This is a genomic window from Burkholderia sp. PAMC 26561, from assembly GCF_001557535.2.
Lineage (GTDB): Bacteria > Pseudomonadota > Gammaproteobacteria > Burkholderiales > Burkholderiaceae > Caballeronia.
Map to the genome: position 1 here is coordinate 283,018 of NZ_CP014306.1, position 115,343 is coordinate 398,360.

A 115,343-nucleotide genomic window follows, 5' to 3' on the forward strand; every position below is an offset into this window, starting at 1 on the left:
CGGGTTGGTAGGACGGCTTGTCCAGTTCGTGCTCGAGCAACTCCCCGGCGTTGATCTTCGCGTAAATGCGGCTTTCGAAATCGAGTCCCGGCGACAATCCCAGATAACTGTGCGTCGGCCGGGCGAAGCAATAGATACATCCATGCTCACACCCACGATAAGGATTCAGCGATACCCCAAACGGGATATCAGGCGACGAGTTGCGTGTGAGGATGCTCTTCGCACGCTCCTCGAACACTTGAGTGCGCAGCGCCGGTGCGCCTTCTGCCTCGCCGTCCTGATCCGTATGCGTCCAGCCGTCGTCGACCCGCTCGCGCTCGTCCTTCTCGTAGCGTCCCTGAAGGTTCGTGACCGCGCCTCGGCCTTTGAGCGGCGCGGGCGGAGCAACGGGATATTCAGAGTCATGCAGAACCATGATCGAAGCTTGGAAAAGAGCAAAACACTGTATGAATATACAGTAAATCTGGTCTTTCGCAAGCGGCCTCAGGTGGAGGGATCAGTCCGCTACGGCAATGGCAAGACTCTCCTTGATCTCCTCCATGACTACATAGCTTTTGGATTGCACGGCCCCGGGAAGCTGCAGCAGGATATCGCCAAGCAGTTTCCGGTAATCGGCCATTTCGCCAATACGCGCCTTGATCAGGTAGTCGAAATCGCCGGAAACGAGGTGGCATTCCAGAACCTCGGGAATGCGCTGCACCTCGCGTCGAAACTGCTCGAACATGTTGCCGCTTTTGTGATCGAGCGTGATTTCAACGAACACGAGCAGCGACGCCCCCAACTGATGCGGGTTCACACGGGCGTAATAGCCGGAAATGACGTCGTCCCGCTCCATGCGTTTTACGCGCTCGATACACGGCGTTACCGACAGCCCGACCTGCTCCGCGAGTTCCTTCATCGCGATGCGGCCATCCTGTTGAAGGATCCGCAGAATCCGCCGATCGATCTTATCCAGCTCCCGCACCAAATTTCGTTGAGTTCTCATTCGATTCAACCAAAAAGTAAGCAAATACAATAACAAAAACTACTGCTCTCTCAATACTATAGTCGATACCACTATGTAACCCGCTACTCAAACGGCTTCATGAAAAACGAAGCAATGACCGGCGGAATGTCACTTTGCACGGAGCAAGACATGCAAGTCGTAATCTTGGGAAGCGGTGTTGTCGGAGTGACGAGCGCCTACTATCTGGCCCGTGCGGGGCACGACGTGACGGTCATCGACCGTGAAGCCGGGCCGGCGCTCGAAACGAGTTTTGCAAACGCAGGGCAGATCTCGCCAGGCTATGCATCGCCATGGGCGGCTCCCGGCGTGCCGCTCAAAGCGGTGAAGTGGATGTTCGAGAAACACGCGCCGCTCGCCATTCGTCTGGACGGGACATCGTTTCAGTTGAAGTGGATGTGGCAGATGCTGCAGAACTGCACGCAGGACCGCTATTCGGTCAACAAGGGCCGCATGGTTCGCCTGGCTGAGTACAGCCGCGATTGTCTGCAGGCGCTGCGTGCGGACACGGGCATTCAATATGAAGGCCGGACCGGCGGCACGCTGCAACTGTTCCGCACGCAGCAGCAACTGGACGGCGCGGCGAAGGACATCGCCGTGTTGCGCGACGCGAACGTGCCCTTCGAACTGCTCATGCCTGCCGACCTGCATAAGGCGGAGCCGGCGCTCGCGGCGGTATCGCAGAAACTGACGGGCGGTTTGCGCCTGCCGAACGACGAAACCGGCGACTGTCAGAAATTTACCACGCGTCTTGCCGCCATGGCCGAACAGCTCGGCGTGAAATTTCGCTACAACACGCCTATAGATGCCCTCGCAATCAGCGGCGGCCGTATCGCCGGCGTGCAGTGCGGCGGCGAGATGATCCGCGGCGATTCTTACGTGGTCGCGCTCGGTTCATACTCCACCAAGCTGCTCGGCGACCTCGTCAAGATTCCGGTTTATCCGCTGAAGGGCTATTCACTGACGGCGCCTGTCGTCAATGAAAGCGCCGCGCCGGTTTCCACCGTGCTCGACGAAACCTACAAGATCGCGATCACCCGTTTCGATGACCGGATCCGTGTTGGCGGCATGGCGGAAATTGTCGGCTTCGATCAATCCCTTCGCCAGGCGCGCCGCGAAACGCTCGAAATGTGCGTGAACGACTTGTTCCCCGGCGGCGGCGATACGGCGAAGGCATCGTTCTGGACCGGCTTGCGCCCCATGACCCCGGACGGCACGCCGATCGTTGGCCGTACGCCGATCGCGAATCTGTACTTGAACACGGGACACGGCACGCTCGGCTGGACCATGTCGTGCGGCTCCGGCCAATTGCTGGCGGACCTGATGTCGGGCAAGCAGCCGGCGATCCAGTCGGACGATTTGTCGGTGCATCGTTATTTGGGCGAAGCGCGTGCGAGCGGCAGGCCTGCGTACGCAAGGGCATGACCTGAAAACAAAGTATAGAAACGTAAAAGGCCGTCCCCGCGAAGGGACGGCCTTTTCATTTGCGTTGCGCCGAACGAAGCAAATCAGAACTGTTCTTCGCGCATCGCGAGATACCCTTCCTGCCCGTTGGCGCTGACGATCGATGCTTCGATGCCCGGCGCCTGCAATAAAACATGCTCGGCAAAGAACTGCGCCGTGGCGATCTTTGCGCCATGGAACGCTTCGTCCTCTGCGCGCTTGTCCGAGGCCACCAACAGCGCCCGCGCCATCTGCCAGCCACCGAGCACGATTCCCGCGAGCTTCAGATAAGGCACACTGCCCGCAAACACCGCGTTCGGATCGCTTTTCACCTTTGCGACCATGAACTCGACCACGTGCGCCAATGCGAGACTTCCCGCGCTCAAATGCCGGTGCATGGACTTGAACGCCTGGCCCTCACGATCGGCCAACAGCGCGATGGTCTGGTCCATCTGCGCAAGAATCGCCAATGCGGTCGCGCCGCCGTCGCGCACGGTCTTGCGGCCAATCAGATCGTTCGCCTGGATCGCGGTCGTCCCTTCGTAGATGGTGAGAATGCGTGCATCGCGATAATGCTGGGCCGCCCCCGTTTCCTCGATGAAACCCATGCCGCCATGAACCTGCACGCCGAGGCTCGTGACATCGATGGAAAGCTCCGTACTCCAGCCCTTCACGACCGGCACGAGAAATTCGTAGATGGCCTGATGCTGTGCGCGAGCGGCTTCGTCCGGATGGTGATGCGCCAAGTCGCAATGCGCCGCCGCCACGTAGGCGAGCGCGCGCGATGCTTCGGTCAGCGAACGCATGGTCAGGAGCATGCGGCGTACATCCGGATGATGAATGATCGATACCGGCTGCTTCGCCGAGCCATCGACCGGGCGGCTCTGCACGCGATCTTTCGCAAACGCGACGGCCTGCTGGTAAGCCCGCTCGGACACCGCCACGCCCTGCAGCCCGACCGCAAAGCGCGCGGCGTTCATCATGATGAACATGTACTCGAGCCCGCGATTTTCCTCGCCGATCAACTCGCCGACCGCGCCGCCATGGTCGCCGAATTGCAGCACGGCGGTCGGGCTCGCCTTGATCCCGAGCTTGTGTTCAATCGAAACGCAATGCACGTCGTTGCGCTCGCCGAGCTGGCCGGTTTTATCGGTGAGAAACTTGGGAACGATGAACAGCGATATGCCCTTCACGCCATCGGGCGCACCGGGCGTGCGCGCCAGCACGAGATGGGCGATGTTCTTCGCCATGTCGTGCTCGCCGTAGGTGATGAAGATCTTCGTGCCGAAGAGCTTGAACGTGCCATCGCCTTGCGGCTCGGCGCGCGTGCGCACGAGCGCGAGATCGGAACCGGCTTGCGGCTCGGTGAGGTTCATCGTGCCGGTCCATTCGCCAGAGATCAGCTTAGGCACGTAGAGCTGCTTTTGCTCCTCGGTACCGGCCGTGAGCAATGCTTCTATAGCGCCATCGGTCAGCAGCGGACACAACGCAAACGACAGATTCGCCGCATTCAACATTTCGATACACGGCGTCGCGATGAGTTTCGGCAAACCCTGCCCGTCGTATTCGACCGGATGCAGCACGCCTTGCCAGCCGCCTTCGCCGAATTGCCTGAACGCTTCTTTGAAGCCCGGCGTGGTGATGACTGCGCCGTCTTTCCATGCGCTCGGATGCCTGTCGCCCTCAACGTTCAGCGGCGCCACCACTTCGCCGTTGAACCGCGCAGCTTCTTCGAGCACGGCGCGGGCGGTGTCGAGGCTTGCGTCCTCGAAACCCGGCAACGCCGAGATGCCTTCAATGTCCGCGAGTTCCTTCATCACGAACAACATGTCCTTGACGGGCGCGTGATAGCTCATGCTTGTCTCCCCCACTAGATATGAAAAGGGGCGCACATGCGTCGCCCCTTTTTTAGTCCTTCCTGACCAGCCGATCAGCCCAGCTCTTTCACCAGATCCGGCACCACCGTGAACAGATCGCCCACGAGCCCGTAGTCCGCGACACCGAAGATTGGTGCTTCAGCATCCTTGTTGATCGCGACGATGACCTTCGAGTCCTTCATCCCGGCCAGATGCTGAATCGCGCCCGAAATACCGACGGCGACATACAGATTTGGCGCCACGATCTTGCCCGTTTGCCCGACCTGATAATCGTTCGGCACGAACCCGGCGTCGACCGCTGCACGCGATGCACCCAGCGCCGCGCCCAGTTTGTCGGCGAGCGGTTCAAGCACTTTGGTGTAGTTCTCGCCGTTGCCGAGACCCCGTCCACCCGACACGATGATCTGCGCCGACGTCAGTTCAGGCCGGTCCAGCTTCGTCACTTCGCGGCTCACGAACTTCGAGATGCCGGCGTCAGCAGCGGCTTCGATCTTCTCGACCGATGCACTGCCGCCTTCTGCTGCAACCGGATCGAAACCCGTGGAACGCACGGTGATGACCTTGATGGCATCGCTCGATTGAACAGTTGCGATGGCATTGCCCGCGTAGATCGGACGCTCGAATGTATCGGCGCTGTCGACCGCCGTGATGTCGCTGATCTGCGCGACGTCCAGATGCGCTGCGATACGCGGCGCGACGTTCTTGCCGTACGCGGTTGCCGGAGCCAGGATATGCGAATAGTTCTTCGCGATCTGCAACACCGTCCCGTCGATATTTTCGGCGAGTCCGTCGGCAAGCTGGGGTGCATCGGCCAGCAGCACCTTCGATACACCCGCGATCTTCGCGGCGGCATCGGCTGCTGCCTGCGCGTTCGCACCCGCGACCAGCACGTGAACGTCGCCGCCAATCTTCGATGCAGCCGCGATGGTGTTCAGCGTTGCCGGCTTGATGGATGCGTTGTCGTGTTCTGCAATTACAAGAATGGTCACTTTCTCAACTCCCTCACAGAACCTTGGCTTCGGTCTTCAGCTTCTCGACCAGCGTCTTCACGTCCGGCACCTTCACACCCGCGGAGCGCTGCGGCGGTTCGGCGACTTTGAGCGTCTTCAGACGCGGCGTGACATCCACGCCCAGGTCTGCCGGCTTGATGGTTTCCATCGGCTTTTTCTTGGCCTTCATGATGTTCGGCAGCGTGACGTAACGCGGCTCGTTCAGGCGCAAGTCCGTGGTGATCACGGCAGGCAAGGTCAGCGACAGCGTTTCCGACCCCCCGTCGATTTCGCGCGAAACCGAAACGCGGCCGTCGGCCACCGTTACCTTCGATGCAAACGTCGCCTGCGGCAAACCAGCCAGCGCGGCGAGCATCTGACCGGTCTGGTTCGAGTCGTCGTCGATGGCTTGCTTGCCGAGAATGATCAGTTGCGGCTGTTCCTTGTCGACCAATGCCTTGAGGATCTTCGCGACCGCCAGCGGCTGCAATTCCTCAGTCGATTCGACCAGGATCGCACGATCCGCACCGATGGCCATGGCCGTGCGCAGCGTTTCCTGGCACTGCGTCACGCCGCACGACACGGCGATCACCTCGGTCGCCAAGCCCGCTTCACGCAGGCGCACGGCCTCTTCGACGGCGATTTCATCGAACGGGTTCATCGACATCTTCACGTTTGCGATATCGACTGCACTGCCATCCGGCTTTACCCGGACTTTCACGTTGTAGTCGACCACGCGTTTGACTGGTACCAAGATTTTCATGCACACGCTCCTGAGTTACGAATACGTCACCAATCCCATTATAACGAGTGACTCCGGTCATCGAACGCTAACGGCGGATCGGTGACAACCGGCCGCTGGAGAATTCCTCAAGCTTAAGACAATCGCCAAAGCTTATTCGTTACAGAACGATCGTACTATTTTACGCATATCTTGCCTGCCAGGACAATCGGGGATTTGCTCTAGACGCTTTGCACGCGGCACAGACGCTATCATCGGCGGCATCCCGAGCCACCGAAATCGCCATGCCGAAAGTCGAGCGCAGCACGTATTCCACCAGCAGCATTGCCACGCGCGATGGCATCGACCTCTATCTTCATCGATGGGAGGCCGCTCCTTCGTTTCCCAAACCGCTTGCAAGGATCGCGCTGGTTCACGGACTGGCCGAGCACGCGCGGCGCTATGAGGCGCTGGCGTTGCGGTTGAACGCGGCGGGTATCGAGCTGATCGCGATGGATCTGCGCGGTCACGGCAAGTCGCCGGGCGAGCGCGTGTGGGTGAATACCTTCGACGAGTATCTGCTCGATACCGACGCCCTGCTCGCCGCCGCTAAAACGACCGTGCCTCTGGACGTTCCGTTGCTGCTCATGGGTCACAGCATGGGCGGTGCAATCGCCGCGCTGTATGCAGCCGAGCGGTTGCCGGAAAGCGGGCGCAGGCTTGCGGGCCTGATTCTCTCGAGCGCGGCACTGAAGATGCCGGCCAGTGCACCCCGCTGGAAACTGGCGATGGGAGGCACGATCAGCCGCTTCATGCCGCATTTTCCAGCAATGACTATCGATCCCGCCACGTTGTCCCGTGCGAACGGCGTAGTCGAAGCAAACCGGCGCGATCCGCTGGTTCATCACCAGGCGATTCCGGCGCGGACCGTGGCGGAGATCGGCACGGCGATGGCGCGCATTGAAGCCGGACGGGCATCGATCACGTTGCCGTTGTTCGTTTTCCACGGCACGCGGGACGCGCTGACGAACCCCGACGGCAGCCGCGAATTCGAAGCCCATGCCGGTTCGACAGACAAGACGCTGTTGATGCTGGAAGGCAGTTATCACGAGACGCTAAACGACCTCGACCGTGACCGTGTGATCAAGGCGTTGATCGACTGGACGCTCGTGCGCGCGGATCTTCAGCGCATGCGCATGTAACGCGGTTCAGATCTCGGCGAGCGCGCGCACATGCGCGACCACGCTGCGCCCGAGCGCCGAGAGGTTGTAGCCGCCCTCGAGCGAACTCACGATACGCCCCTTCGCATGCCGTTTCGCCACGGCGCAAATCTGCTCGGTGAGCCACGTATAGTCGTCCTCGACGAGACCCATGTTGCCGAGATCGTCCTCGCGGTGGGCATCGAAGCCTGCCGAGACGAAGATCATCTCCGGCTTGAACTCATCGAGTTTCGGCAGCCACATCATGTCGACGGCTTCACGTACCGCCATGCCTTTCGTACGCGCGGGCATCGGCAGGTTGACCATGTTGGACGCGTGATTGTCGGCGCCGCTATATGGGTAGAACGGGTGCTGGAAAAAGCTGCACATGAGCACGCGCGGGTCGCCGCAAAACGCGGCTTCGGTGCCGTTGCCGTGATGCACATCGAAGTCAATGATCGCAACGCGTTGCAGACCGTGCACCTCGAGCGCGTGACGCGCCGCGATGGCGATGTTGTTGAAAAAGCAGAAGCCCATGGCGCGAGCCGGTTCCGCGTGATGTCCGGGCGGACGCACGCTGCAGAACGCGTTGTCGTACGTGCCCGCAATCACCGCGTCGGTTGCCGCGATCGCCGCGCCCGCCGCACGCAACGCCGCCTGGTAGCTGCCCGGCGACATCAGCGTATCGGGATCGATTTCCGCGCGTCCTTCCAATGGCGCGGTCTTTCTCACAAAGTCGATATGCGCCCGCGTATGAACCCGCGCCAGATCGTCTTCACTGGCAAGCGGCGCTTCTTCGCGCTCGATCAATGCATCGATACGGCTGCCGATCAACTGGTCTTCAATCGCCTGGAGGCGCGCCGGACACTCGGGATGCCACGGCCCCATGTCGTGAAGAAGGCAATCTGGGTGGGTATAGAAGCCGGTAGCCATAATGTTTGCCGCGCGGGGCCTGGCCGCTCGCACGTGTCTCGAATCGTTCAGGTGTTTTTGTCGTACGCGATGCGGGTATCAATCGGTTGAAGCATGGGGCGGAAGCCGGATCGCGCGGGTTCTTGGTAAGTTACCACACTGAAATCGATACGCATGGGAACACCGCTTTTGTATGCTTGCGCGCCATTTGAAGGGCTTTCGGGATAGCCTCGAAAACACGTCGGTTATACTGATCCGACTCTCGTATGCCCCGCGCGCGTTTCCCGCGTGCCTCGCGTTACATCGCCACAATTTCGCACACTATGACCTTCAAGTTTGCTTCGTCCGTCTTGCCTCTTTCGGCGCGATCCGCGCGCCTCGCCTCAATCGCCTGCCTTGTTGGCGTGATCGGCACACTCAGTATCGGCCAGGCGGTGGCGCAAGGGTCGCCTCAACCCGCGGTGCCGCAAGGGCAAGACTTCGAAGAAGAGATCGTGCCGCAGCGCTACGCGAACAACCCGAATGTAGATGCGTTCATCAACGATCTCGTCGCGCGCTACGACTTCGATTCCGGCTCGCTGCACGCACTCTTTAACCGCGTGAGTTATTCGGCAACAGCGGTCAAGCTGGTCTTGCCGTCGCCCACGCCTGCTACCAAGAACTGGCGCGCTTATCAGTCGCGTTTCATCGAGCCGGTGCGCATTGCGGCCGGCGTGAAGTTCTGGCGCGCTAACCAGGCGGCATTGCAACGGGCATCGGATCAGTATGGCGTGCCGCCCGAGGCGATTGTCGGGATTATCGGCGTGGAGACCATCTATGGCCGGTACATGGGTAACTTCCGCGCGCTCGACGCGTTGACCACGCTGACCTTCGACTACCCCAACACGCCGAATCGCGACGAACGTCAGGCGACGTTCCGCAAGAATCTCGAAGACTTGCTGGTCTGGACGCATGACCAGCAAATCGATCCGACTACCGTGCTGGGTTCGTACACGGGTGCTATCGGCATTCCGCAATTCCTGCCCAGCAGCATCGTGAAATACGCTGTCGACTTCGACGGCAACGGCCACATCGATTTGCGCACGAGTACCGCGGACGCCATTGGCAGCGTGGCGAATTACCTGAAGCAGCACGGCTGGGAGTCCGGACGTCCGGTGGTCTGGAAAATCGCAGGCGATGTCGGCAGCCAGGGCATTGCGCAAGCCGCCGCCGACGGGCAGCCCGAACCCCACTGGTCGCTCGCGCAGCTCACCAAAGCGGGCATGCTGATGGGCGAGCCGGGAGTCAATGTGTCGACGGAAGCAGGCACGCCGGTGACGGTGGTCGATTTACCGACACCGGGCCGGGCAACCGAGTACACGCTGGGGCTGAAGAACTTTTACGTGCTGACCCGCTACAACCGCAGCTTCTTCTATGCGCTCGCCGTGTATCAGCTTGGTGAAGCGGTGAAGGCGCAGATGAATGCCGGCGGAGCGGTAGCGGCTTCGCGATAATTCAGCCTTCGCTCAGACGTTAAAAAGCCCGGACTTGTCCGGGCTTTTTAACGTCTTCTTTTCACTGATATCAAGCCGGAAACACACCCGTCGACAAATACCGGTCGCCGCGATCGCAGACCACGAACACGATAGTCGCGTTCTCGACCTGACGCGCCACGCGCAGCGCCACTTCACACGCGCCCGCGGCCGATATGCCGCAAAAGATGCCTTCCACCGACGCCAGCCGCCGCGCCATGGCTTCAGAGGCCGCCTGGCTCACGCTTTCCGTACGATCCACACGGCTGCGATCGAAGATCTTCGGCAGATACGCCTCTGGCCATTTGCGGATGCCCGGGATCCGCGAGCCTTCTTCCGGCTGTGCCCCGACAATCTCGATCTTCTCGTTTTGCTCCTTCAGATACTGCGACACGCCCATGATCGTGCCGGTCGTGCCCATAGCGGAAACGAAGTGGGTGATGCGCCCTTCCGTGTCACGCCACAATTCCGGACCCGTTGTCTCGTAGTGAGCGAGCGGGTTATCGGGATTGGCAAACTGATCCAGGATGATGCCTTTACCGTCACGCTGCATTTGCTCGGCCAGATCGCGTGCGTACTCCATACCGCCCGTCACCGGCGTGAGCACGATTTCCGCACCGTACGCGGCCATGCTCTGGCGGCGTTCCACCGACAGGTCTTCCGGCATCAGCAATACCATCTTGTAGCCGCGAATGGCGGCGGCCATGGCGAGTGCAATGCCCGTATTGCCGCTGGTCGATTCGATCAGCGTGTCGCCAGGCTTGATACGTCCGCGCTCTTCCGCTTTCTTGATCATCGATAACGCCGGACGGTCCTTCACCGAACCCGCCGGGTTATTGCCTTCGAGCTTGCCGAGAATCACGTTGTTGCGCACGCGAATCTCGTCGTCCGGAATACGGACCAGTTGAACCAGGGGCGTATTGCCGATGGTGTCTTCAATAGTTTTGTAAGCCATAGCGGGTGTGTTGCAGAGCGTAGAGCTTTTGATTGTAGCCCACGGGTCTTTTTGATGCCGCGCGGCCCTGTTGGGCAGAGGGGCGTACGGGCCTTGAAAGCACCTTCTTGCAAGCCGGGAGTGCATCGGCCAGCCGGCGCGCCAGCCGATGCGTCGTACCGCTCTACTTCTTCACAACAACCGCGCCGGCGGCTGGCTTGGCGGCAGCTCCCGCAACGGGCCTCCCTGCTGCTGGAGCCGCCGCTGCCGTGCTTGTGCCAGTACCGATAGTCAGGCCCTCGGCCTGCAAGCGTTCGACCGTCTTGCCGCCCATCCCCTTCACGCGTTTGGTGAGCTCGGCTGCATCCTTGAACGGACCGTGCGCCTCGCGTTCGTCGAGAATGGCTTTCGCCTTGGCCGGCCCGATACCTTTGATACCGCGCAGTGCATCGGAATTGGCTGCGTTGATATCGACGGCTGCAAACTCCGATGCCATGGATACAGCCAGAGTGAATGCCGCAACGAATTTCTTGATCATGTGAGTCTCCCTTGAAAACCGGTCCGCGCTGATCGCTGACCCGGAGACCCAGTGTAGAAAAACGGCAAGTGCTTTTATAGCTGACCGAATAGCCAACGCACGTAGCGATCAACGCCTTCCTGCACCGTCAGGAACGGCGCGTCGTAACCCGCCTCGCGCAACTTCGACTGGTCCGCCTGCGTAAAGCATTGATACTTGCCGCGCAGTGCGTCGGGGAACGGAATGTATTCGATCAGGCCACGCTGCACGAGCTCGGCGAGCGACAACGGCGGCTCGCCATTGATGGCGCGCAATGAATTCACGACCGTCGATGCAATGTCGTTGAACGGCTGAGCCCGCCCGGTGCCCAGATTGAAGATGCCCGACTTCTCCGGGTGATCGAAGAAATGCAGGTTCACCTTCGTCACGTCTTCCACGGAAACGAAATCGCGCGTCTGCTCGCCCGCACCATAACCGTTGTATTCGCCGAACAGCTTCACTTTCCCTTCGGCGCGAAACTGGTTGAAGTTGTGGAACGCCACGGACGCCATGCGTGCCTTGTGCGTTTCGCGCTGACCATAGACGTTGAAGTAGCGGAAGCCCGCTATCTGGCTTTTCGCGGTCGGGAGGACCTGGCGAATGATCTGATCGAAAAGAAACTTCGAGTAGCCGTAAACGTTCAGCGGCTTTTCAAGTTCGCGGCTTTCCACGAACTTGCTCGATCCGCCATAAACCGCCGCCGAGGATGCATACAGGAACTGCACGCCATTTTCGAGGCACGTGTCCAGCATGTCGCGGCTGTAGCGGAAATTGTTTTCCATCATGTAGCGGCCGTCGGTCTCCATGGTGTCGGAGCACGCGCCTTCGTGGAAAACCGCTTTGACCTTGCCGAAATCGCCGCGTTTGAAGCGCGCGACAAACTCGGTCTTATCGAGGTAATCATCGATCTCGCAGTCGACCAGATTCTTGAATTTGTCGGCGCGCGTGAGGTTATCGACCGCGATCACGCGTTGCTCGCCACGCTCGTTGAGCGCCTTGACGAGATTGCTGCCAATAAACCCGGCCGCGCCGGTAACGATGATTGTCATGGTGTTTTTAGCCGAAAGATCAGGCGAAAAGTTCGTTGTAGTCGACGGTCGCCGTACCCAGCTTTCCGACGACGATTCCCGCCGCCCGGTTCGCGTAAGCAATACAGTCAATCAGCGGCACGCCCGCGCCCAGCATGGTTGCAACGGTTGCAATGACCGTGTCTCCCGCACCCGAAACATCATACACTTCACGTGCATCGGCCTGCGTGTGGACCACCTGGTCGGCGGTGAAAAGCGTCATGCCTTCTTCCGAGCGCGTCAGCAGCAGAGCACTGATTTCCAGCGATTCACGCAGCGCCGTCACCCGTTGCAGCAGATCTTCCTCGGAGCTCCAGCGCCCGACCACTTCGCGCAATTCCGCGCGGTTCGGCGTGATCAGCGTGGCGCCGCGATAGCGGTCCCAATCGTCGCCCTTCGGATCGACCAATACCGGTTTGCCGGCGCGGCGGGCATCGGCGATCATTTGCGTGACGTGAGTCAGACCGCCCTTCGCGTAATCCGACATCAGGATCACGTCGTGTTGCGGCAAAAGCGTTTCGAAGCGCGCGAGACACGCGCTCAGCACTTCGTGCGTGGGCGAGTTCTCGAAGTCCACACGCAGCAGTTGCTGCTGCCGCGACAACACCCGCAGCTTGATGGTCGTGAGCAATGCCGGATCGCGTTCCAGATGAGCCGTCACCCGGCTTTCGTCCAGCAACTGGACGATGCACTCGCCGGGCTCATCGTGACCGACCACGCACAACAGTCCTGCTTGCGCACCAAGCGCCGCCGCGTTGCGCGCGACGTTCGCCGCGCCCCCGAGCCGGTCTTCCTTGCGCTGCACGTGAACGACCGGCACCGGCGCTTCCGGCGAGATGCGGTTCACGTCGCCGAACCAGTAGCGGTCGAGCATCACGTCGCCGACAACCAGCACGCGCGCCGCCGCAATGCGCGCGCGCGGGACTGGCGTGACCCGCGCGAAAGACGCGGCCGATGCGGTTTCAGGCGTGAGGGAGTTCGACATGGGGACGTCCTATTGCAAAATAATCGATGCCGAGTTCCGCCATCGCTTCAGGTTCATACAGGTTGCGGCCATCGAAGATGACGGGCATCTTGAGCTCGCTTTTCAGATGCGCGAAATCCGGGCTCTTGAATTCCTTCCACTCGGTCACGATCACGAGTGCATCCGCGCCCGGCAAGGCGTCCTTCTGCGACTCGACGAAGTGCAGGCGTTCGAGCTGACCGGGTTTATCGGCGAGATCGAGCGCGAAAACGCGGCGGCTTTCCGTCAGCGCCACGGGGTCATAGGCACGCACCGTCGCGCCCCGCTCCAGCAGCGCGCCAATCAAACGGCGGCTCGACGCTTCGCGCATGTCGTCGGTGTTCGGCTTGAACGCAAGGCCCCACACGGCGAACGTGCGCCCGCGCAGATCCTCGCCCATGCGCTTCGTGATCTTCGTGACGAGCACTTCCTTCTGCAGATCGTTCACTTCTTCCACGGCTTCAAGTATTCTCAGCCGATGCCCGTTTTCCCGCGCCGTTTGGGCGAGCGCCTGGACGTCCTTCGGGAAACACGAACCGCCGTACCCGCAGCCCGCATACAGGAAGTGATAACCGATGCGCGGATCAGAGCCAATCCCGCGACGCACTGATTCGATGTCCGCGCCGATCGCATCGGCGAGATTCGACAGGTCGTTCATGAACGAGATGCGCGTAGCCAGCATGGCGTTGGCTGCGTACTTCGTGAACTCGGCCGAGCGCACATCCATATACAGCGTGCGTTCGTGATTGCGGTTGAACGGTGCGTAGAGGAGCTTGATCTTCTCGCGCGCGCGTTGGCCGGCTTCGTCGTCGTCGACGCCGAGCACGATGCGATCAGGACGCATGAAGTCATCGACCGCCGCGCCTTCTTTCAGGAACTCCGGATTCGACAGCACGGAAAAGCCGTTCTGTCCCGTCGGTTCGATGCCGCGTGCGCGCAATTCCTCCTCGATCACCCGGCGAACGTGCTGCGCCGTGCCGACCGGGACCGTGGATTTATCGACGATGACTTTGAAGCCGTTCGCGTACCGCCCGATATTGCGCGCCGCTCCGAGCACATATTGCAGGTCGGCGGAACCGTCCTCGTCCGGCGGCGTGCCGACGGCGATGAACTGGATCTCGCCATGCTCGGCGCTTTCCTTGATATCGGTCGAAAAGCGGATCCGCCCGGCTGCACGAGTGCGCTTGAGCATCTCGTGGAGACCCGGTTCGTGGATCGGCACGCCGCCGCTGTTGAGGATGTCGATCTTGGTCGGATCGACATCGAGGCAGAGCACGTCGTTGCCGATTTCAGCGAGGCATGCGCCGGTCACAAGTCCGACGTAGCCCGTCCCGATAATGGATATTTTCATATGCGTTCCGGAGAATCCGGTGAGTGTCGAAAAATCAGGCCGCGAGGGCCACGAAGTCCGATCGGATAAACATTACATGCACCGCACAGGACGGTGGTCCTGACGGGCGATGGCGGTTGAACGCCGGCGATCGATGCAGCCGCCTCACGCGGCAGTGGTGATCGGCTCGACCCGGCGCGGCGCATAGGTTTCCCAGCCACTGCAGCCCGGGCATTGCCAATAAAAAAGACGCGCGCGAAAACCGCAATTCTGGCACGTGTAGCGCGGCAAATTCTTGGTCCGCTGCTTGACCAGCGCGCGCATGAGTTCCAGTTCGCTGCGGCGCGGTTCTTCTGCAGTAGCAACTTGCGCCTCCAGCAGCCGCGTCATGCCGGCCAGGTTCGGCGACGTCTGCATCTGATGGCGCGCGAGCGTGTGCGCGGCGTCGAGACCGCGCAGCTCCGAGACATGCTTGAATGCGACGTCGAGCAGATCGTTGGTCGGATAGCGGTTCACAAAATCGACCAGCAGATCCACGCCTTCCGCCGTCCTGCCGAGTTGCGTGTACGCCTGAACCAGTTTCTCCGCGACCAGCGGAAGATAGGCCGCATTCTGCGCTTCCACGCGACGCCAGCACGCAATCGCAGCTTCGAGATCGCCGCCGGCTGCATCGACGTCTCCTACCAGGATAGTCGCACGCACGTTTTCCGGATTCGCCGCGAGGGCGAGCTTCAACTCGGCGCGTGCGTCGGCGGGATTCTTACGCTGCAGCGCTTCTTGCGCGAGTTCGCAGTGGAATTGGGCAACTTCCTTGGCCAGCGAGGCCGCACCCATTTCTTCGATGCGCTCGGCCGTCGTGATCGACTTGTTCCAGTCCTTCTCGATCTCGTAAATGGTCAGGAGCGCACGTTGCGCCCCCAGCGCGTACTCACCCGCCTCGAGCGACCGGAACGTTTCTTCGGCGCGGTCAAGAAGGCCTGCTTTCAGGAAATCCTGTCCGAGTTCGTACAGCGCGTGGTCGCGCTCGGCGACAGGAAGATCCGGACGGCTCAGCAAGTTCTGGTGCACGCGAATCGCGCGGTCGGTTTCACCGCGCCGGCGAAACAGGTTGCCAAGCGCAAAGTGCAATTCGATGGTTTCGGGATCGAGCTTCGCCACTTCGATAAATGCATCGATGGCCTTGTCGTGTTGCTCGTTCAGCAGGAAATTGAGGCCGCGAAAGTACGAGCGCGGCAGGTTGGCGTTTTCGGACAGCAGCGTTTTCAGATCATAGCGGGAAGCCATCCAGCCAAGAGCAAACGCGACCGGAATGACAAGCAGCCACCAGAAGTCTAGATCCATGCGAATTCTTGTTAGAGGTTAAATACCGGACCACGTACAAGGCGCGGCCGGCTGCACGAAGCAACACCGGCCGCGGCCTATCAGATCAGCGGCGGCATGGGCGGGTCCAGCGGCACGACAGGCACATCCCGCGCCGTGCGCAATTCCCGTTTGAGCCGGGCATTTTCCATCCTCAGGCGGAACACGGTTGGCAGCGAGGACAGCAAGCCGGCCAGCAGTCCGACCACGAAAAACGCCAGCCCAATCAAGATGAGCGGTGCGTCCCACGAATAACCAGCGAGGAAATTGAGCGTCGCCGTTTGCGTGTTGGCGAGGGCGAGCACCAGCAACACGACGAAAACGAGGATACGAATCAGCCAGACAAAAAATTTCATAGGGGTCTCTTTGACGGCGGTAACTGAATAAAGCAGGCACAACCGGACGGAGGGCATGGATGAGGAGCGCAAAGCGCGCGCCACATCGCCGGAGCCCATGAGCGTCCGGTATTGTAATTGATGCGTATGGCGCGAGGCGCAAAGGCTGAATGCGACTAGTCGATCGGCCCGACCAGACATTGGAACAGTCACCCCGTTCGAAGCGCGCAGACATAAAAAAAGCACCCTTACGGGTGCTTTTTCGGTCATTTGCCACTGACTGCGCAGCGCGCGAACCGGTAGGAATCTGGACGCCGGTCAAACATCGTCGTCTTCGTCGCTATCCGGCTCATTCGACTGTTTCAGCGGTTCGCCCGCGCGTCCGTCGACACGTTCCCGCAACTCCTTGCCCGGTTTGAAATGCGGTACGAATTTCTCCGGTACCAGCACCTTCTCGCCCGACTTGGGATTGCGGCCAACACGCGATGGCCGACGATTGAGGCCGAAACTGCCGAAGCCGCGAATTTCGATGCGATGGCCGTTGGCCAGGGCGTCCGACATTGCATCGAGCATCGTCTTCACAGCGAAATCCGCATCTTTAAGTACAAGTTGCGGAAATCGCAGCGCCAGTTGGGCGACCAATTCCGATTTGGTCATGCTGCAGCAATACCTGCGGCTTAGCCGTTCTGGCCGTCGAGCTTGGCCTTCAACAGCGCGCCAAGGTTCGTCGTGCCGGTTGCAGCCGTGCTCGAGTCAGCCGAAGCCAGACCACGGATTGCTTCCTGTTGCTCAGCCGAATCCTTGGCTTTGATCGACAGGTTGATGCCACGCGACTTGCGATCGATGTTGATGATCATCGCGTTGACCTTGTCGCCTTCTTTCAGCACGTTGCGAGCATCTTCCACGCGGTCCTGAGCGATTTCCGACGCACGCAGATAACCTTCCACGTCTGCCGTCAACGTCACGACTGCACCCTTCGCGTCAACCGACTTGACCACGCCGTCAACCGTCGCGCCCTTGTCGTTCATTGCCACGAAGTTGCTGAACGGATCGCCTTCGAGCTGCTTGATACCCAGCGAGATGCGTTCCTTCTCCACGTCGATGCCCAGGACGATTGCCTGAACTTCGTCGCCCTTCTTGTACTTGCGAACCGCTTCTTCGCCCGTTTCGCTCCACGACAGGTCCGAGAGGTGAACCAGACCGTCGATGCCGCCCGGCAGGCCGATGAACACGCCGAAGTCGGTGATCGACTTGATGGCGCCTTCCAGCTTGTCGCCCTTCTTGAAGTTGCGGCTGAAGTCGTCCCACGGGTTCGGCTTGCACTGCTTCATGCCGAGGCTGATACGGCGGCGGTCTTCGTCGATTTCGAGAACCATGACTTCGACTTCGTCACCGAGTTGCACAACCTTCGACGGTGCAACGTTCTTGTTCGTCCAGTCCATTTCCGACACGTGAACCAGGCCTTCGATGCCCGATTCCACTTCGACGAATGCGCCGTAGTCGGTGATGTTGGTGACCTTGCCGAACAGGCGCGTGCCCGACGGGTAACGGCGGGAAATGCCTTCCCACGGATCGTCGCCGAGTTGCTTGATACCCAGCGAGACGCGGTTCTTCTCCTGGTCGAACTTGAGGATCTTCGCGGTGACTTCCTGGCCAACCGACAGAACTTCGCTCGGGTGACGCACACGACGCCATGCGATGTCCGTGATGTGCAGCAGGCCGTCGATACCGCCGAGGTCCACGAATGCGCCGTAGTCGGTGATGTTCTTGACCACGCCTTCCACGATAGCGCCTTCCTTCAGCGTTTCGAGCAGCTTTGCGCGCTCTTCGCCTTGGGTCGCTTCGATCACGGCACGGCGCGACAGCACAACGTTGTTGCGCTTGCGGTCGAGCTTGATCACGCGGAATTCGAGGGTCTTGCCTTCGTACGGGGTCGTGTCCTTGACCGGACGCGTGTCAACCAGCGAACCCGGCAGGAACGCGCGGATGCCGTTGACCATCACGGTCATGCCGCCCTTGACCTTGCCCGTGATCGTGCCGGTCACGAGTTCGTTGTTGTCGAGCGCTTTTTCCAGCGACAGCCACGAAGCCAGACGCTTCGCCTTGTCGCGCGACAGGATCGTGTCGCCATAACCGTTTTCCAGGGCGTCGATGGCCACTGAAACAAAGTCGCCCGCCTGCACTTCTACCTCGCCCGCGTCGTTCAGGAATTCTTCGAGCGGAATGTAGGCTTCGGACTTGAGACCCGCGTTGACGACCACGAAATTGTGGTCGACGCGCACGACTTCGGCGGAAATGACTTCACCCGCACGCATGTCCTGCTTGGTCAACGACTCTTCGAACAGAGCCGCAAAAGATTCGGTATTCGGGGTAGATGTTTGCAGGTCGGACATAAAAATCTATAGTTGCGCAGCTACTTCGCGTTTGCCTGCCCGAACCATTCGGGCCAATTGCAAGAAAAAACGAGCGCCACACGGGGTTGAGGGGTTAATACACGCTCCATGTTTCTCATGGAGCTCCAACGCAAAGCCAACGGACTTGTCGGCTTTTTGCAACGATTGCAATCAGTTTCCAGCACCTTACACGCGAATTGCGGTGTACCAACCGATGATCTGATCGACCGCCTGGTCGATGGATAGCCCGGAGGTGTCCAGCGTCTTCGCGTCCACTGCGGGCTTGAGCGGTGCGGCTGCACGGCTGCTGTCCCGTGCGTCCCGCTCGCGCAAATCTCGCAGCAAGTCTTCCATATTAGCAGAAAAGCCTTTTTGTATCAATTGCTTATGCCGCCGAGCGGCGCGCGCTTCTGCGCTCGCCGTGAGGAATACCTTGAGTGTTGCGTCGGGGAAAATAACGGTTCCCATGTCGCGGCCGTCCGCGACCAGCCCCGGAGGCCTGCGGAAGGCCCGCTGGCGGGCAATCAGCGCGGTCCTAACCTGTGGGTGGACCGCGATCGCCGAGGCGCGCTTGCCAATTTCTTCAGCACGGATTTCGGTGGAGACATCCACGCCGTCGAGCTGTGCCAAGCCCTCGCGAAATGTGATGTGAAGCTCGGCGACCAGTTCCGCGAGTGCATCGCCGTGATCGGGTTCTATGTTGTAGCGCGCGCTTGCCAGCGCCGTCAGCCGATACAACGCGCCGCTATCGAGCAGATGGAAACCCAGCGTGGCCGCGACCACGGCGGCGACCGTGCCTTTGCCGGAGGCCGTCGGGCCATCGATGGTGATGACGGGCGTTTGATGAAAAGGACGGGTCGGTTTCATCGCAGGCGTCCGGGTCGGCCGAAAACGGCACGCTTATATATATTAGTCACGGTCATCACGCCTTCGCCAGCTTGGCAAATTGCTCGAAATAGTCGGGGAAGGTCTTCGCCACGCACTTCGGGTCGTTGATGCGCACCGGCACGCCGCCCAGGCTCACGAGCGAAAAACACATGGCCATCCGATGGTCGTCGTAGGTGTCGATAGCCGCGTTTGGCGTCAGTTGCGCCGGCGGCGTGACCACGAGGTAGTCCGCGCCCTCCTCGACCGTTGCGCCGACCTTGCGCAGTTCGGTGGCCATCGCGGCGATGCGGTCGGTTTCCTTCACGCGCCAGCTCGCGATATTGCGCAGCGTGGTCGTGCCGTTGGCGAACAACGCGGCAACTGCAATGGTCATGGCCGCGTCGGGGATCAGGTTGAAATCCATGTCGATGGGCATCAGCCTGCCGTCGTCCGATTCCACGCCGCGTACTTCGATCCAGTCGTCGCCAAGCATCACGTTCGCACCCATGCGGATCAGCGCGTCGGCAAAATTCACGTCGCCCTGGATGCTCGCGCGGCCCACGCCTTCCACGCGCAGCGGCCCACCGCCGAGCGCACCGGCCGCGAGAAAATACGACGCCGACGATGCATCGCCTTCCACCGCGATCGCGCCTGGCGACTGGTAACGCCCGCCCGCCGGCAACGTGAAGCGCGACCAGCCGTCGCGCTCGACGCTCAGGCCGAAACGCTCCATCAGCTTGATCGTGATCTCGATATACGGCTTCGAAATCAGTTCGCCTTCCACTTCGATCACGATCGGGCCGCGTTGGCTTTGCGCGAGCGGCAGGCTTATCAGCAACGCGGTCAGGAACTGGCTGGAGACATCGCCGCGAACCTTGATCGGTTTGTCGATGGCAATGCCGGCAGCGTGGATCTGCAGCGGCGGGAAACCGGCGTTGGCTTCGTAGTCGATCGACGCGCCGATCTGGCGCAGGCCGTCGACGAGATCGCCGATCGGCCGTTCATGCATGCGCGGCACGCCATGCACGCGGTACTCGCCGCCGTTCAACGCCAGCGCGGCCGTCAACGGACGCACCGCGGTGCCGGCGTTGCCAAGGAAAAACTCTGCCGACTTCACCGGAAAGCCGCCGCCCGTCCCCTTCACGACGCAACGCTCGCCGTCATTCTTCACGTCGATGCCGAGCTTCGCGAGCGCGGCGAGCATCACACGGGTATCGTCGGAATCGAGCAGATTGGTGATCACCGTTTCGCCCTCGGCCAACGCGGCGAGCAGCAAAACGCGATTAGAAATGCTCTTCGATCCGGGCAGCCGGACCGTGCCGGACGCACGCGAAAAAGGTCCGAGATCGAGGTGTTCCATGTGCAAGTCCAGTTAACTATTGTGCGGAATCATCGGCGGCCTTGAGTCCACCGCCTTGTTGCCATTGGCTGCGCGCGGTGCGCGAGCGTTCAAACGCGGCTTCGAGCGCAGCGGCGTCCGACGCCTCGATGGCCTCGCGAAAACGCGCCAGCACCTTGGTATAAGCATCGATTTCGGTCAGCAAGGCCGAACGGTTTGCGATACACACGTCGCGCCACATTTCCGGGCTCGACGCCGCGATGCGCGTGAAGTCGCGGAAACCGCCGGCCGCGAACGAAAACTTCAGCGCGGCGTCCGGCGCTTCAAGAATTTGCTCGACGAGCGCGAACGACAGCACATGCGGCAAATGACTCACCGACGCGAATACACCGTCGTGCTGTTCGGCGCTCATCAGATGTACCGAGGCGCCCGTTGCACGCCACATCTCGGCGACGCGCTCGACGGATTCCGGCGCGTTTTCGGGCAACGGACACAGGACGACGTTTTTATCGACGTAAAGATCGGGCAGCGCGGCATCCACGCCACTCGACTCCCGGCCCGCTATGGGATGGCCCGGCACGAATTGCGAAGCACGCGCGCCGAGCGCTGCGCGCGCCGCGATGACCGCGTCGCTTTTTGTGCTGCCGGCATCGGTGACTATGGTGCGCGCGTCGATGAACGGCACGATCCTTCGCAGCAACGGCTCGGTTTGCGCAACGGGCGCCGCGATCAATACGAAATCGGCATCGTGCAGGGCTTGCTTGAGCGCGTTGTCGTCGTCGATCAGCACGGCCGAGTCGATCACGCCGAGTTCCAGCGCCCGCTCGACAGACTTCACGGATCGTCCGACGCCGATGATTTCGCCCGTCGCGCCGGCGCGCTCGCGAAGGCCGCGCGCAAGCGATCCGCCGATCAGGCCGACGCCGAAAATCACGAGTTTATTGAATGAGAACGCAGCCACGGGACATCGATAAAAACGCGCCCGAAGGCGCGAAGGGTGAACAATCGAGGGCGTTCTATCAACGCCCGACAAGACAATCAGGCCGTTGCGGACAACGCCTTTTCGAGCGCGGCGATAAACGCTTCGTTTTCTTCCGGCAGTCCGATCGTGATACGCAGCCACGGTAACAAGCCGTAGTTCGCGACCGGCCGCACGATCACGCCTTGCTTGAGCAAAGCGAGATTGACGCGCTGACCGGCGGCGTCATCATTGCCCACGCGCACCATCACGAAGTTGCCGTCGGACGGCACGTATTCGAGCCCGAGATTATCGAACGCTTCAGTGAGCCGGCGATAACCCGCCGCGTTGATCTCCGCACTCTTCGCGAGAAACGCCGTGTCCTTCAACGCAGCGATGGCCGCGGCTTGCGCGAGCGAATTCACGTTGAACGGCTGACGCAGACGGTTGAGCAGATCGGTTTGCTCCGGCTGGGCAATGGCAAAACCCACGCGCAATCCGGCGAGACCGAACGCTTTTGAAAACGTCCGCGATACGATCAGATTCGGATATTTGCGCACCCAGGCAATCGAATCGTAGCGTTTGTCCTTCGCCAGATATTCGGTGTATGCCTCGTCCAGCACGACCGCCACGTGGCGCGGCACGCGCGAGATGAACGCTTCAAGCGCGGGGCCGTCGATGAACGTACCTGTCGGATTGTTCGGATTCGCAACGAACACGAGGCGCGTGTCATCGGCGATTGCAGCGAGCATCGCGTCGAGATCGTGACCGTATTTCACAGCCGGCACGACGATCGCACGCGCGCCCAGACCTTGCGTGGCGAGCGCATACACCGCGAACGAGTACTGCGAGTACACGACCGACTGGCCCTTCTCCACCAGCGCATGTGCGGCGATTTCGAGAATGTCGTTGCTGCCGTTGCCGAGCGTGATCCACTCCGGCGGCACGCCATAACGCTCGCCAAGCGCTGCCTTCAGTTCGAAACCGTTCGAATCCGGATAGCGGCCGAGTTCGGCCATGGCTTCGGTCATTGCGCGCTTAGCGGATTCCGGCATGCCCAGCGGATTTTCGTTCGATGCGAGCTTCACGATATCCGCTTCGTTCAGCCCGAATTCACGCGCCACTTCCGAGATCGGCTTGCCGGCAATGTAAGGCGCGATCGCGCGCACGTAGGAAGGGCCGAATTGCGATGTCATATTTTCTCCAGCGTATCTGCGTATGGAAATGCGTGTGGAAAGCGAGGGCTCAACGAGCGCGCGGGTACGATCCGAGGACCTTGAGGAATTCGGCTTTTTGGCCGAGTTCGGTAAGCGCGGCGGCAACGGACGTATCGTCGCGATGGCCTTCTACATCGATATAAAAGTAGTACTCCCACGTGCCGACGCGCGCCGGACGCGATTCGAAACGGGTCATGGAAACACCATGCCGTGCCAGCGGTTCCAGCAGCTTCAGCAACGCGCCTGGCTCGTTCGCCACCGAGACGATCAGCGACGTCTGGTCGTGCCCGCTCACGCCCGTGCGTTCCTTGCCGATCATCACAAAACGCGTGCGGTTGTGAGGATCGTCCTGGATCATCGATCGGAACACGCCCAGACCGTAATGCGTTGCGGCACGATCGCCGGCGATCGCCGCGATGGTAGGGTCGCCCACCGCAAGTCGCGCTGCTTCCGCATTGCTCGATACCGCCTGACGCTGCAACTCGGGCGCATTCGCGGTCAGCCAATGCTGACACTGCGCGAGCGCTTGCGGATGCGCGAACACGCGCGTGACGCCATCGAGCGTGCCCGACGCCGTGAGCAAATTATGGTGAATCGGCAAAGCCAGTTCGCCGCCGATCACAAGCGACGTCTGCAACAGCAAATCGAGCGTACGCGATACCGCGCCTTCCGCCGAGTTCTCGACCGGCACGACGCCAAACTCGGCCGCGCCCGCTTCGACCGAACGAAACACTTCGTCGATGGAAGGACAAGGCAGGCCTTCAATGGAATGTCCGAAGTACTCGAACATCGCCTGTTCGCTGTACGTGCCGACCGGCCCGAGGAACGCGGCACGCAGCGTTTGTTCGAGCGCGCGGCTCGCCGCCATGATTTCGCGCCAGATCGAGCTGATGTGATCGCCGCCAAGCGGTCCTTCGCTCATGTCCTGAAGCCGCGCGATCACCTGCAGTTCACGCTCAGGACGAAACACGGGCGCGTTGAAATGCTTCTTCACCTCGCCCACTTCGAGCGCGACCGCGGCGCGCTGATTCAGGAGCGCGATGAGCTGCGCGTCGAGCGCATCGATGCGTTTACGCAGCGGTTTGAGTTGAGAATTAAGGTCGTCGTCCATGCGATGTTTGGATTAAGTCGGTCCAGCGTGGTGAAGCATTGAAGGGCAGATCAGGCGCTGGTCTGCTCGAATTCCTTCATATACTCGACAAGCGTCTTAACCGCTTCGAGCGGCACCGCGTTATAGATGGACGCGCGCATGCCGCCGACCGACTTGTGGCCTTTCAGCTGCAGCAGGCCGCGCGCTTTCGCGCCGGCCAGGAATGCTTCGTTACGGGTTTCGTCGGCGAGAAAAAACGGTACGTTCATTCTCGAGCGCGACTGACGCTCAACTTTGTTCAGATAGAAACTGCTCGAGTCGATGGCGTCGTACAGCAGCGACGACTTCTCGATACTGCGCGCCTCCATGGCTTCCAGGCCGCCCTGATTCTTCAGCCACTTGAAGACGAGTCCGGCAATGTAGATTGCATACGTGGGCGGCGTGTTGTACATCGAATTGTTCGCGGCGATGGTCTTCCATTCGAACGCCGACGGGCAGATCGCGAGCGCACGATCGAGCAGATCCTCGCGCACGATCACGACCGTCACGCCCGCCATGCCGATGTTCTTCTGCGCGCCGCCGAAGAGCACGCCGTACTTCGCGATGTCCATTGGACGGGAAAGAATGTGCGATGAAGCGTCGGCGACCAGCGGCACGGAGCCCAGATCGGGGATCTCGAAAGTCTCCACGCCGTCGATGGTTTCGTTCGTGCAAAGATGGACATACGCGGGGTCGTCGGACAGATGCCATTCGGCGATCTTCGGGACGTGCGTGAACCCCTGATCCGTCTTGCCATTCGCCGCGATATGCGGCGTGCCGTATTTCTGTGCTTCCTTGAACGATTTCTGCGACCACGAGCCGGTCACCACGAAGTCCGCGGTCTTGCGCGATCCAAGCAGGTTCAGCGGCACGATTGCGTTCTCGCCAATCCCGCCGCCTTGCAAAAACAGAATCCGGTGCGACGCGGGCACCCTCAGCAGATCGCGGAGATCGGTCAGCGCCGCTTCGTGAATCGACATGAATTCAGCGCCGCGATGACTCATTTCCATCACGCTCATGCCGCTGCCGTTCCAGTCGAGCATTTCGTCGGCGGCTTGACGAAGAACTTCTTCGGGCATTGCAGCAGGACCAGCGGAGAAATTGAATACGCGCATGAATAAAGACCCCGAAAAGCCGGACGCGATTTAAGCCAGTAAAACCTGAAACCGCGCCTGAAAAAGAAATGGCTGTTTGCGTCTGAACGCAAACAGCCATTATCGCACCGTCCCGAAAACCCGCCAAACAACCGCCGCGTGGACAACTCGCTCGCGGCCGCGGGTTCCGGCGACCGGCTTGAACTTACTTAGCCGGCTTGACCGATGCCACTTCCTTGTCTGCTTGCGTACGCGTCGCCTTGATGGCTTGCGGCATGTACTTTTGCATCAGGCCATTCACCACGTCACGACCAACCTGGTCCTGAACCTGGATGAACTTGCGTCCTGTCGGGCTCTTGTAGAACGTCGTCAGGTCGTTGATTTCAGCCGTGGTGTAGTACTTCGCGTAAGCGTCGTACTGAGCTTGCATGGCGTCCTGACGGAACGAATCCGTTGCAAACACTTGGCCAGCCGAATCAACCAGCTTCGGTACCGTGTCCTTCTGGAGCTGAGGAACGGCAGCTTGTTTCTGCTTGTCGTTCAGCGTCTTGTTTTCGCTCAAAGCGTCGGACAGGATGGCCGGAACCAGTTGCTTCGACTGCATTTGTGCGCTGTTACCAATGGCGCCGACGAGCTTTTGCGCGTCGATTGCGTCCAGCAGGTTCTTGATCGCAGCTTGCTTCGCCGGATCCGGAGCCGCTGTGGCCGCAGCCGGTGCCGGCGCTGCCGATTGGCTCTGGAGCGATTGAGCCGATGCGAAAGCCGGTACCAAAGCAGCCAGCAAGATCCATTGTTTAAACTGTTTTTGCATCATTACTCCCTTAAAAAATTTTCGTTTCTACTGCTGCGCGAGCCGGCATGTACTTGGGACATGCTCAGGTTCGCGCAGCTTATAGATTCAAGCTTTCAGAAACAGAACGAGTGCTCGCCGATCAGGCGGCGTTCAGGACGTTGTGTCCTCGCCGCCCTCGGACGTGTCGTCGGGACTGTCGCCAGCGTCGCTGGCCGATGGTGTGTCGAGTGTGTCAGCCGCGTCACCTTCCAGATCCGCGTCGAGTTCGACCGCCACTTCCGCCTCGGCGATGTGCTGCAGGCCGGATAACTTCGTGCCGTCGTCAAGACTGATGAGTGTAACACCTTGGGTTGCACGGCCCATCTCACGGATCTCCGACACGCGTGTGCGAATCAGCACGCCCGTATTCGTGATCAGCATGATCTCGCTTTCCGGCTCCACGAGCGTCGCAGCGACGACCTTGCCATTACGTTCCGATGTCTGGATCGCGATCATGCCCTTCGTGCCACGGCCATGACGGGTGTACTCGCCAATCGGCGTACGCTTGCCGAAACCGTTTTCGGTCGCGGTCAGCACCGACTGGTTCTCGCCGCCCGCCACGAGCAGCGCGATGACCTGCTGCCCGTCTTCCAGCTGCATGCCGCGCACGCCCCGGGCTTCACGGCCCATGGCGCGGACGTCGTTTTCGTCAAAGCGAACTGCCTTGCCCGAATCCGAGAACAGCATGACGTCGTGCTCACCGTCGGTGATCGCAGCGCCGATCAGGAAATCGCCCTCGTCCAGTCCGACCGCGATAATGCCCTTGCGCAGCGGCCGGCTGAACGCTTCCAGCGGCGTCTTCTTGACCGTGCCCAAAGACGTAGCCATGAAGACGTACTTGTCAGCCGAGAATTCCTTGATCGGCAGCACGACGTTGATCTTCTCGCCGTCCTGCAACGGGAACATATTGACGATCGGACGGCCGCGCGAGTTCCGCGAACCTTGCGGAACTTCGTAGACCTTGATCCAGTAGACGCGTCCGCGATTCGAGAAGCACAGCATGTGATCGTGCGTGTTCGCAATGAACAGCGTGTCGATCCAGTCGTCTTCTTTCATCTGCGTGGCTTGCTTGCCGCGGCCGCCGCGCTTTTGCGCGCGGTATTCCGACAACGGCTGCGACTTCACATAACCGGTGTGCGACATGGTCACGACCATTTCCTGCGGCGTGATCAGGTCTTCGGTGTTCAGTTCCGTGGCGTTCAGTTCGATGCGCGAACGGCGGTCGTCGCCAAACTCGGCGCGAACGGTCGCCAGTTCGTCCACGATGATTGCGCGAATCCGCTCCGGACGCGCGAGGATATCGAGCAAATCGGCGATCTGCGCCATGACATCCTTGTACTCGCCGACAATCTTGTCCTGCTCGAGCCCGGTCAGGCGTTGCAGGCGCATTTGCAGAATTTCCTGCGCCTGAACGTCGGAAAGCTTGTACAAGCCATCTGCCTGCATGCCGTAAGCCGGATTCAGACCTTCCGGCCGGTACGCCTGTCGCCCGCCCGATTCTTCGGTTTCCGCGCGCGACAGCATTTCGCGAACGATTTCCGAATCCCAGGCGTTGTTCATCAAGTCCTGCTTCGCGATCGGCGGAGTGGGAGCAGCCTTGATGATGCGGATGAATTCGTCGATATTCGCCAGCGCCACCGCCAGGCCTTCCAGCACGTGACCACGATCCCGCGCCTTGCGCAGTTCGTATACAGTGCGCCGCGTCAGCACTTCCCGCCGATGCGACAGGAAACACTCCAGCATCTGCTTCAGGTTGAGCAGACGCGGCTGGCCGTCGACCAGCGCGACCATGTTCATGCCGAACGTGTCCTGGAGCTGCGTCAGCTTGTACAGGTTGTTCAGCACCACTTCGGGCACTTCGCCGCGCTTCAGCTCGACCACCACGCGCATGCCGCTCTTGTCGGATTCGTCGCGGATGTCCGAGATGCCTTCGATCTTCTTCTCGTTCACGAGCTCGGCGATACGTTCGAGCAACGTGCGTTTGTTCACCTGATACGGGATTTCGTCGACGATGATCGCCATGCGCTGGCCGCGATCGATCTCTTCGAAGTGCGTGGTCGCGCGCATCACGACGCGCCCGCGTCCTGTCCTATATCCATCGCGCACCCCCGAGACGCCGTAGATCACGCCGTACGTCGGAAAATCCGGTGCCGGAACGATTTCCATCAGTTCGTCGATGGTGGAATCCGGGTTGTTCAGCAGATGCATGCAGGCGTCGACGATTTCGCGCAGGTTGTGCGGCGGAATGTTCGTCGCCATGCCAACCGCGATGCCGGCCGAGCCATTGATCAGCAGATTCGGAATACGCGCCGGCAGAACCAGCGGCTCGCTTTCGCTGCCGTCGTAGTTCGGACCGAAGTCGACTGTTTCCTTGTCGATATCCGCCAGCAGTTCGTGGCCGATCTTCGCCATGCGGATTTCGGTGTATCGCATGGCCGCGGCATTGTCGCCGTCGACCGAACCGAAGTTGCCCTGTCCGTCCACCAGCATGTAGCGAAGGGAGAACGGTTGCGCCATCCGCACGATGGTGTCGTAGACCGACTGGTCGCCGTGTGGGTGATATTTACCGATCACATCGCCGACAATACGCGCCGACTTCTTGTAGGCGCGATTCCAGTCGTTGTTCAGTTCGTGCATGGAATAGAGTGCGCGACGGTGGACAGGCTTCAGGCCGTCGCGGACATCGGGGAGCGCTCGCCCCACGATCACGCTCATCGCGTAATCGAGATATGAGCGGCGCATTTCCTCCTCGAGGGAGATTGGCAGGGTCTCTTTGGCGAATTGATCCATTTATCCGTGTCTTGAACTGTGCGGCGCCGGCGCGGAATAAACGTGCGTTTTGCGACGTTTCCCCTGAATTCACCGGCGTTTGGCATCGGCATTGCGAACGCAACGCATCACGCGATTCTAACATGCGCGGCATCCGTGCCCGGCAGCGGCGCGTATATACATACAGTGCATGCGCGGTAAGCAGCCGGGCAGGACGGACCCGAGGGAACTTTTCCGGAGAATCGAGAATCGCTGTAGCCGAAGCTTACAATTTGCTTTGCATGAGGAAGTGAAAACGTCAGACTAACCCGCTATGATTCACGACCGAGATTTTTGCAGTCGCTGAAAAGTGCACAAAAAATCAGCAAAAAAAATGTATTGATGTTTTGCCAAAAAGTTCCGGGTGGGCACGTATCATGCGCATAAGACGCGCATATCAAACCCTGCTTTTCCCATGCCCCGTCTTGTTGCGCATGCACCACATAAGGTTGCAGGCATTGGGGCCCCGGGGATATTTTTATCGTTGCAAGGGAACGATATGGCAAAATGCCAACGCACAAAGTTAGACACTGCTCGAAGTCTACACACAGCGTTTTGTTCCGCGGTAATGTTATACTTCGAGCAATGTATGACTTGTCTTTGTCAACAAGGCTCGCAGTAAACCTGCGGTAATCTCAATTTCGAGAGGAGAAATATGAATAAACTTTCAAAGCTCGCGTTCATTGCAGCTACCGCAGTTATGGCTGCATCGGCTATGGCGCAATCGGTCCCGGCTTCACGTCAGGCAGTCAATGACAACTGGGTGAACGGCACGGGCGAATATGTGTGGATGAACGGTACGAACGAGCTTTGCTGGCGCGATGCGTTCTGGACCCCGGCTACGGCAAACGCAAAGTGCGATGGCGCGCTGGTAGCGCAAGCACCGACGCCGCCGGCTCCGGTCGCTCCGGTTGCTCCGGTCATCCAAAGCCAGAAGGTTACGTACCAAGCTGACGCTCTGTTCGACTTCGACAAGGCAATCCTGAAGCCGGCTGGTAAGGCAAAGCTTGACGATCTCGCATCGAAGATTGGCGACCTGAACCTGGAAGTCGTGGTCGCTACGGGTTACACGGACCGCATCGGTTCGGACAAGTACAACGATCGTCTGTCGCTGCGTCGTGCACAAGCTGTCAAGGCATACCTGGTCAGCAAGGGCATCGAAGCCAACCGTATCTATACGGAAGGCAAGGGCAAGCGCAACCCGGTTACCACCGGTTGCAACCAGAAGAACCACAAGCAACTCATCGCCTGCCTCGCACCGGATCGTCGCGTGGAAGTCGAAGTTGTTGGAACCTCGCGTCAGCCGCAGTAATTTAGCGACTGATTGCCGCAGGATCAAAGCCCCGCTTCGGCGGGGCTTTTTTTATGCGCGCCCGGCGCCCACAAGCTGCCCCCTTCTTTCTCCGGCCCGTTTTACCCGGTTCCGTCACCGCCTATATACTTGGTGCCTGACTGTTCACGACTTTCGTTTCAAGGCTATCCGCACATGATCAATGCCGATCCCCACGAGCTTCAGAAATTCAGCGAGCTGGCTCATCGCTGGTGGGACCCGAATGCCGAATTCAAACCGCTGCATGAACTGAACCCCGTGCGGCTCGACTGGATCGACGGCCTGGCTCACTTGCCGGGCAAACGCGCGCTGGATGTCGGCTGCGGTGGCGGGATACTGTCCGAGTCCATGGCGGTGCGCGGCGCGAAGGTGAAAGGCGTGGATTTGTCGTCGAATGCGCTGAGCGTGGCCGACTTGCACAGCCTGGAAAGCGGTGTGGAAGTCGAGTACGAGGAAATTGCGGCAGAAGCGCTTGCTGCGCGTGAACCGGGCACCTATGACGTCGTCACGTGCATGGAAATGCTCGAACACGTACCCGACCCCGCCGGGATTGTCCAGGCTTGCGCCACGCTGGTGAAGCCGGGTGGCTGGGTGTTCTTCTCCACGCTCAATCGCAATGCCAAGGCGTACCTGTTCGCGGTGATCGGCGCGGAGTACATTGCCCGGATGCTCCCGCGCGGCACGCACGACTATGCGCGTTTCATCAAGCCGTCAGAACTTGCGCAACTTGTGCGTTCGGCGCAATTAGATATCGTCGAGATCAAGGGGATTACGTATCGCCCGCTCGCCAAGCGCTTTGGCATCTCCGACGACACTAGCATCAACTACCTGATGGCTTGCCGTCGCGTGGCATGACGAAAACGAACATGAACGACCGACCGAACGACAACTCGAACTCCACAGATGCGGACCCGACGCCACCGAGCGTCATTGAACCCGTACGGACTTTCATGAGCGACGACCCGACGCCCTCTTCGCAGCAGGAATTGGACAAGGACCGGCTGAAGCTGTGTCAGGCGGTCTTGTTCGACCTCGACGGCACGATCGCCGATACCGCGCCCGACCTCGTCGCAGCCGTCAACAAGATGCGTCACGACCGTGGGCTCGAGATGCGTCCGCTGGAGACGTTGCGGCCGCTAGCATCGGCGGGCGCGCGGGGTTTGCTTGGCGGCGCGTTCGAGATCAGTCCCGAACATCCGGATTACGCAGCCATGCGCGAGGAGTTCCTGGCGAACTACGAAGCGGATCTGTGTATTGAAACGACGCTGTTTCCGGGTATCGATGAACTGCTCGATCAGCTCGATGCCCGCGGTGTTCGATGGGGCATCGTGACGAACAAGGTCACGCGGCTGGCTGAACCGCTCGTGGCATTGCTCGGACTTGCGGAACGGGCGGCGTGCCTGGTTTGTGGCGACACAACCTCGCACTCGAAGCCGCATCCGGCGCCCTTGCTTCACGCCGCCGAGTTGATGGAAGAAAAGCCCGAGCAGGTTGTGTATGTGGGCGACGATCTGCGCGACGTTCAAGCGGGTTTCGCGGCCGGCATGGTCACCGTGGCGGCAGCCTATGGCTATTGCGGCACGGACTTGCCGCCCACGCGCTGGCATGCTGATCACGTGGTAGAAACGACTATCGAATTGCAGCAATTGCTGCGGGATGTGCAATAGGTTGCGGTGTCCTTCAGTCCTTGCGCTGACGCTGATGGCGGCTGGATCTGTGAGATAATACGCAATGCTTCGGGGGCGACCTGGTTTCGACAGGGGTTGCGAAGCGGCTAGGGCATACCGAGGACCCGTCACCTCGTAAATCAATGGGAAAAACGTAACTGCAAACGACGAAACGTTCGCACTGGCAGCCTAAGGGCCGCCTGCCTCTCCCTAGTTTACTGACGGACTAGAGTCGCAAGACCGGTAGCAATACCGAGAGAGGTCATATACGTCAGATAAGCCTTGTCGGCGTCGCGACGCCAAGGTCGAAAATTTAGTGAATCGCCGAAGCGAAGCGTGTTCGTCCGCGTCGCCAGGTTAAATCAAATGATAGAACTAAGTATGTAGAACTGGTCGTAGAGCGCTACTGGACGCGGGTTCGATTCCCGCCGCCTCCACCAATATCGCTTCCGGCTTTCCCGCCGGATGAACTGAACCCCGCTTGCCGCAAGGCAGGCGGGGTTTTGTTTTTCCCACTCCCCACAATCCGCCAAACCCTCCTTCCATGTTCGCTCGGCAACGGAACGTCGCGCCGCTACACTTCAAGCTGCCAGATTCACTGATTCAGCAGACAAAAAATTCCATACGGGGGAATCATGCAAGTGAGCCGTTCCATGCGGAGATTGGCTGTTGCGTGCTTATCGATACTGCTGTGGGCCATCAGCGCCCTGCTCTCACCGGCCATCGCGCAAACGTCGGCGCAACCATCCGTTCCAGCCGCCGATTGCCACGCCGGGTCGCTCATCACTGTCGTAGCCCATCTCGACGACGATCTGCTCTTCGTCAATCCCGGCATCAGCGACAAGCTCGCGGCCGGCTGGTGCGTGACCACCGTTCACTTGATCGGCGGTGCGAACGGCGCGAACTTCGACTACGTGAAACTCCGCGAAAAAGGCACGCGCCTCGCCTATGCGCGCATGGCAGGCGTGGCGGACGACTGGATTGAATCGACAGTCGATTTCGCCGGCAAACCCGTGCATCAAATGTTGCTCAGGCAGCAACCGCGCGTGAAGCTGCTCGAAGTCCGGCTGCCCGGCGGCGGCGTGCGCGGCGGACGCGTGCCGCTCGGTTTGCTGTGGGACAAGGGCGAAAGCATCGACACATATCCGCTGAACGCGGACGGATCGAACACGATCAAGTACGACCGCGCCGCGCTGATCGCGACCGTGCGCGCCATGCTCGCACCGGCGACCGAGATCTACACGCTCAATCCGGATACGGTGCCGTTCATCGAGCACCCGGATCACATCTACGCCGCGCGCATCACGCGGATCGCGGCGCAAGGGCTCGGGCGCGATATCCCGATCGGCTATCACGTAACGTATCCGACCGGCGGACTGCCCAAGAACCTCGACGCCGCCGATACCCAAAAGAAGCGCGACGACGTGGCGTCGTACTTCGCCATCGATGGCGACGATAACGGCGGCCACGTCTTCGGCGAATATCAGTGGGACGGCAACTGGGTCGCGCGCCGCTACTGGACACGCGCGCACGCGAGCGACCCGGGTCCGGATTTCCAGCCGCGTTCAATGCAGATCGTGAACGAATATTCGAGTCAGTGCGTGACATCGGCCGGCCTCGGCGCCGCGCCGACGCTTGCCGCGTGCACAGGCGCGAAGACGCAGGACTGGCACTGGCAGCAGGTATCGGCGGCGCCGGGGACCAAGAACACGGCACAACTCGTAGATGAAACCACGCGGCAATGCGTCGCCGAACGCAGCGGCACGTTGATCGAAGAAGCATGCGCGCCGCCGGATTCCGCCGATGCCGCCCAGAAGTGGACGCCCTGGGACTTCGGCTATGTGTACACGCCGCTTGGTCATTGCCTGGCTGGGCGCAACGGTGCGCTCGCGGCGGGCAGTTGTTCCGCGCTGACGACGGAGTCGCGCTGGGCGCCATCGGCGCAAACGCAATGGACCGATAACCGCGAGGAAGGCGGCCTCTTCGGCGACGTACGCGGCGATAACATCGACGACGCCGCAAGCGCCGCCACCGGTGAGCGCCGCTCAAGCGTAGTCTACGTGCAGCGCCGCAAGGACGGACCGGGCTTCAACGTATGGGTCGCAGATATGTCACGGCTGGAAACGGCGGAGCCCTGGTATCTCAACGCCATACCTTTCGATGCCCACGCCACGGCGCCCACGTGTTCGGCCAACCGGCTTTGCTTCGACAGCGTGCGTTTCCTGCTGGGCGATTTCGATGGCGACGGCCGCGCCGACCTGATGGTGATCTCGCCGCGCAACGGCGGCACGGCGTTCTGGCTGATGCGCAGCACGGGTGCGCGTTTCGAAGCGCCGAAGCTGTGGTATCAGACAGGCACGGCGTGGACGCCGGCGAACGCGCAGCAATATGTGGCGAGCAATTTCACGGGAAGCGGCCGCGCCGATGTAATGATCGCGCACAAACGCGGCGATGGTGGCCTGAACCTGTGGGTGCTGGCGAGCGTCGGCAAGAACGGCCGTGCGCCTGCGTTGTGGATGCAGGCTCACGACCTGAGCACGAACACGCGTTTCCTGCCGATGCACACAGCCGGATCGCCGCGAACCGGGCTTGTGGCGATCGAGAATATGAATGGCGCAATGGCAATAACGCAGCTCACAAGTTCCGGCAGTGCGTTCGCCGGGACGCTGCGCGGCAACACGTATCCGCAGTTTTCATCGGCGATGACGAAGGTGACGGCCGGCGATATCAACGGCGACGGAACCGATGACCTCGTGATGCTGCAACCGCGAGGCGATGGCCCGGATATCGATGTCTGGACGCTCAAAGGCGGAGGCACGCCGGTGCTCGCCGGGACGCTGAAGGAAGCGTCGTACGCGGATGCATTGCCGCACATCGTGCAGCGTGAGCGACGCTCGACGCTCGTGCTGTTCAAGCGTGCGAACGCGAAGCTTGGGCCGTTCTATTACACGGGCGGTGCGCCGATGTTGATCGGCTATGACTTCGACAGCGCGCTCAAGCTCGGCCCGGCGCAAATCTGGAGCGAGATGCCCGGACTATTTTCCGAGTCGCTGTGGCTTAGGAACCTGCAATAAAAAACGCGCCGCCGAGAATATCGGCGGCGCGTTTTTGAGTACCGCAAATCAGCCCATCCGCACCTGCAGATTAAGGACGTCGGATGCAATCGCGAGATACCGGTCAGCCGTACTCTGCAGCGTCAGTCCGTTCAACGGACGTGTCGCGCGCGGCTGCGACAACGCAGCGAGCAATGCGCGGCCGTAGGCATCGGCGTCGCTGGTATCGAGCAGCGCGACGCCGGGAAAAGTATCGGCAAAAGCAAACGACGGGATTGCGTTCCCGACCACCGGAATACCCGACGCGAGCGCTTCGAGAAAGCCGATGCTGTGCGCCTCGAAACTCGAGGGCATCGCGAACGCCCGTGACTCGCGCAGGATCTCGGCCACGTTGGACTGCGGCCCGATTATCTTCACGCGGTCGTTCAAGCCGAGTTCGTCGACGAGTTTCACGATTGCCGCGTGATACGCGAGATTCTCGATCACGCCGCAAAGCAGCAGACGCACGTCGGGATCGACAGCGGCCACGCGGGCGAACGCCTGGACGGTCTGCAACTGGTTCTTCTCGGGGATATAACGCCCGATCTGGACGATCTGGCGGATTCCCGTCGATGTCAACGGTTCGCTCGTCTGCGTGAAGCGCGAGATATCGACGCCGTTCGGCACCACGATCATGGACGGATGCGAACCGACTTCCTTGACGTAATCATCGATATTCTTCTGCGATACCCCGATCACCGCCTTGGCGCGCCCCGACAGCAGGCGTTCCGCAAACAGCAGCGCATTGTTCGCGAAGTCGTTGGCGCCGGAGTGCATGACCCACACAATCGGCACGCGGGTCGGCAACGCGCGGACGTACAGCGCGGGTATGGTCGCGTGCGCGAAGATGATGTCGGGTTTGAAGCGGCGAATGGCGCGATGCAAGAACAGCAGTCGGCCGACCTTGCCGAGCGAGCGCTGCGGAAACAGACACAAGACGTTGTTCGCCCGCAGCTCGGCGCTGATGTGTTCGAAATCGTCGTGCTCCGGCATCAACGACGTGATGCAAACATCGTGACCACCTTGCTGATGCCCGATCGCTACGCCCTTCGCAAGCACCTCGGCCCCTGATAACCGGGGTGCAAGAACGACTTGAAGAATTCTCATTTGGCTGTCTTCCCCTCGCCTTTCTAAAGCGTGTCCTGCTAGCCATTGCCGTCGGGTGGACACTGCCGTCCACGTGGCCCTCTCGGCACGCCTCGTTCGCGTGCGGCCACTTAGCTGGCTTGCTTCATTGTTTTTTATGAAAGTTAAGTGCGTTTGTCACTGCGGACCGTTCAACGCACGCAACGATAAGATACCCGAGCGCATGCCGTACGCGCCGCCATCAAGTAGCATTAATCGGTCGGTAATGAGTGGTAACAGACGCTTAGACAAATGAAGCGTTCAGCGAAGCGCGAGGCGGTGAGAAATCGAGGGGTGAAAGCAGGGTTAACGCTGCCGTTGCGGCAAGTGCTGCGAACGCCGCGGCTAAAAACGGGACACGCGTAGTGAACGCACACGCTTCGTGATCGATGACCGAGCGAAGCCGTGTGCGTTGAAAAGTCGCGCGCTGCGATGCGCTAAAGGCGGGTTACTCGTCCTTCGGGCACTGCAGGTTGCAACCGTTTGGATCGCCCAGATCACCACGGCGGCGTTTGGCCGTTTCCTTGTTCTGGTACTTGTCGGACGGCGCGGAAGCCGCGAATTGCAATTGCGGGTGCTCCTTCAGCCGGAACTGGTCTTGCAGGATACCGCCCGGAATGCCGGGTGAATTCTGCGCAAATGCAACGGGCACAAAGGCAACGGCGCCGGCAACAAACGCGATGGATGCGGCAATACTTAAAAGCAGTTTCATGGCGGCAGTACAGTCTCTAGCAAGTCGATGAACAGACTTCGGTTAAACGTCCGGTCACGAATGTTTCAGAAAAGCTCACACCGAAGATTCGGACCGCGAAATCTGATTCTAAACGCTTGCTCCGCAATCGGCCGGTTACGCGGCCCTCGCGCATGTATCGGCGTATTACATTAGCTTACAACGCGCTGTCTTGGCTCACGTAGGCACTGAGCCGCCGAGTGCAGCTTCCAGGTCCAGCAGTTCGCCGCAATGCAGCGGATCGTAGCCTTCGAGTTGCGCCACGCCGCCCTTGAACGCTGCGCTGCGCAGCACGTCGAGCACGCCGGCTAGCTGGGCATCGGCGAGCTTGTCGCGGTCGCAGGCGAACAGATAATCCTCGTCGATGATCGGGATGAAATCGAGCGCGAACTGCTGCGCCGCCGGCTGCACGCCGAAGCCGAGGTCGGCCATGCCGCTCGCCACGAATGCAGCAATCGCCGAATGTGTCAGTTCGGCAGTCGCGTAACCGTTGATGGTCGCCGGATTCACGCCAATTTGCCGCAGCGCCAGGTCGAGCAACATGCGCGTGCCCGAGCCGGGTTGCCGGTTCACGAAGCGGATGTCGTCGCGGGCGAGATCGCGCAATCCGCGTATGCCTTTCGGATTGCCCTTCGGCAAGAAAAGTCCCTGCGTGCGTCGCGTCAGGTGAATCAGGCCGTGCCGCCCCGCATCCAGCCACGGCCGATAAATCTCCGCGCAACTCGCACGGAACTCGCCGATCGGCAAATGAAAACCCGCGAGCTCGCATTCACCGCGCGCCAGGGCGCTTACGGCTTCGGCGCTCTCCCGGTATTTGATATCGGCGGGAATCCGTTTTGCGGCCAGCGCACCGACGAGCGCCGCAACCGCATAACCGTGCGACGCGTGAATACGGACTTCACTGACCGCGCGCAACAACCGCCGGTTCAACTCACCGGCTACTTCGCTCGCCACCGCCTGAAGCGGACCGTCGAGCCGATCGTTCGACATACGCTGCGCCCGCAAGACGGCATCACCGAGTTCCGACAACACCGACCCGCGCCCGCGCGACTTGGTGATCAGCGCGCCGCCCAACCGTGTCTCGATTTCGCGCAACAGGCCCCACGCATGCCGGTAGGACAAACCCTTAGCCGATGCTGCCTGCGCAATACTTCCGGTCTGCGAAACGAGCAGCAAAAGCGGCACGGCCGCGCTGAGACTGGCTTCGCGGCCTGCTGCATCGCGCAAGACGAGTTCGGTCCGGCATTCAACGTCGATCATATGCAGTTGTTGTTCCTATTGCCATCGACTGGATAGCCTCGTATCTTGCATATCAGAGGCTCGGTACAGCGATTATAAGACCGATATATGCATTAATAAAACATATGCCGAGCGATGGAGACTCCCCACATGGTCCAGATTGCCAGTAGCAACCCGAATGAACCCGCCGTCACGCCCGACGAACGCGTTGCGCGCCACTTGAAACCCGGTGCGTCGCTGATCGCCGTGCTGCACGCAATCCAGGACGAGGCCGGCTTCATTCCTGCCGATGTCATCGCCCCGCTCGCCGTGGCGATGTCGCTTTCGCGCGCCGAAGTGCATGGCGTGATCACCTATTACCACCACTTCCGCTCGGAACCGCCGGCGCGCGTCACGGTTCAGCTATGCCGCGCCGAAGCGTGCAAGAGCATGGGAACGGAGGCGCTGGCCGAGCATATCGAAGGACATACCGGCTGCAAGTTCGACTCCGGTCATCAGCCCGATACCGAACTCGAAACCGTCTATTGCCTCGGGCAATGCGCGTTGTCGCCGGCCATGACGATCAATGGCGAGCTGTACGCCCGCGTCACGCCGCAGAAATTCGATCGGCTATATGAAGAGGCGCGCGTTCACACGAGCGTGGAGGACCTGGTATGACACGCATCTACGTTCCCTGCGATTCCTCGGCGCTGGCGCTGGGCGCCAATCGCGTTGCGCTGGCCGTTGCTTCGGAAGCCCAGAAACGCGGCATTGAAGTCGAGATCGTGCGCAACGGTTCGCGCGGCATGTTGTGGCTCGAACCACTCGTCGAAGTCGAGACGGCGGAAGGCCGTATCGGCTATTCGAACGTCGATGAAGACGATGTCCCCGCCCTCTTCGACGCCGGCTTTGTTACCGGCGCTGCGCATGACAAGCGCATCGGCGTGGTCGACACCATGCCGTGGCTTGCGAACCAGCAGCGGCTGACATTCGCGCGCGTCGGCATCACGGACCCGCTTTCCACCGATGACTACGTCGCCCACGGCGGCCTCGAAGGCCTGCGTCGTGCGCTCGAAACCGATGGCGACGCCGCATGTGAAGCGCTGCTCGAATCGGGCTTGCGCGGACGCGGCGGCGCAGCGTTCCCGGCCGGCATCAAATGGCGCACGGTTCGCGCGGCCGTGGCGCCGCAGAAGTACGTGGTCTGCAACGCCGACGAAGGCGATTCCGGCACGTTCTCAGACCGCCTCGTGATGGAAAGCGATCCGTACATGTTGATCGAAGGGATGATCATCGCGGGGATCGTGACGAACGCGACGAAAGGCTACATCTACGTGCGCAGCGAATATCCGCACGCGATCACCACGCTGAACCGCGCGATTGTCAAAGCGCGCGAAGCCGGCTGGCTCGGTGCGAATGTGCTCGGCAGCGGCAAGGTGTTCGAACTCGAAGTCGCCAAGGGCGCGGGCTCGTATGTTTGCGGTGAGGAAACCGCGCTGCTGGAATCGCTGGAAGGAAAACGCGGCGTGGTGCGCGCGAAGCCGCCGGTTCCTGCGCTGGTCGGTTTGTTCGGCCAGCCGACGGTGATCAACAACGTCATCACACTGGCAACTGTGCCCATCATCTTCGCCAAGGGCGCGGCGTTCTACCGCGACTTCGGCATGGGCCGTTCACGCGGCACGCTGCCGTTCCAGATCGCCGGGAACGTGAAGCAAGGCGGTCTCGTGGAACTCGCGTTCGGCGTCACGCTGCGCGAACTGATCTACGAATATGGCGGTGGCACGGCAACCGGCCGGCCGGCGCGCGCTGTGCAAGTCGGCGGTCCGCTTGGCACATATTTGCCCGAGAGCCAATGGGATATCCCCATGGATTACGAAGCGTATGCGGCGGTGGGCGCGGTGGTCGGTCATGGCGGCATCGTGATTCACGACGACACCTCCAACCTCGCCGACCTCGCCCAGTACGCAATGCACTTCTGCGCCGTCGAATCCTGCGGCAAATGCACGCCGTGCCGGATCGGTTCCACGCGCGGCGTTGAAGTCATCGCGAAGATCCGCGCCGGCGATACGTCGCCGAAACAGGTTACGTTGCTGCGCGAACTCTGCGACACCATGCTTGCCGGATCGCTCTGCGCGATGGGCGGCATGACGCCCTATCCGGTGATGTCCGCCCTCGATCATTTCCCCGAAGACTTCGGTCTTTCGCGTAAGCCGTCGCAGAAAGCGGCTTAAAAGAAGGAGCACATATATGTCCAGTTCTTCCTGCGGTTCCGGTAATTGCGCCTGCAAAACGAAGCTGCGCGATCCCTTCGACGATACCGACTACGGCACGCCGCTGCGCCATGCCGATATCGATGTGACGCTGGATATCGATGGCACGCCGGTCACCGTGCCGGCCGGAACGTCGGTGATGCGCGCGGCGATCGAGGCCGGTGTAAACGTGCCGAAACTCTGCGCGACGGATTCGCTCGAGCCGTTTGGTTCGTGCCGTCTCTGCCTGGTCGAAATCGAGGGCAAGCGGGGTTATCCGGCATCGTGCACGACACCCGTTGAAGCCGGCATGAAAGTGCGCACGCAAACGGACAAGCTGCAGTCGCTGCGCAAGAACGTGATGGAGTTGTACATCTCCGATCACCCGCTCGATTGCCTGACATGCCCGGCAAACGGCGACTGCGAACTGCAGGACATGGCGGGCGTGGTCGGTTTGCGCGAAGTGCGCTACGGCTACGAAGGCGCGAATCACCTGAAGGACAAGAAGGACGAATCCAATCCGTATTTCACGTACGACGCGTCGAAGTGCATCGTATGTAACCGATGCGTGCGCGCGTGCGAAGAGACGCAAGGCACGTTCGCGCTGACCATCGCGGGACGCGGTTTCGAATCGCGCGTGGCGGCAAGCGAAAACCAGCCGTTCATGGAATCAGAATGCGTGTCGTGCGGCGCGTGCGTGGCGGCATGCCCAACGGCGACGCTGCAGGAAAAGACCGTCATCATGCTGGGTCAGCCCGAGCATTCGGTCGTGACCACGTGCGCGTACTGCGGTGTCGGCTGCTCGCTGAAGGCGGAAATGAAAGGCAGCCAGGTCGTGCGCATGGTGCCGAACAAGAACGGCGATGCCAACGACGGCCACGCCTGCGTCAAGGGCCGCTTTGCATGGGGTTATGCCACGCACAAGGACCGCATCACCAAGCCGATGATCCGCGCGAAGATCACCGACCCGTGGCGCGAAGTGAGCTGGGAAGAAGCGCTTTCGTACGCGGCGAGCGAATTCCGCCGCATTCAGGACAAGTACGGCGTGGATTCGATCGGCGGGATTACATCGTCACGATGCACGAACGAGGAAACCTACCTCGTGCAAAAACTCGTGCGCGCGGCGTTCGGCAACAACAACGTCGATACCTGCGCCCGTGTTTGCCATTCGCCGACGGGTTACGGGCTGAAGACAACGCTGGGAGAATCGGCGGGCACGCAGACCTTTGCATCGGTTGAGAAGGCCGACGTGATCATGGTGATTGGTGCGAATCCGACCGATGGCCACCCTGTGTTTGCATCGCGTCTCAAGCGGCGCGTGCGTGAAGGCGCGCAACTGCTCGTGGTGGATCCGCGCCGGATCGATATCGTCGATACGCCGCACGTGAAGGCTTCGCATCATCTGGCCTTGCGTCCGGGCACGAACGTCGCGGTGGTCAACTCACTCGCCCATGTGATCGTCACCGAAGGGCTCGTGGACGAAGAATTCGTAGCCGAGCGCTGCGAAGCACGCGCGTTCCAGCAATGGCGCGACTTTGTATCGTTGGAAGAAAACTCGCCTGAAGCCATGGAAGCCATTACCGGCGTTCCGGCGCAGTCCGTTCGCGAAGCCGCGCGCATTTATGCCAACGCACGCAACGGCGCGATCTATTACGGCCTCGGCGTGACGGAACATGCGCAAGGCTCGACGACGGTCATGGGCATTGCGAATCTTGCGATGGCAACGGGCAATATCGGCCGTGAAGGTGTCGGCGTGAATCCGCTGCGTGGCCAGAACAACGTGCAGGGTTCGTGCGACATGGGTTCGTTCCCGCACGAGTTGCCGGGCTATCGCCATATCAGCGACGCGGCTGTGCGCGCATTGTTCGAAGAAGCGTGGAGCGTCAAGCTGCAGTCGGAACCGGGCCTGCGCATTCCGAACATGTTCGATGCCGCCGTTCACGGCAGCTTCCTCGGCCTTTATTGCCAGGGCGAGGACATCGTCCAGTCGGACCCGAATACGCAGCACGTATCGAAGGCGTTGTCGTCGATGGAATGTATCGTCGTGCAGGATATCTTCCTGAACGAAACCGCCAAGTATGCGCATGTGTTCCTGCCGGGTTCGTCGTTCCTGGAAAAGGACGGCACATTCACGAATGCCGAACGCCGCATTTCGCGCGTGCGCAAGGTCATGCCTCCGCTGCCGGGTCTTGCCGACTGGGAAGTGACGATCAAGCTGGCGCGCGCGCTCGGTTATGAAATGGGCTACACGCACCCGTCACAGATCATGGATGAGATCGCAAGCCTCACGCCGACGTTCACGGGCGTGTCGTACAAGCGTCTCGATGAACTCGGCAGCATCCAGTGGCCTTGCAACGCGCAGGCGCCGGAAGGCACGCCGACCATGCATATCGATGAATTCGTGCGCGGCAAGGGTCACTTCGTGATCACGAAGTTCATCGCGACGCCGGAGAAGGTCACGCGCAAATACCCGCTGCTGCTGACGACGGGGCGAATCCTGTCGCAGTACAACGTGGGCGCGCAAACGCGGCGCACGGAGAATTCGCGCTGGCACGACGAGGACCGGCTGGAGATTCATCCGGTCGACGCCGAGGACCGTGGGATCAAGGCGGACGACTGGGTGGGTATTGAATCGCGTGCGGGTCAGACTGTGCTGCGCGCCAAGATCACCGAGCGCATGCAACCGGGCGTGGTGTACACGACCTTCCACTTCCCGGAATCAGGCGCGAACGTGATCACCACCGACTCCTCCGACTGGGCCACGAACTGCCCCGAGTACAAGGTGACGGCCGTGCAGGTGATGCCGGTGGAACAGCCGTCGCAATGGCAAAAGGAGTATTCGGCGTTCAATGTTCAGCAGCTCGAGTTCCTGAACTTGCGTGAATTGCCGGTTACGTCGGGGAAATAATCATGGATGTGAACAGCCTGGTGGACATGGCAAATCAGATTGGTGAGTTCTTCGATTCGATGCCGGATCACGAGGAAGCGCTCGATGGCATCGCCAATCACATTCACAAGTACTGGGCGCCGCGAATGCGAACGCCGATTCTGGAAGCGCTGGATGATCCGGAGTTAAGCGCGAAGCTTCATCCGATCGTGGTGAAGGCGCTGACCAAGCATCGGGAAGTGCTGACGCCGGCGGTTGCGGCTTAGGGGTTGGGGTGTTTTCGATACCTGAGAATGGGGACCGCTGCGGCGGTCCTTTTTTTCGCCGTTTTTATGGGCTCGAATCGAATATAATCATTTTGATTAGAATTGACTGGAGGTACAAGATGCCGCGCACGATGACCGCACATGTGGAAGACGCGTTAGCAGAACGCGTAGATGAGCTCGCAAAAAGGCTGGATCGGCCCCGGGGTTGGCTGATAAGCAAAGCGCTAGAGCAGTTTGTTGAACTCGAAGACACCAGAGACCGGCTGACGCGTGAGGGCATCGCGAGCCTGCGGGCGGGAAAGAGCGTTCCCCACGAAGATGTGAGGGCTTGGGCGGAGAGCTTAAGTACCAAGAAGCCGTTGTCATTTCCGAAAGAGAAACGTGGCGCTTGACGTTACATGGTCCCAGGAAGCGCTGGACGACCTCAAACGCTTATACGACTTTCTTGTCCTGAATAATCCGGCCGCCGCTACCCAAAGCACGATTGATTTAATCGATGGTGTTGACTTCGTCGTCGACAACCCGGGGCTTGCTGTCAAGTTGCCACAATTTGCACCTGTAGACATTCGAAGAGCGTTTGTGAGCCGTTACGAGATACGTTTTGCGTTCAATTTGAGCGACGATCAGATTGACGTTGTGCGTATTTTCAGTCAGCGAGAAGACCGCTAGATTGACCGTGATCGGGGGCATGCGTGTGGACCCTACTCCTCCGTCCCCGCCCCGAACCACGTCTCGCAGTGCCTCAACAACCCTTGCGTATCGGAAGGCGCGCGTCCTCGCGCTGCAATATATCCATCCGGCCGCACCAGATAAAAACACGGCCGCGTCCTTCCATACGCTTCAGTCAACGAACGTGCGCCGTCATCGCCTTTATCGGTGATGCGCCACACGCGCACACTGTTCGGCAACGCCTCTTCTACTGATTTCGCCAATTCATCGAGCTCCTTGTCGCGCAATGCGTGCGCCACGGTCAGCGTCGCGGGCGCAAGTGCAATGTCATCGTCCTCCGAGGGCTTCACCATCAGGAACAGCGAGAAATACGCGGGATCGTGAAGATCGAAGAGACAACCGACACCGGGCGCACGCCCAAGCGGTCCATCGACCACATGCACCCACGCATCCGGCGCGCGATCGCCCGCACGCGGGCCGCCATCGAGCCCGCGTTCGAGCGTCAACGGACTTTTCCGATATTGCACCGACAACTCGCTGACCGTGCGCCGCGCGGCATCGCGCAAGGGACCGATCGCCGATAACACCGGCATCACGTGATCGCGAATCAGCTTCATCGGGCCATGTTCGGCGGCGGCCATCTGCGTCATGAAACTCGATGTCCGCAGCACTTCGCGCTCTATAGGATGACGCTCGGTGTGGTACGTATCGAGCAGTCGATCCGACGCCACGCCCGCCAGCGTCCGCGCGATCTTCCAGCCCAGATTGAACGCTTCCTGAATGCCCGTATTCATGCCTTGCGCACCGGCAGGACTATGGACATGCGCGGCATCGCCGGCGAGGAACACGCGCCCGGATCGCATCTGGTCCACCATGCGGTTGTTCAGCCGGAAATACGATGACCATGCGAGGTTCGTCACCGTCACCCGATGATGAATGCGCCGCGCGATGAGTTCGCGGCATTCATCGAGCGTAGGCGCCGCGCTTTTTTGCAGGCTGTCGGGCGCGTCCGGCGATCGTGCCGCGACGCGCTGATCGGCGATCAGGCGCGTGCGCCCGCCACCCATCGGGAACAACGTGGCAATGCCTTCACCCGACGCAAAGATATGGAATTCGTCGTCGGGCCATTCGGTGTCGGCGTGAAGATCGGCGAGCAGGAAAGTCTGCTCGAAGGTCTTTCCCGTGAACTCGATGTTCAGTCTATGCCTCACCGTGCTGTGTGCGCCGTCCGCTCCAATCAGGTACGACGGCCGCACATGCTCTTCCGCGCCGTTGGCATGCTGCAGCGTGGCTTCAAGCCCCGCCGCCCCCTGGTTGAAGTGGATCAATTCCACGCCACGTTCCACACGCACATCGAACGTTTCAAGATGTTCGGTCATGAGACGTTCGGTGACGGATTGATCGAGGAAAAGCAGAAAGGGATAACGCGTTTGCAAGGGATCGAAGTCGAGTTGCGTGAGGCGCTGCCCGTTCGAATAAAGGTTGCCAGTCCGCGCCCGGTGACCCAGTTCCAGAAACGGCTCGACCAGCCTGTGCTGTTCGAACAATTCGAGCGTGCGCGCCTGGATGCCGATGGCGCGCGACCACGGCGAGGGTTCGGGGGCTTTATCGACCAGGCGCACCGGAATGCCGGCGCGCGAGAGGCTCATGGCAGCGGCGAGACCCGTGGGACCGGCGCCCGCGATGAGCACCGGCGATACATCGAGCGTTTTGTGTCGGTTCGGCTTCTGCGCGGACATGCGCTTCTCCATCAAACGTCACTGACTTCCAGTGTACGCCGGTCGTAATCGGCAAACGCGGGGATCCAACCCTCAGTGCGCGTGCGCCTTTTCACCCAGCGAACAACTGTGCACCGTCGTGCCCATTTCCACTTGCAGGGTCGCGTGGTGCATGGCGTAGTCGCGGCGCAGTGTTCCCACGATTGCATCGACGAAAACATCGCCCGGATGTCCCGCCGGCATCACGATATGCGCGGTCATCGCGTTTTCGGTGGTGGAAAGCGCCCAGACGTGGAGATCGTGGACGTCGGTGACGCCCGGCAAGTCGGAGAGATATTTTTCGATACGCGGCTTGTCCACGCCCGGCGGCACCGCGGCCATGGCAAGACGCATGGCGTCGCGCCCCAGCCCCCACGTCCCGGCCACGATCACCGCGACCACGACAATGCTCATCACCGGATCGACCCAGCTCGCGCCGGTATAGAGGATCACGAGGCCGCTCACGGCGACCGCGGCCGAGATGCCGGCATCGCCCGCCATGTGCAGGAACGCGCCGCGGATGTTCAGGTCTTCCTTGCTGCCGCGCATGAAAAGCCACGCGGAGAAACCGTTGACCACCAGCCCGATCGTCGCAACGATAAACACATCGAGTCCCGCAACCGGCGCGGGATTGAGCAGGCGCTGGACGGCCTCGAGCACGATCGCGCCGCACGCGAACAGCAGCAGCGCGGCGTTGGCGAGCGAAGCGAGTATCGACGAACTGCCGAGTCCGAATGTGTATCGTTCCGATGGCTTTCGCGTGCCGAGCCAGACCGCGCCCCAGGCAAGCAGGAGGCCGAGGACATCGGAGAGATTGTGGCCCGCGTCGGCGAGCAGCGCGGTCGAATGCGCGATGAACCCGTACACCGCCTGCACGGTCACGATCACCACGTTCAGCGCGACCGCTATCGCGAAGGTGCGGCCCTGCCCGGCTTGCGGCGCATGGTGGTGATGATGGCCGCCTTTGTGATCGTGGCCGTGTGCCTCGTGAGCCTCGTGGTCATGCGCGTGACCTTCGTGCCCGTGGTCATGATGCTGATGTTGATGCGTCGGTCGAGGTGCCATTTAATCGTTATCCGGTCTGAAATCGGCGTGCGGCTCGGCGATATGCTCGAGCAATTCAGCCAGCATGCCGCTGATGTGCTGGTCAGCGGCGAGATAGAAAACCTGCTTGCCTTCGCGCTCTGCCCGCACGATTCGCGCCGCCCGCAGCAAGCGCAAATGGTGGCTCACGAGCGAAGCCGATAACCCCAGCGACTCAGCTATGGCCCCCACGGGCGTGCGCCCTTCCACGCACGTCAACACGATGCGCAAACGCGTCGGGTCACCCAGCAGGCGGAACAGGTCGGCGAGCGGAACGACACGCTCGTCGGTTGAAACGTCGTTTAGCAGCAGCGCTGAAGGCACGATTGTTGTATCGAACATATGAACAGGTGTTCACATGTTATCGAGACCAGGTCGCCGGCGTCAACGCAAAAATCGGGATCGGCGGTGAACGTGTGGGAAAATGGCGTGTTCGCATTCGATTTCCCTCAATGGATACAGTTTTTGCGCGCGGCTTCGCAGCACATCGCGACGGCCGCCTCACCGAAGCGGAACGCGACTATCAGGCCGCGCTCGCCGCAGAGCCCTCCCACGTCGACGCACTTCATCTGCTCGGCGTGCTGCGCCACCAACAAGGCCAGCACGCGGAAGCGGCCGATCTGGTGCGCCGCGCGGCAGACCTGCGTCCCGCCGATCCCGCCTTGCAGCTCAATCTCGGCAATGCGCTGAAGGCGCTCGGCCGGATCGATGACGCCATCGAAAGGTTTCGTAACGCGTTGCACCTGGAACCCGGCTTTTCGCTCGCGCAATACAACCTGGGCAATGCGTACGCTGCGGCGGGCCGTCACGAAGACGCCGCCGATGCCTTCGAAAAAGCCCTGCGCCTGCAGCCCGGCGACGCGCCTACCTGGAACAATTTCGGCAACGCGCTGCTTGGAATGCGCCGTTTCGAGGAAGGCGCGAAGGCGTTCCGCCGCGCGCTTCAAATACGGCCGGGGCACGCGGGCGCGCACAACAACCTGGGCATGGCGCTCAATGCGCTCGGCGACACCCACGGCGCCATCCAGCAATTTCGCGAAGCCATTGCCGCCGAGCCGAACTATGTCGCGGCGCATTTCAACCTGGGCAATCTTCTCGATACCGTCGGCCGTCCGCATGAAGCCGTGCCCGTGCTGCAGAAAGTGCTGCGCATGCAGCCGCAATTCGCGCCCGCGCACTTTGGACTCGGGCACGCGCTTGCGGGTATAGGCGAGCATGAAGCCGCGTTGCCGCAGTTCGAGCGCGCGGTCGGACTCGATCCGAAATACAGCGTGGCGTGGCTCGGACTTGGCAATGCGCATTTCGCGCTCGGCGGTCATAAAGCGGCGCTGCGTGCCTTCGATCAGGCGTTGCGCCTCGATCCAGGCCTCGTTGCGGCGAACCTGAATCGCGCGCTGACATTGCTTGCGCTCGGCGATTACGCTCGCGGACTGAGCGCTTATGAATGGCGCCTGCGCGCGCCAGCCAGCGTCCCGGCGCCGGGCCTGCCCGTGTGGAAAGGCGCGCCCATGCCGCGCGAGACGCTGTGGATCCGCGCAGAACAGGGCTTCGGCGATACCTTGCAGTTCGTGCGTTTCGTGCCGTTCGCGGCGAAGCTCGTCGGCCAGATCGTGCTCGAGGTGCAACCGGCGCTTGTCGCGCTGCTCGAGCCGGCGGCAAACGCGGCGGGCGTCATATTGAAAAGCACGCTGACACCGCCTCCCGCCGACATTGACGCGTTCATCCCACTGCTCAGCTTGCCGCTGGCGCTGGGTGTATCGAATACGGAAATGGTGCCGGCGCGCACGCCCTATCTCGTGGTGCCAGCCGCGTATCGCAAGAAATGGCGCGGGTCGCTCGGCGGCCAGTCGAAGCGCAAACTCGGCATTGCATGGTCGGGCCGGATCCAGCCCGGCGAGACGCGTTCGGCGCCGCTCGCGTTACTGGAACCTTTGTTCATGCTGGAAGGCATCGACTGGATCGTTCTGCAGCCTACGCTCACCGCTGAAGAACGCGCGCTGCTGGACAAGCATCCGCGGGCGCGTTTCATTCAGCGGCTGGAAGACAAGCTGGAGAGTTTCGCCGATACCGCCGCGATCATCGATCGTCTGGACGGCGTCGTATCCATCGATACCGCCGTCGCGCATCTGAGCGGCGCGCTCGGAAAACCGCTGTGGCTGATGCTGCCGTTCGCAGCCGACTGGCGTTGGGGTATCGATACACCTTCGAGCGCGTGGTATCCCAAAGCCCATCTGTTCCGGCAGGCGAAACCTGGCGCGTGGGATGGAGTCATCGAACGGGTGGCGAAGGATGTTGCGGCGTCTTCCTAGTGTCTCCAACACCAGCGTTTGAAACAAAAAACCCCTCGCCACGGCGAGGGGTTTTCGTTTCAGGCCACAGGTGACGGAAAGTCAGGCCGTCTTGTACTGATTGCGCGCTTCCGTTGAGCGGTAAAGCACCAGCGTCGCGATCAACCCGCAGATCGCCGCAAGCCCCATCCAAACGCCGGGCGCCGCCTTGTTGCCGGTCGCGTGAATCAGGTAGGTCGAGATGGCGGGCGTGAAGCCGCCGATCGTCGTTGCGAGGCTGTACGCAAGCGAGAAGCCCGTGGTCCGGACTTCGACCGGCATGACTTCCGTGAGCGCCACGACCATCGCGCCGTTATAGCTTCCGTACAGGAACGATAGCCACAACTCGACGCCGAGCAGACGCAGGAACGATGGATCGGCGACAAGCCATTGAACGGCCGGATACGACGTGAGAATGGTCAGGATCGTGAAGAACAACAGCACCGGGCGACGTCCGACACGGTCCGACACCGCGCCCGAAAGCGGCAGCCAGACGAGATTCGACAAACCGACGAACACCGTCACCACCAATGTATCGATGGAAGAAAGCTTCAGCACTTCCTTGCCGAACGTCGGCGTGTACGCCGTGATCATGTAGAACGACACGGTCGTCATGATCACCATGCCCATGCCGGCCAGCACGATGCCCCAGTTCGACGCCATGGACCTCATGATCTCGCTCATCGACGGACGATGTTTGCGCGCGAGGAACTCCTCCGTTTCCTGCAGCGAACGGCGGATGATGAACAGGAACGGCACGATCAGGCAGCCGATGATGAACGGCACGCGCCAACCCCAGGCGGTCATCTGGTCGGGCGGCAAGACCTGGCTCATGACCACACCGATCAGCGCGGCAAACACCACCGCCACTTGCTGGCTACCCGACTGCCAGGAGCAATAGAAACCCTTGTTGCCCTTGGTCGCGATCTCGGACAGATACACGGACACGCCGCCAAGCTCCACGCCGGCCGAAAAGCCCTGCAGCAAGCGGCCAGCCAGCACGATGATCGGGGCCAGCACCCCGATGGTCGCGTATCCCGGGATCACCGCGACCAGCAGCGTGCCGATCGCCATCATGGTCAGCGTAAGAATCAAGCCCTTCCGCCGGCCGTGGTGATCGATATACGCGCCGAGCACGATAGCGCCGATCGGCCGCATCAGGAAGCCGGCGCCGAACACCGACAGCGCGAGCATCAGCGACGCGAATTCGTTGCCGCTCGGAAAATACGTCTTCGCAATGGACGAGGCGTAATAGCCATAGACCATGAAGTCGTACATTTCAAGGAAGTTGCCGCTGACGACGCGAAATACCGACTTCGCTTTCGACTCGTTCACGGGCGTTGCATGTGAAGGGGTGGACATGTCTATCTCAAAGACTTTGACTAAAAACGCCGGCCGGATTGCTTGGACGGCGTGTGGCTCGACGCGGCGTGAAACGCTGGAAACCGATGCACTCGTTCGCGGGCTGCGTGGTGGCAAAACGCCGGATGCATGTGTAAGCTTCGCCGGTTGAAGACCGGCAAAAAATTCCTCGGCACGGCGCAAACGACCAAAAATAACTACACAAGGGTTAACCCTCGATAGTTAACACCGTTATTTCGGTAATTGTCCGCGTCGCCAATCTTACAACGCGAACGCGAAACACGCTCATTCGAACTTCGCGCAATTGCTGCTAAAACAGCTTAACTTTAGCTTTCATATGTCTATAAATAAGCTTACAAATTCGCAATCACCGACCGGATTCGTTTTGCAACTGGCGACATTAAAGGATGCGGCACTTATAGCCGACATGCATGCAAGGAGTTGGGCAACGGCGTATCGAGGGATCCTGCCGGACACGTATCTCGATGACGAACTGACGGTGGATCGCGCCGCGCACTGGAGCACGCGCTTCGACGAACTTGCCAATGGCGCGGGCGAAGTGTTCATCGCGTACATCGGCGAGGAGCCGGCCGGGTTCGTATGCGTGATGGCACCCGATGAAACTGGCAGCGCGCTCGTTGACAACCTGCACGCCATGCCGCAAGCCAAAGGCACGGGACTCGGCACCGCAATGCTCGAGCAAGCCGCGCAATGGGCGGAAGGTCACGGCGCGAAGAACTTGCACCTCTATGTGCTCGAGCCGAATGTTGCGGCAATCGGGTTTTATGAATCGCGTGGATGGCGTTTGGCGGGACGTGAAGATGACACGATGGGCGGCATACCTATCATCGCGCTGCGCTATACCCGGCCGATCGGCTGAGGTCTCCGGGTTTGCTTTGCCTTCATGGAATCGCTGGCGTAATCTCGTTCAACGCCTCTTGCAGGATGTAGCGCAACACGTCCCGCGTGCATTGGCGTGGCCCGTTGAAATGTACGTTGCGTCCGTATCATTCAGCGATCTTTCTTCCCTCCGAGCGCCTTCCAACAATGGAACTAAGAAGGTTCTGAGCGACGCCAAAGCAGGCGCTGGGTATGATCGAGGGCTGTTCTGTGGCGGTCCGGCAAGGTGAAATATCTGTCACCTTCGCAGCAACATCCGGGCGATGTCCACACGGCTGCCCCGCGTGTTATTTCGCTGAGCAGTCCTGACGCCCGCTTTCGGATATGAGAAAAAAATGAATGCTCCTCTGGTCGTTGTACAAGGCGATCTGCTTCTGCCAACCCTGTACCCGCTCGCCGGTATGCCCAACGCCGTCTATGGCGAAGAGTGGACGCTGAAGAGCGCGCGTCCAGCATTGACCGAATATGAAATTCCGTTTTACGCGGCGCGATTTCTCACGGCTTATGTCAGTCCGATATCGCTTCGCAACGAGCGTTTTCCATACACGCCGGCAAGTCTCTGGGGCAAGTTCAGACGCAATGATGAAATGCTGCAGACGGAGCAAACGAGCTTCGCCGCCGCGCCTGTTGATAACGCACCGGCCGCCCCGGAACCAGCATCGTTTGCGTTCGAGCCATTCACCGCACCCGACGATCGCGTGGTCAAGACGCCACCTGCAAACGATCGTCGCAAACAGGTTGCCGGCGGTGCGATTGCGCTGGCTTGCGCTGCGTTTATCGCCTGGGCGCTGTTCGGCACGCGAATCGGCCATCAAAAGCCGGAACAAGCGGCCATGGTTGCGTCGAATGCAACGCCCGCGGCTGATGCATCAGCTGATGTCGTTGCTGCTGAACCGTCTGCAGTTTCTTCTGTGCCGCCTTCCAGCTCAGCTACCGTGTCTACTGCAACGTCCGGCTCTCATCCGGCTGAAGGTTCCTCCAAGCCTTCGGCTGTCGCCGCTGCGGCTCTAACTGCGTTGCAGACACCTTCAGCACCGCCGGCCACGACAGCTTCGACCACAACAGCCAAACCGTCGCCCAACACCGCTTCAGTCGCCAGCAACAGCGGAACGGCCAGCGCCGGCGACACGTCGGCACGGGTAATGAAACCGCAAGTCGTTGCGAAGACAAAACCGCTGGTCGTTGCGCAAGCATCCGAGCGCGGCCGCGCGAAGAGCCACGTCAAGAACAAGCGTTCAGCTGCGCTTATCCGCGAGGCGCGCAGCTACGAAGTCGTGCAGCGGCGCCACGGTCACGAATACCAGGGCACGCCCGTATATCGCAGCAGCGGGTTCGATGCGCCGCTGGCCTCGCCAGGTCGCCGCGCTCAGTCGCGCGACGACATGCGCACGGCTTCGTCGGGTTCTTCGCTCAGCGTGACCGAGATGTACAACATGCTCGCGCATTCGGCCGTCCTCGACGACAACAGCGGCGTCTCCCGCCAGACGGTGCGCGCAAGTTCAGTAGCCACGCCACGCTCGGGCTCAGGCGATTCATCGAACTGGAGTTCCGATATCAGCCAACGCCGTGTCACCGAACCAGGATCGCAATTCCTGAAGTAATTGCGCGCGAATGATCGCGCATCAACCAGACGGTTCCCTGGCGGCGAGGTGACGCGTTTTGAACGCGTCACACCTCGCGTCGATCCTCAATCAATCTAGAAGCCTCGCACTATGAAGTTCTGCTCCACCTCCGCCCTTCTGCAAGCGTTGTTTGTTGTTGTCATCGGGTTCGGCTCGACCGTGGTCAATGCTTATCAGCCCGTGGGCACGCTGCTCTCGGCAACGGGTCTCGCTGACCCCGTCCGTCCCGTACCCGCTTATGGTTCGATGGACGATTTCAAGGACGGCACCGACGGCGCGGAGAGCGGCCAGGCGGCGGGGAACGTATCCGAACTCCGGCAAATGGTTCAGGCGAAGAAGCTCACCGAGTTGCGCGTCACGAATAACGGCAGCTACGGGGCGGCGCTCTTTTTCTATCCGCAAGAGATGGTGTATTACGTCGCGCTGTTCCAGGACAAGAATTTCTGGCGCGTGGTGAAGTCGCAGGACAACATGCACGCAGAAACCGTCTACGCGCAGTTCGCGAGGAAGAGTTATGCGCTCGCCGAGGGCGAGATCCAGCGCACGCAATTGCAGGCGCAAAAGGCGCTGCTGGAGCGGGTGATTGCGGTATCGAACGATCGGGCGCAGCGGCTGACGGCAGACCTTTCCATTGCACGTGCGCAAGAAAGCGAAGTGTCGCAACGGCAACAGCAAATGCAGGCGGAATCAATGGCGTTGCAAAACGACAAATCCAATGCCGAGCGCCGTTTGCGGGCGCTGCAACAGCAGGTCCAGCAGCTCCAGGATCAAAACGAAGCTGGGATCGTGCAGTAATTCTGGTTGCCGCATGAAGGACAAGGGCCGCTTCAACTGATGTTGAAGCGGCCCTTGTCGTTATAGCCTGATTTCGTTCAACGCCGATTCAGAAGCGCGTCTCACGTGCCACGCGCAGGAACGTATCCAGCAGCGGCGTGCAGTCCAGCAACTCGTCACCACCCGCGCGATGAAACTCCGGATGCCATTGCACGCCCATCACGAACGGCGCGCGCCGGTAACGCACAGCCTCGATGATCCCATCCGCCGCCGATACCGCCTCAATGTTCAGGTCGCGGCCAATCGTCTTCACTGCCTGATGGTGGATCGAATTCACGAGCGCTTCGCGGCGGCCCGGGAACATGTTGACGAGCGTCGAGCCATCGGGGAAACGAATCGGATGCCGATGCTGGTCGTATTGCTCATTGACATGGATGCCGGCGGTCGGGACATCGGTGGCAATGTCCTGATACAGCGTGCCGCCGAACGCCACATTGATGAGCTGGCAACCGCGGCACACGCCGAGCACCGGCTTGCCCGATTCGATGAACTCATGCAGCAACTCGAGCTCGTACATATCGCGCACACGGTCTCCCGGCCATTCGTGGCGCGTTGCCGCTTCCGCGTAGGACTGCGGCGAAACATCCGCGCCGCCTTGAAGCAACAGGCCGTCAAGATGCTTCGCGTAATCGCGCAAACGAATATTGCTCGGATGCAGCATGCCCTGATGCCCGACCGTGGGGATCATGAACACGAGCACATCGCGCGACATCACCCAATGCGCAATCGATTCTTCAAGGTATTGCAGCGTCTTGCCGCGCAGACCTTTGGCACCCGGTTCGGGATGAAAGATCCGCGCCGATACACCGATCTTCAACGTCCGCTGTGTGATGCGCTGTCCGGCGCGATCGAAGATCTGACGGGCGCGCGCCTTCATCACACGGCCGAACACCGACCATGCGGAATCGCTCTGCCGCAAGTACGCGGGCGGCGCTTGCTTGCCGGGCGGAGCTTCAGGCGGTATGGGAGGCGGATGAAACGTGCCGAAGTCAGGCGCGGCGGTAAATTCCGGAGGCAAGGCGCTGGCTCGCGGCGGGACGGTCTCCGAGTTGATCTCCACGGTTTCCGCGGCTTGCGCTTCAGTCGCGATCTCAACCTCTTCCGCGAGATTAGCGTGCGCTTCAGTCGCCGACTCGACCTCTTTCGCGAGGCCTGCATCTACAGTGGACGGCGCGTGAGCGGACACAGGCCTCGCGGCGTTCTCCTGTGCAAACGTGGCGCTCGCCGCCGACTTGCGCGCTTCGGCGGCATCGTCGCGCTGGGCCTTCGCTACGTCTACGGGCTCGACCGTCGACGCACTCGATGGCGCATCCGTCGACGCCCGCTCCGCCGCGCTGGCATCAGGCCCAGGCTCGGCAGCGGCGGGAACTTCAGTGCTTTTTTGAGATGACGCGGACGGGACGGCCGGATCGGGATTGGGGATATGCGGACCGGAGCCCGTAGAACCCACGGTATTTTCGGGCTTGCCCGAGTTTGACGTCTTGTTTTCGCTCATTCCGATAGAGGCGCGATGCGCTTTGAGAATGGTCAGAGTTCAATTATCCGCCTCTGGTCCGGGGGCGGCAAACCATCAAACAATTGCTCACATTACCAGAGGAAAGAAACAATTCATGCTCATTAATGATCGCGAGGCTCTTCGAAAGTTTCTCGCAGTGCGATTTGCATGGTCGCGTGGATCTTCACGCACCAGCGCCACAACACGGTCAATAACAGCGCCGCGCAAACGAGCACCGCAATCATCAGGCCGAACGGCGGGAGAATCGCGCCCGACAGCACGGTGACCAGCAGAAAGACGCCGAACATCGCGAGAATCGGGATCAGCCCGGAAATGGCCGAGCGCAGCGCGCTCGTGAAGCGCCCGGCCTTCGCGGGCTGCACGCTCACTTCGGCGAGCATCAATGCAAGCGACTCGAGCTTTCGATAAACCGCGACAAGAAACGGCATCGACACCAGCAACGCCACGCTCCAGATGGCTACGCGCTGCGCGTCGTTGGTCGGCAGCCAGCGGGCGAGAAACGCTTTGGTGCCCGGCGCCGAGTACGAAGCGGCGAGAAAGATGGCGGCGACCAGCGCCAGATTGACCGCGATCTGCAGCACGATTCGCCGTGTCATGCTGAAGAGGGTTGGGCCGGCGGTATCGGGCGAAAGGCTTGCAAGCCATTGCGAATACAGCCCGAACGTATTGGCGACCGGAACCGGCATGGATTGGGCGATGCGCCGCGTGATGGGATCGGCGGCCTTGATCAGGTATGGCGTGAACAACGTGGTCAGCGCGGAAACCGCGACCGCGATCGGATACAGGAAGCTGCTGGTCACTTTCAGCGACACCCCCAGCGACGCGATGATGAACGAGAACTCACCGATCTGCGCCACGCTCATGCCGACGCGCATCGATGTACGCCCGTCGCGCCCGGCGAGGAACGTCCCGAGCCCGCACGATACGATCTTGCCGAACACGACCGCTACGGTGATGACGGTGATCGGCCACCAGTAATCGACGAGCACCCCCGGGTTCAGCAACAGCCCGATGGTCACAAAAAAGATGGCCGAGAACATGTCGCGAATCGGCGCGATCAGATGTTCGATGCGCTGCAGATTCCGTGATTCGGCCATGATCGCGCCGATCAGGAACGCCCCGAGCGCGATGCTGTAGTCCAGCTTCACGACGAGCAGACAGAAGCCGAAACAGAAGCCGAGCACGGTGACGAGCAGCATTTCATCGCTCTTGGCCTTGGCGACGTAATCGAGCGCGCGCGGCACGATCAGGATGCCGATCACCATCGATACCGTCATGAACAACAGCAACTTGCCGAGCGTCACGAACGCCACGCCCGCCGATACCGATCCGGTCTGCGCGATCCCAGAAAGCAGCACGAGCATGGCGATCGCAAGAATGTCCTCCACGATCAGAATGCCGAAAATCAGTTGCGCGAACGGCTCGCCCTTCATGCCGAGTTCCGAAAGCGCCTTGACGATAATCGTGGTCGACGAAATGGCGAGCATCGCGCCGAGGAACAGCGAGTCCATCGTATTCCAGCCGAACCATTGGCCGATTTCGTAGCCGATCCAGATCATCAGCAAGATCTCGGAGGCGGCCGCCACGAACGCCGTGGCCCCGACCTTGAAGAGCTTCTTCAGGCTGAATTCGAGCCCGAGAGAAAACATCAGGAAGACCACGCCAAGTTCGCCGAGGGTCTGGATGGTGGCTTCGTCGTGGATAAGCTGAAAAGGTGGCGTGTACGGTCCGATGATCACGCCCGCCACGATGTATCCCAACACGACTGGCTGCTTCAGGCGATGAAACAACACGGTGACGACGCCCGCAATCGCCATGATGACCGCCAGATCTTGTATGAAGCCGATCGCGTGATGCATCCACAAATCCTTACAAATAGCACACAGGGATGCCGATAGTACCGCAACGAATATTTAGATTGATGACGGGAATGTACGGAACGAGGACAAAACAGGATGCGCCATCGGGCGAGGCCGATAACGATAAATGACCATTGCGACCGTCGACCGGCCGCACTTCAAAGAATATGACGGCCTGAAGCTGTGTCAGGCCGCCATTGAACGAAGCCCGCTCAGACGGCTGCTTCGTCCTCCTCGCCGGTACGAATGCGGATCACGCGCTGGACGTCGGTCACAAAAATCTTGCCGTCGCCAATCTTGCCGGTACGAGCCGCCCCGATGATGGCATCGATAACCTGATCCGTCTGCGAGTCCGCCACGACGACTTCGATCTTCACCTTCGGCAGAAAGTCGACGACGTACTCCGCCCCGCGATACAACTCCGTGTGACCCTTTTGACGTCCAAACCCCTTGACCTCGGTAACCGTCAGGCCGGTAAGACCAGCCGTTGCCAGTGCCTCGCGGACTTCGTCCAGCTTGAACGGCTTGATGACTGCGGTGATGCTCTTCATGGCGCGCCTCGTTTAAATGATGACGCCACATGCGTGGCGAGATGTGCGAATGGTAGATAACGAATTTCAAATCGATGCTTTGATTCTAGCCGCGTTTTCATGGTTCACCGCAAGCATCTCGCGCCAACGACTCGAAGAACTCACCGCAATTCACCGATTTCGTCGGATTTCACGCGCAAATCTGGTGCAAACGGGTCATTCCGCGGGAATGTTCTTCAAATCGTTCATCCAGACGATGGATTCCGAGTCGCTAGGTGCACGCCAGTCGCCACGAGGGGACAGTGAACCGCCGGTACCCACCTTCGGCGCATTCGGAATGCACGAACGCTTGAACTGACTGGTCCTGAAGAACCGGTCCAGGAAGATGCCCAGATTGCGCTTGATGTCTTCGAGGTTGTACTGATTGCGCGCAACGTGCGCGCCTTCGGGCCACTCGCCCGCATCGCGATCCTTCCAGGCCGTGTATTCGAGGAACGCCACCTTGGACGGCGAGAAGCCGAAGCGCAGCGTGTAGTAGAGGTTGAAGTCCTGCAACTCGTACGGGCCGATCACGCTTTCGGTTTTTTGCTCGGGCTCACCGTTCGCTTTTCCTGGAACGAGTTCGGGACTGATATCCGTGTTCAGGATGCTGATCAGGACGTCCGACCCCGAATTGCCGATTTGCCCCGTCTCGGCAACCCATCGGACCAGATGTGTGATCAGCGTTTTCGGGACGCTGGCGTTCACGTTGTAGTGGGACATGTGATCGCCCACGCCGTAGGTGCACCATCCAAGCGCGAGTTCGCTCAGATCGCCCGTGCCGATCACAATGCCGCCCTTGAAGTTCGCAAGCCGGAACAGATGGTTCGTGCGTTCGCCCGCCTGTACGTTTTCGAAAGTGATGTCGTACTCTTCCTTGCCCGACGAATACGGATGCCCGAGGTCCTTCAGCATCTGCTCGCAGCTCGGCCGGATATCGATCTCGCTTGCCGAACAGCCAACCACTTCCATCAGTTGCCGCGCTTGGGACAGCGTCCGGTCGCTGGTTGCAAAACCCGGCATGGTCACGCCGAGAATGTTCGTGCGCGGCAGCTTCAGGCGGTCCATTGCTTTCGCGCAAACCAGCAGCGCGTGCGTTGAATCCAGCCCTCCCGAGATACCGATCACCACCTTCGAAATACCGCTCGCCGACAAACGCTGCACGAGCGCCTGCACCTGGATGTTGTAGACCTCGTTGCAGCGCTCGTCGCGGCGCTTGGCTTCCGACGGCACGTACGGGAAACGCTCCACGGCGCGATCGAGCGGCAGCGCGCGGTTCAGCGGCAGTTCCAGGCCGAAGCGGATGGTTTCGAATGCGGAAACTTCGTCGGCATGGCGGCGAACCGACTGGCCGAACGTGGTCTGGCGCATGCGTTCGCGCGAGAGACGCTCGAGATCGACATCGGCGAAAACGAGGTGCGACGTGTCCAGGAAGCGCTCGGATTCGGCGAGCAGTTCACCGTTTTCGTAGATGATCGCCTGGCCGTCCCAGGCGAGATCCGTCGTCGACTCGCCCCGTCCCGCCGATGTGTAGAGATACGCGGAAAGGCAACGGGCGGATTGCTGCGAAACCAGTTGATGCCGATAACCCGCCTTGCCGACCACCACGTTCGATGCCGACAGATTCACCAGCACGGTGGCGCCCGCGAGTGCCGCGAACGACGACGGGGGAATCGGCACCCAGACGTCCTCGCAGATCTCCACGTGGAAACGGAACAGCGGCATGTCGGCGATTTCGAACAGCAGCGAAGAACCAAACGGCACGTCCGATCCCAGCAGGTTCACCCGGTCAACCGATGCGTTTTCCGCCGCGCTGAACTGCCGCGCTTCGTAAAATTCGCCATAGTTCGGCAGATAACTCTTCGGCACGACGCCCTGGATCTTGCCGCCCGCAACTACGATCGCGCAGTTGAAAAGCGTGTGCTCCACACGCAACGGCATGCCGACGATCATTGCTACGGACAAGCTCTTCGAGGCAGCCACCACCGTTGCAAGCGCCTCTTCGCAAGCGTCGAGCAAAGCGCGCTGGTGGAACAGGTCGTCGCAGGTATAGGCCGAGATCCCGAGCTCGGGGAACGCCACAAGGACGGCGCCGTTTGCCGCCGCCTGCTTTGCCAGTTCGATGGTTTCAGCCGCGTTGAAGGCCGGATCGGCGACCTTGCAGCGTGGGACGCCCACCGCCACGCGCGCGAAATCGTGGCTATAGAGATTGAAGAATCGATTTTTCATCTTGAGCTTGTCCATACGATGCCCCGCATTCGGGGGTCCTGTTCCGGCGCATGACGGGTTGAGGGTTATCGCCGTAAAAGCGAAAGCATTTCGACATGATGATAAGTCGAGTTGCAATTTCCAGGCAGGTATTGGCGCTGACGTTAGCCATTTGGCCAGCTTTCGTGCAAATCCTTAAACCTTTTTACGGAAGGGTGTATGCGCTTCAAGTTCCTGGATATGCTGGTCCATCGCGGCGGTCTCTTCGTCGAGGAACTCGCTGATTGCGTGCGCGAACCGCGGGTCCGCCACCCAGTGCGCGGACCACGTCGGCGTGGGAAGCATGCCGCGCGACATCTTGTGCACGCCCTGCGCGCCGCCCTCGAACCGCGCTAGGCCGTTCACGATGCAATACTCAATGCCCTGCATGTAGCACGTCTCGAAATGCAGCCCCGAGACGAACTCTTTCGTGCCCCAGTATCGGCCGAACATCACGTCGCCGCCGATCATGTTCAGCGCACAGGCGAGCCGCTTGCCGTCGGCCTCGGCGATCACGAGCAGCATGCTTTCGGGCGCGGCCGCGTGGATCTGGCCGAAGAATTCACGCGATAGATACGGCGGATTCCAGTGCTCGCGGTACGTGTTCTCGTAGCAGGCGTAGAAGAAATCGAGCGCGGTTTCGTCGATCTGGACGCCGCGAAGCCAGGTGTAGCTCACGCCTGCATCGGTGACGCGCCGGCGGTCCTGCTTCACCTTCTTGCGCTTGTCGTGGCTCATGGTGGCGAGAAACGCGTCGAAGCTCTCATAGCCGCCCGGCGCATTTTCCCAGTGAAACTGCACGCCTTCGCGCAGCATGTAGCCCGCTTCGGTCAACGCTTCGAGATCCTGTTCCTGTGGAAACAGCACATGCAGCGACGACAACTCCAACTGCTTCGACAACTCGATCGCCCCGCGCGCCAGCATCACGCGCTCCTCGTGCGTGGCGGCGATCAGGCGGGGACCGGTCACCGGCGAAAATGGCACCGCCGACAAGCCCTTCGGATAATACGGAATGCCGTTGCGCTCGAAGGCGTCGGCCCACGCGTGGTCGAAAACGTATTCGCCGCGCGAGTGTTTCTTGAGGTAGAGCGGCATGCCGCCGGCGAGTTTGCCGTCGCGCTTGAGCAGCAGGAAATGCGGACGCCAGCCGGTTCGCGCGACCGCGCAGCCCGTGTCCTGCATCGCCGAGAGGAATTCGTGGCGGACGAACGGGTTGTCGCCGGCAAGACGGTTCCATTCGTCCGGGCTCACGGTGTCGAGCGAATCGACCACATGTATTTCGACCGTGCGGTTCAACGGGCTTACCTCGCTTCGGGCTTGTTCGTGGCTATTGCCATGCGCTTGATGCAGCGCGGAATGGTTATTCTCGCCGAAGTCGCGGGTTTTTGTCGGAGCGGGGTTTATGAGGGAGGCTTGAGGGATAATGCGCGGCATCCGACGTCCACCTTCAGACTCATGCCCTGGTTCCTGTATCTAATAGAATGCGCCGACGGAAGTCTCTATACCGGGATTGCCACCGATGTCGATGCGCGTTTCGCCAAGCATCTGAGCGGCGACGGCGCGAGGTACACGCGATCGCGCAAGCCGGTTGCCGTACGGGCGTCGTTTGAGTTGAGCGGCCGGGCTGAGGCTTCGCGGGCGGAGTATTGGGTGAAGCGACTGACGACGCCGAGGAAATGGAAGCTGGTCGCGGGCGAATTGACGCTCGTGGACGTGATGCCCGCGGAAGCCGAAGAAGTCCCGCCGGTCGAGACATGAAAAACCGCCCGGTCCTGCCGTGAGGCAGGACCGGGCGGTCTTCGATACGTCAAAAGCTGGAGGCTAAGCTTACTTCTTGAAGTTCGCCACGCCTTCGGTAATTTCCTTGTGGGCTGCGTCCACGCCCTGCCAGCCTTCCACCTTCACCCACTTGCCCTTCTCGAGCGCCTTGTAGTGCTCGAAGAAATGCTTGATCTGATCCTTCAGGTATTCAGGCACGTCATCGACGGTTTTCATGTGCGCCGTCATTGGGCAGATCTTGTCGTGGGCGACTGCGACCAGCTTGGCATCGACGCCCGATTCATCTGTCATCTGCAGCATGCCCAAGGCGCGTGCGCGAACCACCGAGCCTGCCAGCAGCGGGAACGGGGTGATCACCAGCACGTCGACCGGGTCGCCATCGCCGGAAAGCGTTTGCGGAATGAAACCGTAGTTGGCCGGGTAACGCATGCCCGTGCCGATAAAACGATCGACCACGAGCAGGCCCATGTCCTTGTCCGCTTCGTACTTCACCGGATCGCTTTGCGCCGGGATCTCGATGATCACGTTGAAGTCCTGCGGAAGATCCTTGCCTGCGGGTACGTTGTTGAAGCTCATGTGCACTCTCTTCAAAGTGGAAATTCGGGGTCGGGAAGTAGACGAACCAGACGGAGCCGGTACGCGGCGGAAACCAGGCTTTGCTGCGTTGCGGCAACCCACGCAAAAATTGAACGGCCGGGCCGCAACGCTGATTTCATGCCGCATGCGCGCCCATCAAGCCGCGTATTTACGTCATTATAGCCAATCGAAGCGCGCACTCCAGCGTCACTACGCGTCCGGAAAAACAGCGTAAAGCAGGCCAGAAGCATCGTGCGCGGCATGGCCGTTGGCCCGGAAACGAACCGCGTGCGTCCATCCAACCAAGCTACGGAGACAGGAGTCAGGCATGGAAGAGGCAAAGCATTTCATCGGCAACAAGTGGGTTGCGGCGGCGAGCAACGAGACGATTCCCGTCCTCGATCCCTCCGATGGCCAGGTTTTCGCACAACTCGGCCGCGGCAATGCTGCGGATATCGACCGGGCGGTCCAGGCGGCGCGGCGCGCCTACGAAGGCGCCTGGGGTCATGCGAGCGCGGCGGATCGCGGGCGCGTGTTGTACCGGCTGTCGATGATCATCGCCGCTCATCAGGAAGAGCTCGCGCAACTCGAAGCACGCGATACAGGCAAACCGCTCAAGCAGGCGCACGCCGATGCCGCCGGTATCGCGCGGTACTTCGAGTTCTACGCGGGCGCCGCCGACAAGCTCCATGGCGAAACCCTGCCCTACCAGAACGGCTTCACCGTGCTGACCATCCGCGAGCCGCACGGCGTGACCGGGCACATCGTGCCGTGGAATTACCCGTTGCAGATTTTCGGACGCAGCGTCGGCGCGGCGCTGGCGGCGGGCAACGCGTGCGTGGTGAAACCGGCAGAAGACGCATGTTTATCGATATTGCGGATCGCCGAGCTCGCCGCCGAAGCCGGATTGCCGGAGGGAGCACTGAACATTGTCACGGGCTATGGATACGAAGCCGGAGCGGCGCTCGCGCGGCACGCGGGTATCGATCACATCTCGTTCACCGGGTCGCCGGTAACGGGTGCCGCCGTTGTCAAGATGGCCGCCGATAACCACGTGCCCGTCACCCTCGAACTCGGCGGCAAGTCGCCGCAGATCGTCTTCGCCGATGCCGATTTCGACGCCGCCATCCCGGTGCTGGTTTCGGCGATCGTGCAGAACGCCGGGCAGACGTGTTCGGCGGGCAGCCGCGTGTTGATCGAACGATCGGCGTATGAGCCGTTGCTGGATCGTTTGAGCGAAGCGTTCAGCGCGCTGAAGGTCGGGCCGAGCAAGCTCGACCTGGATTGCGGACCGCTCATCAGCGCGAAGCAGCAGCAGCGCGTGTGGGATTTTCTCTCCGATGCACAGCATGACGGAATCGCGATGGCCGCGCACGGCGAGGTGGTATCGGACGCGCCCGAAGCAGGCTTTTATCAGGCGCCGACGCTCTTGCGCGATGTCCCGCCATCGCACCGTCTGGCACAGGAAGAGGTGTTCGGCCCGGTCCTGTGCGCCATGCCTTTCGACGATGAAGCCGATGCCCTGAAACTCGCCAACGGCACCAACTTCGGCCTGGTTGCGGGCGTCTGGACACGTGATGGCGGACGGCAGATGCGCATTGCCCGGAAGGTGAGATCGGGGCAAGTGTTCATCAACAATTATGGTGCGGGCGGTGGCGTGGAACTGCCGTTTGGCGGCGTCAAACATTCAGGACACGGCCGTGAAAAAGGCTTCGAAGCGTTGTATGGATTCACGGTGCTTAAAACCATTGCGATCAAACACGGTTAAGTAACCACAACTTGGAGACGACATGAGACTGCAAGGCAAGACAGCAATTGTGACGGGCGGCGGATCGGGATTCGGCGAAGGAATCGCGAAGACATTTGCGCGCGAAGGCGCGAACGTGGTGGTGAACGACCTGAACGGGGCATCGGCGGAACGCGTTGCGAGCGAGATTGCCGTGAGCGGCGGCAAGGCGATCGCGGTCGCCGGCGATGTTACGAAACAGGCCGACTGGAAGACGCTGTTCGATGCCGCCATCGAAGACTTCGGCAGCATTCAGGTCGTGGTGAACAACGCCGGCACGACGCACAGGAACAAGCCGGTGATGGAAGTCACCGAAGCCGAATTCGACCGCGTCTATGCGGTGAACGTGAAGAGCATCTATCACAGCGTCACGCAATTCGTGCCCTACTTCCGGTCGGTGGGCGGCGGGTCGTTCATCAACGTGGCATCGACGGCGGGCGTGCGGCCGCGCCCCGGTCTGGTCTGGTACAACGGCAGCAAGGCGGCGGTGATCATTGCGAGCAAGGCGCTGGCGGTCGAGCTCGGACCCGACCGGATACGCGTGAACTGCATCAACCCGGTGATGGGCGAAACGGGTTTGCTGTCCGAATTCATGGGCGTGGAAGACACGCCCGCGAACCGGCAGAAGTTCCTCTCCTCGATTCCGTTGGGACGCCTCTCGACACCGCAAGACATCGCGAACGCGGCCTTGTATCTGGCCTCCGACGACGCAGAGTTCATCACCGGCGTGGCGCTGGAGGTGGATGGCGGACGTTGCGTCTAGGGTCTTCGGGGAAGACGCCTCGCTTGGTGTTTTCCCCATATAAAACAGATGCTTGAGGGCCATTGCCAACGACTAGAATCGTTGTTCCAACCGATAATAAAATTCAGGAGACAGCATGGCGAGTACTGCGGGTGAGTATCACGGACCGGGCGCGGGCGCGGGCGCGGGCGCGCCGCCTTCGGCCTTCGAAGCGGCAACGTACAAAAAAGTCGCGTGGCGCCTGTCGCCCCTGTTGCTGCTTTGTTATGTGGTCGCATATCTGGACCGCGTGAATGTGGGTTTCGCCAAGTTGCAGATGTCCACCGATCTCGGCTTGAGCGACGCTGTCTATGGCTTCGGCGCGGGCATCTTTTTCTTCGGCTATTTCATCTTCGAGATCCCGAGCAACGTCATCCTGCACAAGGTCGGCGCGCGGGTATGGATAGCGCGGATCATGATCACGTGGGGCATCCTCTCGGCGCTGACGATGTTCATCACCACGCCCACCATGTTTTACGTAATGCGCTTTTTATTGGGCGTGGCCGAAGCGGGATTTTTCCCTGGCATCATCCTGTACCTCACGTACTGGTTCCCGGCCGACCGGCGCGGACGCATGACGACGTTGTTCATGACCGCGATTGCCGTATCGGGTTTGATCGGCGGCCCGGTGTCCGGCTGGATCATGAAGAACTTCGATGGCGTCAACGGCTGGCATTCGTGGCAGTGGCTGTTCTTGCTGGAAGGCATTCCATCGATCGTGGTCGGCGGGCTGGTCTTCATTTTCATGGACGACCGGATTGCGAAGGCCAAGTGGCTGAGCGCCGAAGAGCGTGAGTTGCTGGAACGGAACATCGCGAAGGACAATGTCGAGAAGGTCGACATGCCCGTGCGCGAAGTGCTCAAAAGCGGCCGTGTCTGGCTGATGAGCCTGACGTACTTTTCGTTCGTGATGGGCCTGTACGGCGTGAGTTTCTGGCTGCCGACGATCATCAAGGCGACCGGAGTGACGGATGCGCTGAATATTGGATTGCTGTCTGCTATTCCCTTCGGCGCGGCGGTGATCGGGATGCTGCTTGTTGCACGCAGTGCCGATAAACGTGGCGAGCGGAGGTGGCATATTGCCGTGCCGGCGGCTGTTGGAGCGTTGGGGCTGGTTTTATCGGTCATATGGTCGACGAACACTCCTTTGGCAATGCTCGGGCTTACCTTGGCAACGATGGGCATTCTCACTACCTTGCCGTTGTTCTGGAGCTTGCCTACGGCGTTCCTGGCCGGGACGGGCGCCGCTGCCGGGATTGCAATGATCAACTCGCTCGGGAATCTTGCGGGTTTTCTCAGCCCCTATCTCGTGGGGTGGTTGAAGCAAGCCACCGCGTCCAATGCAAGCGGCATGTACATGTTGGCCGCGTTCATGGTGCTCGGCGGGTTACTCGCGCTGAGCGTACCGAAGCGGATCGTCAATCGATAACAGTTGCTGGACATTCAGGTCAACTGCACGGAAGACTCCTACTATAAATAGGAGTTTTCTAGTATCACCTTTCAACTACCTTATTCAGAATCGTCCGTTCGATCATTTGCGAATTTTTAGCGTTGCAAACGATTCATAACGGGCGGTGGCTGTGTGTCAATGTGTGTGCGCCGCCCGCTTACAACAATTAGAGAGCGGAGCAAGCATGTCAGAAAGAAGTTCGTTGAATCTTGAGTCTTCGTTTATCGCAACACGTTTTAGTGCAGACCCTGTCTGGGCGAATGGACTAGATAGAGTCAAGACAGACGAAGCCGCATCGCCGCTAACCGGGTCGTTCGATCCCCTGCCCAATCGGGGCGCATCGTCTGTGGCAATAGGATCGCCGGGTGTGCTTCAGCCCGTGTACACCGCGATCGGCTCGAACGGCCACTCTCTCGATAAATTCCCGATGTTGCTCACCGATCATTTTCTGATCTTCGATACACGGGGCATCAGCAGAATGACATCGGACGGAGAACCGGTCTCCTTTGACTTGCTGGAAGGCGTGAAACTACTCGAAGCGAATGGCATGACCGTTAAAAGCTACACCGACAAAGACGGTTTCATCAGCATCGAAGTAGACTGGATGTCGTACCTGAAAGCTCATCCTGACCCATACCCTGCATTCGATTTTGTCGCACATCGCCATATCGCCAACGACAAAGGGGGACTTGATCTCTATGACTTAGTTGGCACGCCTCTTCTTACCCCCTTCGGAAACATGCTCGACACATGGATACCGATGCCCGCAGTGATTGACGGTCGTTTGCAACCGGCCACTCCGCCTGCGGCCACCTTCATCACGGGCATTTATGACACATTTACCGACGAGTCCGGTAACACGGTGCAGTCGTTCATTCCTGACGGCGGTGCGACCGGAAATTCAACGCACAAGATTGTGCTGACGTTCAGCGAACCGCTGGCCCAAAGTTGGCTCCCCGACTCATGGCAGGTTTATCGCGATGGCGTACCTTTGTTGTCCATTGGTCATTTGCGGGACGGCGGATACGATCGAGCTACCAATACGGCATGGATAATTGATACCGACGTGCCGCCTGGTCCGCACGTCTACACCGCGCAGATTCAACGTAAGTACGGTGATCAGGGCGCGATGTCGGAAAGCTATCACATCGTGGAACCCAGCTTCGCTCCTTTGGCTGTCTCCACCATCACCAGCGCGCTCGATGAGTTCGTCGACCCCAACGGCAATCATCACGACACCACGATCCAGAACGGTGGCACGACCTCCGATATCTCGCCGCGATTGCATGGCATGCTCAGCGCCGCCCTGCACGAGGGCGAAGTACTCGCCGTCTATCGCGACGGACAGAAGATCGGAACCGCTTCAGTCACGGGGATTGACTGGTCCTATCAGGACGATGGGCTCACTTCAGGCGAGCACGTTTACACGGCCAGTGTCATCTCCGATCTGGGCGTACAGGGCGTCCATTCCGGGGAATTTGTCATCACTGAAACGGCTGGAACGAGCTCCGGCAGTTTTCAATTCCTTGCAACGGAAGACTTCCTGATTTTCGACACCCGGTTCGCCGCCAGAGCCACAACCGACGGCAAAGCCATTTCCGTCGATTTGCTTGAGGGCGTAAGGATGCTGGAAAAGGCCGGAATGACCGTCAAAAGCTACACTGACGACGGCGGCATGATCAGCATTGAAGTCGACTGGATCGCTTATGTGAAAGCGCACCCGGACGCGTCCTTCGATTTGCTCTTGCACCGTCATATCGGTAACGACGAAGGCGGCGTGAACTATTACAACCCAATCGCCGTTCCGGACTTCTCAATTCTGTTGAACTTGCTCGGCAGATGGGAACCGGCGTATTTTGTACAAGATGCCGGCGGGCACTCACCCACGCCAGCAGCGGCAGTGGCGATCACCGGCGTATTCGATTCTTACGTCGACTCAGGAGGGCATACACAACTTTCCCTGGTTCCAATGGGAGGGACTTCTGCCGAAGCCTCGCACAGAATTGAGGGAACCCTTAGCGAACCGATGAGCAAATGGAGCGACTCGCTTGTCATTTACCGCGATGGTGAGAAGCTGACGGGGGATACTCATGCGTTCAATTCGTCCGCGAATCATTTCAACACCACGTGGTGGATCGTAGATAACGACGTCCCGCCAGGGCCGCACGTTTATACAGCCCGGGTCGAGCGCGAATTCGAAGCTCAGGGACCCTGGTCGCAAAGCTACGGAATTCAGGCGCCGGTTCACGAACCAACCCAGGAGTCGTCGACCGCTCGCATGCTGATGAACGACCACTTGCTGATCATCGATACGGGAATTCTGAATCACCCAAGCGCGGATGGCAGTGTTGCCTCGATGCAGATGAAAGCGGAGCTCACGTCGGCGGGTGCCGCCGTTGCAGTCTTTCAAGCCGCCGTGGATGAGAACGGCAAAGCCTCGTTCGAAGCTGACTGGGCACGATTGATCGCGGCAAATCCGAATGCAACGCTCACGATTTTTGCGCACGACAATATCGACCAGTCGGACCAGGTTGTCGATAAACACCTGATAGGAACACTCGCGGGTCAGATCGGCCATTGGGTAACAGCAACCCCGGATGGCGAAAGCGTGGTGTTCTTCAGCGCGGCAGACCGAAGCAGTCACATCCATGGGAAGGCGGGTATCAATACGATCACAATCGCGGACGATCACCAGCTAATCGACCTGACATCGCTCACTGGCAAGACTGTCGGATCGACAGTCACAGGAATTGAACGCATTGATCTTGGCGGTCAGAACAACACCCTGAAGATTTCAATGATCGACGTATTGAATCTCGGCGAGACCGACCTGTTCAGGGCGGATGGCAAGCAACAATTCATGGTCAACGGCAAGGCCGCGGATGCCGTGGAACTCTCCAACACCCGGGTAGCAGGAATTGCCGATGGTGATTGGGAACGCCAGGGTAAAGCCACGATCGGAGGCGTCGCCTACGACGTCTTTGAACACTCGACAGCGCACGTGGAACTGATGGTTCAGCAGGGCGTGCAATTGTCGATGCACTGAATCCAGCATAAGTCGAGCATCGAAACTCGCAGGCCGGCAAGGCCTGCGACCTAAGGTTACGCTCCGTCAGATTTGTTTCATTGCGAACGCTGCGTCGGCGGCCTTCGCCATGTTTGGATCAATATGTGTTGAGTCTTCGATCCAGAGAAAAGCTACTGGACAACGAATCGATCGAAACGGAAGTCGCTGTCGCGGGCCAAACACCTGCGCTAACCCGTCGCACCGCGCACCGAGACAAAGCGCGACACATACCCACGCACCAAAACCATGCATCCGACGAATCCCGTCGGCGTGCGTCCTCGCCCCGACCAGCCTGAAACCCAAGCCAGTCCGGCATTTCCTACTCATTGGCATACCCCTTGCAGTGTCCTATTGACTGACTCTCCGTCAGCGATATTAAAAATCCATAGACACCCGCTTTAAAACAAACATATCGGCAAGGGGAATTACATGAAACGACGCAGTCTCCTGAAATTCGGCTCCATGTCGGGCGCACTGGCCGTTGCGGGCCAATTGCCCATCACAAAAGCGCAAGCCGCCGATACCGGACCGATCAAAGTCGGCGTTCTCCATTCGCTCTCGGGCACGATGGCGATCTCCGAAACATCGCTGAAAGACACTGCGCTGATGACCATCGCCCAGATCAATGCAAGCGGCGGCGTGCTCGGGCGTCAACTGGAACCGGTGGTGGTCGACCCGGCATCGAACTGGCCGCTCTTCGCCGAAAAAGCCCGCCAACTGATCTCGCAGGACAAAGTCGCGGTGACGTTCGGCTGCTGGACGTCGGTATCGCGGAAATCGGTGTTGCCGGTGTTCGAGGAACTCAACGGCCTGCTCTTCTACCCGGTGCAGTACGAGGGCGAAGAGATGTCGAAGAACGTGTTCTACACGGGCGCGGCGCCGAATCAGCAAGCGATTCCCGCAACCGAGTACCTGATGAGCAAGGAAGGCGGCGCAGCAAAACGCTTCTTCCTGCTCGGCACCGATTACGTCTATCCGCGCACGACGAACAAGATCCTGCGTTCGTTCCTGCACTCGAAGGGCGTGAAGGACGAAGACATTCAAGAGGTCTACACGCCGTTCGGCCACGCGGACTATCAGACCATCGTGGCGAACATCAAGACGTTCTCGCAAGGCGGCAAGACTTGCGTGATCTCGACTGTGAACGGCGATTCGAACGTGCCGTTCTACAAGGAACTCGGCAACCAGGGCCTGAAAGCGACGGACGTTCCGGTCGTCGCTTTCTCGGTTGGCGAAGAAGAATTGCGCGGTATCGATACAAAACCGCTGGTCGGCAACCTGGCCGCATGGAATTACTTCATGTCGCTGAAGAACCCGGAGAACACGAAGTTCAAGGCGATGTTCGCCGACTGGGTGAAGAAGAACAACCTGCCGGGCGGCACGAAGCGCGTGACGAACGACCCGATGGAGGCGACCTTCGTCGGCATCCATATGTGGAAGCAGGCGGCTGAAAAAGCGAAGAGCGTCGATGTCGATAAAGTGCGCGTGGCCATGGTCGGCCAGAAGTTCGCGGCGCCGTCGGGCTTCACACTCGAGATGGACGGTAACCACCATCTGCACAAGCCGGTGATGATCGGCGAAGTGCGTGCGGACGGTCAGTTCAACGTCGTGTGGCGCACGAAGACTGCAATCCGCGCGCAACCGTGGAGCCCGTACATTCCGGGTAACGAAAACAAGCCGGATGTGGTCAGCTCGATTCCGGAGTTCCTGCGCCGCCGTCGTGTTGCGTAAGCCTCGGTAAGTATTCAGTCGAAGACCGGACCGCCGCGCTCGAAGCATAAATACAAGAGCGGCGGTTCGTACGTTCTACCTGACAGGCCATTCATGACTGATTCGATTCTTCGCTTCGCTCGCCGTGGCCTCTGCGCAATCCTGATTGCCTGCATGCCCCTCGCCGCGTTCGCCGCGCTCTCCGCCGATGACCTCGCACCCCTCGCGGCCGACGACTTCGATGCCAAGTCCGCCGCCATCGACAAACTGATCGCCAACGCCGACGCGCCCTCGGTCGCGGTTCTGAACGCGCTCGCCGACAGCTCCCTGGTCGCCACCGACGCCGGCCGTGTCCTGATCCAGACCGACGACGGCAACAAGGACCCGCTGACCAACAAGACCGTGGAAGCGCCCGACGCGCAACCGGTCACGCTGAACAACTTGCTGCGCTCGAAGGTAGCGGGCGCGTTGTCGGGGTTGCAATTGTCGTCGCCGGATATCGAAAAGCGCCGTGCAGCAATAGATGAATTGCTGAAGAACGCCGATCCGTCGATCAAACCGCTCGTCGATAAAGCCCGCGCGCAAGAGACCGATCCCGCGCTGAAAAAGCGCCTCGATACGCTCTGGGCCACGACCGCCCTCCACGATACCGACGCCAACAAACGCCTCGAAGCCGTGCAACTGGTCGCGGCGCGCCACGACCTGGACATGAACGAATTGCTGCGCCCGATCGTGGTGAAGAACGCCGACGGCACCTTCGCCGAACCCGATGCGCGCGTGCGTGCAGCGGCGCAGGCGGGCATTGAGGAACTCGATTCCATTCAACGACGCGGACAGGTCGTCGGCACGATCTTCGCGGGTTTATCGCTGGGAAGCGTGTTGTTGCTGGCCGCGCTGGGTCTCGCGATCACGTATGGATTGATCGGCGTGATCAACATGGCGCACGGCGAGTTCCTGATGATCGGCGCGTACGCCACGTATGTGGTTCAGAATCTCGTGCAGCATTACGCGCCCGCTGCGTTCAACTGGTATCCGCTGTTTGCCGTGCCGGTTTCGTTTGCCGCGGCCGCGGTCGTGGGTATCGTGCTGGAACGGGTGGTGTTGAAACATCTCTACGGACGTCCGCTCGAAACGCTGCTGACCACGTTCGGCATCAGCCTGATCCTGATTCAGGCAACGCGCACGATCTTCGGCGCGCAGAACGTGCAGGTGACGAACCCGTCGTGGATGAGCGGCGGCGTGTCCGTCATGCAGAACCTGATCCTGCCTTATAACCGCATCACCATCCTCGGCTTCTCGCTGGTCGTCGTGCTACTTGCCTGGGTCGTGCTGACCAAGACGCGCCTCGGCCTCTTCGTGCGCGCCGTCACGCAGAACCGGCGCATGGCAGCGTGTGTCGGCGTGAAGACGGCACGTGTCGATTCGTATGCGTTCGCGTTCGGCGCGGGCATTGCCGGATTGGGTGGATGCGCGCTGTCGCAAATCGGCAATATCGGACCGGACCTGGGGCAGAGCTACATCATCGATTCATTCATGACGGTCGTGCTCGGCGGCGTCGGACAACTGGCGGGTACGGTTATCGGCGGCTTCGGGCTCGGGCTTGTCAGCAAGACGATCGAGCCGTTCTGGGGCGCGGTGCTCGCGAAGATTGCGGTGCTCGTGCTGATCGTGTTGTTCATCCAGAAGCGTCCTCAGGGCATGTTTGCACTGAAGGGCCGAAGCGCCGAGGTTTGAGATGAATACACCCAACGTCTCCGCGAATCTCGATGTCGCGCCACAACCCGACGATCAGGCGAAGCGCGAAGGCTTCGCCTTGGGCCTGCCGCCGCGCGCCGCCCTCTTGCCGCGCAGCGGCTGGGTTGCGCTGATCGCATTCATCATTGCAATGGGCATCTGCGTGCCCATCGCCGCGTTGGTACTTCCCGAGTCGAGCGCGTTCCACCTCAGCGCTTATTCGATGACGCTCGTCGGCAAGCTCATGTGCTACGCGATCGGCGCGCTGGCGCTCGATCTCGTGTGGGGTTATTGCGGCATCCTGAGTCTCGGGCACGCGCTCTTCTTCGCGCTCGGCGGCTACGCCATGGGCATGTACCTGATGCGCTCCATCGGACGGGAAGGGAATTATCAGAGCGACCTGCCCGACTTCATGGTGTTCCTCGACTGGCACAAGTTGCCTTGGTACTGGCAAGGCACCGAGCACCTCTGGTACGCGTTGTTGCTCGTGATCGTGGTGCCGGGCGTGCTGGCGTGGGTGTTCGGATTCTTCACCTTCCGCTCGCGCGTAAAAGGCGTGTATCTCTCGATCATCACGCAAGCCATGACCTTCGCCGCGATGCTGCTGTTCTATCGCAACGAAACAGGATTCGGCGGCAACAACGGCTTTACCGACTTCAAGCGCATTGCGGGGTTTCCGATCACCGCGGCAAGCACGCGGACCGTGCTGTTCCTGATGACGCTCGGCGTGCTGATCCTGGCGTTTATCGCGGCGCGGGCGATTGTCACGTCGAAGCTCGGACGCGTCGTAACCGGTGTACGCGATGGCGAAGCGCGGCTAATGTTCCTGGGCTATAGCCCGCTCGCGTACAAGCTCTTCATCTGGACCGTGTCGGCGGTGCTGTGCGGCATCGCGGGCGCGTTGTATGTACCGCAAGTCGGCATCATCAACCCGAATGAAATGTCGCCGGGGAATTCCATCGAGATGGCGATCTGGGTGGCCGTTGGCGGACGCGGAACGTTGATTGGACCGATCATCGGCGCGTTTGCGGTGAATGGCGCGAAGAGCTTTTTTACGGCGAACTTTCCTGAGTATTGGCTGTTCTTTCTGGGCCTGATCTTCACGCTCGTGCCCTTGTTGCTGCCAAGCGGAATCATGGGTCTTATCGACATGGCGATGCGCAAGAAGAAAGCCGGAGGGCATTCACATTGATCACCTCATTGACCTCACCTAACGCATACAACGCCTTGATCGTGGACCTGCCGCCCTTACCCGAACTCAACGAGCGTAACCAGAACGGCATCACGGGCCTGGGCCATGTGCTGGATCCGGGCGCGATCGATGTATCGCACGGCACGATTCTTTATCTCGAAGACGTGACCGTGAGCTTCGATGGTTTTCGCGCGCTGAACAAGCTGACGTTGTCTATCGACGTCGGCGAACTGCGCTGCGTGATCGGCCCGAACGGCGCGGGCAAGACCACGATGATGGACGTCGTCACCGGAAAAACTCGTCCGGATTCGGGCAAGGTGTTCCTCGGGCAGACGTTCGATCTGTCGCGCATGTCGGAGCCGGTGATTGCGCGCACGGGTATTGGGCGCAAGTTCCAGAAGCCCACCGTGTTCGAGAATCATCCGGTCTGGGAAAACCTCGAACTCGCGATGAAAACCGACAAGGGATGGCTTGCGTCACTCAGGTCGAAGCTGGATCGCGAGGCGCAGGCGCGCATTGAAGAAACGCTGGAATTGATCCATCTCGAAGCCGACGCCACGCGTTTCGCCGGCGAGTTGTCGCACGGCCAGAAGCAGCGTCTGGAAATCGGCATGCTGCTGATGCAGCAACCCGCCCTGCTTCTGCTCGATGAACCCGCCGCCGGCATGACGGATCACGAGACCATGCAGCTCGCCGAGTTGCTCAACAAGCTGCGCGGCACCTGTTCGATGATGGTCGTCGAGCACGACATGGAATTCGTCGCGGCGCTTTCCGGCGAAACAGGCCGCGTGACGGTGATGGCAGAAGGCAGCGTCCTCGCGCATGGCACGCTCGACGAAGTGAAGCGCAACGAGAAAGTGATCGAGTCGTACCTCGGCCGCTAATTTGGCCAACACGGGAATCCAGAAATGCTCGAAGTCGATTCACTCAACCAGTTCTACGGCGGCAGCCACATCCTTCGCGATGTGAAGATGACCGTGCCCGATGGAAAACTCACCGTATTGCTTGGCCGCAACGGCGTGGGCAAGACTACTTTGCTGCGCTGCCTGATGGGCGTCGTCCCCACGAAAAGCGGCACGATTTCATGGCGCGGCGCGAAGATTTCATCCATGCCGACTTACAAGCGCGTATCGAGCGGTCTTGCTTATGTGCCGCAAGGACGCGATATCTTCGGGCGGCTGACGGTCGAGGAAAACCTTCTGGTGGGCGCGGCGAGCCGCAAGTCGCCATCGAAAGTACCGGACCGGATCTACGAGCTTTTTCCCGTGCTCAAAGAGATGAAGCATCGGCGCGGCGGGGATTTGTCGGGCGGTCAGCAGCAACAGCTTGCGATTGGCCGCGCGCTGATGAGCGAACCGCAACTGCTGATTCTCGATGAACCCACCGAGGGCATTCAGCCATCGATCATTCAGGATATCGGGCGCACGTTGCGCCAACTCGTCGATGAAATGGGCATGACCGTGTTGCTCGTCGAGCAGTACTACGACTTCGCACGCGAACTCGCCGACCGGTATTGGGTAATGAGCCGCGGCGAGATTGTCGCGGGTGGCGCGGGCGCGGATATGGAAGCGCAAGGCGTGCGGGAGTTGATCGCTGTCTGACGCACGCCGTAACATGGCGGCTCGTCCCGATCTTTGACGCCTTATGCATCACGAACCTATCGCTGCACTCTTGCCCTTGCCCGACGCTGATGAATGGCATGGCAAACTCGAACTTGGCTTCACGCAACAGTCGCCGGCGCGTACGGCGCTTACGCATCGCAGGCATGTTGGCCCGTTGCGCATGCAGCGCGCGCTGTACCCGGAAGGCGATGCCATCTGCCACGCGGTGATCGTGCATACGCCGGGCGGTGTGGCGGGCGGTGACCGGCTGGCTATCGATATCGATCTGGCCGCGCAAACGCACGCTGTCATCACCACGCCCGGCGCGACCAAGTGGTACAAGGCGAACGGCAAGCTCGCCACGCAGCGCATCAACATCCATGTTGGCGCGAACGCGAAGCTCGACTGGCTGCCGCAGAACAACATTGTGTTCGAGTCGTCGAATGTGGCGCTGGATTTCACGCTGACGCTGGATGAGACCGCCACGGCTATCGGCTGGGACGCAATGCAGCTGGGCCGTCAGGCAGCGGGCGAACGATGGTCCGAGGGAAAGCTCGCCTCGATTGCCCGCATCAAGGACAACACAGGCCGGCTGCGATGGTTCGAACGCACGCTGCTCACGGCCGACGACCCGCTGCGCAAGGCGCCGCAAGGGCTCGCCGGTTTTCCTGCTTACGGCACGCTCTGGGCAATCGGCCCCGCTTGCGACGACGCGCTGGCGGAATCCATCGCCGCAAATCTCCCCTTCAACGACACCGTCCGCGCCGCCGTGTCGTGCGTGACGCCGGGCGTTCTGATCGTGCGCGCCGCGAGCCATTCCATGGAGCCGCTACAGCTTTTGATGACGCAATGCTGGTCAACGTTGCGTCCGATCATTCATGGTATCGATGCAAAACCGTTGCGGCTTTGGACTACGTAGCCGGGTAAGTACGCAGAAAACTGGCACCACGAGAGCGCATAAAAAAGCCCATAATTTGTGCATCACTCAAACACGTACGACGCACAGCCTTTACCATCAAGGCGCGAAGCCGGTGGCACGACTCTCGCTTAAACACCTTTCCGACGAGTGCATCCAATAGACGATACGCACCGCGCCACACAGCCTCAAGGAAAGCAGACAAATGACCAGCACGCTTCGCCGCACCGCCCTTCGGTTCGCATTCAGCACGCTCGCCTCCGCCCTTCTCGCCATTCCGGCGCTCGCCCTGACCTCGAACACCGCTCACGCCGACGCGCTCGACTCCATCACGAAAGCCGGCACGCTCAAAGTCGCGGTGCCGGAAGATTACCCGCCGTTCGGCGCGGTCGGCGGGGACATGAAACCGCAGGGCTATGACATCGATATGGCAGCGCTCCTCGCCAAATCGCTGGGCGTGAAGCTGGAACTGGTTCCCGTGAACAGCGCGAACCGCGTGCCGTACCTGACGACGAACAAAGTGGATCTCGTGATTTCGTCGCTGGGCAAAACGCCGGATCGCGAGAAGGTCATGGACTTTTCCGCCGCATACGCGCCGTACTTCCAGGGCGTATTCGGTCCCGCGGATATCAAGGTCACTGGCCCGGCCGACCTGAACGGCAAAACCGTCGGCGCGACCCGTGGCGCGCTCGAAGAAATCGCGCTGACGCAAATGGCGCCGACCGCAAATATCAAGCGCTTCGAGGACAACAACGCGACCATCCAGGCGTTTCTCTCGGGTCAGGTCCAGTTGATCGCGGCGGGCAACATCGTGGCGGCGGCGATCCTCGCGAAGAATCCGCCGCGCCGTCCGGAACCGAAATTCGTGATCAAGAACTCGCCATGTTTCGTCGGCATGAACAAGAACGAACCGCGCCTGCTCGCGAAGGTGGATGCCGCCATTGCCCAGTCGAAGAAGGACGGCACGCTCGAAGCCATGTCGCAAAAGTGGTTCAAGGCGCCGCTGCCGGCCGGTCTGTGAAGTCTGAAATCTCGCTCGATCATCTGAAATAAAACAACAAGGCGCCGGTCAATGGCATATCAACTTCAGTTCGGCGACCTCGGGCAGTACGCCGGCATGTTCGTGAGCGGCGCGGCGGTCACGCTGGGGCTCACCGCTGTATCGACGGTGCTCGGCCTCACGGTCGGCATCCTCGGTGCGGCGGGCAAAGGCAGCAAATATCCGGCGCTGCGCTCGTTCGTGGGCGGCTATGTGGAGGCAATCAGAAATACGCCGTTCATCGTCCAGTTGTTCTTTGTGTTCTTCGGGCTGCCGGCGCTGGGAATCCGCATCGATGAATACGTCGCCGCCGTCCTCGCAATGACGCTGAACCTCGGCGCGTATTCGGTCGAGATCATCCGCTCGGGAATCGCGGCCGTGCCTAAAGGACATCTCGAAGCGGCGGCATCGCTTGCGATGACGCGCGGCGAGACCTTCCGGCACGTGGTCCTGCCGCAAGCCATCGCCAAGGTGTTTCCGGCGCTGACCAGCCAGATCGTGATCACGATGCTCGGCTCTGCGGTCGTATCGCAGATATCGGTGTCTGATTTGACGTACGCGGCGAGCTACATCCAGTCGCGCAATTTCCGCGCGTTCGAAACCTACTTCCTGATCACCGCGATGTACCTCGTGATGGCGATCATCCTGCGCTTCCTGCTCAACGAAGCCGGCAGGCGCATGTTCGCCCGCAACATGCGAGGCGCGCGATGATCGAATTCACCTTCGAACAGATCCTCACCAACTTGCTGCTCGCGGCGCGCTGGACGATCGTGCTCTCGATCGTCTCGTTCGTGGCGGGCGGGATCGTGGGCTTCGTGCTGCTGGTGATGCGCGTATCGAGTTCGCGCGTGTTGCGGACTATCGTGAAGGTCTACATCGAGATCTTCCAGGGCACGCCGCTCCTGATGCAACTGTTCCTCGTGTTCTTCGGCCTGCCGTTGCTCGGCGTTGAAGTTCAACCCTGGATCGCGGCAACGGTCGGACTCACGCTGTTCACGAGCGCGTATCTCGCCGAAATCTGGCGCGGCTGCGTGGAAGCGGTTCCCAAGGGTCAATGGGAAGCATCGTCGAGTCTTGCGATGAACTACTTCGAGCAACTGCGTCACGTGATCATTCCGCAAGCCACGCGCATCGCCATTGGCCCGACGGTCGGTTTCGGCGTACAGGCCGTGAAGGACACGGCGCTCGTCTCGATCATCGGCTTCACCGAACTCACCAAGGCGGGCACGATGATTTCGAACGCGACCTTCCGGCCGTTCGTGGTCTACGGTCTCGTTGCGGTGATCTACTTCGTGATCTGTTATCCGCTTACCCGTTACGCGCGCACGCTCGAAAGGAAATGGAATGCCGCTCGTTGAAACTCAAAACCTCAAGAAGCAATTCGGCACGAACCAGGTCCTGAAGGGCATCGATTTTTCGGTGGAACCGGGACAGGTGGTGGCGATCATCGGGCGCAGCGGCTCTGGCAAGAGCACCTTGCTGCGGACCTTGAACGGACTTGAAAGCATCGACGAAGGATCGATTGAAATCGACGGCGAACACATCGATGCTCGTCACGCCGACCTGCGCGCGTTGCGCCTGAAAGTGGGCATGGTGTTCCAGCAGTACAACCTGTTTCCGCATCTGACCGCAGGTCAGAACGTGATGCTCGCGCAGACGGTGGTCAAGAAAGTCCACAAGGCGAAGGCACGCGCCACCGCCGAGCAGGTGCTAGAACGCGTGGGCCTCGCCGATAAATTCAACGCCTATCCCGAACAACTATCGGGCGGACAACAGCAACGTGTGGCAATCGCACGCGCGCTGGCGATGAAACCCACCGTTCTTCTCTGCGATGAGATCACGTCAGCGCTCGATCCCGAACTGGTGGGCGAAGTGCTGGCCGTGGTCGAAAGCCTCGCCGCCGATGGCATGACGCTCATCATGGTCACCCACGAAATGCGTTTTGCACGGCGGGTATCGAACAAGGTCGTGTTCATGCATCAGGGACGCGTGTGGGAAAGCGGCACGCCGGAAGAGATTTTCGAGCGGCCGACGACCGTCGAACTCCGCAAGTTCATACAATGAAATCGTAGGGAAGCGATGCTAGGATTCTTCAAAAATCGCGTCCTGACTAAAACACGTCCAAGCCATGAAGCTAACTCACCGCGAAAAAGACAAGCTGCTGATCTTCACCGCCGCATTGCTGGCCGAACGCCGCCGTGCACGCGGGTTGAAACTCAATTACCCGGAAGCCGTCGCCTTTATTTCGGCGGCATTGATGGAAGCGGCGCGCGACGGCCGCACGGTCGCCGACGTCATGCACTACGGCACCACCCTGCTCACGCGCGATGACGTCATGGACGGCGTGGCGGAAATGATCCCCGACATCCAGATAGAAGCCACCTTCCCCGACGGCACCAAGCTCGTGACCGTTCACCATCCGATCCCCTGATTCCCTGAAGGAGCCGCGCATGATCCCGGGCGAATATCTCATCGACGATGGTGAGCACGAACTCAACGCGGGCCGCGAGACGGTGTCCGTGACGGTATCGAATACTGGCGACCGGCCCGTGCAGGTCGGCTCGCACTTTCATTTCTTCGAAGTCAACACGGCGCTCACGTTCGAACGCGACAAGGCGCGCGGCTTCCGGCTGAACATTGCGTCGGGCACGGCGGTGCGCTTCGAGCCGGGCCAGGAACGCACGGTCGAACTCGTGGCGCTTGCCGGCGACCGCAAGGTGTATGGCTTCAACGGCCTCGTGATGGGTCCGCTTTGATCTCTACTTCAGGATTATTGAAATGACGCTACGCATCGGACGCCGCGCCTACGCGGAGATGTTCGGCCCGACCACCGGCGACCGCGTGCGTCTCGCCGATACCGACCTGCTGATCGAAGTCGAACGCGACTTCACCACCTATGGCGAAGAGGTGAAATTCGGCGGCGGCAAGGTGATTCGCGACGGCATGGGCCAGTCGCAGCGCGTGCATGCCGAAGTCGTTGATACGGTCGTGACGAACGCGCTGATCCTCGACTACTGGGGCATCGTGAAGGCGGATATCGGCATCAAGGATGGACGCGTGTTTGCCATCGGCAAGGCGGGTAATCCGGATATCCAGCCGGGCGTGACGATTGCGATCGGCGCCGCCACTGAAGTGATCGCAGGCGAAGGGATGATCGTGACGGCGGGCGGTATCGACTCGCATATTCACTTCATCAGCCCGCAACAAATCGATGAAGCGCTGGCCTCGGGCGTGACGACCATGCTCGGCGGCGGCACGGGTCCCGCGACCGGCACGAACGCAACCACGTGCACGCCAGGTCCGTGGCACCTGGAACGCATGCTGCAAGCCGCCGATGGCTGGCCGGTCAACCTCGGCTTTCTCGGCAAGGGGAACGTGAGCTTGCCCGCGCCTGCCATCGAACAGATCAAGGCCGGCGCGATTGGACTGAAGCTGCACGAGGACTGGGGCACGACACCCGCGGCCATCGACAACTGTTTATCCGTTGCCGACGATACCGATACGCAAGTCGCCATCCACACGGACACGCTGAACGAAGCAGGGTTCGTGGAGACGACCGTCGCTGCTTTCAAGGGCCGCACGATCCACACGTATCACACCGAAGGCGCGGGCGGCGGCCATGCGCCGGACATCATCAAGGTCTGCGGCGAGCCAAACGTGCTGCCTTCCTCGACGAATCCTACGCGGCCGTACACCATCAACACGCTCGATGAACACCTCGACATGCTGATGGTCTGCCATCACCTTGATCCATCCATTGCGGAAGATATCGCGTTCGCCGAATCGCGCATTCGCCGGGAAACCATCGCCGCCGAGGACATCCTTCACGACCTGGGCGCGTTGTCCATGCTGTCGTCGGATTCACAAGCAATGGGCCGGGTCGGCGAAGTCGTCATGCGCACGTGGCAGACCGCACACAAGATGAAAACGCAACGCGGCGCGCTGCCCGAAGACAACGCGCGCAACGATAATTTCCGCGCAAAACGCTACGTCGCCAAGTACACCATCAACCCGGCGATCACGCATGGCATCGCACACGAAGTGGGTTCCATCGAAGCGGGGAAATGGGCCGATCTCGTGTTCTGGGAACCGGCGTTCTTCGGCGTGAAACCCGCGATGATCTTGAAGGGCGGCATGATCGCCGTCGCGCAGATGGGCGACCCGAACGCGTCGATCCCGACGCCGCAGCCGGTGCATTATCGCGAGATGTTCGCAACGCGCGGCGGGGCGCTGGGCAAGACATCACTGACCTTCGTCTCGCAGATGGCGCTGGATGACGGCATCGGTGAGAAGTACGGTCTGAAGAAACAGGTGGTCGCGGTGAAGAACTGCCGGAATATCTCGAAGGCCGACATGATTCACAATGCGTACAGGCCGTCGATCACCGTCGATCCCGAAACGTACCAGGTCGTAGCCGACGGCCAGTTGCTCACCTGCGAGCCGGCAACCGTCCTGCCGATGGCGCAGCGCTACTTCCTTTTCTGAGACCTCAATGCGCACGATCGACAAACGTATCGAAGCGAAACTGGCCGCGCCGCTGATCAAGCGCGCGCCGACGCTCACCCTCACCTTCGATGACCGCTGCAAAAGCCGCCTCGCCGCCACGCTGGATAACGGTGAGGAAGTGGCGCTGGTGCTGCCGCGCGGCACGGTGCTGCGCGACGGCGATATCCTCGTTGCCGACGATGGCGGTCTGGTTCGCGTGATCGCCGCTCCGCAAGACGTGCTGGTGGTTCACGCGCACGACCCGGTCACGCTGACGCGTGCCGCGTACCACTTGGGCAATCGCCACACGCCGGTGGAAGTGGCAGCCGGACAATTGAAACTGGAAGCCGATCCGGTGCTGGAAGACATGTTGAAGCGCCTCGGCGCGCATGTGGATCACGCACTGACGCCGTTCCAGCCGGAAACGGGCGCGTATGGCGGCGGCCACAAGCACGGGCATGACGAGACGTTCGTGGAAGACTATGCGCTCGCGCAAAAGGTCTTCGACGAACATCACGGGCATGGGCACGACCACGACCATGGCCATGGCCACGATCACGGCGACCATTCGCAATGCTCGCACGGGCATGAAGGCCATGAAGCGCACGACCACGGTCATGCGCACCGCTGAACTCACGGCGCTTCTGCACCTGGCGTCGCCGGCGTTGCCTATCGGTGCGTTCAGTTATTCGCAGGGTCTGGAATCGGCGATAGAACATGGTTTTATCCACGATGGCGACAGCGCCCGCGACTGGATCGCAAGCGGCCTGACAAACGTGCTGGCGCGCGGCGAACTCCCGTTCCTCGCGCATCAGATGAACCGCTGGCTGACGCACGACGCCGCCGCACTCACGCAAGCCGACGAAGAATTCCTCGCCAGCCGTGAATCGGCGGAATTGCGCCGCGAGACGCAGCAAATGGGCTGGTCGCTTGCGCAGTTGTGCACGCAACTCGAATGGGGCGACGCCGCGCGCCTCGCCACGCTCAACGCGATCAAGCCGGTCTCGCAGCCAACTGCGTTCGCGTTCGCCGCTTATGCCCACGATGCCGCGCCCGACGCCACCCTCGCCGCCTACGCCTTTGCGTGGGTGGAGAATCAGGCGGCAGCAGCGTTGAAAGCCGTGCCGCTCGGCCAGATCGCAGGGCAACGGATCATCGTGGCGCTGCGCGATCCCATTGAAACCGCAGTCCAGCGGGCGCTCGCGACCTCGCCCGACGAAATCAACACCTTTGCGCCGCAACTCGGCATTCTTTCCGCACGTCACGAGTCGCAATACTCGCGCTTATTCCGCTCCTAGCTCAAATCCATGAACGCACCTGTCTATTCCGCCGCGGCACGCCGCACCAAAAAACTGCCGCCGTTGCGCGTAGGCGTGGGCGGCCCGGTCGGCTCGGGCAAGACCACGCTGCTCGAAATGCTTTGCAAGGCGATGCGCGAAAAATACGACCTCGTCGCCATCACGAACGACATCTACACTAAAGAAGATCAGCGACTCCTCACGGTGGCGGGCGCGTTGCCGGCCGAACGCATCATGGGCGTGGAAACGGGCGGCTGCCCGCACACCGCCATTCGTGAAGACGCATCGATCAACCTGGAAGCCGTCGACCAGATGATCGAGCGCTTTCCGGACGCGGATATCGTGTTTATCGAATCGGGCGGAGACAATCTCGCGGCCACGTTCAGTCCGGAATTGTCGGACCTGACCATTTATGTAATCGATGTCGCCGGCGGAGAAAAAATCCCCCGTAAAGGCGGCCCGGGTATCACCAAATCCGACCTTCTGGTGATCAACAAGATCGATCTCGCGCCTTACGTGGGCGCAAATCTCGACATCATGGCCTCCGATGCCAAAAAGATGCGTGGCGAACGTCCTTTCGTGATGTGCAACCTGAAAGCGCTCGACGGGCTCGATCAGGTGGTGAGTTTTATCGAAAAGAAGGGATTGTTGAAGGTTTGAACCCCGGCATGGGCAAGTCCGGGACGCGGGGAAACTGCGTCGGGTATGTCGAGTGCGTTAGGATATTGCCTTCATTATTCCTATGGCCGTAGCCAGCAACTGGGAGAATTCCGATCGACAGTCCCGCCGACACCGCCGTGATACTGGAACGCGCTTCCGTGGCCTCTTCCGCGCCTGCCAAGGCCGCAGAACAGTCTTCGGGCCGCGTTTCCGTGCTGTTTCATGTCGCGGATTTCAACGACGGGGGCATCGAGACTTCGCTGATGCAATGGTTACGCATCTTCGAGCGCGCCCGCTACGCGGTGACGCTCTCGGTGATGTTCACATCGCCTGCGTTCGAGCAGCGATTTCGCGCACAGATTCCGCCGGACGTAGCCGTCGAGATCCTGACCGACAAACCCTGGCTCAATACCTTTCAAAAGCGCCGCTACGCGCATACGCTCAGCAAGCTTGGCCGCGTCGGGCGCGATGTGTTCAACACGCTCGCCGTGCGTCCGTACGTGAAAGCGCGCGTGGCCGAGTTGGCGCAGCGTAACGACATCATCATCGACTTCGACATGTCCTTGCGCCGGCTTGCCGGCCGCTTCGGCACGGCATGGCTTGGCGTGAATCACTTCAGTTTCGATGCCCGGCTCGGCGGCCGGCGCCGGAAAATGAAGCGCATGCTGGCCCAATACGGCCGCTACGACGGCATTGCGGCGCTGAACCGGCACATGGCCGAAGAAGCGACCGCGCTCTTCGACGGACATCTGCGTAACGTGTTCGTGCTGCCGAACGCCATCGATATCGACCGGATTCGCGAGAACGCCGCCGCTCGGGAAACGCCGCCATGTCCCGGGCCGTACATTGTTTCGGTGGCGCGGCTCGATGAGATCCAGAAGGATCACCGCACCTTGCTGCGTGCGTATGCGCGCCTTGCCGCGACCCATGAAGGCGCGCTGAAGGAAGACCTCGTGATCGTAGGCGATGGCGGCTTTCGCGCCGAGCTGGAAGCGCTCGCGGCTGAACTGGGCGTGGGGGAACGCGTGCACTTCACGGGGTATCGGAACAATCCGCACGCGGTGGTCGCGGGCGCGAGCGCGCTGGTGCTGAGTTCGCGCTACGAAGGCATGCCGATGGTCCTGCTCGAGGCGCTGGCGCTCGGGAAACCGGTGATTTCCACCGATTGCCCGACAGGACCACGCGAGATTCTCGACGATGGCAAGTTCGGCTTGCTGGTTCCCATCGGTGATGTAGACGCGATGGCGCTGGCGATGTCGCGTTTGCTGCTGGACGACACGCTACGCGATGGCTTCATGCGCGCGGCGTCGGGGCGCGCGCGGGACTACGGGCTCGAAGCCAGCAACGAGCGGTTTGTGGCGTGTCTTGAGCGGTTGCTGGCGGGAAGGCGTTAGCCCCGGCGTCAGCAACCGCCGGCTCGTGCTTCACGCCGGATCGTGTATTGAAAAGCCGTTTCCTGCTTCCTCTGCATTTGCCCGCAACAACACCCCCAACGCATCCACCGTCCTCGCCGTCGCTCCGCGATGCTTCGCCGCGAATGCCGATGCCGCCGCGCTCATTGCCAGGCGGCGGGGTTTATCGGTGAAAAGATCGCGCAGGCCACGCGCCAGTGTTGCCGGGTCGCTGACACGCAACGCGGCGCCTTCCGCGATCGCATCGTTGGTTGCCTGCGTGAAGTTGAACGTATGCGGTCCAATCAACACCGGCACGCCCGCTGCACACGCTTCGATCAAGTTCTGCCCGCCCAACGGCAGCAAACTCCCGCCAATAAAAGCCACATCCGACGCCGCGTAATACGCGCCCAGCTCGCCCATTGAATCGCCGAGCAGGACGTTGACATCCAAAGGCAAAGGCGGCGCGGCATCGATACCCGATCCGGCGGCGGTCGCCCGTCCAGCCCACGTCGAGCGCCGGGCCTGGGTCAGCGCAGCGCCGTTGATCAGTGCGGCGACTTCATCGAACCGTTGGGGATGGCGCGGCACCAGAATCAGCAACGCATCGGGCACGTGGTTTCGCAGCGCGGTGAACGCCTGCAGGACCAGCGCCTCCTCGCCTTCGCGCGTGCTCGCCGCCACCCAGACCGGGCGGCCGCCCATCGCCGCGCGCCACGCATGGCCGCGTGCGGCGAGTTCGGGCGGTGCGGACATATCGAACTTGAGGTTGCCGAGCACCGCGATGTTGCGCGCACCCAGCGCGCCGAGGCGTTCGGCGTCGGAAGAAGTCTGGGCCAGAACCCGCGTGAAACCGCCGAACACTTCGCGCGTTGCGTTGCCAAATTTCGCCGCGCGCTTGAACGAACGCGCCGACATCCGCGCGTTCGTCAGCACCAGTGGAACGCCGGCGTGCTTGCACTCATCGATGAGCGTCGGCCAGACCTCCGTCTCCATCACGATGCCAATCGATGGCCGCCACGCGCGCAAAAACCGCCGCACGAGCGACGGGGAGTCATAGGGAAGATAACTGCGCGATACACGCTCGCCGAACAACTGCTCGCCAGTCGCGCGACCGCTCGGCGTCATGTGCGTGAGGAGAATGCGGGCGTCGGGAAACGCGCGCTGCAACGCTTCGATCAATGGTTGCGCCGCGCGTGTCTCGCCCACCGATACCGCGTGAACCCAGATCAGCGGCGAAAGTTCATCGCCACGACGCGCGGGGCCAAAACCAAACCGCTCGCCAATATGCTCGCGATACCCACGCTCCCGCCGCGACCGGATCAAAAGCCGCAGCACGGCAAGCGGCGCGACGATCCACCATAGCGCGCGATACACGAGCCTCAGCATCGGCGCTCCGTCAAGGACTGAAGCCGGGCGGCGCTCAAACCAGCGCCCTTCCCTTCAGGCGCTGCAAGATGCCGAGCGGCGCGCATTCGGGCTGCACCATCGCGTTCACCGGAAGGAAGAAGGTTTGCTCCATCATGTACTGGCCGGCCATTACGGCGTGCGAGGTTTGATCGGAGAAACATACCCAGACGCAGCCGGGCGGAAACGGCATTTCCTGCTGCGGCGATGTCTTTTGATAACCAAGGTCCGCTTTCATTGAATCGTGCAGATGAAGCATCAGGTGATCGTATTCGCTGCGAGGTGTCTTGGTGATTTTCAGCAGGTTCATGAGCCACGCGGAGCCGGGAACCGGCGATTTTATCGATGGCAGAAAGCGCTTTGCCATGTCTTCGAACGGCTCGCCAACACGCCAGACGCGCGGGGCGCCATCCGGATTCACGTTCGTGAACACGCGCAGGATGCGCTCGCCGTGATTGGGCCGCGACGGGAAGGCATCGACGTGAAGACGGCTGTCGTCCTTGCGCCACGACGTTTCGCGCGTTTCCACCTGGTGCAGCCGCAGACTTGTCGGCGCCACGCGCAGCTTGCCGCGATATTCGGGAAAAAGGCCATCCACGAGCGAGCGCGCGTTCGCCTGATAGCGCGCGACCAGCGCACGCACGGCGGATTGCGTGACGGCGTCGCCAAGCACGCCGACGAGCGCGCCGCCGTTGGGCGCGAGGCTGATGTTCTTGCGTTGTGGATCGGCGACCTTGGGGTCGAGCAGCGCGCGCTCGCCACCTTCGATCGCAAACGCCAGGTTTGGAAAGTACAGCACCTTGCCGCGTTCGACACCGGCCAGCAGCGCTTCGCGCGGCACGGAGAGCTGTTGGCCCTGCCAGTCGGCGGAAACGACTTCGATGATTTGAGATTCGGTCATGAGCCTTCGATTGTTTGGATGAGCGAGGGAACGGTCAAGCTGGAAACGCGCTTCCGTTCGACGAGTGAGCCGCATTTTCGCTCAAACCGGCCGCAAAACTCGCTGCATGAAACGTCAGAGCTTGATGGGCCTCAAAGGAGCTGCCTTCAATGCCAACAAGGCAAACGCTTCGGGGCAACGTATCACGGCGACGTTTCAACGCGCGCTTTACAGCAACCCGAACCCTGCGAGCGTCGCCTTGACTTGCTGCAAGGTCGGATGCTGGGAGGCGCTGCCGAGATTCACCACGCGTGGCGACCAGTAGCCGCCTGTGCGCCACGCGGTCGAGAAATTGTACAGCTCGATGGTCGGCCGCTTGAGCGCCGCCGCGATGTGCACGAGTCCGGTGTCCACGCCGACCGTGGCTGCGGCGCCATCGATCAGCCCGACCACCGCCGGCAGCGACAATTTTGGCGGCACGACGGCCGCCGCACCGAACTCCCTGGCGAGTTTCTCGCTCGTTTCGCGTTCGGCGTCGCTGCCCCAGGGCAACACAATCGATACTCCGCGGCGGATCAGTGACTGGCCGAGTTCGATCCAGGCGGTGTCGGGCCATTGTTTATCGGCGCGGGACGTGGCGTGGACGAATACCACGTAGGGCACCGGCAGGTTCAGGTCTGCTTGCGACAAGGCCAGCGCTGCGCGCCGGGTGTTCAGTCCGAACTCAATGTTGTCCGTGGCTTCCGGGGGCGGGTCGCCGAGCGCGGCGGCCACGAGTTGGCGGGTGCGTTCGACCACGTGCGTGCGGGCTTCGATGGGGATGCGTTTGTTGTAAAAGAAACGCACGGGCCATTCGTAGCCGGCGCCGTCGGTGCGGTTGCCGAGGCCGACGAGCGTGCCGCGCGCCCAGCTCGCGACCCAGGCGGTCTTGATGAGCCCTTGGCAATCGATGACGAGATCGTAGTTTTCGGCTGCGAGTGTTTGCCGGAAGCGGCGAATTTCGCGCCAGTTATCGAAGGAGAAGAAGCGTTTGCGCCAGCGTCGCAGGGAAAACGGGATAGCGCGGCGCACGCCTTCGACCAGTTCGACGAGGCCGGTGAAACTTTCTTCGACCAGCCAGTCGATTTGCGCGTCGGGGTGGCGGCGGCGGATATCGGCGATGGCCGGCATGTTGTGGACGACATCGCCGAGGGATGACACCCGGATGATCAAGATCTTTTGCACGCTGGATGAGGAATTTGAGATTGGGCGGAGTTTACCGCTGGCGCTCGGGTGGGGGGTGGGTTTTTGGGGTTTCGGGGGCTTGGGGGTGGGGGGTGGGGGGTGGCGGGTGGCGGGTGGCGGGTGGCGGTCGGGGTTGATGCTGAGTTGCTGCTTTTTAAGTTTTCGCGCGTTCGTTGCTAGCTTACTTTTTTAGCACTATTAGCCACTATCCGTGGCGGGACTTCATTTCTTTTTCCAACGGCGAAAAAGAAACGAAGCAAAGAAAACGCCTCCCAACCGCTAATTCTTAAGTGTCCCGAGCGTGCACTGACAACTGTTTGGTACTTCAGAAGAACGCTCGACGCCATAACCACGAACACTTGAACCCCTCCCCCTCCGAACACGGATATCCACACGCTTCGCCACCAGTAACTGTGGCAGTCAATACGGAAACCTCGCCCACGTAAAACAACGGTTTGAGCCCATAGCGGCCCTACAACATCTTGAACTAGCCCAGGACTTCGTCACCAATACAGCCACCCCCTGCGTTTGGGCGTTTGGGCGTCAGCGCGCGCAGCGCGGAGGCCTAATTAGCGGATTCCCACACTGGTGGCGAAGCGTGTGGGTTGCCGTTGACGGAGGGGGAGGGCTTCAAGTGTTCTTGATTGCGGCGTCGAGCGTTCTTGTGAAGTACCAAACAGTTGTCACTGCACGCTCGGGACACTTATGTGCCATCGGTGGAGAGGCGTTTTCTTTGCTTCGTTTCTTTTTCGCCGTTGGAAAAAGAAATGAAGTCCCGCCACGGACAGTGGCTAATAGTGCTAAAAAAATCAGCCAGAACAAACCGCACGGTAGCCTGAAAAGTAGCAACCCGGCATCAACCCCGACCGAAAAGAACACTGTCCCGAGCGCCAGCGAATAACTCGAGAAATGAAGTCCCGCCACGGACAGTGGCTAACAGTGCAAAAAAGAACAGCCAGAACAAACCGCGCAGTAGCGCAAATAGCAGCAACCCAACACCACCCCAAACCAAAAGCGCCAGCAGACCACCCCGGTCCACCAGCGCCAGCAAAATCAAAACGGTAATTGAGCGTCAGCCTTCTCCGCCAAAATCACCCGACGGAAATCTTCCTGAATCCGTTTCAGCGCCTCCTCGCTATCCGCCTCGAACCGCATCACAACCACCGGCGTGGTATTCGACGACCGTGCAAGTCCAAACCCATCCGGGTACTCGACCCGCAACCCATCGATCGTCACAATATCGTCCGCGCCAGTGAACTTTGCGTTCTTCTGCATCTTGCCGATCAACTCGAAGTTCTCACCCTCATTCAACTTCAATTGCAACTCAGGCGTAGACAGCGAATTCGGCAAGTCATTGAGCAACTTGCTCGGATCAGCCACCCGCGACAGGATTTCCAGCATCCGCGCGCCGGTGTAAAGGCCGTCATCGAAGCCGTACCAGCGATCCTTGAAGAACACGTGACCGCTCATCTCACCCGCCAGCGGCGCACCCGTCTCACGCAACTTCGCCTTCACGAGCGAGTGTCCCGTCTTCCACATCACCGGCTCACCACCCTGGTCGCGCACCCACTTCGCCAGGTTGCGCGTGCACTTCACGTCATAAATGATCTGCCCACCCTTGTTGCGCGACAACACTTCCTGCGCAAACAACATCAACTGACGATCCGGATAAATGATCTGCCCGTCCTTCGTGACAACGCCCAGACGGTCGCCGTCGCCATCGAATGCAAAACCAATCTCCGCGTCCGTTTCCTTCAACGCCTTGATCACGTCCTGCAAGTTCTCCGGATGCGCCGGATCAGGATGGTGATTCGGGAACGTGCCATCGATGTCCGTGAACAACTCCACGATCTCGCAACCCAGCGCCTTGAACAAACGCGGTGCAAGTTCGCCGGCGACGCCATTGCCGGCGTCGATGACGATCTTCATCGGACGGACCGGCTTGATGTCGCTCACGATCCGGTCGAGATAAACCTGCTGGATATCGTATTCGGTGTACGTGCCTGCACCGCTTTCGAAATTGTCATTCACGATGCGCTGATACAGGGCCTGGATCTGCTCGCCGTAGATTGCGGCGCCGCGCAGGACCATCTTGAAGCCGTTGTAATCCGGCGGATTGTGGCTGCCCGTCACGACGATGCACGAGTCCACGCTGCGCTCGCCCGACGGCAGCGCGAGCGGCACGCTGGCCGCGAAATAACCGACGGGCGTCGGGACCATGCCGACATCGACCACATCCACGCCCGCTTCGCGCAGGCCGTCAGCCAATGCGCCGACGAGTTCGGGGCCGGACAAGCGGCCATCGCGCGCGACGACGACCGAGTCGCCGCCAAGTTTGCGGATCTCACTGCCGAACGCGCGGCCGATGTTGCGTGCAACGCCGGCATCGACTGTCTTGCCCACGATCCCGCGAATGTCGTAAGCCTTGAAAATGGACTGGGTAACTGATGCTTGCGGTGACTGGCTCATGGAATGGCTACCTGACTAATAATTGAAATGGTTCCGGGGCATCCCGAAGCGTCCCGGGTCACGAAGACCCTGTGATGCAGACCTGCTTGAAACTTGCGTGTTTCTACTCTTTGCCGGCCCGGAAACGATACCCGGACGGAGCGCGAAAAATAACGAAAGAAATGGGCCCGGGCGGTTCAACCTGCGCCCTGGCCGCCTGTCCGTTCGCGGTCGAGTTCGTCAAACGCGCTTATATATCACGAGCGGGCGGTATCGGACCACGCGTTTGCGCACACTGTTCGCCCCTATAATCGCAATCTTTCGAAACCCGGGCCGCCCGGACACGTTCCGCGTCTGCAAGGTCATGCGAACCTGCGCAAATATTCTAATCCAATGCTCCGACGCTTTTTCATAACGAACGACAAAGGCGACGGCAATCGCCTCGCTGATTGGCCGGACAGCGTGCCCGAAGGTCTGCACCATCGGATGATGTCAGCAATTCGCATGCCCGTTCCTGACAATTTCATCACGCCAGCGGCGAGCGCCAGCCACGCATGCTGAAACGGATATCGAACCCGGACGTCGCCCGCGCGCTCGCGAACATCGTCTGGCTGGGGCTTGAACGGCTTACGCAGATTGCCGTGGCGATCGGCATCAGCGGGTTGCTTGCGCGCTATTTCGGCCCCGATGTATTCGGCAAATGGCAATACGCGAACACGCTACTGCTCGTGATCGCGCCGATCACGTGGGTCTGCGGCGCGGAAATCCTCGTGCCGACTATCGTGCATCGCGATCCAAAGCAGATCGGCACCGTGCTCGGCAGTGCGTTTGTGCTGCGCATCGGCATCTCGGCGGCGGCGCTCGTCTTGACGTGGATCGGCATTGCGGCAGGGTTCACCGATCCGCTCGTCGGCGCGATGCTCGCCGGCCTCGCCGTGACCATGCTGTTTCGCGAACCGTTCGTGGGCGTGATCAACGCGTGGCTGCAAAGCATGACGTACAGCAAGCCGCAATTGCTGACCAGCATGGTCACGGCCATCCTGAAGGCTGGCCTCGTGTTCCTGCTGGTGCGCGCGGCCGCAAGTCCGGCGCGTTTCGGCTGGCTCTGGGCGCTGGAATCGGCGGCTATCGGCGGCGTATTGCTGCTGTATTACATGCGCCGCAATGGCGGCACGCTGGGCTGGCATCTTGACCTGTCGCTCTTCAAGCATTTCGCGAGCGCCGGCACGGTGTTCTGGCTCGGGCTGATCTGCATGTCGGTGTTCATGAAACTCGACCGGCTGATGCTGGAACGCCATATCTCCTTCGCCGATCTTGGTGTGTACTCCGCCGCGCAGCAACTGAACGAAAACTGGATCGCGCTCGCGCTGATGCTCGCGCAGACCATCGCGCCGGCGTTTGTCTACAAGGTGAGCGATGCCTTGCAATTGAAGCGCAATATCATGCGACTTTTCGCAATGACCGCCGTGCTGATGATCTGCGGCGCAATCATCCTCGATCTGCTTGCAGCGTTCATCATTTCGCATGTGTTCGGGCCGGCGTACACGGCTTCCATCGATATCTTTCGTTGGGCCGTCTGGCTCTCGCTGCCAGCAGGTATAGAAGCGATTGGTAATCTGGTCGTGCTCAAATACCAGGCGAAGTTCGTATTGCTCGCGAAGTGGCTGCTGGCGCTGGTGGTCGCGGCAATCGTCAACCTGATCGCGATTCCGCGCATGGGCAGCTACGGCGCGCTGGTCGGACTCGCCGCGGGATATCTTGCGGCGGCACTGGTGAATCTTTACTACATCCGCTTCCGGCTGGAGACATGAGCACACCTTTTCTCGACGATGTGGCCGTGCTGCTACCGGCATTCAATGCGCAGCATGATGTGGAGCGTACGCTTGCATCGTTTTGCGAACGTGCGCCGGTGCGGGTGCTGGTCGTCGATGACGGCAGCCTGCCGCCAATCGTTGCGCCGGCGGTGGCGAACATGACGGTCGAAGTACTGCGCATGCCGGACAATGGCGGTATCGAGCGGGCATTGCAGGCGGGCATCGATGCGCTGGCCGCACGCGGCATCAGATACGCGGCGCGTATAGATGCGGGCGATCTCGCGACGCCATACAGGCTCGAAAAGCAGCGCGAACATATGGAAACGCATCCGCAAACGGCCGTGCTAGGCATGTGGACGCACGTGGTCGACATGGAAGGCGCGCCGCTCTTCGACTTGCAGCCGCCGACCGGACCCGCCGATATCCGGCGTGTCATGCTGATGCGTTCGTGCTTCACGCATCCGTCGCTGATGCTGCGCGTGGACGCCGTGATCGGCGCAGGCAATTACCGCGCACAATACCGGGCGGCCGAGGACCTCGATCTGATCCTGCGTCTTCTGCAACATCACGATGGCGCAAATCTCCCCGAATTCGGCGTGTACTACGAACTCAATGAACACGGCATCAGCGCGACCCGACGCCGGACACAAGTGTGGTCCACGCTGCGGCTCCAGATGAAGTATTTGCGTGCGACAAACCTGCCGGACTGGATCGGCGTGGCGAAGAACGTGGCGCACCTGGTGTTGCCCTATCGCGCGTTGCGTTCCCTGAAAACACGCCTGCTCGGTGCTTGAAACAACGCCTTTTTTAAATGGAAAGAATGAACGCAGAGACCTCCCGCCTTCGCATTGCCCTCGTCTGCAACACCGCCTGGGCGATCTATACCTACCGGCGCGGTTTGCTGCGAATGTTGATCGAACAGGGCGCCGAAGTGTCGATCATCGCGCCGCGCGACCGCACGTTCCCGCTGATGGAAGCAATGGGCTGCCGGTGTGTCGACCTGCCCATGGCGTCGAAGGGAACGAATCCACGCGATGACCTCAGGACGCTCGCCGCGCTGTATCGCGAATACCGCGCAGCGCGTCCGCAGATCGTCTTCCATTACACGATCAAGCCGAATATCTATGGGACGATCGCCGCGAAGCTCGCGGGTATTCCATCGATAGCCGTGACCACCGGCCTCGGCTACGTGTTCATCCAGCAAAGCGGAACGGCGAACATCGCGAAGAAACTCTACAGGTTCGCGTTCCGCTTTCCGCGCGAAGTCTGGTTCCTGAACAAGGACGATCGTCAGGCTTTCATCGATCAAAACCTGCTCGTCAAGCCCGAACGCGCGCGACTTCTGCACGGCGAAGGCGTCGATCTCGACGAATACGCTTTCCAGCCGCTACCGCGCGCCAACCCGCAGACGGAAGGCTTTTTTTTCGTTTTAATTGGCCGCCTGCTGTGGGATAAAGGCGTGGCGGAATACGTCGAAGCCGCACGCCGGATTCGCGCGAAATATCCTTACGCGCGCTTCCAGTTGCTCGGGCCGGCCGGCGTGGACAATCCCAGCGCGATCACGCTCGACGAAGTCCAGGCGTGGCAGCGCGAAGGCGTCATCGATTATCTCGGCGAAGCGACCGATGTCCGCGCGTTCATCGGCAACGCCGATTGCGTGGTCCTGCCGTCGTATCGCGAGGGCGTGCCGCGAACGCTGATGGAAGCATCGGCGATGGGCCGCCCGATTGTTGCGACCGATGTCCCCGGTTGCCGCGAAGTCGTTGAAAACGGCGTGACCGGTTTTCTCTGCGAAGTGAAAGACCCGGACAGCCTGACGCAACAATTGGAACGCATGCTGCTCGCAAGCCATGCAGCGCGCGCCGAAATGGGCGTGGCGGGCCGCGCCAAGGTCACGCGGGAATTCGACGAAAACGGCGTCGTCGAACGTTATAAAGGCACAATACGCGCGATTACCGGATTCTCGGCGACCGGCGTCTCACTTTAAAAAGCACCTCCGGGAGCGACACTCATGACTGAACAAACCAACGAAAAAGGCACCATTCTCGTGACCGGCGGGGCGGGTTTTATCGGCTCGCATACCTGCGTGGAATTGCTGAATGCGGGATTCGGCGTTGTCGTGATCGACAACCTCGTGAACAGCAACGCGCAATCGCTCAAGCGCGTGGAGCAGATCACCGGCAAGACACTCGCGTTCTATGAAGCGGACGCCCGCGACGAATCCGCCCTCGCCCGCATCTTCGACGAACATGCAATCACCGGCGCGATTCATTTCGCGGCGCTGAAGTCGGTGGGCGAATCGGTCGCTAAGCCGATCGAGTATTACCGCAACAACGTGGACAGCCTGCTCGTGCTGCTCGACACGATGCGTGCGCGCAACGTGAAGAAGATCGTGTTCAGCTCGTCGGCGACGGTGTATGGCATGCCGAAGAGCGTGCCTATCGACGAATCGTTTCCGCTTTCGGCGACCAACCCCTACGGCCAGTCGAAGCTGATCGCCGAGCAGATCCTGCGTGACCTGGAACTCTCCGATCCGACATGGCGCATCGCCACCTTGCGATATTTCAATCCGGTCGGCGCGCACGAAAGCGGTTCGATCGGCGAAGATCCGGCCGGCGTGCCGAACAACCTGATGCCGTACGTAGCGCAAGTTGCGGTGGGCAAGCTCGAACGACTGCGCATCTTCGGCAGCGACTACCCGACGCCCGATGGCACCGGCGTGCGCGATTACATCCATGTGGTGGATCTGGCGCGCGGCCACATCAAGGCCATCGATGCACTGCAATCGCTTGACCGCAGCTTCGTGGTGAACCTCGGCACGGGTCAGGGTTACAGCGTGCTGGACGTGGTGAAGGCGTTCGAGGCGGCGTCGGGAAAGCCGGTGCCGTATGAGCTCGTAGCGCGCCGTCCGGGCGATATCGCCGAGTGTTATGCGAACCCCGCCGCCGCGTCCGAACTGATCGGCTGGCAGGCCGAACATGGCATCGAGCGGATGTGCGCCGATCATTGGCGCTGGCAGTCGCAGAATCCGAAGGGCTTTGCCTGACCCGTCCCGTTCTTTTAGTGATTATTTTTCATGCTTAGCTTCGCGCTCGGTTTTCTGGTTTCGCTGTTCATCACGCTGTTGATCGTGCGGTTTGCACATTTGCACGAAGGCATCTCCGGCGACACCGATATGACCGGCGTGCAGAAGTTTCACGCGCGGTCGGTGCCGCGCATTGGCGGCGTCGGCATTCTTTTGGGGCTTGCCGTCTCTGCCGTGCAGCTTCGATGGAGCTATCCGGCTGTATCGAGCGGGATTCTTGCCGTGGTCGCGTGCGGTTTGCCCGCTTTCTTTTCGGGGCTCATCGAAGACCTGACCAAGCGCGTGACGCCCGTCGTGCGCCTGGTCTGCACCATGGCCGCCGCCGCGCTCGCGTATTTCCTGCTCGGCATTGCAGTGACACGTATCAGCGTGCCGCCGCTCGACTTCCTGCTGACCTATGGCGTGATCTCGTGTCTCGTGACCGTGATCGCGGTGGCGGCGCTGGCGAACGCGATCAATATCATCGACGGCTTCAACGGCCTTGCATCGATGGTCGCATTCATGATGTTCGCCTCGCTCGCGTACGTCGCGTTCCAGGTCCACGATCCGATCGTGTTGTCGGCTTCGTTGATCATGATGGGCGCGGTGATGGGCTTTTTCATCTGGAACTTCCCGGCGGGCCTGATCTTTCTCGGCGATGGCGGCGCCTATTTCATCGGCTTCATGCTCGCCGAATTGTCGATCATGCTCGTGATGCGCAATCGCGATGTATCAGCGTGGTTTCCCGTGCTGCTCTTCATGTATCCGATCTTCGAGACGTGTTTCTCGATCTACCGGAAAAAATTCATTCGCGGCATTTCGCCGGGCATTCCCGACGGCGTTCATCTGCACATGCTGGTGTACAAACGCCTCATGCGATGGGCCGTCGGGGCGCAGAACGCACGTGAGCTCACGCAACGCAACTCGCTGACATCGCCGTATTTGTGGTTGCTGTGCCTGATCGCCGTGATTCCCGCCACGCTGTTCTGGCGGCATACGGTGCACCTGTTTTGCTTTGTCGTGGTGTTTGCATTCACGTATGTGTGGCTGTACGTGAGCATTGTCAGATTCAAGTCGCCGCGATGGATGGTGTTTCGCCGCGCGCACCCGGTGAAGCACAAGCCATGACACGCAATGCGCCGGCTCTCCAGCCGGCGCGTGTCTTTTTAGCTCGATGCAAATTCCAGCAAGTCCGCGTTCACCTTGTCCGCTTCGACCACGCACATGCCGTGCGCGCCGCCCGGATAGACCTTGAGCGTGGCGTTCGGCACGATCTTCGCTGACATGCGTCCGGCTGTGTCGATAGGAACGATCTGGTCGTCATCGCCATGCAGGATCAACGTGGGAACGTCGATCTTCTTCAGATCCTCGGTGTAATCCACTTCCGAAAACTCGCGCACGCACGCGTAATGCCCCACGATCCCGCCAAGCATGCCCTGCGCCCAGAACGAATCGATCACACCCTGTGATTTCTTCGCGCCCTCGCGGTTATAACCGAAGAAAGGCAGCGCCAGGTCCTTGTAGAACTGCGATCGGTCGGCGGCGACGCCGGCACGGATGCCGTCGAACACCTCCTTCGGCACGCCGTTCGGATTGCCTTCGGTTTTCAGCATCAGCGGCGGCACGGCGCCGATCAACACTGCCTTCGATACCCGCCCCGTCCCATGACGCCCGATGTAATGCGCAACCTCGCCGCCGCCGGTGGAATGGCCCACAAGCATGGCGTCCTTCACGTCGAGCGCATCAAGGACCGCGGCCAGGTCATCGGCGTACGTGTTCATGTCATTGCCCTGCGCCGGCTGGCCGGACCGCCCGTGGCCGCGCCGGTCGTGCGCAATGACCCTGAACCCCTTCTGGACCAGGAAGAGCATCTGCGAGTCCCACGCGTCAGCATCCAGCGGCCAGCCATGCGAAAACACCACCGTCTTGCCCGACCCCCAGTCCTTGTAAAAGATCTCCGTGCCGTCCTTCGTCTTGATCGTGCTCATCGAACGTGCTCCTTAAGGTGAGATTGCGCGTTGCGTCCACGTTGAGAATCGCCGCCTTGGTGTGCGCAACGCGAGGGACCTGCAAAGGCATTCGTACGTCCTCGTCATGCGACAAAACTGCGCCGCTCGTGCGGCGTCTTGGTGTTGATCAATGTCCGGGATGTGCGCCGCGTGCGGCGCGAAGTGCCTCAGGTTACGGCAGGAACGTGTCGGTGAAAAGACTTGCAAAATCAATTGGGATGCATGAGCGGACGACTCCTGATACGCGCTACCCGAATGAAAATAATTGTTTTTGCTGGAGTTAATCGGGGCTGTAAACCAGACCGGATTTTTGCGTGAAATCGATATCAAGCTTTTTTTACCGGCGCCTTTTGGAAAACCCTAACGCCTTTGTTTAGCCAATATCGTAAAAACAGCCGAAGGCAGGGCTTGCCTTATCAGTACAAACACTTATGTCTGAACATATCCTATTGCGTTGATTCCACGGCTTAACTATCGTGACAGTAGCGCTCGCCCGCGTACACATTATGAAAAGTCCAAGCCTATTTTCTTTGCATTCCTCGTCTATTCCGCTTTCTATCGCCCTGCGACGATCGACCAGACAATTCGGCACCTTCGCCCGCTTGTTTGGTAAGCCATGCAATAAAAAAAGCAAACGTTAAACCGCGCATTAAACCAAGTTGGAGACCAAAATGAGCACGCGCTCAGATAACCCTATTCACCCGTCACCCAGTTTCTTTTCAAAAGAAGCGACCGTCGCACAACCCGGATTTTCTCGTTGGATGGTGCCCCCCGCCGCGCTTGCGGTGCATTTGTGTATCGGTCAGGCGTATGCGTTTTCGGTTTTTAATTCGCCGCTCACCCGCGTGATCGGCATTACGGAGTCCGCGCCCGACGACTGGTCGCTGACCACGCTCGGCTGGATCTTCTCGCTGGCGATCGTGTTCCTGGGTCTGTCGGCGGCATTTGCGGGCAAATGGCTCGAGAAGGTTGGCCCGCGACGCACCATGTTTACAGCCGCCTGCTGTTTTGGCGGCGGCTTCCTCGTGGCGGCGCTCGGTATTCATTTGCATCAGATCGTGCTGGTTTATCTCGGCTATGGGGTGATCGGCGGAATCGGGCTCGGGCTGGGATACGTATCGCCGGTTTCAACGCTCATCCGCTGGTTCCCGGACCGCCGCGGCATGGCGACCGGCATGGCGATCATGGGTTTCGGCGGCGGTGCGATGATCGCCGCACCCGCATCGGTTGCGCTGATGAACCACTTCAAGAGCGCGACGAGCAACGGCGTGACCGAGACCTTCGTGGTGCTGGGTATTGTCTACTTCATCTCCATGTCGATAGGCGCGCTCGCCATCCGCGTGCCGCCCGCGAACTGGGCGCCCGCCGGCTGGACGCCGCCTGCCGACAACGGCAACAAGATGATCACGCGCAATCACGTGCATATCGACCAGGCTTTGAAGACGCCCCAGTTTTATCTGATCTGGCTCGTGCTGTTCCTCAACGTGACGGCGGGTATCGGCGTGCTGGGCCAAGCGTCGGTGATGATCCAGGAGAGCTTCAAGGCGACCATTACTGCCGGCGCGGCGGCCGGGTTTGTTGGCTTGCTTTCGCTGTTCAACATGGGTGGCCGGTTCGTATGGGCGTCGGGCTCGGACTGGCTTGGACGCAAGAACACGTACTTCGTGTTCTTCGTGCTGGGAGCCGTGCTGTACTGGCTCGTGCCGCAATTCGCGCAGAGCGGCAATGTAGCGCTGTTCGTGCTCTCGTACTGCGTGATCCTCTCCATGTACGGCGGCGGTTTCGCAACCGTACCGGCCTATCTTGCCGATATCTTCGGCACGAAGTTCGTCGGAGGCATACATGGACGTCTGCTGACAGCGTGGGCGGCTGCGGGGATCGCAGGACCGGTGCTGGTGAACTATATCCGCGCGTATCAGGTGGCGCATGGCGTTGAAAAGGCGCAGGCCTACACGACCACGCTGCACATCATGGCGGGGCTGCTGGTGCTTGGGTTCATCTGCAACTTGCTGGTAAAACAGGTGAACGCGAAGCATCACATGAGTGCGTCGGCGCTTGCGTCGGAATGAAGCCAGAACAACGATAAACCGGAGAACGCAATGAACACTCGCATGAATCAGGATCTTTCGTCCAATGCTGCGCCGACCAACAAGGCGTTGCTTGGGGTCTTCTGGATCTACGTGGTCGTGCCGCTGGCATGGGGCGTGATCAACACGCTGGTGCAGGCGACGAAGCTGTTTCATTGATCGTGTAGGCAGAACGGAGAACGCCGGCTATCAGCCGGCGTTTCTCTTTCTAGCGCTTCTAGCAGTCTTCTTCAACTCAAGCCGGGGCCCCCGCCATCCCGCTCGTCACCTCTCGCGCCACTGCAAGGTAACGCTCAGCGGTGTCTGCAAGTGTAAGCCCGCCCAGCGGTCTCTGCGCCCGTCCTTCGCCCAACGCCGTCACCAACGCTCGCGCATAACTCGCGGTGTCTTCCGGATCGAGCAGATGCACCGCCGGGAAATCCTCCGCGAAGCTGAAAGGCCGGATCTGGCTGGCGACGATCGGCACGCCTGAAGCAAGCGCTTCAAGAAACGCGATGCTGTGCCCTTCCGAACGCGAAGGCATGGCGAATACGCTGGCCTTGAACAAGATATCCGATACGTCCGAGCGCGGCCCTTCCACGGTGACATGCTGTCCGATCCCGAGCTTGGCCACGAGATCGTTCACGGCCGTGAAATAGGCCGGATCTTCGATCACGCCCACTAGCAGCAAACGCGCATGCGGCACGAGCTTCACCACCTCCTTGAAGGCGTGCACCGTCTGCAACTGGTTTTTCACCGATGTGTACCGGCCAATCTGCACGATCTGCGCATGGTTATCGGCGGGAATTGCGGTCAGGCCTTTCGAGAAACGCGCCATGTCGACGCCATTCGGAATGAGCTGCATCGAAGGATGGCGGCCGACGGCGGCCACGTAATCATCGATATTCGCAGGCGACACCGCGATCACCGCACGCGCACGCCGCGACAAAACGCGTTCTATACGCCTGAACAATCCGCGCTCGAAGTCATTGGTCGCCGAATGCATCACGTACACCACGGGCGCCGCAATTGGCAACGCGCGCGCATAAAACGCAGGGATGGTCGCGTGGGCGAACACCACGTCCGGCGCGTAGTGATTAACCGACTGGTACAAATGCCACAACTTGCCGAGCGTTCCGTGCGACGCAGCGGGGAACATGCATTCGACATGGTTCGCATCGAGCTCGCGACGCAGCTCGGTGAAGTCTTCATGCTGTGGCCGAAGCGAGGTCATGCCGACCGTTTCACCGCTGTTCTGCTGATGGATCGCCAGATCCTTGGCCAGCACTTCGGCGCCTGAAAGTCGCGGTGCGAGTACAAGATGAAGGATGCGCATCACGCCTCCTTAAGGATTCGGAACAGCATCCAGCCGGCAGCGGCCGCGAGGCCGCCGGTCATCGCCCAGGCAATGCCTGTCACGCCCCACATGTGCGTCGCTACCGGCACCGTGGCGAGCAGCACCACGGCCTGGATGATCGATGCGTGCGTGGCGACCTTCGGCAATCCGACTGCGCGAAGATACGACACCAGCACCGCGATCACTGCGCCAATCGCCATGTTGACCACGAAGATGCGAAAGAGCGGGACGGCAGGCAGCCACGCGGTTCCCAGCACGATCTGGAACAGCGGTTCAGCGGCAAAGCGCAGGATGATGACCAGCACGACGAGTCCTCCCGCGATGAGTCCGAGATAGCGGCGAAAGAGCCGCGCTGCAAAGTCCGCGTCCTTCCGATGATGCGCCGAAAACGTCGGGAAAAGATATTGCGACATGGCGATAGCCGCATCCGCCAGCAACATTTGCGCAAGCTTCGACGACATCTGGTACGCGCCGAGTTGCGCGGGTCCGAGCAGCTTTGCGACGATCACTTTATCGAACTGGTTCAGCAGCAGATTGACCACGCTGCCGGCCCAGATCCACCGGCTGAAGTTTACGTAATGTCCAATGCCTTTCCACGATGCCCGCAGCGGCGGCCGCGGCCCCATGGTGGTCCACGTCAGCACGGTCTTCAACGTCTCGCCTGCCAGCATGCCGAGCAACACCGAATAAGCGCCGGCGCCGCTCAGCGCAAACCCCAGGCCGATTGCGCAATCGAGAAACGCCGACGACATCTCCACGCCCGCAATGCGCATGAAGCCGCGTTCGCGCGTGACGATGTAATACGCCGGCGACGCCACGCCGCGAATCAGCGGCAAGAGCGCGGCCATTTGCAGCAACAGCAGCGAGCCGCCGAGATGGAATTGTGAATCCATCAATGGCGCGGCGCACACGATCAGCACGGCGATCAACGCTCCGCGCGAAGCCAGCGTGGTCCAGACCGCACCAAGCTGCGAGCGGTTGGGCGTCTCACGGCCCTGCACGACGGCTTGCGCCAGGCCGGTATCGCTGAGCGCTTCGGCAATCGCGACCGCAAGCAGCGCCACGCTGACGCTGCCGATAGCAGCGGGTCCGAGAATGCGCCCGATCGCCAGGAACTTGACCGCAACGAATCCGCGCACGACGATCTGCTGCAGCAGGACCCAGATGGCGGCGTCCTGGTCGAAACGCACGCTCGCGGTTGAAAAAGGTAAGCGAACTGCTCTCACAGACATTCCTCGCGTCGGGTCGGTTTTTTGTATTTAGAGCACGACAAACGGATTGCCGGCGAGACTTGACTTTTCATGAGCGATGCTTGGGTCCAGGGTTTCCGCAAAGGTAACGTGCCACGCCATGTGTTGTGCGCCATCTCGTAGTTGATATCGGCCCTCATGTACGCTGGCTCACTGTCTTTTTTCGCCAGAGGAATACCCTACGTTTTGTCGCTTGCAAATCTTGCTGCAATGCTAGTGTTGCCATTAGTCGCCGGGTTTCCGGCGCCTTGACTGTATGTTCCACGCGATTACGCCGGCGTTCTGCGTCTTACCGCCCGAACATCACGACCTTTTGTACGTTTTCCGATAAAAAAACAGACCATGGCCAATGAAACGCGGGACACCGTGCTGATTATCGAACCGAATTTCACCGGGCATCGGTGGCGGTATGCCGAGTGGGCTGCAGCCGCCTACAGCGAAGCAGGTTACCGGTGCGTGATCGTGACCGATCCCGCCAATGCAGCGCATTCGCTCAGCAAACGCATTGCAGAGGAGAACCGGCCCGAACTTGGAATCCAGTTCGTGGCGCCGCTCGCGCATAGCGGGAAAGGCTTGGCGAAAGTCAGCTACGTGCGTTTCTTCCGCGATTTCAAGCATGCTTTCAGTGTCGCAAGCCAGGGCCGCAAGGTCTCGCTCGTGGTGGTGCCTTACATCGATTACTTCTTTTACGCGTTGCCTTTCACGGGTTCACCGTTTGGCGCGACGCCGTGGGTCGGCATTACGATGCGCGCCAATTTCCATCACGCGAAAGTCGGCGTGAGAGCGCCGCGCGAGCCCTTGTTGAACGGCGTGAAAGCGCAGTTGTTCCGGCGCGCGATCCGCACGCAAGGGTTGAAGACGCTGCTGACAATCGACCCGACGCTCACCGAATGGTGCGCGGGCACGCCCGGTCAACGGGACCGTTATCAGGCTAATCACGGCGCGGCCGTGCAATATCTCGCCGATCCGTTTCCCGATGCAAGAGCGACCGAGCCTGCCATTGCACGTCAGCGGCTGGGACTGGGCGCGGGCAAGCACATCCTCGTATATGGCGCGATCACCGAGCGCAAGGGTATCCAGGAACTCGCCGCAGCGCTGGCGCAACGGCAAGGCGCAGATCAACCCACGCTTGTCGTCGCCGGCGCTCAGGACGATGAAATCCGGGCGTTCTTTGCGTCGGCGGCTGCGTTGTCTCCGCCGCCGGTTTTCATCGACCGGTTCGTTACCGCCGAAGAAGAACTCGATCTCTTTTCAGCCTGCGATGTCGTGTGGCTCGGCTACAAAGGACATTACGGCATGAGCGGCGTGCTCGTGCAGGCATACCGCTTCGGCAAGCCGGTGATCGCAACGGCCGATGGGTTGATCGGCTGGTTCTGCCGTACGGGTGAGCTCGGACCGGTGGTGCAGGACCTGTCGGTGGCATCGATCAACAGTGCGCTCGATCAGGTCTTCGAACCTCGCCCGCAAGCGGCGGCACGTGCGCCGCATCTGCTCGAACGCAACACCTTGAGCGAGTTCAAGCAGACGCTGCGGCAAGCTATCGCCTGACCGCCTCAAACGCCTTCGGTGCCGTCCACTGCAACACTTCTTGCACGGATGCGCGCCGGGTCCGCCGGGTCTTTGCCCAGCCATTCACGCACCCAGCGTGCGCACGGTTCCTCGATGCGCCGCGCCGTGATTCTCGCGCCAATGTAAGCCAGGGCCGTAGCCGCGATCATCGATACCGCGAAGACCAGAACTGCATGATCCTCGGCGAAGTCATCCACGGCGTCGAGCCTCACAACGGCCCGCACGGCAAGTATGGCGACGAAGTGCCATACGTAGATGCCGAAGCTGTATTTTCCGAGCATCACGGTCGCCGGCGCTTTCAACAATCGGAATGGAACGCGCGTCAGCAACAGCATCAAGGCGGCCGTCGCAAGAGCAGCGAACGTCGGCGCGACGCCGTGTGCCAGACCGCGTCCTGTGCCTGCGAGAAACAATGCAACCAATGCGGCGAGGCCGCCTGCCGCAAGCCTCGCGCAAGCACGTGAGGACAGTTGGCGGTCGCCGACAAGATAATCCCTCGCCAGCCGCCAGACCCAGAATCCGATGATGAAACACGGCAACTGCATGGGCGGCCAGAAGTAGAAGAACTCGTTGTTCACCACGCGGCACGCAGGACCGCCATCGCATGCGCCGAAGTACCAGCACGACAGCGCGAACAGCGCCGTCGCCAACGAAACCATGATCAATCCACGCAGCGTGCGGCAAACGAATACGAGCGCCGGCGCGATCATGTAGAAGAACATCTCCACGCCAATGGACCACCCGCCCGGCACCACGCTGTCCGTTGCCGACGGAAACCATGCGTGGATGAAAAGCACGTTCAGGAAGACATCGGAGAGATCGTGCGGCGTTTGTATATGGCCATGCACGAAGTGCAGCGCGAACTCGGTGCTGGTGTAACCGAGGATCGCGAGGTAATAAAGCGGCGCGATGCGCGCAATACGCTTCACATAGAAGTTGCGCAGCACTTCACGCGTTGCCCCGAGACGTTGCGCGTCATGTTCTATCGATGAAAAAATCGTGATCGCGCTGATCACGAAGAAACATTGGACACCGTACTGTCCGAGATTGGCGAGCGTATCGAGCCACACGGGACTCGTCACCATCCAGGGCGCGAGATGAACCGCGATCACGCCGATGACGGCAAGCGTGCGGCCGGCATCGAGCGCTGCAATGCGAGCGGGCGATGTCATCGGCAGGTCCTCGCGGCGTTTGCGCAACAGTAATGAAGTGCTTGCATGGTCGGCGTCGGGCAACAGGTTGGCGCGGCACGGACACAGCGCCCGTGCTGTTCGGACTATCGGAAAAACGGAGAGAGGAAACCGCTTGGCGCTGCTGCTTGCCAGGCGGTTTCAGTCGATACGCTCAGGACACGTGAGTGCTCACCACGGGCACTTCCATTTCGCCCTTGCGCTGTTTGGCGGGGAACAAGGCATCGCGGATCTTGAGGAACGGGAACTCGACCGCACGCGTGGTCACGTAGCCGATCACGATTGCAATGCAGAACTGCGCAGCCAGTACGACGAACCACGCGGCAAGCGGCGGAACGTGCATGGCCGCGGTCTTGCGGATGAGGATGTCGGCGGGCGCAAGCGCCAGCGAATGCCAGAGATAGATGCCATACGAATACACGCCGATCCATGCAATCCCGCGATACAGCAGCGAGTCGCGAATGCCCTTCGAGTATTCGATCGCAAGCACGATGGCAGCGGTGAAACCAATCGCCTGGATGGTGAAGCCGATACTTTCATCGAGCGCAATGTGCGTTGTTCCCAGCACGAGCCATGCAACCAGCACGGCGACCATGCTGAGGAGCAGCCATTTTTTATCGGCGAATTTCTTGTAGACGTCCGGCTTCATCCAGTAGAACGCGGCGAGGATCACGCCGAACAGCAAGCTGTCTATGCGGTATTGCGTCTGGAAGAACGCAGCATCGACATCCCCGTTCGATACCACCGCGCAACGCGCCAGCAACACGATCCCGCAAATGGACAGCAACGTGCCGATGATCGCATTCACACCCACCTTGAAGCGCACGAAAATGAGCAGCAATGCCGGCAGGAACAGGTAGAAATGTTCTTCGACCGCAAGACTCCAGGTCTGGCTGATCGACGTCCCCAGATAGTTCTGCATGTGGGTCAGGTTCTGGAACAGGAACGTGTCCGTGGGGTGACGTCCGGCGAACACATGAAACAGGATCAGCACGTAATACGCGGGCCAGATCTTGAAGATGCGTCGAATGATGAAGCGCCAGGCGTCGATGCGTCCATGCTCGGAATATTGCTTGAGCAGCAGGCCGCCGACGAGAAATCCGCTGAGTGTAAAAAACAGGTTCACGCCCTCGCGGCCAAAGCTCTTCAGCGGATATTCGATCGCGCTGACGAACCAGTAACCGGTCTTGACGGAATGAAAGTGAAAGCCCATCACGGCGATGATCGCAATGCCGCGGACGAAGTCGAGCTCGATCGTCCTGTTCGATGTTTGTTGTGTACGTGGTTTGCCGAACAAGCCCATGGTGATCCCCTTTGCTGCGGCGATTGCTCCGCGTTTCCGACCTGATGTTCGGTAGTTATTTCCTGACTTATGTGCCGGCTTTCATCCCGATGTGCAGGCAAAACGCCCGACGAGTCTTCCATCTGGCGGTCCCTGAATATTCGTCCCACTGACCCGGTTTCATCCGCCAACATCACGCCGTTGACGGACAGGGAGTGCGGCGTGCCGCACGCAACGGTTTCATATCGCGTTTTGAGCGCGTTGCATTGCGATACGGTGGGGAGCGCTGCGGTAACGAACGCAGGCCCTGTGTAGAGGGGTTGCATGCGGCAGCGCACTGGCCGCGCTCCGTTGATTCACGACGAAGACTAGTGCTTAACCGCCTGCGCCGATGCAGCCGATTCGGCCACTGCTATATTCGCAGCGAGCGGTTGCAGGCTGTCGTATATGTGCGCCAAAGCGGGATACCGATGCGCTCGAGTGCGCCGAAGCCGGGCTGCAAGCGAATGTTCGTTCGCGCACTCATGCAGCATTCTTCCGGCGGTTTCGATGACGCTATGCGATACATGCAACGGAAGCAACACGATGGTTGCCGCATCCTTGGCCGACCAATCCGCTTTGCATCGCCCAAGCCCGAATTCATCAGCCGCGCCTTGAAGCGAAGCCTCAAAACCGAGAGTCGAAGAGAGACCCGCCATGCGCAACAAATATACGAACTTGTGGATCTGGCTGTTTCTAATCCCGCTGTCGCTCGACTACAAAGCGGCGGAAGACGCGGGAAGCCACGTGATACAGGTGCTCATGACGCTGCCGGTGCTGGCCGGGGGCCTCGTGCTCTGGCTGATTGCACCGAGCTTCACACGCCGTTCGAGGTTCCGCTCGATCATCACGGCTGCCACGATCATGACGGTGGTCGGCAGCATCGTGGCGCAAGTCCTCCAAGGCAATGACTTCGGCAACTACCTGCGTACCCTGCTGCCCTTCGGCCTGTTCCTGCTTGGTTATCTCGCTGCGTGCCGGCCATGGGAAGGCGATCGTCTTGCTGCCTTCGAAAAGGCGATCTTCTGGTCGATGGTCATTTCACTCGTTTTCAGTTTCGTGTACGGCATGGTGACGAGCGGCGGTCCGCTCGATGACGTGCGCTACCGGATCGTATCGGTGACGTTTCTTGGTTTGCAGGGTGTCATCCTGCATCAGTTCGTCGTTGCGAAACGCTTTACGAAATTCACGCTTGCAATCTTCCTCGGCACGATCCTGATCGAGTTGCTGAGCGTCACGCGAAGCCTGCTGGTCGGCACTGTCGTGCTGTTCATGTTCGCGACCTGGCTGTCGGCGCCGTCGCCGCGCCATCTGGTTCGGGCAGGCATGCGCGCGCTCATGACAGGCGTGCTGATCGCTGTGATGACGGCAGGCGCTGCATCGTTTTTCCCTGAAGTCGCCGATCACTGGACGCAGCGCATCTTTGCATCGAAAGAGACCACGTCCGGGCGCGATCCGACCACGATCACCCGCCTGGCCGAAATGAAAGACCAGTACGACCAGGTCACATCGACGCCTTCTGCGTTGATCGCGGGCAGAGGCTATGGCGCGGTGTATCACTACTCGCCTGATTACCTGCCCTACCTTGCCGGCCAGTTCTCCAAGAAGGACTTCTATGCGATCCGCGAGTTTGCCGCGGGTCACAACTTCTGGGTGTATCAACTGTTTGCCGGCGGCCTGATGTTCGGCCTCTGGATGCCGCTTGCGATCTTGTTCGCACTCGCGATCGGCGGCTTTGCGTATCGCACATGGCGCCGGCGCGCACCCGACCTGCTGTACCTGCCGGTCATGGGACGCTCGCTATTGTTGCTGGCTGCATTGCCTGCGACTTCCATTGGCGGTAATCCACTCGGTCCGCGCTATTCGGGTCTCGTGTTTGGTGTTGCGCTCGGCTTGCTGGTCGCGACCTACACGCGCCTTTCATATGCAATGAAAGTACGCAACGCAGAACTCGCGGCCTCACGCGGCATGCCGAAGAAGCGCCGTCCCGGAACACCCGCGCCGGCGCCTGCCGGCACGCCCGTCTCCATGCCGATGCATCCGTCGGGCCATGTGTCCGCGCTGGAAGAAAGCCGTGACGGGATGTCGCGCTTTACATCGGCATAAGGCTCACGCGGCTTTTTATCAATGACACGATTCAACATCGAGCGCGCCTGGCCATGAAGATCCTGCATTTGTTATCGACTATCGACCCGCGTGCCGGAGGTCCTACCGAAGGCGTGCGTCAAAGCGGCGTCAACATGGCGGCGCTCGGTCACGACGTGGAAGTCGTCACACTCGATGACCCTGCCGCACCATGGCTCGCTGCGTTCCCGCTGACGGTGCATGCGCTGGGTCCGTCGAAGGGCAATTACGGCCTGACGCCGAACCTCGTGCCGTGGCTCAAGCAAAACGCTATGCGCTTCGATGCCGTCATCATCAACGGCTTGTGGCAATACCACAGCTATGGTGCATGGAAAGCGCTGCATGCCATGCAGGTGCCGTACTACGTCTTCCCGCATGGCATGCTGGACCCGTGGTTCAAGCGCACCTACCCGCTGAAGCATTTGAAGAAGGCGCTCTACTGGCCGTGGGCGGAATATCGCGTACTACGCGACGCGAAACGCGTGCTTTTCACGGCAGAAGAAGAACGCGTACTCGCGCGGCAATCGTTCCGTTTGTACAAGGCGAACGAAGAAGTCGTGGCATTCGGTACGAACCCGCCGCCGGCAGCATCGGCGCCGGTACGCGACGCATTCCTCACCGCATACCCCGAACTCAAGGAGAAGCGGCTGTTGCTGTTCCTCGGTCGCATCCATGAGAAGAAGGGATGTGATCTGCTGATCAAGGCATTCGCGCAGATCCGCGATATTGATCCGGCGGCGCATCTGGTGATGGCCGGCCCGGACGGTGGCGACTGGACCCCGACCCTGCAAAAACTTGCAGCGGAGCTTGGCATAGCGAACCGCATCACGTGGACAGGCATGCTGCTTGGCGATATGAAGTGGGGTGCATTCCAGGCGAGCGATGCATTTGTTCTGCCGTCCCATCAGGAGAACTTCGGCATAGCGGTTGCTGAGGCATTGGGCTGCGGCTTGCCGGCGCTCATCTCTGACAAGGTCAACATCTGGCGCGAGGTGGAAGCAGACGGCGCGGGTTTCGTTGCAACCGACACGGTAGAGGGAACGGTATCGAGTCTTACGCGATGGCTGGAACTCGACCCATCGCGAGCGGCCGCAATGCGTGGGCAAGCGAAAGACACGTTCCACCGCCGCTTCACGGTCGACGCCATGTCGAAGGACCTGCTGCGCGTCTTGCAGACAGGCGCAAGAGAAGACGCCGGCCCCCTCCAAAGCGTACAAACCGCATAGAGCCGCAACAATCCAAAGCCTTAAGAACTTGCCCGAGACCACTGGTGGCGAAGCGTGTGGATGTAGGGGTTCGGAGGGGGAGGGGTTCAAGTGTTGGTGATTGCGGCGCCGAGCGTTCTTCTGAAGTACCAAACAGTTAAACGTGCACGCTCGGGACACTTATGAGCCCTTGGTGGGGAGGCGTTTTCTTTGCTTCGTTTCTTTTTCGCCGTTGGAAAAAGAAATGAAGTGTGTAGTGGTCCAATGGTCGTGGACACCTCAAAAAGGGATAATTCTCTAAATGAGGTGAGAAATGGGCAGACGAGACTTTCCAGACGAATTCAAGGCCGACGCGATCCGCCTTGTAGTGGAGCAGCGATATTCCTTTGCTCAAGCGAGCAAGGCGATGGGCGTTGGCGACACGGCTTTACGGCGCTGGGTGGCGCAATGGCGCGCGCAAAAGGCGGCGCCCCCGCGCACGGCTGACCAGATTAGCGCGGACGCGCAGCGCATAAAGGAGCTGGAGGCGCGGGTAGCCGATCTGGAAAGGGAGCGGGAGATTTTAAAAAAATCCACGGCCTTCTTCGTGAAAGAAATGGATCGCTCATTGAAGTGATTCATTCGTTGAGGAAGGCCTATCCGATTATCGCCATGTGCGCCCTGACGGGCGTGTCTCGCAGCAGCTACTACGCATTTGTGCGGCCACGTGTGCAGCGCCGGCACTCTTCGCAACTGCTCGATGCTGCGCGTCAGATACACGATGAAAGCCGAGCCAGCTACGGTAGCCGCAGGATGGCGCAGTCGTTGCAGCGCAAAGGCTATGCAGTCGGGCGCCACCGGGCAAGAAGCTTGATGAGAGAAGCAGAGTTGGTGGTGCGCAAGCGGCGCACTCACCGGTATCGAAAGGCTGAAGGCGAGGCGCACGTGGCACAGCACCTGTTGGAGCGCAAGTTCGAACCCGGTGCGATCAATCGTGTCTGGGCGGGCGATGTGACGTACGTGAGAAGTAAGCAAGGTTGGTCGTATCTGGCCATCGTCATGGATTTGCACTCGCGCCGCATTGTAGGCTGGGCGTTTGACATCCAGGCTGACACGGAACTCGTGATTCGGGCTTTGCAGCACGCGTACCGCAGCCGACAACCGGGTGCGGGCCTCATGTTCCATTCGGATCAGGGCTGCCAATACACGAGCGCACGCTTTGTCGATGATCTGAAGAACGCCGGCATCACACAGAGCATGAGTCGCAAAGGTAATTGCTGGGACAACGCGGTGGTTGAGCGTTTCTTCAGGAGCTTAAAGAGCGAATGGATCGGCGAACACGAGTACGAAAGCCATGAGGAAGCAAAAAGTGACATCCGAGAGTTCGTGGAAAAGTACTACAACTATCAGCGTCTTCATTCGGCAACCAACAATTTGCCGCCGGTTCTGTACGAAGCGAGTTCTTTATGAAATCCCCTTTGCGGGTGTCCACAATTACTTGACCACTACAGTGCCGCCACGCACAGTGGCTAAAAGCGCTAAAAAAGTCAGATAGAGCAAAACGCGCGATGACCTGAAAAGCAGCAACCCAGCATAGACCCCGACCGCAGCAAAAACCCCTTCGCAAGCATCATCAAACACCGCGCGAAAGCCCAAAACGAGCGCCAGCAAAAAGAAAACCCGCCGATGTCTCCACCGGCGGGTTCCTCAAATCGGCTACGAATACCGGATAAAAACAACCAAACCTATCCGATAAACAAGCCGCCCTACTTCTTCGCCATGAAGGCAAGATCCGAAGGCGCATGAAGTTTCGATGCGGCATACGGCATCGACTCTTCGGACACGCGGCGCTCGGCGCCCGCTCCAATCGATGTCACCGATGCCAGCGGCGAGACTTCACCCCGCAACGCCTTCAGAATATGTTCCGACAGCCGCAAGGTCATTGCTGCAATCGTGATGGTCGGGAAATTCGCCCCGACCGTGGGAAATACCGAACTGCCCGCCACAAACAAGTTGCTCATGCCGTGCACCTGGCAATTGCGATCGACCACGCCGTACTTCGGCGAATCGTGCATGCGGGTCGTGCCCATGTGATGCCACGTGCCTTCCAGTTGCGCCGGCCACGGCTTGCCTTCCAGCGGCTCGTCGAGTTGCACGTCGGCCACCCCCGTGCGCTGCATTTCTTCTGCGAGCAGCGTGACGGTACGGTCGAACGTGCGCTTGACCAACTCGGTCAGTTGCCAGTCCACCTTCACGCGATTCATGCCCAGCGCATCTTTTTGCGACGACAAGGTGACACGGCTGTCGCGATTCGGCTCGGCCTCGACGATCGTCTGGAATTTGACGTCGGTGATGAGCGGACGCGGCTGCAACAGTCGCGCAAGACCGAAGCACGCAGTGTCCACAGGATGCGACGCCATGGTCAGCAGGTCCTGCGAAAAACTCCAGCCAGGCTGATCCTTTTGCAAGACGGCCTGCTTGCATCGGATCAACGCTTCAGCGCCTTCCGTGTTCTCGCCGCGAAACACCGAGTAGAACCACACGCGCGCATTGAGCAAACGCTCGCGCTCGAGCACCTTTTGCGTCAATGCGAACTGGGACGAGATGAACTGTCCATGCGCCGACACCGATGCATTCTGATAGTGATACTTGATGTCGTAGAGCTTGTTGCGCGCCCACGGCTTCTTGAACTTGATGCTGCCCTGCATGGTGCGCGGATGGTCCATGAAGTAGCGGCCGACCACATCGTTGCCGTTCCCGAGCCCTTCCGCCTGCACCTTGTTCGACGCAAGCAGCAACCGCGCATTCTCGATACCACCCGTCGCCAGGATGAAGATCTTCGCGGAGACAGAAAACCGCCGGCCGCTCAACGTGCCGACATCGATCTGCGAAACATGCCTCGCTTCGCTGTCAGTGCCGATGTTCATCGCGTTCGCGTTGAGAAACACGCGCACATGCGACGACTCGCCGAGCACGGCCTTGTACACCTTGCCAAAGCGCACCGGCGGGCTGAACTGGGAGATCGTGTCGCGGATCGTGCCGCTTGGCAGCGGATGACGCTTCACATCGTCACGGCCGATGGCCGCTTCCCAGTACGCCGGGTCGAAATTGTTTTCGCCGAGCTTGAGCAACGCATGCGTGCGGGCATAGTAAGGACGCAACTCGTCGAGTCCGAATGGCCAGCCGCTATCCTTCACCCAATCGCGTTTTTCGAAGTCCCACGAATCGAGCGGACGGCACCAGCCGCCCCAGCAATTGCTGCTGCCGCCAAGAAAGCGGCTGCGGCTGCCGTCGGCATACGTATAAGGAATACCTACGTTCTCGCCGCGATACAAATCGCGCGTGGCGTCGTCCGGCTTGTACCCACCGCTTTCCAGCAGGACGGTATCGACGCCTTGCTTATCCAACTCGAGCGCAAGCGTGATCCCCGCGACCCCTGCCCCGATGATGCAGACGGTCGTCTTCACTACCGCGTTCTGCTCTACATTCCGGCTGTCAATGAACATCCCCGTGCTCCCTCTCGTGTGCAGCGCTTCGCCAAATCGTCTTGCCGGCTTATCCGCTGTCGCCACCCGTTATAGAAACGCTTCGCTGCCGTAGCGCGTCGCGCGGTCCGCTGTACCGCTGTACCGCCGGCGCCGGACAGAACCCGGCCATCTTTCATCTAACGAAACATCACACGAGTCCGAACAGTCCACATGCAGTCTGGAGATCATCCCAGCCAGATCGACCAGCCTTATCAGCCAGTCTTACCTGCGTGTAATAGTCGTAGGACGCGCGCTTCGTTACCCGCCAAGATAAAGGCACATGCGGCCAAGCGCGCTGGTCTACGCGCGCGGCACATTGCGAATGAAACCCTACATGAATACGGCCCCGTTTTAGCTCAGGCGGTGAAACGTTTCCTGATAAACCGTACCGGATTGCCGCCATACACACCTTCTGCTTCAAGCGACCGATGTACCACTGACAGCGGCGTCACCACTGTCGAGCGGCCGATGGTCACACCCATTTGTACGACGCATTTCGATGTGATCCACACACCGTCCTCGATCACGATCGGCTTGACATGCAAATCCATGTTCGTCGCGAGATCGTGTGAGCCGGTCGTGAGAAATGCGTCTTGTGAGATGCAGACATTCGAGCCAATGCGAATCGAAGTCTGGTTGTAGATCCAGGCGTTCACGCCGAACCAGCAGTTGTCGCCCACTTCCAGATTCCACGGCGCCTTCACGCGGATCGGATGGGGCATGCGGCATCCGGCGCCAATGCGCGCGCCAAAGCGGCGCAGCAGCCAGACGCGTACGGCGGATACCGGTATGAACTTGTTGTTGATGATCGCGGCTTCGAGGAAGAACCACACGACTTCCGTCAACGCGCCGCGTTTCGCGACGTAGTTGCCCTTGCCCGCCAGGCTCAGGTCGATGACACGGGCGTTGCTTACGGCCGCCCCTGCTGAAGCATGGGGAATGCCCTCTTCAGCAATATCCTCTTCGATGCAATGTTCGTCGATTGTTCTGTGCATGTTTGCCGGCCCCCGAGCCCGTAGCGGTGAGTGCATTGCAGCACCGCATGAAACGATTATGGTCGATGCGTCTTGTTGTTCTGGTGCGCCAGCCCACTAATGGCCGCAAGGGAAAGACTTTTGGCGGCATCTGCATGACCGGAAAGCGAAAGATTTGCTACCTTGAAACAAGGGGTGCCGGCCGCTATACAGCGCTGCAAGTTTGGGATAACAATCTGCTTCATCTTGAGCGATACATCGGAGTGCGTCATGAAATCATCTATT

99 protein-coding genes and 1 other RNA gene (2 of these 100 only partly in view) are annotated in these 115,343 nt (G+C 60.4%); 52 read left to right on the forward strand and 48 right to left on the reverse strand.

Annotation, left to right across the window (positions count from 1 at the left end; translation table 11 throughout):
• Positions 1-415 carry the 5' portion of a PA0069 family radical SAM protein gene (locus AXG89_RS01415; protein WP_062167315.1) on the reverse strand. 722 nt of this gene lie to the left of the window's left edge, so only the first 415 of its 1,137 coding nucleotides appear in the window; the start codon lies at positions 413-415; its stop codon lies beyond the left edge, outside the window.
• Between the two features lie 81 nt (positions 416-496).
• Positions 497-985, reverse strand: coding sequence for an Lrp/AsnC ligand binding domain-containing protein (locus AXG89_RS01420; RefSeq protein WP_062167317.1), 489 nt, complete (start codon positions 983-985; stop codon positions 497-499).
• A 150-nt stretch (positions 986-1,135) separates the two neighbouring features.
• Here AXG89_RS01420 and AXG89_RS01425 point away from each other — a divergent pair, with 150 nt between their 5' ends.
• On the forward strand, positions 1,136-2,428 hold the full coding sequence (locus tag AXG89_RS01425) for a D-amino acid dehydrogenase (RefSeq protein ID WP_062167319.1): 1,293 nt from the start codon (positions 1,136-1,138) through the stop codon (positions 2,426-2,428).
• Positions 2,429-2,511: 83 nt separating this feature from the next.
• Here AXG89_RS01425 and AXG89_RS01430 read toward each other — a convergent pair whose 3' ends face one another.
• The 3 genes from AXG89_RS01430 to AXG89_RS01440 form a co-directional block, all read right to left on the reverse strand.
• Positions 2,512-4,302: an acyl-CoA dehydrogenase gene (locus AXG89_RS01430; protein ID WP_062167321.1), complete on the reverse strand. Its 1,791-nt coding sequence runs from the start codon at positions 4,300-4,302 to the stop codon at positions 2,512-2,514.
• A gap of 74 nt (positions 4,303-4,376) precedes the next feature.
• Entirely contained in the window at positions 4,377-5,312 is a 936-nt protein-coding gene (locus tag AXG89_RS01435; protein ID WP_062000012.1) for an electron transfer flavoprotein subunit alpha/FixB family protein, read from the reverse strand.
• 13 nt (positions 5,313-5,325) lie between these two features.
• On the reverse strand, positions 5,326-6,075 hold the full coding sequence (locus AXG89_RS01440; protein WP_062167323.1) for an electron transfer flavoprotein subunit beta/FixA family protein: 750 nt from the start codon (positions 6,073-6,075) through the stop codon (positions 5,326-5,328).
• 263 nt (positions 6,076-6,338) lie between these two features.
• Between AXG89_RS01440 and AXG89_RS01445 the strand changes: the two genes are divergently transcribed.
• Complete coding sequence (locus tag AXG89_RS01445; protein ID WP_062167325.1) at positions 6,339-7,235, forward strand: alpha/beta hydrolase; 897 nt, start codon at positions 6,339-6,341, stop codon at positions 7,233-7,235.
• A 6-nt stretch (positions 7,236-7,241) separates the two neighbouring features.
• Here AXG89_RS01445 and AXG89_RS01450 read toward each other — a convergent pair whose 3' ends face one another.
• Entirely contained in the window at positions 7,242-8,165 is a 924-nt protein-coding gene (locus AXG89_RS01450) for a histone deacetylase family protein (protein ID WP_062167327.1), read from the reverse strand.
• A gap of 302 nt (positions 8,166-8,467) precedes the next feature.
• Here AXG89_RS01450 and mltB point away from each other — a divergent pair, with 302 nt between their 5' ends.
• Positions 8,468-9,637, forward strand: coding sequence for a lytic murein transglycosylase B (gene mltB / locus AXG89_RS01455; protein ID WP_062000015.1), 1,170 nt, complete (start codon positions 8,468-8,470; stop codon positions 9,635-9,637).
• A gap of 70 nt (positions 9,638-9,707) precedes the next feature.
• On the opposite strand, the gene cysM is transcribed toward mltB, so the two are convergent.
• The 17 genes from cysM to gyrA form a co-directional block, all read right to left on the reverse strand.
• On the reverse strand, positions 9,708-10,610 hold the full coding sequence (gene cysM, locus AXG89_RS01460; protein ID WP_062167330.1) for a cysteine synthase CysM: 903 nt from the start codon (positions 10,608-10,610) through the stop codon (positions 9,708-9,710).
• Positions 10,611-10,773: 163 nt separating this feature from the next.
• Positions 10,774-11,127, reverse strand: coding sequence for a ComEA family DNA-binding protein (locus AXG89_RS01465; RefSeq protein WP_062167331.1), 354 nt, complete (start codon positions 11,125-11,127; stop codon positions 10,774-10,776).
• Positions 11,128-11,201: 74 nt separating this feature from the next.
• Positions 11,202-12,194: an ADP-glyceromanno-heptose 6-epimerase gene (gene rfaD, locus AXG89_RS01470; protein ID WP_062167333.1), complete on the reverse strand. Its 993-nt coding sequence runs from the start codon at positions 12,192-12,194 to the stop codon at positions 11,202-11,204.
• Positions 12,195-12,213: 19 nt separating this feature from the next.
• On the reverse strand, positions 12,214-13,197 hold the full coding sequence (gene rfaE1 / locus AXG89_RS01475; protein WP_062167335.1) for a D-glycero-beta-D-manno-heptose-7-phosphate kinase: 984 nt from the start codon (positions 13,195-13,197) through the stop codon (positions 12,214-12,216).
• Entirely contained in the window at positions 13,175-14,566 is a 1,392-nt protein-coding gene (locus AXG89_RS01480; RefSeq protein WP_062000020.1) for a UDP-glucose dehydrogenase family protein, read from the reverse strand. Before AXG89_RS01480 ends, rfaE1 begins: the two co-directional genes overlap by 23 nt.
• 144 nt (positions 14,567-14,710) lie before the next feature.
• The gene (lapB, locus tag AXG89_RS01485) at positions 14,711-15,886 is read right to left on the reverse strand and encodes a lipopolysaccharide assembly protein LapB (protein ID WP_062000021.1); all 1,176 of its coding nucleotides are present in this window, start codon (positions 15,884-15,886) and stop codon (positions 14,711-14,713) included.
• Positions 15,887-15,966: 80 nt separating this feature from the next.
• Positions 15,967-16,260 (reverse strand): lipopolysaccharide assembly protein LapA domain-containing protein, encoded by a 294-nt coding sequence (locus tag AXG89_RS01490; RefSeq protein WP_062000022.1) that lies wholly within the window; start codon positions 16,258-16,260, stop codon positions 15,967-15,969.
• A gap of 297 nt (positions 16,261-16,557) precedes the next feature.
• Positions 16,558-16,896, reverse strand: a complete 339-nt coding sequence (locus AXG89_RS01495; protein ID WP_056355824.1) for an integration host factor subunit beta — start codon at positions 16,894-16,896, stop codon at positions 16,558-16,560.
• Between the two features lie 20 nt (positions 16,897-16,916).
• On the reverse strand, positions 16,917-18,632 hold the full coding sequence (rpsA, locus tag AXG89_RS01500; protein ID WP_047844853.1) for a 30S ribosomal protein S1: 1,716 nt from the start codon (positions 18,630-18,632) through the stop codon (positions 16,917-16,919).
• Positions 18,633-18,818: 186 nt separating this feature from the next.
• Positions 18,819-19,499: a (d)CMP kinase gene (gene cmk / locus AXG89_RS01505; protein ID WP_062000023.1), complete on the reverse strand. Its 681-nt coding sequence runs from the start codon at positions 19,497-19,499 to the stop codon at positions 18,819-18,821.
• 55 nt (positions 19,500-19,554) lie between these two features.
• Positions 19,555-20,859: a 3-phosphoshikimate 1-carboxyvinyltransferase gene (gene aroA, locus AXG89_RS01510; protein ID WP_062167337.1), complete on the reverse strand. Its 1,305-nt coding sequence runs from the start codon at positions 20,857-20,859 to the stop codon at positions 19,555-19,557.
• Positions 20,860-20,875: 16 nt separating this feature from the next.
• Positions 20,876-21,799, reverse strand: coding sequence for a prephenate dehydrogenase (locus tag AXG89_RS01515; protein WP_082771309.1), 924 nt, complete (start codon positions 21,797-21,799; stop codon positions 20,876-20,878).
• Positions 21,800-21,876: 77 nt separating this feature from the next.
• Complete coding sequence (gene hisC / locus AXG89_RS01520) at positions 21,877-22,992, reverse strand: histidinol-phosphate transaminase (RefSeq protein WP_062000026.1); 1,116 nt, start codon at positions 22,990-22,992, stop codon at positions 21,877-21,879.
• A 49-nt stretch (positions 22,993-23,041) separates the two neighbouring features.
• Positions 23,042-24,124, reverse strand: coding sequence for a prephenate dehydratase (gene pheA, locus AXG89_RS01525; RefSeq protein ID WP_062167339.1), 1,083 nt, complete (start codon positions 24,122-24,124; stop codon positions 23,042-23,044).
• Positions 24,125-24,174: 50 nt separating this feature from the next.
• Complete coding sequence (serC, locus tag AXG89_RS01530) at positions 24,175-25,257, reverse strand: 3-phosphoserine/phosphohydroxythreonine transaminase (RefSeq protein WP_062167341.1); 1,083 nt, start codon at positions 25,255-25,257, stop codon at positions 24,175-24,177.
• 184 nt (positions 25,258-25,441) lie between these two features.
• A complete protein-coding gene (locus tag AXG89_RS01535) occupies positions 25,442-26,047 on the reverse strand; it encodes a DUF2059 domain-containing protein (RefSeq protein WP_062000939.1) in 606 nt (201 codons plus the stop codon).
• A gap of 132 nt (positions 26,048-26,179) precedes the next feature.
• On the reverse strand, positions 26,180-28,858 hold the full coding sequence (gene gyrA / locus AXG89_RS01540) for a DNA gyrase subunit A (protein WP_062000029.1): 2,679 nt from the start codon (positions 28,856-28,858) through the stop codon (positions 26,180-26,182).
• Positions 28,859-29,531: 673 nt separating this feature from the next.
• Between gyrA and ompA the strand changes: the two genes are divergently transcribed.
• The 5 genes from ompA (at position 29,532) to AXG89_RS01565 (ending at position 34,947) form a co-directional block, all read left to right on the forward strand.
• A complete protein-coding gene (gene ompA, locus AXG89_RS01545; RefSeq protein WP_056355836.1) occupies positions 29,532-30,188 on the forward strand; it encodes an outer membrane protein OmpA in 657 nt (218 codons plus the stop codon).
• Positions 30,189-30,362: 174 nt separating this feature from the next.
• Positions 30,363-31,061, forward strand: coding sequence for a bifunctional 2-polyprenyl-6-hydroxyphenol methylase/3-demethylubiquinol 3-O-methyltransferase UbiG (ubiG, locus tag AXG89_RS01550; RefSeq protein WP_062167343.1), 699 nt, complete (start codon positions 30,363-30,365; stop codon positions 31,059-31,061).
• Positions 31,062-31,156: 95 nt separating this feature from the next.
• A complete protein-coding gene (gene gph, locus AXG89_RS01555; protein ID WP_062170197.1) occupies positions 31,157-31,873 on the forward strand; it encodes a phosphoglycolate phosphatase in 717 nt (238 codons plus the stop codon).
• 71 nt (positions 31,874-31,944) lie between these two features.
• Positions 31,945-32,313: a transfer-messenger RNA gene (gene ssrA, locus AXG89_RS01560) on the forward strand.
• Positions 32,314-32,526: 213 nt separating this feature from the next.
• Positions 32,527-34,947 (forward strand): FG-GAP repeat domain-containing protein, encoded by a 2,421-nt coding sequence (locus AXG89_RS01565; RefSeq protein ID WP_236873357.1) that lies wholly within the window; start codon positions 32,527-32,529, stop codon positions 34,945-34,947.
• A 48-nt stretch (positions 34,948-34,995) separates the two neighbouring features.
• Here the strand turns inward: AXG89_RS01565 and AXG89_RS01570 are convergent, their stop codons facing one another.
• The 3 genes from AXG89_RS01570 to AXG89_RS01580 all read right to left on the reverse strand — a co-directional run bounded on the left by AXG89_RS01570 (position 34,996) and on the right by AXG89_RS01580 (position 38,080).
• Positions 34,996-36,072, reverse strand: coding sequence for a glycosyltransferase family 4 protein (locus AXG89_RS01570; RefSeq protein ID WP_062167348.1), 1,077 nt, complete (start codon positions 36,070-36,072; stop codon positions 34,996-34,998).
• Positions 36,073-36,538: 466 nt separating this feature from the next.
• A complete protein-coding gene (locus tag AXG89_RS01575) occupies positions 36,539-36,802 on the reverse strand; it encodes a hypothetical protein (protein WP_062000032.1) in 264 nt (87 codons plus the stop codon).
• A 195-nt stretch (positions 36,803-36,997) separates the two neighbouring features.
• A complete protein-coding gene (locus tag AXG89_RS01580; RefSeq protein ID WP_062167350.1) occupies positions 36,998-38,080 on the reverse strand; it encodes a substrate-binding domain-containing protein in 1,083 nt (360 codons plus the stop codon).
• Positions 38,081-38,209: 129 nt separating this feature from the next.
• On the opposite strand from AXG89_RS01580, the gene AXG89_RS01585 reads away from it, so the two are divergent.
• From AXG89_RS01585 to AXG89_RS01610, 6 genes are all read left to right on the forward strand, one after another.
• A complete protein-coding gene (locus AXG89_RS01585; RefSeq protein ID WP_062167353.1) occupies positions 38,210-38,716 on the forward strand; it encodes an NAD(P)H-dependent oxidoreductase subunit E in 507 nt (168 codons plus the stop codon).
• Positions 38,713-40,269, forward strand: coding sequence for a formate dehydrogenase beta subunit (locus AXG89_RS01590; protein ID WP_062167355.1), 1,557 nt, complete (start codon positions 38,713-38,715; stop codon positions 40,267-40,269). The genes AXG89_RS01585 and AXG89_RS01590 overlap by 4 nt, the downstream gene beginning before the upstream one ends.
• A gap of 16 nt (positions 40,270-40,285) precedes the next feature.
• The gene (fdhF, locus tag AXG89_RS01595) at positions 40,286-43,195 is read left to right on the forward strand and encodes a formate dehydrogenase subunit alpha (RefSeq protein WP_062167357.1); all 2,910 of its coding nucleotides are present in this window, start codon (positions 40,286-40,288) and stop codon (positions 43,193-43,195) included.
• Between the two features lie 2 nt (positions 43,196-43,197).
• Entirely contained in the window at positions 43,198-43,440 is a 243-nt protein-coding gene (locus tag AXG89_RS01600; protein WP_062167359.1) for a formate dehydrogenase subunit delta, read from the forward strand.
• Between the two features lie 119 nt (positions 43,441-43,559).
• Positions 43,560-43,832 carry a CopG family ribbon-helix-helix protein gene (locus tag AXG89_RS01605; protein WP_062167361.1) on the forward strand — a complete coding sequence of 91 codons (273 nt, stop codon included), beginning with the start codon at positions 43,560-43,562 and terminating at the stop codon, positions 43,830-43,832.
• Positions 43,822-44,109, forward strand: coding sequence for a type II toxin-antitoxin system RelE/ParE family toxin (locus AXG89_RS01610; protein WP_062167363.1), 288 nt, complete (start codon positions 43,822-43,824; stop codon positions 44,107-44,109). Before AXG89_RS01605 ends, AXG89_RS01610 begins: the two co-directional genes overlap by 11 nt.
• A 32-nt stretch (positions 44,110-44,141) precedes the next feature.
• Here AXG89_RS01610 and AXG89_RS01615 read toward each other — a convergent pair whose 3' ends face one another.
• The 3 genes from AXG89_RS01615 to AXG89_RS01625 form a co-directional block, all read right to left on the reverse strand.
• Positions 44,142-45,848, reverse strand: a complete 1,707-nt coding sequence (locus AXG89_RS01615; RefSeq protein ID WP_062167365.1) for an FAD-dependent monooxygenase — start codon at positions 45,846-45,848, stop codon at positions 44,142-44,144.
• A gap of 72 nt (positions 45,849-45,920) precedes the next feature.
• Entirely contained in the window at positions 45,921-46,931 is a 1,011-nt protein-coding gene (locus AXG89_RS01620) for a cation diffusion facilitator family transporter (protein ID WP_062167367.1), read from the reverse strand.
• Positions 46,932-47,291, reverse strand: coding sequence for an ArsR/SmtB family transcription factor (locus AXG89_RS01625; protein WP_086386241.1), 360 nt, complete (start codon positions 47,289-47,291; stop codon positions 46,932-46,934).
• A gap of 110 nt (positions 47,292-47,401) precedes the next feature.
• Here AXG89_RS01625 and AXG89_RS01630 point away from each other — a divergent pair, with 110 nt between their 5' ends.
• A complete protein-coding gene (locus AXG89_RS01630; RefSeq protein WP_062167369.1) occupies positions 47,402-49,258 on the forward strand; it encodes a tetratricopeptide repeat protein in 1,857 nt (618 codons plus the stop codon).
• An 81-nt stretch (positions 49,259-49,339) separates the two neighbouring features.
• On the opposite strand, the gene AXG89_RS01635 is transcribed toward AXG89_RS01630, so the two are convergent.
• Positions 49,340-50,638: an MFS transporter gene (locus tag AXG89_RS01635; RefSeq protein WP_062000943.1), complete on the reverse strand. Its 1,299-nt coding sequence runs from the start codon at positions 50,636-50,638 to the stop codon at positions 49,340-49,342.
• Positions 50,639-51,065: 427 nt separating this feature from the next.
• Here AXG89_RS01635 and AXG89_RS01640 point away from each other — a divergent pair, with 427 nt between their 5' ends.
• From AXG89_RS01640 to AXG89_RS01650, 3 genes are all read left to right on the forward strand, one after another.
• Entirely contained in the window at positions 51,066-51,518 is a 453-nt protein-coding gene (locus AXG89_RS01640; RefSeq protein WP_236873358.1) for a GNAT family N-acetyltransferase, read from the forward strand.
• A gap of 355 nt (positions 51,519-51,873) precedes the next feature.
• The gene (locus tag AXG89_RS01645) at positions 51,874-53,139 is read left to right on the forward strand and encodes a hypothetical protein (protein ID WP_062167373.1); all 1,266 of its coding nucleotides are present in this window, start codon (positions 51,874-51,876) and stop codon (positions 53,137-53,139) included.
• A 111-nt stretch (positions 53,140-53,250) separates the two neighbouring features.
• Positions 53,251-53,955, forward strand: a complete 705-nt coding sequence (locus AXG89_RS01650) for a DUF2968 domain-containing protein (protein WP_062167375.1) — start codon at positions 53,251-53,253, stop codon at positions 53,953-53,955.
• Positions 53,956-54,043: 88 nt separating this feature from the next.
• Here AXG89_RS01650 and AXG89_RS01655 read toward each other — a convergent pair whose 3' ends face one another.
• From AXG89_RS01655 to AXG89_RS01675, 5 genes are all read right to left on the reverse strand, one after another.
• A complete protein-coding gene (locus AXG89_RS01655) occupies positions 54,044-55,489 on the reverse strand; it encodes a type 1 glutamine amidotransferase (RefSeq protein WP_062000045.1) in 1,446 nt (481 codons plus the stop codon).
• A gap of 122 nt (positions 55,490-55,611) precedes the next feature.
• Positions 55,612-57,369, reverse strand: coding sequence for a cation:proton antiporter (locus AXG89_RS01660; RefSeq protein ID WP_062167378.1), 1,758 nt, complete (start codon positions 57,367-57,369; stop codon positions 55,612-55,614).
• A gap of 212 nt (positions 57,370-57,581) precedes the next feature.
• Positions 57,582-57,920 carry a P-II family nitrogen regulator gene (gene glnK, locus AXG89_RS01665; RefSeq protein WP_062000047.1) on the reverse strand — a complete coding sequence of 113 codons (339 nt, stop codon included), beginning with the start codon at positions 57,918-57,920 and terminating at the stop codon, positions 57,582-57,584.
• 195 nt (positions 57,921-58,115) lie between these two features.
• Positions 58,116-60,167, reverse strand: a complete 2,052-nt coding sequence (locus tag AXG89_RS01670; RefSeq protein WP_062170201.1) for an NAD(+) synthase — start codon at positions 60,165-60,167, stop codon at positions 58,116-58,118.
• Between the two features lie 174 nt (positions 60,168-60,341).
• The gene (locus AXG89_RS01675) at positions 60,342-61,481 is read right to left on the reverse strand and encodes a GNAT family N-acetyltransferase (RefSeq protein ID WP_062000048.1); all 1,140 of its coding nucleotides are present in this window, start codon (positions 61,479-61,481) and stop codon (positions 60,342-60,344) included.
• Here AXG89_RS01675 and AXG89_RS44565 point away from each other — a divergent pair.
• Positions 61,458-61,943: a GIY-YIG nuclease family protein gene (locus AXG89_RS44565; protein WP_442861741.1), complete on the forward strand. Its 486-nt coding sequence runs from the start codon at positions 61,458-61,460 to the stop codon at positions 61,941-61,943. The two genes, AXG89_RS01675 and AXG89_RS44565, sit on opposite strands and share 24 nt — an antisense overlap.
• Positions 61,944-62,012: 69 nt before the next feature.
• Here the strand turns inward: AXG89_RS44565 and ppa are convergent, their stop codons facing one another.
• Complete coding sequence (gene ppa, locus AXG89_RS01685; protein ID WP_062000049.1) at positions 62,013-62,540, reverse strand: inorganic diphosphatase; 528 nt, start codon at positions 62,538-62,540, stop codon at positions 62,013-62,015.
• 328 nt (positions 62,541-62,868) lie between these two features.
• On the opposite strand from ppa, the gene AXG89_RS01695 reads away from it, so the two are divergent.
• From AXG89_RS01695 to AXG89_RS01795, 21 genes are all read left to right on the forward strand, one after another.
• Positions 62,869-64,308, forward strand: a complete 1,440-nt coding sequence (locus AXG89_RS01695) for an aldehyde dehydrogenase family protein (protein ID WP_062167384.1) — start codon at positions 62,869-62,871, stop codon at positions 64,306-64,308.
• Positions 64,309-64,330: 22 nt separating this feature from the next.
• Positions 64,331-65,089, forward strand: coding sequence for an SDR family oxidoreductase (locus tag AXG89_RS01700; protein WP_062167386.1), 759 nt, complete (start codon positions 64,331-64,333; stop codon positions 65,087-65,089).
• Between the two features lie 115 nt (positions 65,090-65,204).
• Positions 65,205-66,536, forward strand: a complete 1,332-nt coding sequence (locus AXG89_RS01705) for an MFS transporter (RefSeq protein ID WP_062167388.1) — start codon at positions 65,205-65,207, stop codon at positions 66,534-66,536.
• A gap of 388 nt (positions 66,537-66,924) precedes the next feature.
• Positions 66,925-69,603, forward strand: a complete 2,679-nt coding sequence (locus AXG89_RS42935) for a hypothetical protein (RefSeq protein WP_236873359.1) — start codon at positions 66,925-66,927, stop codon at positions 69,601-69,603.
• Positions 69,604-70,053: 450 nt separating this feature from the next.
• A complete protein-coding gene (gene urtA / locus AXG89_RS01715) occupies positions 70,054-71,355 on the forward strand; it encodes an urea ABC transporter substrate-binding protein (protein WP_062167390.1) in 1,302 nt (433 codons plus the stop codon).
• A gap of 93 nt (positions 71,356-71,448) precedes the next feature.
• A complete protein-coding gene (gene urtB / locus AXG89_RS01720) occupies positions 71,449-73,068 on the forward strand; it encodes an urea ABC transporter permease subunit UrtB (protein ID WP_062167392.1) in 1,620 nt (539 codons plus the stop codon).
• Between the two features lies 1 nt (position 73,069).
• Positions 73,070-74,260 carry an urea ABC transporter permease subunit UrtC gene (gene urtC / locus AXG89_RS01725; protein WP_062000056.1) on the forward strand — a complete coding sequence of 397 codons (1,191 nt, stop codon included), beginning with the start codon at positions 73,070-73,072 and terminating at the stop codon, positions 74,258-74,260.
• 89 nt (positions 74,261-74,349) lie between these two features.
• Positions 74,350-75,144 carry an urea ABC transporter ATP-binding protein UrtD gene (urtD, locus tag AXG89_RS01730; protein ID WP_231941382.1) on the forward strand — a complete coding sequence of 265 codons (795 nt, stop codon included), beginning with the start codon at positions 74,350-74,352 and terminating at the stop codon, positions 75,142-75,144.
• Positions 75,145-75,168: 24 nt separating this feature from the next.
• A complete protein-coding gene (urtE, locus tag AXG89_RS01735) occupies positions 75,169-75,861 on the forward strand; it encodes an urea ABC transporter ATP-binding subunit UrtE (RefSeq protein ID WP_062000057.1) in 693 nt (230 codons plus the stop codon).
• Between the two features lie 43 nt (positions 75,862-75,904).
• Entirely contained in the window at positions 75,905-76,780 is an 876-nt protein-coding gene (locus AXG89_RS01740; protein WP_062167394.1) for an urease accessory protein UreD, read from the forward strand.
• Positions 76,781-76,982: 202 nt separating this feature from the next.
• Positions 76,983-77,798, forward strand: a complete 816-nt coding sequence (locus AXG89_RS01745) for a transporter substrate-binding domain-containing protein (RefSeq protein ID WP_062167396.1) — start codon at positions 76,983-76,985, stop codon at positions 77,796-77,798.
• A gap of 51 nt (positions 77,799-77,849) precedes the next feature.
• Entirely contained in the window at positions 77,850-78,527 is a 678-nt protein-coding gene (locus AXG89_RS01750; RefSeq protein ID WP_062000060.1) for an amino acid ABC transporter permease, read from the forward strand.
• Positions 78,524-79,174: an amino acid ABC transporter permease gene (locus AXG89_RS01755; protein WP_062000061.1), complete on the forward strand. Its 651-nt coding sequence runs from the start codon at positions 78,524-78,526 to the stop codon at positions 79,172-79,174. The genes AXG89_RS01750 and AXG89_RS01755 overlap by 4 nt, the downstream gene beginning before the upstream one ends.
• Complete coding sequence (locus AXG89_RS01760) at positions 79,161-79,880, forward strand: amino acid ABC transporter ATP-binding protein (RefSeq protein ID WP_062000062.1); 720 nt, start codon at positions 79,161-79,163, stop codon at positions 79,878-79,880. The genes AXG89_RS01755 and AXG89_RS01760 overlap by 14 nt, the downstream gene beginning before the upstream one ends.
• Before the next feature lie 64 nt (positions 79,881-79,944).
• Positions 79,945-80,247 carry an urease subunit gamma gene (ureA, locus tag AXG89_RS01765; RefSeq protein WP_062000063.1) on the forward strand — a complete coding sequence of 101 codons (303 nt, stop codon included), beginning with the start codon at positions 79,945-79,947 and terminating at the stop codon, positions 80,245-80,247.
• Between the two features lie 19 nt (positions 80,248-80,266).
• Positions 80,267-80,572 carry an urease subunit beta gene (locus tag AXG89_RS01770; protein WP_062167398.1) on the forward strand — a complete coding sequence of 102 codons (306 nt, stop codon included), beginning with the start codon at positions 80,267-80,269 and terminating at the stop codon, positions 80,570-80,572.
• 22 nt (positions 80,573-80,594) lie between these two features.
• Positions 80,595-82,301 (forward strand): urease subunit alpha, encoded by a 1,707-nt coding sequence (gene ureC, locus AXG89_RS01775; RefSeq protein WP_062167400.1) that lies wholly within the window; start codon positions 80,595-80,597, stop codon positions 82,299-82,301.
• A 7-nt stretch (positions 82,302-82,308) separates the two neighbouring features.
• Positions 82,309-82,932, forward strand: coding sequence for an urease accessory protein UreE (gene ureE / locus AXG89_RS01780; RefSeq protein ID WP_062167402.1), 624 nt, complete (start codon positions 82,309-82,311; stop codon positions 82,930-82,932).
• The gene (locus AXG89_RS01785) at positions 82,919-83,599 is read left to right on the forward strand and encodes an urease accessory protein UreF (protein ID WP_062000948.1); all 681 of its coding nucleotides are present in this window, start codon (positions 82,919-82,921) and stop codon (positions 83,597-83,599) included. Before ureE ends, AXG89_RS01785 begins: the two co-directional genes overlap by 14 nt.
• Before the next feature lie 9 nt (positions 83,600-83,608).
• Positions 83,609-84,259 (forward strand): urease accessory protein UreG, encoded by a 651-nt coding sequence (gene ureG / locus AXG89_RS01790; protein ID WP_062000067.1) that lies wholly within the window; start codon positions 83,609-83,611, stop codon positions 84,257-84,259.
• A gap of 212 nt (positions 84,260-84,471) precedes the next feature.
• Positions 84,472-85,653, forward strand: a complete 1,182-nt coding sequence (locus AXG89_RS01795) for a glycosyltransferase (protein WP_062170205.1) — start codon at positions 84,472-84,474, stop codon at positions 85,651-85,653.
• Between the two features lie 30 nt (positions 85,654-85,683).
• Here the strand turns inward: AXG89_RS01795 and waaA are convergent, their stop codons facing one another.
• The 4 genes from waaA to AXG89_RS01820 form a co-directional block, all read right to left on the reverse strand.
• Complete coding sequence (gene waaA / locus AXG89_RS01800; protein WP_062167404.1) at positions 85,684-87,039, reverse strand: lipid IV(A) 3-deoxy-D-manno-octulosonic acid transferase; 1,356 nt, start codon at positions 87,037-87,039, stop codon at positions 85,684-85,686.
• 34 nt (positions 87,040-87,073) lie between these two features.
• Positions 87,074-87,958 carry a Kdo hydroxylase family protein gene (locus AXG89_RS01805; protein WP_062167406.1) on the reverse strand — a complete coding sequence of 295 codons (885 nt, stop codon included), beginning with the start codon at positions 87,956-87,958 and terminating at the stop codon, positions 87,074-87,076.
• A gap of 207 nt (positions 87,959-88,165) precedes the next feature.
• Positions 88,166-89,161, reverse strand: coding sequence for a lipopolysaccharide heptosyltransferase I (gene waaC / locus AXG89_RS01810; RefSeq protein ID WP_062167408.1), 996 nt, complete (start codon positions 89,159-89,161; stop codon positions 88,166-88,168).
• 1,053 nt (positions 89,162-90,214) lie between these two features.
• Complete coding sequence (locus tag AXG89_RS01820; RefSeq protein ID WP_062000070.1) at positions 90,215-91,630, reverse strand: phosphomannomutase/phosphoglucomutase; 1,416 nt, start codon at positions 91,628-91,630, stop codon at positions 90,215-90,217.
• Between the two features lie 533 nt (positions 91,631-92,163).
• Between AXG89_RS01820 and AXG89_RS01830 the strand changes: the two genes are divergently transcribed.
• The 5 genes from AXG89_RS01830 to AXG89_RS01850 are packed head-to-tail and all read left to right on the forward strand — an operon-like array spanning position 92,164 to position 97,615.
• Positions 92,164-93,420: an oligosaccharide flippase family protein gene (locus tag AXG89_RS01830; RefSeq protein ID WP_062167415.1), complete on the forward strand. Its 1,257-nt coding sequence runs from the start codon at positions 92,164-92,166 to the stop codon at positions 93,418-93,420.
• Positions 93,417-94,217: a glycosyltransferase gene (locus tag AXG89_RS01835; RefSeq protein ID WP_062167417.1), complete on the forward strand. Its 801-nt coding sequence runs from the start codon at positions 93,417-93,419 to the stop codon at positions 94,215-94,217. The genes AXG89_RS01830 and AXG89_RS01835 overlap by 4 nt, the downstream gene beginning before the upstream one ends.
• Before the next feature lie 26 nt (positions 94,218-94,243).
• A complete protein-coding gene (locus AXG89_RS01840) occupies positions 94,244-95,410 on the forward strand; it encodes a glycosyltransferase family 4 protein (protein WP_082771310.1) in 1,167 nt (388 codons plus the stop codon).
• A gap of 24 nt (positions 95,411-95,434) precedes the next feature.
• Entirely contained in the window at positions 95,435-96,469 is a 1,035-nt protein-coding gene (gene galE, locus AXG89_RS01845) for a UDP-glucose 4-epimerase GalE (protein WP_062167421.1), read from the forward strand.
• Positions 96,470-96,499: 30 nt separating this feature from the next.
• Positions 96,500-97,615 carry an MraY family glycosyltransferase gene (locus AXG89_RS01850; RefSeq protein ID WP_062167423.1) on the forward strand — a complete coding sequence of 372 codons (1,116 nt, stop codon included), beginning with the start codon at positions 96,500-96,502 and terminating at the stop codon, positions 97,613-97,615.
• Between the two features lie 38 nt (positions 97,616-97,653).
• Here AXG89_RS01850 and AXG89_RS01855 read toward each other — a convergent pair whose 3' ends face one another.
• Complete coding sequence (locus AXG89_RS01855) at positions 97,654-98,475, reverse strand: alpha/beta fold hydrolase (RefSeq protein ID WP_062000077.1); 822 nt, start codon at positions 98,473-98,475, stop codon at positions 97,654-97,656.
• Between the two features lie 692 nt (positions 98,476-99,167).
• Between AXG89_RS01855 and AXG89_RS01860 the strand changes: the two genes are divergently transcribed.
• A complete protein-coding gene (locus AXG89_RS01860; protein ID WP_062000078.1) occupies positions 99,168-100,565 on the forward strand; it encodes an L-lactate MFS transporter in 1,398 nt (465 codons plus the stop codon).
• A gap of 30 nt (positions 100,566-100,595) precedes the next feature.
• On the forward strand, positions 100,596-100,742 hold the full coding sequence (locus AXG89_RS01865; RefSeq protein ID WP_372237040.1) for an MFS transporter small subunit: 147 nt from the start codon (positions 100,596-100,598) through the stop codon (positions 100,740-100,742).
• 76 nt (positions 100,743-100,818) lie between these two features.
• On the opposite strand, the gene AXG89_RS01870 is transcribed toward AXG89_RS01865, so the two are convergent.
• On the reverse strand, positions 100,819-101,898 hold the full coding sequence (locus AXG89_RS01870) for a glycosyltransferase family 4 protein (RefSeq protein WP_062000080.1): 1,080 nt from the start codon (positions 101,896-101,898) through the stop codon (positions 100,819-100,821).
• On the reverse strand, positions 101,898-103,145 hold the full coding sequence (locus tag AXG89_RS01875) for an oligosaccharide flippase family protein (protein WP_062000951.1): 1,248 nt from the start codon (positions 103,143-103,145) through the stop codon (positions 101,898-101,900). The genes AXG89_RS01870 and AXG89_RS01875 overlap by 1 nt, the downstream gene beginning before the upstream one ends.
• A 366-nt stretch (positions 103,146-103,511) precedes the next feature.
• Between AXG89_RS01875 and AXG89_RS01880 the strand changes: the two genes are divergently transcribed.
• Complete coding sequence (locus AXG89_RS01880; RefSeq protein ID WP_062167425.1) at positions 103,512-104,717, forward strand: glycosyltransferase; 1,206 nt, start codon at positions 103,512-103,514, stop codon at positions 104,715-104,717.
• A gap of 5 nt (positions 104,718-104,722) precedes the next feature.
• Here the strand turns inward: AXG89_RS01880 and AXG89_RS01885 are convergent, their stop codons facing one another.
• Together AXG89_RS01885 and AXG89_RS01890 are read right to left on the reverse strand one after the other, a co-directional pair.
• Positions 104,723-105,910 carry an acyltransferase family protein gene (locus tag AXG89_RS01885; protein ID WP_162915990.1) on the reverse strand — a complete coding sequence of 396 codons (1,188 nt, stop codon included), beginning with the start codon at positions 105,908-105,910 and terminating at the stop codon, positions 104,723-104,725.
• A 172-nt stretch (positions 105,911-106,082) separates the two neighbouring features.
• Complete coding sequence (locus AXG89_RS01890; RefSeq protein WP_062167429.1) at positions 106,083-107,231, reverse strand: acyltransferase family protein; 1,149 nt, start codon at positions 107,229-107,231, stop codon at positions 106,083-106,085.
• 675 nt (positions 107,232-107,906) lie between these two features.
• Here AXG89_RS01890 and AXG89_RS01900 point away from each other — a divergent pair.
• From AXG89_RS01900 to AXG89_RS01910, 3 genes are all read left to right on the forward strand, one after another.
• Positions 107,907-109,355, forward strand: a complete 1,449-nt coding sequence (locus tag AXG89_RS01900; RefSeq protein WP_062167433.1) for a hypothetical protein — start codon at positions 107,907-107,909, stop codon at positions 109,353-109,355.
• A 53-nt stretch (positions 109,356-109,408) separates the two neighbouring features.
• Positions 109,409-110,599 carry a glycosyltransferase gene (locus AXG89_RS01905; RefSeq protein ID WP_062167435.1) on the forward strand — a complete coding sequence of 397 codons (1,191 nt, stop codon included), beginning with the start codon at positions 109,409-109,411 and terminating at the stop codon, positions 110,597-110,599.
• Between the two features lie 292 nt (positions 110,600-110,891).
• Positions 110,892-112,027, forward strand: a protein-coding gene (locus tag AXG89_RS01910) for an IS3 family transposase (protein WP_236873360.1) whose coding sequence is annotated in 2 segments (ribosomal slippage) — positions 110,892-111,141 and positions 111,141-112,027 — 1,137 coding nt in all. Because the reading frame shifts where the segments join, the coding sequence is not laid out codon by codon here.
• Positions 112,028-112,323: 296 nt separating this feature from the next.
• On the opposite strand, the gene AXG89_RS01915 is transcribed toward AXG89_RS01910, so the two are convergent.
• From AXG89_RS01915 to AXG89_RS41945, 3 genes are all read right to left on the reverse strand, one after another.
• Positions 112,324-114,063 (reverse strand): GMC oxidoreductase, encoded by a 1,740-nt coding sequence (locus tag AXG89_RS01915; protein ID WP_062000086.1) that lies wholly within the window; start codon positions 114,061-114,063, stop codon positions 112,324-112,326.
• 377 nt (positions 114,064-114,440) lie between these two features.
• On the reverse strand, positions 114,441-115,079 hold the full coding sequence (locus AXG89_RS01920) for a DapH/DapD/GlmU-related protein (RefSeq protein ID WP_062167441.1): 639 nt from the start codon (positions 115,077-115,079) through the stop codon (positions 114,441-114,443).
• 56 nt (positions 115,080-115,135) lie between these two features.
• Entirely contained in the window at positions 115,136-115,330 is a 195-nt protein-coding gene (locus AXG89_RS41945) for a hypothetical protein (RefSeq protein ID WP_144022224.1), read from the reverse strand.
• On the opposite strand from AXG89_RS41945, the gene AXG89_RS01925 reads away from it, so the two are divergent.
• A protein-coding gene (locus AXG89_RS01925; RefSeq protein ID WP_162915991.1) for a hypothetical protein crosses the window boundary here: on the forward strand, positions 115,329-115,343 show its 5' portion. The gene runs 450 nt beyond the window's last position; 15 of the gene's 465 nt are visible here — the first part of the coding sequence; its start codon is at positions 115,329-115,331; the stop codon falls past the right edge of the window. The two genes, AXG89_RS41945 and AXG89_RS01925, sit on opposite strands and share 2 nt — an antisense overlap.

Bases quoted from the DNA above. Each gene is read 5' to 3' on its own strand.
- AXG89_RS01420 (WP_062167317.1), bottom strand. From the start codon at position 985: ATGAGAACTCAACGAAATTTGGTGCGGGAGCTGGATAAGATCGATCGG.
- AXG89_RS01425 (WP_062167319.1), top strand. From the start codon at position 1,136: ATGCAAGTCGTAATCTTGGGAAGCGGTGTTGTCGGAGTGACGAGCGCC.
- AXG89_RS01430 (WP_062167321.1), bottom strand. From the start codon at position 4,302: ATGAGCTATCACGCGCCCGTCAAGGACATGTTGTTCGTGATGAAGGAA.
- AXG89_RS01440 (WP_062167323.1), bottom strand. From the start codon at position 6,075: ATGAAAATCTTGGTACCAGTCAAACGCGTGGTCGACTACAACGTGAAA.
- AXG89_RS01445 (WP_062167325.1), top strand. From the start codon at position 6,339: ATGCCGAAAGTCGAGCGCAGCACGTATTCCACCAGCAGCATTGCCACG.
- AXG89_RS01450 (WP_062167327.1), bottom strand. From the start codon at position 8,165: ATGGCTACCGGCTTCTATACCCACCCAGATTGCCTTCTTCACGACATG.
- mltB (WP_062000015.1), top strand. From the start codon at position 8,468: ATGACCTTCAAGTTTGCTTCGTCCGTCTTGCCTCTTTCGGCGCGATCC.
- cysM (WP_062167330.1), bottom strand. From the start codon at position 10,610: ATGGCTTACAAAACTATTGAAGACACCATCGGCAATACGCCCCTGGTT.
- AXG89_RS01465 (WP_062167331.1), bottom strand. From the start codon at position 11,127: ATGATCAAGAAATTCGTTGCGGCATTCACTCTGGCTGTATCCATGGCA.
- rfaD (WP_062167333.1), bottom strand. From the start codon at position 12,194: ATGACAATCATCGTTACCGGCGCGGCCGGGTTTATTGGCAGCAATCTC.
- rfaE1 (WP_062167335.1), bottom strand. From the start codon at position 13,197: ATGTCGAACTCCCTCACGCCTGAAACCGCATCGGCCGCGTCTTTCGCG.
- AXG89_RS01480 (WP_062000020.1), bottom strand. From the start codon at position 14,566: ATGAAAATATCCATTATCGGGACGGGCTACGTCGGACTTGTGACCGGC.
- lapB (WP_062000021.1), bottom strand. From the start codon at position 15,886: ATGGATCTAGACTTCTGGTGGCTGCTTGTCATTCCGGTCGCGTTTGCT.
- AXG89_RS01490 (WP_062000022.1), bottom strand. From the start codon at position 16,260: ATGAAATTTTTTGTCTGGCTGATTCGTATCCTCGTTTTCGTCGTGTTG.
- AXG89_RS01495 (WP_056355824.1), bottom strand. From the start codon at position 16,896: ATGACCAAATCGGAATTGGTCGCCCAACTGGCGCTGCGATTTCCGCAA.
- rpsA (WP_047844853.1), bottom strand. From the start codon at position 18,632: ATGTCCGACCTGCAAACATCTACCCCGAATACCGAATCTTTTGCGGCT.
- cmk (WP_062000023.1), bottom strand. From the start codon at position 19,499: ATGAAACCGACCCGTCCTTTTCATCAAACGCCCGTCATCACCATCGAT.
- aroA (WP_062167337.1), bottom strand. From the start codon at position 20,859: ATGGAACACCTCGATCTCGGACCTTTTTCGCGTGCGTCCGGCACGGTC.
- hisC (WP_062000026.1), bottom strand. From the start codon at position 22,992: ATGACATCGCAATTCGGCCCTTCCTACGTGCGCGCGATCGCGCCTTAC.
- pheA (WP_062167339.1), bottom strand. From the start codon at position 24,124: ATGGACGACGACCTTAATTCTCAACTCAAACCGCTGCGTAAACGCATC.
- serC (WP_062167341.1), bottom strand. From the start codon at position 25,257: ATGCGCGTATTCAATTTCTCCGCTGGTCCTGCTGCAATGCCCGAAGAA.
- AXG89_RS01535 (WP_062000939.1), bottom strand. From the start codon at position 26,047: ATGCAAAAACAGTTTAAACAATGGATCTTGCTGGCTGCTTTGGTACCG.
- gyrA (WP_062000029.1), bottom strand. From the start codon at position 28,858: ATGGATCAATTCGCCAAAGAGACCCTGCCAATCTCCCTCGAGGAGGAA.
- ompA (WP_056355836.1), top strand. From the start codon at position 29,532: ATGAATAAACTTTCAAAGCTCGCGTTCATTGCAGCTACCGCAGTTATG.
- ubiG (WP_062167343.1), top strand. From the start codon at position 30,363: ATGATCAATGCCGATCCCCACGAGCTTCAGAAATTCAGCGAGCTGGCT.
- gph (WP_062170197.1), top strand. From the start codon at position 31,157: ATGAGCGACGACCCGACGCCCTCTTCGCAGCAGGAATTGGACAAGGAC.
- AXG89_RS01565 (WP_236873357.1), top strand. From the start codon at position 32,527: ATGCGGAGATTGGCTGTTGCGTGCTTATCGATACTGCTGTGGGCCATC.
- AXG89_RS01570 (WP_062167348.1), bottom strand. From the start codon at position 36,072: ATGAGAATTCTTCAAGTCGTTCTTGCACCCCGGTTATCAGGGGCCGAG.
- AXG89_RS01575 (WP_062000032.1), bottom strand. From the start codon at position 36,802: ATGAAACTGCTTTTAAGTATTGCCGCATCCATCGCGTTTGTTGCCGGC.
- AXG89_RS01580 (WP_062167350.1), bottom strand. From the start codon at position 38,080: ATGATCGACGTTGAATGCCGGACCGAACTCGTCTTGCGCGATGCAGCA.
- AXG89_RS01585 (WP_062167353.1), top strand. From the start codon at position 38,210: ATGGTCCAGATTGCCAGTAGCAACCCGAATGAACCCGCCGTCACGCCC.
- AXG89_RS01590 (WP_062167355.1), top strand. From the start codon at position 38,713: ATGACACGCATCTACGTTCCCTGCGATTCCTCGGCGCTGGCGCTGGGC.
- fdhF (WP_062167357.1), top strand. From the start codon at position 40,286: ATGTCCAGTTCTTCCTGCGGTTCCGGTAATTGCGCCTGCAAAACGAAG.
- AXG89_RS01600 (WP_062167359.1), top strand. From the start codon at position 43,198: ATGGATGTGAACAGCCTGGTGGACATGGCAAATCAGATTGGTGAGTTC.
- AXG89_RS01605 (WP_062167361.1), top strand. From the start codon at position 43,560: ATGCCGCGCACGATGACCGCACATGTGGAAGACGCGTTAGCAGAACGC.
- AXG89_RS01615 (WP_062167365.1), bottom strand. From the start codon at position 45,848: ATGTCCGCGCAGAAGCCGAACCGACACAAAACGCTCGATGTATCGCCG.
- AXG89_RS01620 (WP_062167367.1), bottom strand. From the start codon at position 46,931: ATGGCACCTCGACCGACGCATCAACATCAGCATCATGACCACGGGCAC.
- AXG89_RS01625 (WP_086386241.1), bottom strand. From the start codon at position 47,291: ATGTTCGATACAACAATCGTGCCTTCAGCGCTGCTGCTAAACGACGTT.
- AXG89_RS01630 (WP_062167369.1), top strand. From the start codon at position 47,402: ATGGATACAGTTTTTGCGCGCGGCTTCGCAGCACATCGCGACGGCCGC.
- AXG89_RS01635 (WP_062000943.1), bottom strand. From the start codon at position 50,638: ATGTCCACCCCTTCACATGCAACGCCCGTGAACGAGTCGAAAGCGAAG.
- AXG89_RS01640 (WP_236873358.1), top strand. From the start codon at position 51,066: ATGCATGCAAGGAGTTGGGCAACGGCGTATCGAGGGATCCTGCCGGAC.
- AXG89_RS01645 (WP_062167373.1), top strand. From the start codon at position 51,874: ATGAATGCTCCTCTGGTCGTTGTACAAGGCGATCTGCTTCTGCCAACC.
- AXG89_RS01650 (WP_062167375.1), top strand. From the start codon at position 53,251: ATGAAGTTCTGCTCCACCTCCGCCCTTCTGCAAGCGTTGTTTGTTGTT.
- AXG89_RS01655 (WP_062000045.1), bottom strand. From the start codon at position 55,489: ATGAGCGAAAACAAGACGTCAAACTCGGGCAAGCCCGAAAATACCGTG.
- AXG89_RS01660 (WP_062167378.1), bottom strand. From the start codon at position 57,369: ATGCATCACGCGATCGGCTTCATACAAGATCTGGCGGTCATCATGGCG.
- glnK (WP_062000047.1), bottom strand. From the start codon at position 57,920: ATGAAGAGCATCACCGCAGTCATCAAGCCGTTCAAGCTGGACGAAGTC.
- AXG89_RS01670 (WP_062170201.1), bottom strand. From the start codon at position 60,167: ATGAAAAATCGATTCTTCAATCTCTATAGCCACGATTTCGCGCGCGTG.
- AXG89_RS44565 (WP_442861741.1), top strand. From the start codon at position 61,458: ATGTATTTCGACCGTGCGGTTCAACGGGCTTACCTCGCTTCGGGCTTG.
- ppa (WP_062000049.1), bottom strand. From the start codon at position 62,540: ATGAGCTTCAACAACGTACCCGCAGGCAAGGATCTTCCGCAGGACTTC.
- AXG89_RS01695 (WP_062167384.1), top strand. From the start codon at position 62,869: ATGGAAGAGGCAAAGCATTTCATCGGCAACAAGTGGGTTGCGGCGGCG.
- AXG89_RS01700 (WP_062167386.1), top strand. From the start codon at position 64,331: ATGAGACTGCAAGGCAAGACAGCAATTGTGACGGGCGGCGGATCGGGA.
- AXG89_RS01705 (WP_062167388.1), top strand. From the start codon at position 65,205: ATGGCGAGTACTGCGGGTGAGTATCACGGACCGGGCGCGGGCGCGGGC.
- urtA (WP_062167390.1), top strand. From the start codon at position 70,054: ATGAAACGACGCAGTCTCCTGAAATTCGGCTCCATGTCGGGCGCACTG.
- urtB (WP_062167392.1), top strand. From the start codon at position 71,449: ATGACTGATTCGATTCTTCGCTTCGCTCGCCGTGGCCTCTGCGCAATC.
- urtC (WP_062000056.1), top strand. From the start codon at position 73,070: ATGAATACACCCAACGTCTCCGCGAATCTCGATGTCGCGCCACAACCC.
- urtE (WP_062000057.1), top strand. From the start codon at position 75,169: ATGCTCGAAGTCGATTCACTCAACCAGTTCTACGGCGGCAGCCACATC.
- AXG89_RS01740 (WP_062167394.1), top strand. From the start codon at position 75,905: ATGCATCACGAACCTATCGCTGCACTCTTGCCCTTGCCCGACGCTGAT.
- AXG89_RS01745 (WP_062167396.1), top strand. From the start codon at position 76,983: ATGACCAGCACGCTTCGCCGCACCGCCCTTCGGTTCGCATTCAGCACG.
- AXG89_RS01750 (WP_062000060.1), top strand. From the start codon at position 77,850: ATGGCATATCAACTTCAGTTCGGCGACCTCGGGCAGTACGCCGGCATG.
- AXG89_RS01755 (WP_062000061.1), top strand. From the start codon at position 78,524: ATGATCGAATTCACCTTCGAACAGATCCTCACCAACTTGCTGCTCGCG.
- AXG89_RS01760 (WP_062000062.1), top strand. From the start codon at position 79,161: ATGCCGCTCGTTGAAACTCAAAACCTCAAGAAGCAATTCGGCACGAAC.
- ureA (WP_062000063.1), top strand. From the start codon at position 79,945: ATGAAGCTAACTCACCGCGAAAAAGACAAGCTGCTGATCTTCACCGCC.
- AXG89_RS01770 (WP_062167398.1), top strand. From the start codon at position 80,267: ATGATCCCGGGCGAATATCTCATCGACGATGGTGAGCACGAACTCAAC.
- ureC (WP_062167400.1), top strand. From the start codon at position 80,595: ATGACGCTACGCATCGGACGCCGCGCCTACGCGGAGATGTTCGGCCCG.
- ureE (WP_062167402.1), top strand. From the start codon at position 82,309: ATGCGCACGATCGACAAACGTATCGAAGCGAAACTGGCCGCGCCGCTG.
- AXG89_RS01785 (WP_062000948.1), top strand. From the start codon at position 82,919: ATGCGCACCGCTGAACTCACGGCGCTTCTGCACCTGGCGTCGCCGGCG.
- ureG (WP_062000067.1), top strand. From the start codon at position 83,609: ATGAACGCACCTGTCTATTCCGCCGCGGCACGCCGCACCAAAAAACTG.
- waaA (WP_062167404.1), bottom strand. From the start codon at position 87,039: ATGCTGAGGCTCGTGTATCGCGCGCTATGGTGGATCGTCGCGCCGCTT.
- AXG89_RS01805 (WP_062167406.1), bottom strand. From the start codon at position 87,958: ATGACCGAATCTCAAATCATCGAAGTCGTTTCCGCCGACTGGCAGGGC.
- AXG89_RS01820 (WP_062000070.1), bottom strand. From the start codon at position 91,630: ATGAGCCAGTCACCGCAAGCATCAGTTACCCAGTCCATTTTCAAGGCT.
- AXG89_RS01830 (WP_062167415.1), top strand. From the start codon at position 92,164: ATGCTGAAACGGATATCGAACCCGGACGTCGCCCGCGCGCTCGCGAAC.
- AXG89_RS01835 (WP_062167417.1), top strand. From the start codon at position 93,417: ATGAGCACACCTTTTCTCGACGATGTGGCCGTGCTGCTACCGGCATTC.
- AXG89_RS01840 (WP_082771310.1), top strand. From the start codon at position 94,244: ATGAACGCAGAGACCTCCCGCCTTCGCATTGCCCTCGTCTGCAACACC.
- galE (WP_062167421.1), top strand. From the start codon at position 95,435: ATGACTGAACAAACCAACGAAAAAGGCACCATTCTCGTGACCGGCGGG.
- AXG89_RS01850 (WP_062167423.1), top strand. From the start codon at position 96,500: ATGCTTAGCTTCGCGCTCGGTTTTCTGGTTTCGCTGTTCATCACGCTG.
- AXG89_RS01855 (WP_062000077.1), bottom strand. From the start codon at position 98,475: ATGAGCACGATCAAGACGAAGGACGGCACGGAGATCTTTTACAAGGAC.
- AXG89_RS01860 (WP_062000078.1), top strand. From the start codon at position 99,168: ATGAGCACGCGCTCAGATAACCCTATTCACCCGTCACCCAGTTTCTTT.
- AXG89_RS01865 (WP_372237040.1), top strand. From the start codon at position 100,596: ATGAACACTCGCATGAATCAGGATCTTTCGTCCAATGCTGCGCCGACC.
- AXG89_RS01870 (WP_062000080.1), bottom strand. From the start codon at position 101,898: ATGCGCATCCTTCATCTTGTACTCGCACCGCGACTTTCAGGCGCCGAA.
- AXG89_RS01880 (WP_062167425.1), top strand. From the start codon at position 103,512: ATGGCCAATGAAACGCGGGACACCGTGCTGATTATCGAACCGAATTTC.
- AXG89_RS01885 (WP_162915990.1), bottom strand. From the start codon at position 105,910: ATGACATCGCCCGCTCGCATTGCAGCGCTCGATGCCGGCCGCACGCTT.
- AXG89_RS01890 (WP_062167429.1), bottom strand. From the start codon at position 107,231: ATGGGCTTGTTCGGCAAACCACGTACACAACAAACATCGAACAGGACG.
- AXG89_RS01900 (WP_062167433.1), top strand. From the start codon at position 107,907: ATGCGCAACAAATATACGAACTTGTGGATCTGGCTGTTTCTAATCCCG.
- AXG89_RS01905 (WP_062167435.1), top strand. From the start codon at position 109,409: ATGAAGATCCTGCATTTGTTATCGACTATCGACCCGCGTGCCGGAGGT.
- AXG89_RS01915 (WP_062000086.1), bottom strand. From the start codon at position 114,063: ATGTTCATTGACAGCCGGAATGTAGAGCAGAACGCGGTAGTGAAGACG.
- AXG89_RS01920 (WP_062167441.1), bottom strand. From the start codon at position 115,079: ATGCACAGAACAATCGACGAACATTGCATCGAAGAGGATATTGCTGAA.
- AXG89_RS41945 (WP_144022224.1), bottom strand. From the start codon at position 115,330: ATGACGCACTCCGATGTATCGCTCAAGATGAAGCAGATTGTTATCCCA.